The organism is Clostridium coskatii, assembly GCF_001675205.1.
Classification (GTDB): domain Bacteria; phylum Bacillota; class Clostridia; order Clostridiales; family Clostridiaceae; genus Clostridium_B; species Clostridium_B ljungdahlii.
On sequence record NZ_LROR01000041.1, the window covers coordinates 1 to 106,842 of the forward strand.

At 30.2% G+C, this 106,842-nt stretch carries 105 protein-coding genes and 1 riboswitch; of the genes, 36 read left to right on the forward strand and 69 right to left on the reverse strand.

The features are described 5' to 3' along the window. The first annotated feature begins 213 nt into the window (after window positions 1-213). The 5 genes from CLCOS_RS08825 (at window position 214) to CLCOS_RS08845 (ending at window position 4,653) form a co-directional block, all read left to right on the forward strand. Window positions 214-933, forward strand: coding sequence for a LytR/AlgR family response regulator transcription factor (locus CLCOS_RS08825; protein ID WP_063601415.1), 720 nt, complete (start codon window positions 214-216; stop codon window positions 931-933). Further along, on the forward strand, window positions 930-2,279 hold the full coding sequence (locus CLCOS_RS08830; RefSeq protein ID WP_063601416.1) for a sensor histidine kinase: 1,350 nt from the start codon (window positions 930-932) through the stop codon (window positions 2,277-2,279). Before CLCOS_RS08825 ends, CLCOS_RS08830 begins: the two co-directional genes overlap by 4 nt. Before the next feature lie 178 nt (window positions 2,280-2,457). Continuing rightward, window positions 2,458-3,168, forward strand: coding sequence for an ABC transporter ATP-binding protein (locus tag CLCOS_RS08835; RefSeq protein WP_063601417.1), 711 nt, complete (start codon window positions 2,458-2,460; stop codon window positions 3,166-3,168). Window position 3,169: 1 nt separating this feature from the next. Beyond that, window positions 3,170-3,856, forward strand: coding sequence for an ABC transporter permease (locus CLCOS_RS08840; RefSeq protein WP_063601418.1), 687 nt, complete (start codon window positions 3,170-3,172; stop codon window positions 3,854-3,856). Further along, window positions 3,853-4,653 (forward strand): hypothetical protein, encoded by an 801-nt coding sequence (locus tag CLCOS_RS08845; protein WP_063601419.1) that lies wholly within the window; start codon window positions 3,853-3,855, stop codon window positions 4,651-4,653. The genes CLCOS_RS08840 and CLCOS_RS08845 overlap by 4 nt, the downstream gene beginning before the upstream one ends. Before the next feature lie 98 nt (window positions 4,654-4,751). Here the strand turns inward: CLCOS_RS08845 and CLCOS_RS08850 are convergent, their stop codons facing one another. The 3 genes from CLCOS_RS08850 to CLCOS_RS08860 all read right to left on the reverse strand — a co-directional run bounded on the left by CLCOS_RS08850 (window position 4,752) and on the right by CLCOS_RS08860 (window position 8,090). After that, window positions 4,752-5,141 (reverse strand): carboxymuconolactone decarboxylase family protein, encoded by a 390-nt coding sequence (locus CLCOS_RS08850; RefSeq protein WP_063601420.1) that lies wholly within the window; start codon window positions 5,139-5,141, stop codon window positions 4,752-4,754. 204 nt (window positions 5,142-5,345) lie between these two features. Next, window positions 5,346-7,184, reverse strand: coding sequence for a serine hydrolase (locus tag CLCOS_RS08855; RefSeq protein WP_063601421.1), 1,839 nt, complete (start codon window positions 7,182-7,184; stop codon window positions 5,346-5,348). A 348-nt stretch (window positions 7,185-7,532) separates the two neighbouring features. Then, window positions 7,533-8,090, reverse strand: coding sequence for a nitroreductase family protein (locus CLCOS_RS08860; protein WP_013240148.1), 558 nt, complete (start codon window positions 8,088-8,090; stop codon window positions 7,533-7,535). A gap of 236 nt (window positions 8,091-8,326) precedes the next feature. On the opposite strand from CLCOS_RS08860, the gene CLCOS_RS08865 reads away from it, so the two are divergent. After that, on the forward strand, window positions 8,327-8,569 hold the full coding sequence (locus tag CLCOS_RS08865; protein WP_023162242.1) for an SHOCT domain-containing protein: 243 nt from the start codon (window positions 8,327-8,329) through the stop codon (window positions 8,567-8,569). 279 nt (window positions 8,570-8,848) lie between these two features. On the opposite strand, the gene CLCOS_RS08870 is transcribed toward CLCOS_RS08865, so the two are convergent. From CLCOS_RS08870 to CLCOS_RS22375, 5 genes are all read right to left on the reverse strand, one after another. After that, the gene (locus CLCOS_RS08870; RefSeq protein WP_063601422.1) at window positions 8,849-9,493 is read right to left on the reverse strand and encodes an ABC-2 transporter permease; all 645 of its coding nucleotides are present in this window, start codon (window positions 9,491-9,493) and stop codon (window positions 8,849-8,851) included. Window positions 9,494-9,598: 105 nt separating this feature from the next. After that, complete coding sequence (locus tag CLCOS_RS08875) at window positions 9,599-10,249, reverse strand: ABC-2 transporter permease (RefSeq protein ID WP_063601423.1); 651 nt, start codon at window positions 10,247-10,249, stop codon at window positions 9,599-9,601. Beyond that, complete coding sequence (locus CLCOS_RS08880) at window positions 10,249-11,106, reverse strand: ABC transporter ATP-binding protein (RefSeq protein ID WP_063601424.1); 858 nt, start codon at window positions 11,104-11,106, stop codon at window positions 10,249-10,251. The genes CLCOS_RS08875 and CLCOS_RS08880 overlap by 1 nt, the downstream gene beginning before the upstream one ends. A gap of 2 nt (window positions 11,107-11,108) precedes the next feature. Further along, window positions 11,109-11,483, reverse strand: a complete 375-nt coding sequence (locus tag CLCOS_RS08885) for a GntR family transcriptional regulator (RefSeq protein WP_013240153.1) — start codon at window positions 11,481-11,483, stop codon at window positions 11,109-11,111. A gap of 265 nt (window positions 11,484-11,748) precedes the next feature. Beyond that, a complete protein-coding gene (locus CLCOS_RS22375) occupies window positions 11,749-11,907 on the reverse strand; it encodes a hypothetical protein (protein WP_023162247.1) in 159 nt (52 codons plus the stop codon). Between the two features lie 73 nt (window positions 11,908-11,980). Here CLCOS_RS22375 and CLCOS_RS08890 point away from each other — a divergent pair, with 73 nt between their 5' ends. Further along, window positions 11,981-13,618: a recombinase family protein gene (locus CLCOS_RS08890; RefSeq protein WP_082853563.1), complete on the forward strand. Its 1,638-nt coding sequence runs from the start codon at window positions 11,981-11,983 to the stop codon at window positions 13,616-13,618. Here CLCOS_RS08890 and CLCOS_RS08895 read toward each other — a convergent pair. Next, window positions 13,605-13,886: an ABC transporter substrate-binding protein gene (locus CLCOS_RS08895; RefSeq protein ID WP_063601425.1), complete on the reverse strand. Its 282-nt coding sequence runs from the start codon at window positions 13,884-13,886 to the stop codon at window positions 13,605-13,607. The two genes, CLCOS_RS08890 and CLCOS_RS08895, sit on opposite strands and share 14 nt — an antisense overlap. 378 nt (window positions 13,887-14,264) lie before the next feature. Further along, window positions 14,265-18,560 (reverse strand): 2-hydroxyacyl-CoA dehydratase, encoded by a 4,296-nt coding sequence (locus CLCOS_RS08900; RefSeq protein WP_063601426.1) that lies wholly within the window; start codon window positions 18,558-18,560, stop codon window positions 14,265-14,267. A gap of 457 nt (window positions 18,561-19,017) precedes the next feature. On the opposite strand from CLCOS_RS08900, the gene CLCOS_RS08905 reads away from it, so the two are divergent. Both CLCOS_RS08905 and CLCOS_RS08910 read left to right on the forward strand, forming a co-directional pair. Beyond that, window positions 19,018-19,776: an ABC transporter ATP-binding protein gene (locus CLCOS_RS08905; protein ID WP_063601427.1), complete on the forward strand. Its 759-nt coding sequence runs from the start codon at window positions 19,018-19,020 to the stop codon at window positions 19,774-19,776. Further along, the gene (locus CLCOS_RS08910) at window positions 19,776-20,579 is read left to right on the forward strand and encodes an ABC transporter permease (RefSeq protein WP_063601428.1); all 804 of its coding nucleotides are present in this window, start codon (window positions 19,776-19,778) and stop codon (window positions 20,577-20,579) included. The genes CLCOS_RS08905 and CLCOS_RS08910 overlap by 1 nt, the downstream gene beginning before the upstream one ends. A 292-nt stretch (window positions 20,580-20,871) precedes the next feature. Here the strand turns inward: CLCOS_RS08910 and CLCOS_RS08915 are convergent, their stop codons facing one another. Further along, entirely contained in the window at window positions 20,872-21,345 is a 474-nt protein-coding gene (locus tag CLCOS_RS08915; protein WP_063601429.1) for a hypothetical protein, read from the reverse strand. 507 nt (window positions 21,346-21,852) lie between these two features. On the opposite strand from CLCOS_RS08915, the gene CLCOS_RS08920 reads away from it, so the two are divergent. Then, a complete protein-coding gene (locus CLCOS_RS08920) occupies window positions 21,853-22,212 on the forward strand; it encodes a tetratricopeptide repeat protein (protein ID WP_013240162.1) in 360 nt (119 codons plus the stop codon). Window positions 22,213-22,254: 42 nt separating this feature from the next. Here the strand turns inward: CLCOS_RS08920 and CLCOS_RS08925 are convergent, their stop codons facing one another. The 3 genes from CLCOS_RS08925 to CLCOS_RS08935 all read right to left on the reverse strand — a co-directional run bounded on the left by CLCOS_RS08925 (window position 22,255) and on the right by CLCOS_RS08935 (window position 25,647). Beyond that, a complete protein-coding gene (locus CLCOS_RS08925) occupies window positions 22,255-23,442 on the reverse strand; it encodes a transglutaminase-like domain-containing protein (protein WP_063601430.1) in 1,188 nt (395 codons plus the stop codon). A 70-nt stretch (window positions 23,443-23,512) separates the two neighbouring features. Next, window positions 23,513-24,364 (reverse strand): recombination regulator RecX, encoded by an 852-nt coding sequence (gene recX / locus CLCOS_RS08930; RefSeq protein WP_063601431.1) that lies wholly within the window; start codon window positions 24,362-24,364, stop codon window positions 23,513-23,515. Window positions 24,365-24,396: 32 nt separating this feature from the next. Further along, on the reverse strand, window positions 24,397-25,647 hold the full coding sequence (locus CLCOS_RS08935) for a M16 family metallopeptidase (RefSeq protein ID WP_063601432.1): 1,251 nt from the start codon (window positions 25,645-25,647) through the stop codon (window positions 24,397-24,399). A 185-nt stretch (window positions 25,648-25,832) separates the two neighbouring features. On the opposite strand from CLCOS_RS08935, the gene CLCOS_RS08940 reads away from it, so the two are divergent. Together CLCOS_RS08940 and CLCOS_RS08945 are read left to right on the forward strand one after the other, a co-directional pair. Further along, window positions 25,833-27,410, forward strand: a complete 1,578-nt coding sequence (locus CLCOS_RS08940; RefSeq protein ID WP_063601433.1) for a DEAD/DEAH box helicase — start codon at window positions 25,833-25,835, stop codon at window positions 27,408-27,410. 232 nt (window positions 27,411-27,642) lie between these two features. Beyond that, on the forward strand, window positions 27,643-28,212 hold the full coding sequence (locus CLCOS_RS08945) for a flavin reductase family protein (protein WP_063601434.1): 570 nt from the start codon (window positions 27,643-27,645) through the stop codon (window positions 28,210-28,212). Between the two features lie 274 nt (window positions 28,213-28,486). Here CLCOS_RS08945 and CLCOS_RS08950 read toward each other — a convergent pair whose 3' ends face one another. Further along, the gene (locus CLCOS_RS08950) at window positions 28,487-28,945 is read right to left on the reverse strand and encodes a YbaK/EbsC family protein (RefSeq protein ID WP_063601435.1); all 459 of its coding nucleotides are present in this window, start codon (window positions 28,943-28,945) and stop codon (window positions 28,487-28,489) included. A gap of 77 nt (window positions 28,946-29,022) precedes the next feature. Further along, window positions 29,023-29,123: riboswitch (SAM riboswitch) on the reverse strand. A gap of 100 nt (window positions 29,124-29,223) precedes the next feature. Beyond that, complete coding sequence (gene greA, locus CLCOS_RS08955; RefSeq protein WP_013240169.1) at window positions 29,224-29,688, reverse strand: transcription elongation factor GreA; 465 nt, start codon at window positions 29,686-29,688, stop codon at window positions 29,224-29,226. Between the two features lie 441 nt (window positions 29,689-30,129). Here greA and CLCOS_RS08960 point away from each other — a divergent pair, with 441 nt between their 5' ends. The 3 genes from CLCOS_RS08960 to CLCOS_RS08970 all read left to right on the forward strand — a co-directional run bounded on the left by CLCOS_RS08960 (window position 30,130) and on the right by CLCOS_RS08970 (window position 33,108). After that, entirely contained in the window at window positions 30,130-30,978 is an 849-nt protein-coding gene (locus CLCOS_RS08960; protein ID WP_013240170.1) for a YitT family protein, read from the forward strand. A 100-nt stretch (window positions 30,979-31,078) separates the two neighbouring features. Next, window positions 31,079-31,723, forward strand: coding sequence for an undecaprenyl diphosphate synthase family protein (locus tag CLCOS_RS08965; RefSeq protein ID WP_063601436.1), 645 nt, complete (start codon window positions 31,079-31,081; stop codon window positions 31,721-31,723). A gap of 476 nt (window positions 31,724-32,199) precedes the next feature. Further along, window positions 32,200-33,108: a cation diffusion facilitator family transporter gene (locus CLCOS_RS08970; protein ID WP_063601437.1), complete on the forward strand. Its 909-nt coding sequence runs from the start codon at window positions 32,200-32,202 to the stop codon at window positions 33,106-33,108. A gap of 34 nt (window positions 33,109-33,142) precedes the next feature. Here the strand turns inward: CLCOS_RS08970 and CLCOS_RS08975 are convergent, their stop codons facing one another. The 6 genes from CLCOS_RS08975 to cobC all read right to left on the reverse strand — a co-directional run bounded on the left by CLCOS_RS08975 (window position 33,143) and on the right by cobC (window position 37,022). Then, window positions 33,143-33,343 (reverse strand): DUF1858 domain-containing protein, encoded by a 201-nt coding sequence (locus tag CLCOS_RS08975; RefSeq protein ID WP_013240173.1) that lies wholly within the window; start codon window positions 33,341-33,343, stop codon window positions 33,143-33,145. Window positions 33,344-33,424: 81 nt separating this feature from the next. After that, on the reverse strand, window positions 33,425-33,619 hold the full coding sequence (locus tag CLCOS_RS08980) for a DUF1858 domain-containing protein (protein ID WP_063601438.1): 195 nt from the start codon (window positions 33,617-33,619) through the stop codon (window positions 33,425-33,427). A gap of 337 nt (window positions 33,620-33,956) precedes the next feature. Then, on the reverse strand, window positions 33,957-35,003 hold the full coding sequence (locus CLCOS_RS08985) for an FAD:protein FMN transferase (protein ID WP_063601464.1): 1,047 nt from the start codon (window positions 35,001-35,003) through the stop codon (window positions 33,957-33,959). Between the two features lie 29 nt (window positions 35,004-35,032). Further along, window positions 35,033-35,581: a bifunctional adenosylcobinamide kinase/adenosylcobinamide-phosphate guanylyltransferase gene (gene cobU, locus CLCOS_RS08990; protein ID WP_013240176.1), complete on the reverse strand. Its 549-nt coding sequence runs from the start codon at window positions 35,579-35,581 to the stop codon at window positions 35,033-35,035. A gap of 33 nt (window positions 35,582-35,614) precedes the next feature. Further along, complete coding sequence (cobS, locus tag CLCOS_RS08995) at window positions 35,615-36,373, reverse strand: adenosylcobinamide-GDP ribazoletransferase (RefSeq protein WP_013240177.1); 759 nt, start codon at window positions 36,371-36,373, stop codon at window positions 35,615-35,617. A 55-nt stretch (window positions 36,374-36,428) separates the two neighbouring features. Further along, the gene (cobC, locus tag CLCOS_RS09000) at window positions 36,429-37,022 is read right to left on the reverse strand and encodes an alpha-ribazole phosphatase (RefSeq protein ID WP_013240178.1); all 594 of its coding nucleotides are present in this window, start codon (window positions 37,020-37,022) and stop codon (window positions 36,429-36,431) included. A gap of 428 nt (window positions 37,023-37,450) precedes the next feature. Here cobC and CLCOS_RS09005 point away from each other — a divergent pair, with 428 nt between their 5' ends. Beyond that, a complete protein-coding gene (locus CLCOS_RS09005) occupies window positions 37,451-37,873 on the forward strand; it encodes a Fur family transcriptional regulator (protein ID WP_063601439.1) in 423 nt (140 codons plus the stop codon). A 60-nt stretch (window positions 37,874-37,933) separates the two neighbouring features. On the opposite strand, the gene CLCOS_RS09010 is transcribed toward CLCOS_RS09005, so the two are convergent. Further along, window positions 37,934-39,172, reverse strand: a complete 1,239-nt coding sequence (locus CLCOS_RS09010) for an ABC transporter substrate-binding protein (protein WP_148222388.1) — start codon at window positions 39,170-39,172, stop codon at window positions 37,934-37,936. 99 nt (window positions 39,173-39,271) lie between these two features. Between CLCOS_RS09010 and CLCOS_RS09015 the strand changes: the two genes are divergently transcribed. Then, window positions 39,272-40,213, forward strand: a complete 942-nt coding sequence (locus CLCOS_RS09015; protein WP_063601440.1) for an FG-GAP repeat domain-containing protein — start codon at window positions 39,272-39,274, stop codon at window positions 40,211-40,213. A gap of 150 nt (window positions 40,214-40,363) precedes the next feature. Here the strand turns inward: CLCOS_RS09015 and CLCOS_RS09020 are convergent, their stop codons facing one another. Continuing rightward, on the reverse strand, window positions 40,364-41,317 hold the full coding sequence (locus CLCOS_RS09020) for a helix-turn-helix transcriptional regulator (RefSeq protein WP_013240182.1): 954 nt from the start codon (window positions 41,315-41,317) through the stop codon (window positions 40,364-40,366). A gap of 235 nt (window positions 41,318-41,552) precedes the next feature. Here CLCOS_RS09020 and CLCOS_RS09025 point away from each other — a divergent pair, with 235 nt between their 5' ends. Then, window positions 41,553-41,927, forward strand: coding sequence for a hypothetical protein (locus tag CLCOS_RS09025; RefSeq protein ID WP_013240183.1), 375 nt, complete (start codon window positions 41,553-41,555; stop codon window positions 41,925-41,927). A 90-nt stretch (window positions 41,928-42,017) separates the two neighbouring features. Here CLCOS_RS09025 and CLCOS_RS09030 read toward each other — a convergent pair whose 3' ends face one another. The 22 genes from CLCOS_RS09030 to CLCOS_RS09135 all read right to left on the reverse strand — a co-directional run bounded on the left by CLCOS_RS09030 (window position 42,018) and on the right by CLCOS_RS09135 (window position 64,849). Beyond that, window positions 42,018-42,719: a CPBP family intramembrane glutamic endopeptidase gene (locus tag CLCOS_RS09030; protein WP_013240184.1), complete on the reverse strand. Its 702-nt coding sequence runs from the start codon at window positions 42,717-42,719 to the stop codon at window positions 42,018-42,020. Window positions 42,720-42,796: 77 nt separating this feature from the next. Continuing rightward, complete coding sequence (gene yihA, locus CLCOS_RS09035) at window positions 42,797-43,387, reverse strand: ribosome biogenesis GTP-binding protein YihA/YsxC (RefSeq protein ID WP_063601441.1); 591 nt, start codon at window positions 43,385-43,387, stop codon at window positions 42,797-42,799. Between the two features lie 14 nt (window positions 43,388-43,401). Further along, entirely contained in the window at window positions 43,402-45,726 is a 2,325-nt protein-coding gene (gene lon, locus CLCOS_RS09040; protein ID WP_013240186.1) for an endopeptidase La, read from the reverse strand. A gap of 105 nt (window positions 45,727-45,831) precedes the next feature. Continuing rightward, entirely contained in the window at window positions 45,832-47,121 is a 1,290-nt protein-coding gene (gene clpX, locus CLCOS_RS09045) for an ATP-dependent Clp protease ATP-binding subunit ClpX (RefSeq protein WP_013240187.1), read from the reverse strand. A gap of 19 nt (window positions 47,122-47,140) precedes the next feature. Then, entirely contained in the window at window positions 47,141-47,725 is a 585-nt protein-coding gene (gene clpP, locus CLCOS_RS09050; RefSeq protein ID WP_013240188.1) for an ATP-dependent Clp endopeptidase proteolytic subunit ClpP, read from the reverse strand. 144 nt (window positions 47,726-47,869) lie between these two features. Further along, window positions 47,870-49,162 (reverse strand): trigger factor, encoded by a 1,293-nt coding sequence (gene tig / locus CLCOS_RS09055; protein WP_013240189.1) that lies wholly within the window; start codon window positions 49,160-49,162, stop codon window positions 47,870-47,872. A gap of 306 nt (window positions 49,163-49,468) precedes the next feature. Beyond that, window positions 49,469-50,254, reverse strand: a complete 786-nt coding sequence (locus CLCOS_RS09060; protein WP_013240190.1) for a sugar phosphate isomerase/epimerase family protein — start codon at window positions 50,252-50,254, stop codon at window positions 49,469-49,471. 61 nt (window positions 50,255-50,315) lie between these two features. Continuing rightward, window positions 50,316-51,095, reverse strand: a complete 780-nt coding sequence (locus CLCOS_RS09065) for a hypothetical protein (RefSeq protein ID WP_013240191.1) — start codon at window positions 51,093-51,095, stop codon at window positions 50,316-50,318. Between the two features lie 432 nt (window positions 51,096-51,527). Further along, window positions 51,528-52,100: an orotate phosphoribosyltransferase gene (gene pyrE, locus CLCOS_RS09070; protein ID WP_013240192.1), complete on the reverse strand. Its 573-nt coding sequence runs from the start codon at window positions 52,098-52,100 to the stop codon at window positions 51,528-51,530. A 10-nt stretch (window positions 52,101-52,110) separates the two neighbouring features. Next, window positions 52,111-53,001, reverse strand: coding sequence for a dihydroorotate dehydrogenase (locus CLCOS_RS09075; protein ID WP_063601442.1), 891 nt, complete (start codon window positions 52,999-53,001; stop codon window positions 52,111-52,113). A gap of 79 nt (window positions 53,002-53,080) precedes the next feature. After that, window positions 53,081-53,833 (reverse strand): dihydroorotate dehydrogenase electron transfer subunit, encoded by a 753-nt coding sequence (locus CLCOS_RS09080; RefSeq protein ID WP_063601443.1) that lies wholly within the window; start codon window positions 53,831-53,833, stop codon window positions 53,081-53,083. A gap of 77 nt (window positions 53,834-53,910) precedes the next feature. Then, window positions 53,911-54,780 (reverse strand): orotidine-5'-phosphate decarboxylase, encoded by an 870-nt coding sequence (gene pyrF, locus CLCOS_RS09085; RefSeq protein WP_063601444.1) that lies wholly within the window; start codon window positions 54,778-54,780, stop codon window positions 53,911-53,913. 36 nt (window positions 54,781-54,816) lie between these two features. Next, on the reverse strand, window positions 54,817-55,254 hold the full coding sequence (locus tag CLCOS_RS09090; RefSeq protein WP_013240196.1) for an aspartate carbamoyltransferase regulatory subunit: 438 nt from the start codon (window positions 55,252-55,254) through the stop codon (window positions 54,817-54,819). A gap of 15 nt (window positions 55,255-55,269) precedes the next feature. Beyond that, a complete protein-coding gene (pyrB, locus tag CLCOS_RS09095) occupies window positions 55,270-56,190 on the reverse strand; it encodes an aspartate carbamoyltransferase (protein WP_063556176.1) in 921 nt (306 codons plus the stop codon). Between the two features lie 208 nt (window positions 56,191-56,398). Further along, window positions 56,399-57,154: an acyl-CoA dehydratase activase gene (locus CLCOS_RS09100; protein ID WP_063601445.1), complete on the reverse strand. Its 756-nt coding sequence runs from the start codon at window positions 57,152-57,154 to the stop codon at window positions 56,399-56,401. 145 nt (window positions 57,155-57,299) lie between these two features. Beyond that, complete coding sequence (locus CLCOS_RS09105) at window positions 57,300-57,551, reverse strand: DUF3343 domain-containing protein (RefSeq protein ID WP_013240199.1); 252 nt, start codon at window positions 57,549-57,551, stop codon at window positions 57,300-57,302. A 17-nt stretch (window positions 57,552-57,568) separates the two neighbouring features. Continuing rightward, window positions 57,569-58,828 (reverse strand): double-cubane-cluster-containing anaerobic reductase, encoded by a 1,260-nt coding sequence (locus CLCOS_RS09110; protein ID WP_029169914.1) that lies wholly within the window; start codon window positions 58,826-58,828, stop codon window positions 57,569-57,571. A gap of 532 nt (window positions 58,829-59,360) precedes the next feature. After that, window positions 59,361-60,623: a multidrug effflux MFS transporter gene (locus tag CLCOS_RS09115; RefSeq protein ID WP_013240201.1), complete on the reverse strand. Its 1,263-nt coding sequence runs from the start codon at window positions 60,621-60,623 to the stop codon at window positions 59,361-59,363. 249 nt (window positions 60,624-60,872) lie between these two features. Next, on the reverse strand, window positions 60,873-61,628 hold the full coding sequence (gene map / locus CLCOS_RS09120; RefSeq protein WP_013240202.1) for a type I methionyl aminopeptidase: 756 nt from the start codon (window positions 61,626-61,628) through the stop codon (window positions 60,873-60,875). Between the two features lie 159 nt (window positions 61,629-61,787). Continuing rightward, window positions 61,788-62,681 (reverse strand): YitT family protein, encoded by an 894-nt coding sequence (locus CLCOS_RS09125; RefSeq protein WP_063601446.1) that lies wholly within the window; start codon window positions 62,679-62,681, stop codon window positions 61,788-61,790. 82 nt (window positions 62,682-62,763) lie between these two features. Beyond that, complete coding sequence (locus CLCOS_RS09130; protein WP_013240204.1) at window positions 62,764-62,928, reverse strand: zinc-ribbon domain-containing protein; 165 nt, start codon at window positions 62,926-62,928, stop codon at window positions 62,764-62,766. A gap of 163 nt (window positions 62,929-63,091) precedes the next feature. Further along, window positions 63,092-64,849, reverse strand: coding sequence for a GGDEF domain-containing protein (locus CLCOS_RS09135; RefSeq protein ID WP_063601447.1), 1,758 nt, complete (start codon window positions 64,847-64,849; stop codon window positions 63,092-63,094). A gap of 254 nt (window positions 64,850-65,103) precedes the next feature. Here CLCOS_RS09135 and CLCOS_RS09140 point away from each other — a divergent pair, with 254 nt between their 5' ends. Further along, on the forward strand, window positions 65,104-66,366 hold the full coding sequence (locus tag CLCOS_RS09140) for an Nramp family divalent metal transporter (protein ID WP_063601448.1): 1,263 nt from the start codon (window positions 65,104-65,106) through the stop codon (window positions 66,364-66,366). A 71-nt stretch (window positions 66,367-66,437) separates the two neighbouring features. After that, entirely contained in the window at window positions 66,438-67,079 is a 642-nt protein-coding gene (locus CLCOS_RS09145; protein WP_013240210.1) for a TetR/AcrR family transcriptional regulator, read from the forward strand. A gap of 47 nt (window positions 67,080-67,126) precedes the next feature. Here CLCOS_RS09145 and preA read toward each other — a convergent pair whose 3' ends face one another. From preA to CLCOS_RS09185, 8 genes are all read right to left on the reverse strand, one after another. Next, window positions 67,127-68,353, reverse strand: coding sequence for an NAD-dependent dihydropyrimidine dehydrogenase subunit PreA (gene preA, locus CLCOS_RS09150; protein ID WP_013240211.1), 1,227 nt, complete (start codon window positions 68,351-68,353; stop codon window positions 67,127-67,129). A 1-nt stretch (window position 68,354) separates the two neighbouring features. Then, complete coding sequence (locus tag CLCOS_RS09155; RefSeq protein WP_063601465.1) at window positions 68,355-68,684, reverse strand: hypothetical protein; 330 nt, start codon at window positions 68,682-68,684, stop codon at window positions 68,355-68,357. 41 nt (window positions 68,685-68,725) lie between these two features. Next, window positions 68,726-70,093, reverse strand: a complete 1,368-nt coding sequence (gene hydA, locus CLCOS_RS09160) for a dihydropyrimidinase (RefSeq protein WP_063601449.1) — start codon at window positions 70,091-70,093, stop codon at window positions 68,726-68,728. Window positions 70,094-70,116: 23 nt separating this feature from the next. Further along, window positions 70,117-71,622: an NCS1 family nucleobase:cation symporter-1 gene (locus tag CLCOS_RS09165; RefSeq protein ID WP_063601450.1), complete on the reverse strand. Its 1,506-nt coding sequence runs from the start codon at window positions 71,620-71,622 to the stop codon at window positions 70,117-70,119. Window positions 71,623-71,661: 39 nt separating this feature from the next. After that, window positions 71,662-72,888 (reverse strand): Zn-dependent hydrolase, encoded by a 1,227-nt coding sequence (locus CLCOS_RS09170; protein WP_063601466.1) that lies wholly within the window; start codon window positions 72,886-72,888, stop codon window positions 71,662-71,664. A gap of 106 nt (window positions 72,889-72,994) precedes the next feature. Continuing rightward, window positions 72,995-74,362 carry an aminotransferase class III-fold pyridoxal phosphate-dependent enzyme gene (locus CLCOS_RS09175; RefSeq protein ID WP_063601451.1) on the reverse strand — a complete coding sequence of 456 codons (1,368 nt, stop codon included), beginning with the start codon at window positions 74,360-74,362 and terminating at the stop codon, window positions 72,995-72,997. 12 nt (window positions 74,363-74,374) lie between these two features. Then, the gene (locus CLCOS_RS09180) at window positions 74,375-75,520 is read right to left on the reverse strand and encodes an iron-containing alcohol dehydrogenase family protein (protein WP_063601452.1); all 1,146 of its coding nucleotides are present in this window, start codon (window positions 75,518-75,520) and stop codon (window positions 74,375-74,377) included. Window positions 75,521-75,688: 168 nt separating this feature from the next. After that, window positions 75,689-76,894 carry a PucR family transcriptional regulator gene (locus CLCOS_RS09185; RefSeq protein WP_063601453.1) on the reverse strand — a complete coding sequence of 402 codons (1,206 nt, stop codon included), beginning with the start codon at window positions 76,892-76,894 and terminating at the stop codon, window positions 75,689-75,691. Between the two features lie 210 nt (window positions 76,895-77,104). Here CLCOS_RS09185 and CLCOS_RS09190 point away from each other — a divergent pair, with 210 nt between their 5' ends. From CLCOS_RS09190 to CLCOS_RS09205, 4 genes are read left to right on the forward strand one after another with little or no spacing between them, the layout of a single operon-like run. Beyond that, a complete protein-coding gene (locus tag CLCOS_RS09190; RefSeq protein ID WP_063601454.1) occupies window positions 77,105-78,682 on the forward strand; it encodes a spore germination protein in 1,578 nt (525 codons plus the stop codon). Window positions 78,683-78,688: 6 nt separating this feature from the next. Next, window positions 78,689-79,861 carry a Ger(x)C family spore germination protein gene (locus CLCOS_RS09195; protein ID WP_063601455.1) on the forward strand — a complete coding sequence of 391 codons (1,173 nt, stop codon included), beginning with the start codon at window positions 78,689-78,691 and terminating at the stop codon, window positions 79,859-79,861. Beyond that, the gene (locus tag CLCOS_RS09200; protein WP_063601456.1) at window positions 79,858-80,076 is read left to right on the forward strand and encodes a hypothetical protein; all 219 of its coding nucleotides are present in this window, start codon (window positions 79,858-79,860) and stop codon (window positions 80,074-80,076) included. The genes CLCOS_RS09195 and CLCOS_RS09200 overlap by 4 nt, the downstream gene beginning before the upstream one ends. 23 nt (window positions 80,077-80,099) lie before the next feature. Continuing rightward, window positions 80,100-81,188, forward strand: coding sequence for a GerAB/ArcD/ProY family transporter (locus CLCOS_RS09205; RefSeq protein ID WP_063601457.1), 1,089 nt, complete (start codon window positions 80,100-80,102; stop codon window positions 81,186-81,188). Here CLCOS_RS09205 and CLCOS_RS22380 read toward each other — a convergent pair. From CLCOS_RS22380 to CLCOS_RS09220, 4 genes are all read right to left on the reverse strand, one after another. Continuing rightward, window positions 81,185-81,343 (reverse strand): hypothetical protein, encoded by a 159-nt coding sequence (locus tag CLCOS_RS22380; protein ID WP_156496376.1) that lies wholly within the window; start codon window positions 81,341-81,343, stop codon window positions 81,185-81,187. The two genes, CLCOS_RS09205 and CLCOS_RS22380, sit on opposite strands and share 4 nt — an antisense overlap. Window positions 81,344-81,750: 407 nt before the next feature. Then, window positions 81,751-82,506 (reverse strand): aminotransferase class IV, encoded by a 756-nt coding sequence (locus CLCOS_RS09210; RefSeq protein ID WP_082853564.1) that lies wholly within the window; start codon window positions 82,504-82,506, stop codon window positions 81,751-81,753. Between the two features lie 17 nt (window positions 82,507-82,523). After that, window positions 82,524-83,873, reverse strand: a complete 1,350-nt coding sequence (pabB, locus tag CLCOS_RS09215; RefSeq protein WP_063601458.1) for an aminodeoxychorismate synthase component I — start codon at window positions 83,871-83,873, stop codon at window positions 82,524-82,526. After that, window positions 83,857-84,462, reverse strand: a complete 606-nt coding sequence (locus CLCOS_RS09220; RefSeq protein WP_013240226.1) for an anthranilate synthase component II — start codon at window positions 84,460-84,462, stop codon at window positions 83,857-83,859. The genes pabB and CLCOS_RS09220 overlap by 17 nt, the downstream gene beginning before the upstream one ends. Before the next feature lie 776 nt (window positions 84,463-85,238). Here CLCOS_RS09220 and CLCOS_RS22385 point away from each other — a divergent pair. After that, window positions 85,239-85,406 carry a hypothetical protein gene (locus tag CLCOS_RS22385; RefSeq protein WP_023162269.1) on the forward strand — a complete coding sequence of 56 codons (168 nt, stop codon included), beginning with the start codon at window positions 85,239-85,241 and terminating at the stop codon, window positions 85,404-85,406. A 459-nt stretch (window positions 85,407-85,865) separates the two neighbouring features. Here the strand turns inward: CLCOS_RS22385 and CLCOS_RS09225 are convergent, their stop codons facing one another. The 3 genes from CLCOS_RS09225 to CLCOS_RS09235 form a co-directional block, all read right to left on the reverse strand. Then, entirely contained in the window at window positions 85,866-86,315 is a 450-nt protein-coding gene (locus CLCOS_RS09225; RefSeq protein WP_013240227.1) for a carboxymuconolactone decarboxylase family protein, read from the reverse strand. Continuing rightward, window positions 86,299-86,682: a MerR family transcriptional regulator gene (locus tag CLCOS_RS09230; RefSeq protein ID WP_013240228.1), complete on the reverse strand. Its 384-nt coding sequence runs from the start codon at window positions 86,680-86,682 to the stop codon at window positions 86,299-86,301. Before CLCOS_RS09230 ends, CLCOS_RS09225 begins: the two co-directional genes overlap by 17 nt. Window positions 86,683-86,828: 146 nt before the next feature. Continuing rightward, window positions 86,829-88,016 carry a GGDEF domain-containing protein gene (locus CLCOS_RS09235; RefSeq protein ID WP_013240229.1) on the reverse strand — a complete coding sequence of 396 codons (1,188 nt, stop codon included), beginning with the start codon at window positions 88,014-88,016 and terminating at the stop codon, window positions 86,829-86,831. Window positions 88,017-88,416: 400 nt separating this feature from the next. On the opposite strand from CLCOS_RS09235, the gene CLCOS_RS09240 reads away from it, so the two are divergent. After that, entirely contained in the window at window positions 88,417-89,364 is a 948-nt protein-coding gene (locus CLCOS_RS09240) for a hypothetical protein (RefSeq protein ID WP_013240230.1), read from the forward strand. A gap of 87 nt (window positions 89,365-89,451) precedes the next feature. Here the strand turns inward: CLCOS_RS09240 and CLCOS_RS09245 are convergent, their stop codons facing one another. Together CLCOS_RS09245 and CLCOS_RS09250 are read right to left on the reverse strand one after the other, a co-directional pair. Further along, the gene (locus CLCOS_RS09245; RefSeq protein WP_065080050.1) at window positions 89,452-89,616 is read right to left on the reverse strand and encodes a YvrJ family protein; all 165 of its coding nucleotides are present in this window, start codon (window positions 89,614-89,616) and stop codon (window positions 89,452-89,454) included. Between the two features lie 62 nt (window positions 89,617-89,678). After that, entirely contained in the window at window positions 89,679-90,326 is a 648-nt protein-coding gene (locus CLCOS_RS09250) for a DUF3786 domain-containing protein (protein WP_013240232.1), read from the reverse strand. Window positions 90,327-90,466: 140 nt separating this feature from the next. On the opposite strand from CLCOS_RS09250, the gene CLCOS_RS09255 reads away from it, so the two are divergent. Beyond that, window positions 90,467-90,877, forward strand: a complete 411-nt coding sequence (locus tag CLCOS_RS09255) for a bacteriohemerythrin (protein ID WP_013240233.1) — start codon at window positions 90,467-90,469, stop codon at window positions 90,875-90,877. A gap of 152 nt (window positions 90,878-91,029) precedes the next feature. Here the strand turns inward: CLCOS_RS09255 and CLCOS_RS09260 are convergent, their stop codons facing one another. The 3 genes from CLCOS_RS09260 to CLCOS_RS09270 all read right to left on the reverse strand — a co-directional run bounded on the left by CLCOS_RS09260 (window position 91,030) and on the right by CLCOS_RS09270 (window position 93,858). After that, the gene (locus tag CLCOS_RS09260) at window positions 91,030-92,199 is read right to left on the reverse strand and encodes an MFS transporter (protein WP_013240234.1); all 1,170 of its coding nucleotides are present in this window, start codon (window positions 92,197-92,199) and stop codon (window positions 91,030-91,032) included. A 281-nt stretch (window positions 92,200-92,480) separates the two neighbouring features. Then, window positions 92,481-93,452: a metallophosphoesterase family protein gene (locus CLCOS_RS09265; protein ID WP_063601459.1), complete on the reverse strand. Its 972-nt coding sequence runs from the start codon at window positions 93,450-93,452 to the stop codon at window positions 92,481-92,483. A gap of 217 nt (window positions 93,453-93,669) precedes the next feature. Further along, a complete protein-coding gene (locus CLCOS_RS09270; protein ID WP_013240236.1) occupies window positions 93,670-93,858 on the reverse strand; it encodes a DUF6440 family protein in 189 nt (62 codons plus the stop codon). A gap of 390 nt (window positions 93,859-94,248) precedes the next feature. Between CLCOS_RS09270 and CLCOS_RS09275 the strand changes: the two genes are divergently transcribed. The 3 genes from CLCOS_RS09275 (at window position 94,249) to CLCOS_RS09285 (ending at window position 96,124) form a co-directional block, all read left to right on the forward strand. Continuing rightward, window positions 94,249-94,479: a DUF3892 domain-containing protein gene (locus CLCOS_RS09275; RefSeq protein ID WP_013240237.1), complete on the forward strand. Its 231-nt coding sequence runs from the start codon at window positions 94,249-94,251 to the stop codon at window positions 94,477-94,479. Between the two features lie 216 nt (window positions 94,480-94,695). Further along, the gene (locus CLCOS_RS09280; protein ID WP_013240238.1) at window positions 94,696-95,109 is read left to right on the forward strand and encodes an acyl-CoA thioesterase; all 414 of its coding nucleotides are present in this window, start codon (window positions 94,696-94,698) and stop codon (window positions 95,107-95,109) included. Between the two features lie 103 nt (window positions 95,110-95,212). Next, a complete protein-coding gene (locus CLCOS_RS09285) occupies window positions 95,213-96,124 on the forward strand; it encodes a tetratricopeptide repeat protein (RefSeq protein ID WP_013240239.1) in 912 nt (303 codons plus the stop codon). Window positions 96,125-96,138: 14 nt separating this feature from the next. Here CLCOS_RS09285 and CLCOS_RS09290 read toward each other — a convergent pair whose 3' ends face one another. Next, a complete protein-coding gene (locus CLCOS_RS09290; RefSeq protein WP_242872330.1) occupies window positions 96,139-96,783 on the reverse strand; it encodes a chromate transporter in 645 nt (214 codons plus the stop codon). Window positions 96,784-97,262: 479 nt separating this feature from the next. On the opposite strand from CLCOS_RS09290, the gene CLCOS_RS09300 reads away from it, so the two are divergent. Continuing rightward, window positions 97,263-98,972 (forward strand): hypothetical protein, encoded by a 1,710-nt coding sequence (locus CLCOS_RS09300; RefSeq protein ID WP_013240242.1) that lies wholly within the window; start codon window positions 97,263-97,265, stop codon window positions 98,970-98,972. Between the two features lie 158 nt (window positions 98,973-99,130). Here CLCOS_RS09300 and CLCOS_RS09305 read toward each other — a convergent pair whose 3' ends face one another. Then, the gene (locus CLCOS_RS09305; RefSeq protein WP_013240243.1) at window positions 99,131-99,985 is read right to left on the reverse strand and encodes a hypothetical protein; all 855 of its coding nucleotides are present in this window, start codon (window positions 99,983-99,985) and stop codon (window positions 99,131-99,133) included. Between the two features lie 309 nt (window positions 99,986-100,294). Between CLCOS_RS09305 and CLCOS_RS09310 the strand changes: the two genes are divergently transcribed. After that, window positions 100,295-102,007 (forward strand): methyl-accepting chemotaxis protein, encoded by a 1,713-nt coding sequence (locus CLCOS_RS09310; RefSeq protein ID WP_013240244.1) that lies wholly within the window; start codon window positions 100,295-100,297, stop codon window positions 102,005-102,007. An 83-nt stretch (window positions 102,008-102,090) separates the two neighbouring features. Here CLCOS_RS09310 and CLCOS_RS09315 read toward each other — a convergent pair whose 3' ends face one another. Beyond that, a complete protein-coding gene (locus tag CLCOS_RS09315; protein ID WP_013240245.1) occupies window positions 102,091-102,690 on the reverse strand; it encodes a nitroreductase family protein in 600 nt (199 codons plus the stop codon). A gap of 290 nt (window positions 102,691-102,980) precedes the next feature. Here CLCOS_RS09315 and CLCOS_RS22390 point away from each other — a divergent pair, with 290 nt between their 5' ends. The 4 genes from CLCOS_RS22390 (at window position 102,981) to CLCOS_RS09335 (ending at window position 106,716) form a co-directional block, all read left to right on the forward strand. Beyond that, complete coding sequence (locus CLCOS_RS22390) at window positions 102,981-103,157, forward strand: hypothetical protein (protein ID WP_193756606.1); 177 nt, start codon at window positions 102,981-102,983, stop codon at window positions 103,155-103,157. Between the two features lie 334 nt (window positions 103,158-103,491). Then, a complete protein-coding gene (locus CLCOS_RS09325) occupies window positions 103,492-104,802 on the forward strand; it encodes an exonuclease domain-containing protein (protein WP_063601461.1) in 1,311 nt (436 codons plus the stop codon). A 143-nt stretch (window positions 104,803-104,945) separates the two neighbouring features. Further along, window positions 104,946-105,749 carry a hypothetical protein gene (locus tag CLCOS_RS09330; protein ID WP_156496377.1) on the forward strand — a complete coding sequence of 268 codons (804 nt, stop codon included), beginning with the start codon at window positions 104,946-104,948 and terminating at the stop codon, window positions 105,747-105,749. Between the two features lies 1 nt (window position 105,750). Beyond that, a complete protein-coding gene (locus CLCOS_RS09335) occupies window positions 105,751-106,716 on the forward strand; it encodes a radical SAM/SPASM domain-containing protein (protein WP_063601463.1) in 966 nt (321 codons plus the stop codon). The last annotated feature ends 126 nt before the right edge of the window (window positions 106,717-106,842 follow it).

Below are 106,842 nucleotides of genomic sequence, written 5' to 3' on the forward strand. Positions count from 1 at the left end.
TTTATATCCTTTATCCCGTAACAATATATGCTTTTCAAAGTACGCCAATAGTTTTCCAGTTACTTCTAAGTAGTTGCTTAATTAAATATCTTTTCAGAATTTCCATCTACTTTTCGAGTGTCTTCTATCCATAGTACCTAATGAGGCAATCAATAATTAATTCACAAATAATGATATAATTATATTATCATTTTACAATAAGTGAGGTATAGTATGCTGGAAATATTTATTTGTGACGACAATAAATCTTATAGAGATAAAATTAAACAAATCATTGAAAACACTATTTTGAGGGAAGCTTTAGATTTGCATATACCCCTCTGCACTAACAGCCCCATAGAACTATTAAAGTATGTAGAAGATCATGCAGCAACTGGAATTTACTTTCTGGATGTCGATTTAAAAAGTAATATGAATGGAATAAAGCTTGGTGAAAAGATAAGGGACTTAGACCCCTTTGGATTCATAATATTTACAACTATCCATATGGAAATGAGCTATCTTGTCTTTAAATACAAAGTTGAAGCAATGGACTATGTTGCTAAAGACGAAGATGATTTTAAAGCACGGGTAACAAGTTGTCTTATGAAGGCTTATAACATTTATACTAGAGAAAATCTTAGTGAAGGATATATTAAAGTAAATGAAGATTCTAGAATAATAAATATAAAGCTGTCTGATATCCTATTTATTGAGACAAGCAGTACCCCCCATAAGATAAGGGTACATGAGGAAAATAGACAAATAGAGTTTTATGGAAATCTTAAAGATATGGAGCAAAAGCTCACTTCAAGCTTTTATAGGTGCCATAAGTCCTATATTGTAAATAAAAACAAGATTAACGAAATAGATCTGAAAAATAACAAAATCATTATGGTAAATGGCGAAGAATGTCTTGTTTCTTTTAGATATAAGAGAGGTCTTATAAAATGATCATCAAAAAATTTCCCATAAGCAAACTTTTTACAGACGTGATCTTCCCTTCACTGCAAGTTAGCTTATTATGTTGTATTTCAATATACATATTATTTAAAGATAAAGTTACCTTAAATGTAATGAAAAAGTACTTTCTCATATCTTTTGTAGTTGGAGTGGTGCTTCAAACTGGTTCATATACCATAATACTCCCTATCTTTACAATACTAATAATATTTTTATTAAAAAATAGTAAAGACATAAAAAGTACTATAGAAATACTCATAACCATTTTTACAATATACTTTATTAACATCATGTATAATGGAATTTTAAAATTAGATGTTTATAAAACAATATCTTTTAAAAATTGCATTGTTGAACTCATAATTATTCTATTTTTTACACTTTTAATATATATAATTAAAAAGCATATTCCATGTAAACTTAGGAAATCGAGAAAAATTTCACTACAGCAAATAAGATATAGAATGATTCTCAGTATAAGTATTCCTATAGCTTTAAGTATATTCTTTATTTATCCTCTGGTAGATTCAGCAAGTTATTATGGAATATATTTCATAATTGAATGCTATCTTCCACTTGGAATCCCTCTTATTTCAATAATACTCATACTTATAATAATTTATAATTATGACAAGAGTTTAAAAATTGAAATTGATTTAAAAAGAGAAATTGAAGAAAAATATAGAATAGAAGAATATGCACATGTAGTTGAAGAAATGTACAGTGAAACGAGAAAATTTAAACATGATTACATAAATATGCTTATTCCCCTTAAGGAATATATAGATACTTCTAATGTGAATGATCTCAAGGATTTCTTTTATGATAATGTACTCAACATAGACAAAGATATAAAGTGGAATAACACAAATATAGATAAGTTAAAACATATTAAGATACTGCCTTTAAAGGCCCTGATTTCTACAAAACTAATAAAAGCATTATCCTCAAGGATAAATATAAAAGTAGAAATAGTGGAAGATATATCTCAAATATCTATGAACATAATGGATTTATGCAGGATACTTGGAATACTTTTGGATAATGCAATAGAGGCATCAATAAAGTGTAATTTGCCTAAGCTATATTTCTGCATTTGTGTAAAAAAGGATTATGTGATTATAGCCGTTCACAATAACTTTGGGAATACAAAACCAGTGATACACAAAATATATGAAAAAGGTTTTTCAACTAAAGGAGATGGAAGAGGCCTTGGCTTATATATCTTAAAAGATACTATAGATACAAAATACAATAATGTATTTATAAATACATCCGTTGAAGGCAATATGTTTATACAGGAATTATGGATTAAGAATATGCATGGGACATCCTAACTAGGATGTCTTTTTCTTTAACGTAAGTTTTTTAATCTTAACCGTATCAGCTTCTGCTATTTATGAATTCAGTACATCCTCTTTGGACTAATACATAAAATATGCACTAATACCTGTTAATATGTAATGGAAGTTCGGGGCTGCAAACAAAAATTAATCTTTTAAGAAAGGATAAAAAATGGAACCAATTTTAGAAGTAAGAAATTTAAGTAAATACTATAAGAATCAAAAAGTAATTGACAACATCAATATGAAGGTATTCAAAGGAGACATCTATGGTTTTATAGGTCCAAACGGAGCTGGGAAAACAACAACTATAAAAACTATTTTGCGTTTACTAAAACCTTCAAGTGGTGAAGTCTTCATAGGTGGCAAAGATGTATTTAAAAATGGAGAAAACAATCCTTCAGATATAGGAGCTATGATAGACTATCCAAGCTTTTACAACAACTTATCTGGATATAAAAATTTAATGCTCTATGCAAATGTCTTGAATCTAAGCAAAGAAAGAGTTTATGAGGTTTTGGAATTAGTAAAATTGATAGATGATAAAGATAAAAAAGTAAGCAATTATTCTATGGGAATGAAACAGAGGCTTGCAGTGGCAAGAGCATTTTTATCAAAGCCCAAAATTGTAATATTGGATGAACCAACTAATGGCCTTGACCCGGAAGGAGTAAGAGATATGAGAAATTTAATTAGCAAATTAGCTAGGGAAAATGGTACAACTTTCATATACTGTTCTCACATTTTAAATGAAGTGCAAAATATATGTAATAGAGTTGCAATGATAAATAAAGGCAGAATAATTGTTGAAGACTCTATGGAGAATATGCTTAAAAGTGCTAATTCTCTAGAAGACTATTTTATGAAAGCAGTGGGACTTTAATATGATAAAAAATGAATTTGTAAAATTTTTTACTCCTTTAAAAATATCAATATATGGAGGTATCATATTTATATTCATTTTATTGAATGATGTACTATTTGCAGATAAAGGTACAAGCATACTTACTTTTCACAGCTTGCTTTATAACGATATGTCTTCACTTGTGTTTATGCTTCCCATAATTTTATCACCCATAGTTTCAGACATAATTACACGTGATTATGAATCTGGCTGCATGAAATTTGTTGTAATTTATAAAGGTAAAGCAAAAGTGCTTTTATGCAAAATAGTTTCTCTCATTTTAATAACAGGCATAATGATAATTTTTACATTTGCTATTTTAAATGTAATCTATATTTTCAAAGATTCAGTTCAAATTTATATATTTTTAGATATAAAAATGGCATTGCTATTTTTAACTGCACTAATGCCAGTACTATTTATATATGTTTTAATTTCTATACTATCTAAAAACAGCACTATAATATCATTGCTCGTATTTCTTTTAATTGTAATGTCGGACTTTATTCCCAAAGCAATTGGAAATATAACTCCACGAAGATTTTTATGGGAATGTCTTTTAAAAAATCAAACTGATAAATTTTCTATAATCTTATTTTCAATATATATTGTAGTTCTTATATTTTTAAACTTTAAGTTATTCAACAAAAAGGAGCTGATACATTGATACTCAAACTTTTTAAAAATGAAATCATCAAAATTCTGCATTCTAAAAATTTATATATACTTATAGGATTCTTGATATTCATGATTGCAGCAATATGTTATCTTATAAATTTAGATAAAGGGCATATAATAAATAATACACCTATAACACGTAAATACAGCAATCAGCTTAAAATGGACATTTTAAATATGAACAGTGTAATTTTTTTAAAACAATTCAATACAGAATTCATCTTTAGAACAGTGGTACCCTACTTCGCATTTTTCATGACTGTATTTTCAGTTGGAATATTTGGCCAAGACTTTTTCAGTGGAAATATGAAATACTTTGCAAGATTAACTAAAGATCATGTTAATGTATTTAAAGCAAAAGTACTTAGTATTATTTTTTATTCAGCACTAGTAGTTATTTTAACATTGATATTAGGATTTACAATAAGTACCTTTATTTTTAAATTGAGTTTTGATGGTTTAGGAAGAATTGTATTAATTTATTTATCTGCAATAATCCCAGTTGCTTCATTTGGATTGATTATAGGAATAATATCTTTGTTTTTTAAAAACACGACAATCAGTATAGCTATAGGTATTGCAACTTCAATATTTTTAACTGCTTCAGACAGACTTACAATTACAAGTAACTTTTCACCTATAGGAGTACTTGGACTTATGGAAAAGTTCAGAGCTGACAATATATCATTGATCTCTTTACTGATGGTAAATGGAGTATCTGTTATCTATTTGCTAGGTGCTTATTTTATAGGAAGAAAACTATTCAAAAATAAAGAATTTGTCTAAAACTTTTCTAATTATCTTTCAATCTTCAGAGTTTATACTAAAAAAGTACTTTAATCCATTATACTTACATGGTTTAAAGTGCTTTTGTGGTACTTGTCCTATTTTTCATCTTCCTTTATGGAGTTTATTTCTTCAAACCTTTTCTCTGCTGCGTCTATTGCCTCCACACCTGCTTTACATAAAACATTAATACCTTTAACAATAGTTACAATCACAAATGCTTCTACTAATTCTTCCATAGTCAAGCCTGCTTCTATGGCAGCAACGGCATGTGACTTTGCACCACTTACTTCATCATCTAAACTATCCAATATGGCAAAAATTAATTCTCTTGTTTTTTTAGGTAAATGTCCTTCTTGAACTGATTCACGCATGGTTAAATAACCCTTTAATCCATCAGGACAATATTTAGATAAAGCTTTAGCAAAAGGCGGATCCCATTTTAATTCATTCTTATAATAATCAAGTATACTTTCTAAATCTTTCACAATTAATTCCCCCACTTTCATAATATATTATTTTTTCCTTTATTCTACATTTTCATTATAGTATAAAAACTATTTTAAATATAGGATTTTCTAACTCAAAAATCAACTTATACGCAGGCATCTGAAAATCTAAAATTCAAAAAGCTGCTGACAAAATATTTCATCAACAGCCTTACTAATACAAAATACTATATTGTTTAATTTTTAATTAATTTTATCACCATGATACTGCATTCCATAACCAGGCATATTAATGGTAATACCTGTAATTTGTCCATTTGAATTTTTATCAAATGTAGTATCTCCATATAAAATTCTCATAAAGAATTTATCTTGAGATTCAGCAAAAAGCTCGTATTTTTGATTTGTTCCATCTGCTGAATAATAAAGGTGTCCACCTTCATTTGTTATTGAAATATTTCCCATATCCGTAGATTTATATTTACCTACATATTTATTTAATATACTATCATCAAGTTTTATAACATTCTTTGCTTTAGGCATACTATAGTTATTTTTTCCAAGTGCTATATTTGAAAGAGCATATGTAAGTGGATTTATCGTATAGTATCCTGAATTTGTAAGTATGATTATACTTAAGCCTTTATCTGTATACCTTGCTATATTGCTTGTAAATCCAAGTACATTTCCATCATGAAAAACTTCATGACCATTATCTCCATCAGCTATCATCCAGCCATATCCATAGTAGATACCGCTTCCTTTTGCCATTTCAACATACTTTGAAAATATTTTGTCCATAGTTTTCTTGCTTACAAGTTTTTCTGTATCAAGTGCCATATTCCACCTATATAAATCTTCTGTAGTAGAATATAAATTCCCTGCTCCATGTACACCATCAACTATAATTTCATCACTTATTGGTGTTACATCTAAATATCCTTGATATCCACTTGAATTATACATTTTTTCTTTTCCTATATAGCCAATTCCTGTATCATTCATATTTAGTGGTTTAAATATATTCTTATTTAAATAATTTTCATAATTCATTCCACTTACTTTTTCAACTATATATCCAAGCAATAAATATCCCGAATTAGAATATTCAAATTGAGTGCCTGGTTTAAAATCAAGAGGTTTATTCTTAAAAAAGTTAATTGCAGTATTTATATTTTGTAAGTCTTCAGGCTTCATATTCAAAAATCCAGGCATCTCATTTAAACTTTTAATACCAGATGTATGGGTAAGTAAATTATAGATAGTTATTTCATCTCCACGCGGAAAATCAGGTACGTACTTTGAAAGTTTATCTTGTTCACTTAAGAGTCCCTTTTCTTCAAGCTGCATTATTGCCATTGCTGTAAATTGTTTTGTCATTGATCCTATCAAGAATCTAGTCTGAGATGTATTTTTAATATTTTGTTCAAAGTTTGCCATACCATACCCTCTATTTAAGAGTATATTTCCATCTTTAGCAACTAAAACACTTCCATGAAAGTTATCTGATTTTTGTAAGGCAGTTAAATAATCATCCAACTTTGCAGCAATTATTTTATCATTTGCATAAACTAATTGCTTATTAAAGCTATCTTCAGTATTTTTTTTCATATCAGATATTTTGACTATCTGAGTAGTACTGTCCCAATCAACTAATTGGTTAAATGCTTCACTAAAAAACTCAAGTGGTACAAAAACTTGTCCATAATTTACTATTGGAATTGTGGACAGAGTAATAGCCTTACCATTAGCAGTTACTTTCTCATCTCCACTTTTAAATGTAACATTTAAATTAGAACCTTTTATTGTAATATTACCGTCTTTAACCTGTAAGACAGCATCACTTCTGATTTGTTTAAGTATTGGAATAAGTGGCATCATAACTTTTGAATTTGAATTCACGTATGGCTTTTGATCTAATGTAACCGTCTTATCATTTATCTTTACTACAATCGAACTAGTTTTAGATGCAGTTATAGTTGTTACGGTCCCATCAATTGCTTGTGCACTTACAGGCGTTACAGCTGAATAAGTGACAAGAGTAAGCGATACAAGAAGACCTGATATACACTTTTTAATCATTCACACATCCATCCCTTCAAACTTTTGATTGAGGAATTGCATTTTACAAATCTGACTTACCTTCAATAAAACTCCCCCCTTATCAATATATCATTAAATGATATATTATAAATAAATCATATCATTTAATGATATATATGTCAATGTATAACTTCACTTCCTATATACCTAAATTATACCGTGATTTCGATAAGTAATATTAAAGAAAGTCTTAAGAAAAACTTAAGATTAATTCCACCATTTTTGGTGTATATTCTCTAACTTAAAAATCAACTTACACTTCGATATTTTTAATTATTAAAAATATCCCAAGTATAAGTTGACTTTTGTTTGGGAACTCTATAAATTTTACTTAGAAAATATTAAAGGTTTTTTTCTTTCTGGTGGAGTCATTTTAGTTTTCATATATCCCATGCTCATGGTAGAAACCAATTCATATTTTTCAGGTACCCCATGTTTTTCTTTAAATTCTTTTGTATTTAATAGAGCCTCTGCAAATCCAATCCAGCAAGTTCCAATTCCCATACTATGAGCTGCAAGCATAATATTTCCTGCTGCAAGACTGCAGTCATAAACATGCCAGTGAGATTCTTTATTTCCATAAATAACTAGTACTGTACCTGCATTATTAAATATATTATATTTAGGATTCTTTAACCAACTTTCATATTGACTTAAGTAGGGATATTTCTCCATATTGTTCAATAAATACTGTTTTGTAGCTTCAGATAAAGAATCTATTTCCTCTTTGTCCTGAATAACTACAAATCCCCATGGTTCAAGACCTGAACCAGTTGAAGCTTTTGTTCCAAGTTCTATAAGCTTAGTTATAGTTTCTTTAGATATCACTTCATCTGTATATGCTCGAACACTTCTTTTACCGCTAATGCATTCTAAAACTTCCATTTTATTACCCCTTTCAACACATGTCTTTTTAACTCAATCTTCAGATATACAAAGTTTTAATTAATAGTTAAAGTTGAGTTTTTAATAATCAGTATTCTATGTTTCTAATTCCTTTATATGTTATTTTTCTTTTCTTGTCAATAAAAAATACCGGAAAATTTATAGGAATAATTTTTATATATGATTCAAATAATTAAATTAGTAACTATTTTTCAATAAAAGTGAAGGTGATATCAATGATGGGTTATTATGGATATGGAATGATGGGATACGGCTGGGGACTTCTTATGATGATATGTATGATTGCCTTAACAACTTTAGCTGCTGTGGCTCTTATACGCTACCTTCATCAATCAAGTAAGCCAAATAACCAACCGTCTGGAAACAATAACGCCTTAAATATACTTAATGAAAGGTATGCCAGAGGAGAACTAACTGAAGAAGAATATAGAAACAAGAAAACACAAATTCAATCATAACATTATGTAAAAAATACCAGTAAAAATCACCTGGTATTTTTTAATTACATCCATATTATTTATCTTTCATCTTTTCTGCAAAAAAAGTAATCTTTTCATTAATTAAATATTATGACTTATAGGTAAATAGGCATTTTATATAATTGATCATCGCACTCAAAGGATTGTTTGGAAAAAGCTTTTCCCCAAATAATATAAAGACAATTACAATAACTAATACCAATATATCTTTATAATCCATTTATCTTACACCTCCAAAATAGTAGCAAAATATTTCTTTTACATATCTTTATTGCTATATATTTTTAAAGATATGGAATAGGAAATCAGCATAGCTAAAATTGTTATTAAAAGTAATACAACAGGAAAATACTGCAAAATAATATGTATATACTGTACAGTTAAAGGGGAAAATCTTAATTTGGATCTGCCAATAGCTGCGCCAGCAGGTGCTAAAAAAACTAAAAATATAACAATACGTGATTTCTCCACTCCAAATTCATAAATAACAGGCAGCGTAACACTTATAAAAAAAAGCCCGCCTGCCATGGCTGCTCCATTGACTGTAAATATTTTTATGACATCTAAATTATGTTTATTAATTCCCTGAGCAAAACTCAGAGCTGTTGCCAATACTGCTCCCATAAAAATTACAATGATGGAAACCATATATTTTGAGAGGACTACATCTCTCCTTGTAACCGGCATAGTAAGTGCATATTTATCCCACTTTGCTGTATTGTCGTAGGACATAGTATTTACAACAAGTATACTTCCCAAAAGTATTATAAATACATTCCAAACTTCCATATTATCATTATCGCCCTGTAAAAAATATATTAAACTAAAGACCACAATTGCAATAAGCAAAGATCCTCCACCGTTTTTTAAGTTATACAAATCTTTCAAAATCAACCCATTCATTACTTATCACCCCTAATGTAAAATAACATGATACCCCTCTGTCATAAAAATTGCTACATATCTTTTAAAATCATATCAATATATAAAAATGGATAAATAAACATTTTACATATCTTTATTACTATATACTTTTACTGATATGGAATAGGAAACTACCATAATTAAAATTGTTATTAAAAGTAATATAACAGGCAAATACTGCAAAATAATATCGATATAATGTTTCGCCAAAGAAGAAAGACTTAGCTTTGCAAGTTTAGATTTGGAAATACCTGTAATACCACCACATACTAAAAAAAATACTAAAAATATAACAATACGTGATTTCTCTACTCCAAGTTTATAAATGGCAGGTAATGTAATGCTTATAAACAAAAATCCAACTGCCAGAACGGCCCCAGTGACTTCAAATATCTCCACCATATCTAAGTTATGCTTATAAATTCCCTGGACAAAACACAAAGCTACTGCAATCCCTGCCCCAGTAAGACTTAAAATAATGGAAATCAGATATTTTGAAAGTACCACATCTTTCCTTGTAACTGGCATAGTCAGTGCGTATTTATCCCACTTTGCTATGTTGTCATATGACATAGTATTTATAACAAGCATGCTTGCTAAAATTACCACAAGTCCATTTAAAAAACCCATATTATCTTGTTGAAAAAATATAACCCCAAAACCTATAAGCCAAATAATTAAAAATTTACTACTTTTTTTTAAATTGTATAGATCTTTTAGAATTAACCCCAGCATTATTTATCACCCCTAATATAAAATAGCATGACATCTTCTATAGAAGTGTTGTCCACCACAAGTTTTGGATGCTTCTTTATAAAATCATATTTGTCGTTTATTAAAACCTCATACCCAAATTGATTTTTTCTGTAATTTATAAATTCTTCTTTAGAAAGATTATTGAAATCTGAAGCTCCACACTTCAACATACCCATATTTTCTCTCAAATCATCCTTGCTTTTGCTAAAAACTATCTGCCCCTCGTGAATAAAAGTAATATAATCTGCTATCTTGTCAAGGTCGCTGGTTACATGGGATGACAGCAAAATAGAATGTTCTTCATCTTGAATAAAATCCAAAAATATATCAAGAATTTCTTCTCTGGCAACAGGATCAAGTCCTCCTGTTGCTTCATCCAAAATCAGAAGTTTGGGATTATGAGCCAGTGCAACAGCAATACACAATTTCATCTTCATTCCCCTTGAAAATTCTTTTACAATCTTATCTTTAGGTACCTGAAATTTATCCAGGTAATTGAAAAAAAGATTACTGTCCCACTGTTTATAAATCTTTACCATAAATTTTGAAATGTTTTTTGCATTTAAAGTGTCGTGAAAATTACTTTCATCAAAAACTACACCTATCTGTTCTTTTATATACTTTTCATCTTTTATATTGTCACGACCTAGTATTTTTATCTCTCCACTTTCCCTGCTAATCAAATTTAAAATAGCTTTTAATGTAGTAGTTTTTCCTGCACCATTCTCACCTATAAATCCTACGATACTGCCTTTAGGTACAGAAAATGAAACATTTTTCAAGCTAAAATTTTTATAAGTTTTGTTTAATCCCCTAACACTTATTGCTTCATCCATAATTATTCTCCTTTATATAATAATTTTAGAATATCTTCTAGTTCCTCATATCTAATGCCGCTTACCTTTGCAAGATCCACAGCTTTTTGTAAATGTTCTTCTGCAAGGCGCAGCTGTTCTTCTTTTATAATCTCCATATTCTTGCCTGCTACAAAACTTCCCTTTCCCTTTACTGTTTCAATAAAACCATCTCTCTCTAAATCTGTATAGGCACGTTTTGTAGTTATAACACTGATTCTCAGTTCTTTAGCCAAAAGTCTCATGCTTGGCAGGGCATATCCTTCAGGCAAGGAACCACTTATAATCATGTTTTTTATTTGGGCTGATATTTGTTCATAAATTGGCTTATCGCTGGAGTTGCTTATGATGATATCCAACTAATCACCTCTTATCCTAAATTATGTATTTCATGTATATTGTATATATCATATATATACAATATATTAATATGTACGCTCTGTCAATAGAAAAACTAAAAAAATTCTCTACTACAATTATTACACCGTAGTAGAGAATTCCTTTTTATTTACTCATAAGTTTGGAAACTTCATCTTCAATTTCACTGCTTACAGCACCTGTTCCTCCTAAAATGTTGGTACCTTTTGGAGTATTTTTTATATAAGTTCAAATAAATTTTTATACTTAAATATTTTCTTCTTCAAGCATTCCCATAAGTTCATTTAAATCATCAAAACTCAATATGCCTTTAAGATAATTAAGTACTATCTTAGCTTCAACAACCTTTAATTTTTCCACAGCCTCTTTTGTTTTTGGATAATTAACTATAACTTTTATGGTCATAACCATACCCCTTTTAGCATTTTTACCATAATATGAGATTAATTTTAAAAGGTGATTAATATTATATAAATAGATGGGGGTGATAATCATAATAAGAGCTGCCATATATTCAAGGAAATCAAAATTCACAGACAAAGGTGAGTCCATAGGAAACCAGGTAGAGATGTGCCGGCAATATTTAAACAGGATGTATAACAATATTGAGGAAATAATGGTATACGAAGATGAAGGCTTTAGTGGTTCTAATGTTAAAAGACCTCAATTTCAAAAATTAATATCAGATACAAAAAAGAGAAAATTTACTCACTTAATATGCTATAGACTTGATAGAATATCAAGAAATGTAGCTGATTTTGCAGGTACTCTTGAAATTCTAAATAAATATAATGTATCTTTCATTTCTATTAAAGAACAGTTTGACACATCTTCCGCTATGGGCAGGGCCATGATGAACATAGCTGCAGTATTTGCCCAGCTGGAACGAGAAACCATAGCAGAAAGAGTACGGGATAATATGCTGGAACTTGCTAAAACAGGTAGGTGGCTTGGAGGTACTCCACCTCTTGGATTCAAATCTGAACCTGTAAAATATGCGAATTCTAATGGTAAAGGGAAAAAAATGTTTAAGTTAAGCAGTGTACCAGCTGAAATAAATCTTGTAAAATTTATTTATAACCTATATTTGAGTAAAAAAAACTTTAGTTCTACCGCAAGTTATCTTTGTAAAAAGGAGTATAAAGGTAAAAATGGTGGAGAATTTTCTCGTGGAACTGTACAGCAAATAATACTAAATCCTGTATACTGTACAGCAGATGAAAAAATATTTAGCTGGTTTAAAAGTAAAGGAGCTATAACTTGTGGTATTCCTGATGGAAAGCATGGACTTATGGTATACAATAAAAAAGCAGGAGGTAAAAAAGAAAACCCTATAGATAAATGGATTGTATCTGTTGGCAAACATGAAGCCATTGTCAGTTCTGATATATGGGTAAAGTGTCACAATATACTAGAAGAAAGTAAGAAAAAATCTTCTCCTCGCTGTGGTACTGGCAAAAAATTTTTGCTTTCAGGAATGATTATTTGTGGTGAATGCGGCTCAGGCATGTCCTCCTGGTCTCATTACAATAAAAAGAAAGATTTCTTAGAACGCTATTACAGATGCAACTTAAAAAATAGAGCCAGCAGCAGATGCAAAAATAAAATGTTAAATGCCTACAAGGCAGAAGAATACGTAGAAAAATATTTTTTGCATTTGGATATATCTGCACTTTTACGTATTTATAAATCAGATCCGTCAAATAAGGTAAACAAAGATGCATCAGAAAAACAAATGCTTAGATTAAAAAAAAAGATTGATGCTAATAACAAAATTCTTAAGGGTTTGATTAAAAAATTCTCCCTTCTAGATGACAATATAGATATTTTACAAATAATAAAAAAAGAAATGTCTGATATAAGAAAAGAAAATGTGGATTTGGAAAATAAAATAACTAAATTATCAACTTCTACAAATTCAACTGTCTGTTCTAAGAAATTTTTAAATTCAATAAAAGATCAGCTTTTGGATTTTAAAAAGTTCCTTGCTTCAATGGATATTGACAGTAAAAAATTGCTTTTAAACTCTTTAATAAAAAATATAATATGGTATGGTAAAGATGAAGTTTTACAAATAAATCTTATTGGATGTGATACTAGTATTAAGAAGACGTAATTTCACGGATTGCGTCTTCTTGTGTTTTTGATATGGCAGCTTCTGCACCCTGACCTGTTGTTAGATCTATATTTATACCCTGTTCTTTAAACATTCCCTTATTTATTGCCACATACATAGGTGCATAAAATACAGACCTTGCTACCTCGTTCAATTTTACTGTAACTAATGCCTTGCTATCTTTCTTACTACCACATCCCGTAAAAATAGTAACTATAAATATAAAGGAGAGTAAAATACAACCTATGCAAAACTTCTTTCTAGTCATAAAATCCTCCAAAAAACATTAATATTTATATTATTAATATGAAGGATACTACAATTATGTTAAAATGTTTAGAAATTCTATCATCTCTATAGAGTTTCTAATTGAACGCTCTATATATTTATGAGGTTTCTAACTTAAAAATCAACTTATACGCAAGCATATTTTTACAATAACGAAGCTCTTTTAAATATTTTGCATATAAGACTTAGTAAAAAATTCGTAAAAAATCTAAGGACTTTCGAATTGTTTGAGGTACGAGTTTTCAAAAGTCCTTAGATTTTAGAATTTTTTGCTTAGCCTTATCAAAACATTTAATCGAGCTGAGGGTTGTAAAAAATATGTGAAGTATACGTTGATTTTTTGCTTAGAAACCCCATATTATTTAGTTCCACTTTGAGCAAGTGCTGCTTGAGGTACTAATTTTTCTTTTGGTTTTTGGACTGAAGTTTCATTTGCCATAGATTTAAATGCCACAGACAACATAAGTTTTAATCTATTTAGCTGATTTACCTCACTTGCTCCTGGATCATAGTCTATAGCAGCAATATTACTTCCCTTGTATCTTCTCTTTAATTCCTTTATCATTCCCTTACCTGTTACATGATTAGGCAGACATGCAAAAGGCTGCATACATACGATATTTTTTGTTCCACTTCTTATAAGCTCTATCATTTCAGCTGTCAAGAACCAACCTTCACCCGTTTGATTTCCTATAGAAAGCACTTCAGAAGCATATTTTGCCAGTTCCTCAATGTCTGATGGAGGAGTGAACCTTTTACTATTTTCAAGTGCTTTTCTCATATGCCTTCTAAAATATTCAATACATTTAATTGCCCATTTATTTATGATATTGTCCTTATAACTTCCATCTAAATATTTATATTTGAATTCAGCATCATAAGCACAATACAAAAGAAAATCTGTCAAGTCCGGAACTACTGCTTCTGCACCTTCTTTTTCCAAAACATCTACAATGTTGTTATTAGCTGTAGGATGGAACTTAACTAATATCTCCCCTACTACTCCAACTTTAGGCTTTTTAACTTTATTTAATTCAAGATTATCGAAGTCTTCTACTATGCTGTATATATTTTTTTTAAATTCACTGTGACTTCCACTTTTAACACTTTCCTTACATTTATCAACCCATTTTCTATAAAGAGTATTTGCAGATCCCGGTATCTTTTCATAAGGCCTTACTTTGTACAACACTCTCATAAACAAGTCTCCATATAAAAGTGCAATCATAGCCTTATTTACAAGTCCAATGGTAATTTTAAATCCTGGATTTTTTTCTAATCCCACTGTGTTTAGGGATATTACAGGTATATTTTCCATACCAGCTTCTCTAAGTGCTTTTCTTAAGAAACCTATATAGTTCGTAGCCCTACATCCTCCCCCTGTTTGAGAAATTATTAAAGAAGTATTATTTAAGTCATATTTTCCAGATTTTAATGCCTCTATCATTTGTCCCACTACTATTATGGAAGGATAGCAAGCATCGTTATTTACATATTTAAGTCCCTCATCTACTGCTTTCTTATCTACAGAAGGTAGTACCTCCAGGTTATATCCAGATGCTTTAAAAGCTTCCTGCAGAAATTGAAAATGTATAGGTGACATCTGAGGACACAATATAGTATGCTTTTTCCTCATTTCTTCAGTAAACAGTACTTTTTTATAATCAGTTCCAACTTTATGAGGTTTAAAACCAGATTTATCTCTCTCTTCAATAGCTGCTTTAAGAGAACGCATTCTTATTTTAACAGCCCCCAAATTACTACCCTCATCAATTTTAAGTACTGTATATATCTTTCCGTATTTATTTAATATTTCCTGAGTTTGATCTGTAGTCACTGCGTCTAATCCACAGCCAAAGGAATTTAATTGTACAAGTTCTATATTGTCCTGTTTAGCCACAAAACTTGCTGCAGCATATAATCTAGAATGATATACCCACTGATCTACTACCCTTAAAGGTCTTTCTACTACTCCAAGGTGTGCCACAGAATCTTCAGTAAGTACTGCCATACCGTAAGATGTTATTATATTAGGTATACCATGATTTATTTCCGGATCAATATGGTAAGGTCTTCCTGCAAGTACTATACCCTTTTTACCTGTATCTTTAAGATATTTTATTACTTCTTCACCTTTTGACCTTACATCATTTTTTACATTTCTACTCTCTTCAAAAGCTTTTGCTACTGCAGAGGATATTTCCTTTTGAGGTATATTAAACTCTTTAAGTTCTTCTCCAAGTCTCTCCGCCAGCTTGGGTTCGTTATTCAAAGACAAGAATGGATTTTTAAAATTAATATCTTTCTCCTTTAGTATATCCATATTGTTTTTTATAACTTCAGGATAAGATGTTACTATAGGACAGTTATAGTTATTATCTGCATTTTCTTGTTCTTTTTTCTCATAAGGTATACATGGATAAAATATAAAATTTACTCCTCTATTTATAAGGTCCATTATATGTCCGTGGACCATCTTTCCAGGATAGCAAACTGACTCAGAAGGTATTGTTTCTATTCCAAGTTCGTAAATTCTCTTTGATGAACGAGAAGATATTTCTACTCTAAATCCCAGCTCAGTGAAAAATGTAAACCAAAATGGATAATTTTCGTATAAATTTAACACTCGAGGTATCCCTACTATCCCTCTTTTTGCCTCGCTCTTTTTAAGAGGAATGTAATTAAATATTCTTTTATACTTATAGGCAAAAACATCAGGCACATCTTGACTTTTACGTTCTAATCCTGCACCTCTTTCACACCTGTTTCCAGATATAAATTCTTTTCCATCGGAAAATTTATTTACAGTTAAAAGACAATTGTTAGCACACTTTCCACATCTTCTCATAGATACTTCTGATGTGAAATTGCCTAGTTCATTTTCACTTAAAAGTGTACTTTCACACCCAGCCTGATGTCTTTCCTTTGCAATAATTGCAGATCCAAAAGCTCCCATAAGCCCTGCTATATCAGGTCTTACTACTTCCCTGCCAGATATGATTTCAAAGGCTCTAAGTACAGCATCGTTATAAAAAGTTCCCCCTTGTACTATTACCTTTTCTCCAAATTCTTTTGAATTTCTCATCTTTATTACTTTAAATAAAGCATTCTTTATAATTGAATAAGAAAGTCCTGCAGATATATCTCCTACTGAAGCTCCTTCTTTTTGAGCTTGTTTAACTCTCGAATTCATAAATACAGTACACCTGGAACCCAAATCCACAGGTTTTTGGGAAGTTTCTGCAGCTTTTGCAAAGTCTTCTACACTCATATTAAGTGATTTAGCAAAAGTCTCTAAGAAAGATCCACATCCAGATGAGCAGGCTTCATTTAAAATTACGCTGTCAATTACCTTGTCCTTAACCTTCAAGCATTTCATATCCTGTCCACCAATATCCAGTATAAAATCTACTCCAGGCTGGAAAAATTCTGCTGCCTTATAGTGGGCAATAGTTTCAACTTCACCTATATCCACATGCAGTGCTGCTTTTATAAGATTTTCTCCATAACCTGTAACTGCTGAACCTACTATATGTGCACCTTCAGGCATCTTTTTGTATAGATCATTTAATATTCTTACAGACGACTTTAAAGGGCTGCCTTCATTACCCTTATAGAAAGAATAAAGTAAATTTCCTTCTTCATCCATAAGTGCCGCCTTAGTTGTAGTTGATCCTGCATCTATTCCAAGATAACAGTTTCCTCTAAATGTATTCAAGTTCGCTCTTTTTACCACACTGGTACTGTGTCTTTTCTTAAACTCATTTAATTCGTTCTCATCTTTAAATAATGGTCTTATGGTTTGTATTTCATCTGCTGAAGAATTGCTTAAATTAGGAAGCCTGTCTACTAAATCTTCAGCAGAAATAACTTTTCCATTTTTAGAAGAAATAGCTGCTCCAAGTGCTACAAACAATTGAGGATTTTCAGGAAAAATCACCTGCTTATCCGTAAGCTTTAAAGTTTCTATAAATCTTTTTCTAAGTTCTGATAAAAAATACAGTGGTCCACCTAGAAATGCCACATTACCTTTTATAACTTTTCCACAAGCAAGTCCACTTATTGTCTGATTTACAACTGATTGAAATACAGATACTGCAATATCTTCTTTTGCAGCTCCCTCATTTAAAAGAGGTTGTATATCAGTTTTGGCAAATACACCACATCTTGCTGCTATAGGATAAATCACTTTGTAATTTTTAGCTAATTCATTTAGTCCCTGCGCATCTGTTTGAAGAAGAGATGCCATTTGATCTATAAATGCACCAGTTCCACCTGCACAAGTTCCATTCATTCTTTGATCAATTCCACCATCAAAAAAGGTTATCTTGGCATCTTCACCGCCTAATTCTATTGCAACATCCGTCTCCGGTATAAATTGTTCTATGGTATTAGTGCAAGCTACTACTTCTTGAATAAACGGTATGTCAAGCCACTTAGATACAGATAACCCACCTGAACCCGTAACCATTACAGTGATATTTGAATCCTTTAATTTTTCATAGGCATCTTTAATAACTTTAGCTATAGTACTTTTTATATCAGAAAAATGTCTTTGATATTTATGATATACTATACTATCTTTAATATCTGATATAACTATTTTTACTGTAGTTGAACCTACATCAAGACCTACATGAAATAAATTTTTCATAAGCAATCACCTTTTAATAAAATAATAATTTGAAATAGTACATTGATATTGTAATATATTTTCACTCAACAATAAACAGGAAATAATAGCTTTTATCCATATGCTTTATAGTATATGCCATTACAACCCATATTTAGAAAATAATTCTACGAATATGCCGCATAGTTACAATACAATTTGGATTTAAACTGTGTTTAAACCTAATTCAGTAATTATATTATAACACATGTTACCCCTTAATTAATTTTAAGTTTAAAATACTACCATAATATAAATTAATATGTGAGTATTTTCATAGCTATGTGTTGAATTTTGTGATGTTATAGTCTTTTCGTCAGGAACAATAAATTACGAGCCTTCATATAATAAATCATAGTTTATAATAAGACATTTGAAAGAAAATGCCTAAGCCTAATAAATGCCAATTAATAACTGTAAACTGGCGGGAGATGATATTTTGAGTAAATTAACAGTAAAAGATGTATTTATGAACTACCATTCACTTAAAGGATTTACTAAGGCCTTGACTGATATAAGCTTTTCCGTAGAAGAAGGAGAATTTTTAAGCATAGTAGGTCCATCAGGCTGCGGAAAAACTACACTTTTAAATATAATAGCAGGTCTTATAAAGCCTTCTTGTGGTGAAATATTTATAGATAATGAACCCTTAGCTTCTGCTTCCTCAAAACTTGGATATATGTTTCAAAGAGATCACCTATTTGAATGGTCCAGCGTGTGGAACAATATAACTCTTGGTATAAGAATACAACATAAATCACCAGACTTATACAAAGACAAGTTAACTTCTCTACTTAAAAATTATGGTCTTATGGACTTTGTAAATTATTACCCGGATGAACTATCGGGGGGTATGCGTCAAAAGGTTGCCTTAATAAGAACTCTTGCCTTAAATCCTGAAGTTCTACTTTTAGATGAGCCTTTCTCAGCACTAGATTATCAGACTAGATTAAATATAAGCGATGAAATATTTAAAATATTGAAGAGGGAAGGAAAAACAGTCATAATGGTAACCCACGATATATCAGAAGCTATATCTATGTCAAATAGAATAGTAGTACTTTCAAAAAGGCCTGCTAAAATTAAAAAAATATTTGATATAACTTTCAGTGAATCTTATAATTCTCCTTTAAAATGCAGGGAAGACCCAGAATTTAGAATTTACTTTAACAGCATATGGAAGGAGTTGAATTATTAATGTTGGATTACAACAAGGAACACCAAATATATATAAACAATATAGTAACTAGAAAGAAGAAAGTTATATTAAGCAGAATTATAATTTTAATAGCTTTTTTTGCATTATGGGAAATAGCAGGCGACCTTGGATGGATAGATCCTTTTCTAACCAGTACACCATCTAGAATGTGGAAAAACCTTATAAAGCTCTATGCAGAAGGAACTCTATTTAGACATATTGGCATAACTTGTTATGAAACCATACTGGGATTTTTACTTAGCACAGTTCTCGGAACTATAATTGCTATACTTCTATGGTGGTCTGACTTCATTTCAGATGTACTTGACCCTTATATAGTTGTATTAAATGCACTTCCTAAAATTGCCTTAGCACCTATAATAATATTTTGGGCAGGAAATGGTATGTCAACTATCATTGTAATCACCATATTAATTTCTGTAATTGTGACCATAATAAATGTATTTCATGGGTTTAAAACTGTAGATAGAGATAAAATCAGGCTTCTAAAAACTTTTGGAGCTTCAAAGCTACAAATTCTCATTTATCTTATAATACCTTCTTCAGTACCTACTTTAATATCTGCTTTAAAAATAAACGTAGGCCTGTCCTGGGTTGGCGTAATAATGGGAGAATTCCTAGTAGCAAAAGAAGGCCTTGGTTTCTTAATCATATACGGAGGCCAAATATCACAGTTAGATACAGTAATGGTTAGCATAATCATACTTTCAATTTTAGCTTATCTAATGTACAGAGCAGTAGAACTTGCAGAGAAAAAACTGACAAAAATAATGCTTCATTAAATTGCAGGATTGTAAATAATTAATTCGTATTTTAAAAAAATTACGAAGCAAAGCTTTTGAAAATAGCAAAGTTCAAATAACAAAGAACAGATAAAGATGATTTCCATCGTACCTCAGGAAATCTATAATTTTAATATTTTCCGACGTTAGGAAGAAATTTATCTTTATTTGATATTTGAACTTTGACCTTTGTTCTTTAAAAATATTGCTTCATTAAATACATAAAATTGTTATTCTGGTTGTTTAAATTTTACCTCGTCCCCCACTTCTCTGGATATTTAATCTATATAATTTATTTGCTCCAATATGCAAACGCTTTTCCTCCAGCATTTTTACCTAACATTTCAACTTTATATTTTCCATCTTGTGTGGCATTTATTTTTTCTTTTCCATTTGAATTTGCTTTTATTACTTTCAAAATATTATATTTGTCATCTATAACTACTATATTAAATTTGCCTTTTTTAACATCAGACTCGAAGTTTAAATTTATAGAATTTCCATTTTTTAAGTTCACAGAATCAAGTATTTGTGTTCCAGTAAAACCTTTAAATTTTTTTGATAATTTAGGAGAATCAGAATCATCGAAAGAATTCCATGTATAGTAAGCCCATTGATTTTTTAAATTAAAATTTTTCAAATCTATATCAGAAACTTGTTGCTTACCATTGTTAACGTAGTTGTTATAGACAGTTTTCATCAATACAAATCCTATAATGACTATTAATACTATTATTAATAATGTATGTCTATTTCTAATTTTCATTTAATAAACCACCTTTCAATAAATATTTAATTTTGTATATATTTAATTATGTCTCAACTTTACCTCATCCCCAGTTATTTATATAAGCAATTACATCTTACTATATAAATACTATATCTCTTGTTTAAAATCCTTTACATTCTGCAATAATATAAAGTTTCTAAGCCAAAAATCAACTTATGCATAAAATCAAATAACAAAATTGAAAACACCTTTAAAAACTTTTCCATAAGTCTTAGCGAGGCATTTTAGAAAATCTTAGGAGCTTAGATATGTTTGAGGTACGAGTTTAGCTAAGATTCTTAGATTTTCAAAATGCCGATCTTTAGACTTGTCAAAAGTTTTTATGGTGCTAAAATTTGTCATTTCATAATTTGTATAAGTTTATTTTTCACTTAGAATTACTTCTCAGTACATTTTTGAAATATAAATGGAATATTTTTAGAAAATATGGATATAAATTTACTAGAGAACCATGAAATTCCATAGGAACTGAGGAGGATTAAAATGAGCTACTTTCAAGAGGCTAACGAATACTACAATGACAGGGATTACAAAAAAGCTATCGATATGTATGAAAAGGCAATACAAATAAAAGATAATGAAGCATCCTCACTGTATAATTCAGCAGTATGTTTCATAAAACTTAAAGATTATAAAAAAGCAATTAACTTATTAAATTCTGCTCTAAATATAAAGAGAGAAAGTAAATACTTTTTTAACCTGGGATATTGCTACACTATGCTAAAAGATAACAAAAAAGCCCTCATATATTTTAACAACGCATGGTGCTTAGATAATGAGGACTCTGATTGTGAAAAAGCAATAAATGCCATATTGAAAAACTATATAACAAAATCAAAATAAGTAAGTACCACTCTAACACAATATGAGTGGAACTTACTTATGCTACCATTCTCCTGCTATCTGTGCATCTTTATGATCAAGTTGAAATCTCCTGCTGTCAAAATAATTTCCACCTTTGTAAAAGGTAGTATCCACATTTATCCACTTTTCTTCTTCAGGAATATATACTTGATTCCACGCGTGGCTCACCCAACTTATTCCATTAAATCCCTCTCCAGTTATAAGCCTTACTTTCATGTTATTGGCTCTAGCCATAGCCACATACAGACAAGAATAGTCAAAACAAATTCCCTTTCTAGAATAAAAAGTTGGGATTGCACCTGATTTTACATTGAATTCATTATTCAACACCTTATTTGCCTTATCATGGTCATAGCTTATATTAGTACCTATCCAATTATATAACATCTCTGCTCTTTCATTGGTATTGCCTCCTTCTGAGGCAAGTGCTTTAGCTAAACTATTTATTTCACTATTGGATTTTACTCCTTCATCTAAAGTAACTCCATTATAATAAACTACTGTATTGGCTTCATTTTTAACCCTATCTAATTCATCTACACTTTTTGTTTCATTTGAATTTGCATTTCTTATTACTATTTTAAAAGAATTATTTATTACATTTGGCAGTTGTTTTGCGATAGTAGAATTAGTAACGGGAATAACTACTTCTTTGCAAATACTCTTATAAGGCTTTGATCCCTCTAAGTATGTGCTCAATTTAGGACTTACATTTAATATAGACATTATATTTAATATAAATACAACTAAAAGTGCATAGCATACTGCCTTAGGCAATTCAAATACCATTCCTGCTATTCTCTTGAACATGTTCCCCTTTGGTCTTAAAAACCTATCTATACTATCTAACACAGGATAGAAAATAATACGATTTACTAAATTAAAAAATAATTTTATTATTCTATAACATATAAATATTAGAATGGGAAGCAGAACTGCATATACTATAAAGTTATTGTTATCAAAGTATTGTGTGAGATTTTGAGGTATTAAATTATATATCTTTTCATATATACCCTGGTCATGCTGTATAAATATCTTCTTACCAAAATATATCCCTATTATCAGAGATATTATAAATGAAATGCTTCTGCTTACATCATCAATATCCAATTTTAAATCATTAGAAGAAAACTTAAATAAAAATCCCTTTATGATGGGATATAAAAATATTACCCCTATCATTAAAGTTATAGGGTTTACTTTCATAATAATAATCACCTCTAAATGGCAAAAAATTTATTGATAGTGATTATACATCACTTCATATACAAGCATTCTAATCCTTTAATAATTCATTTAACGTATTCTTTATATCTGTCCATAAATACCCCCTTCTTAAAAGATATTCTCCAAGCCGCCTATATATTTTATTTCTATCTGTTTCTGATTTAGTCATTATCCTATACCTTTTACTTGCCAGATTATATAGTTCATCCTTACTTTTTTCCTGCATATTTTCTTGAAAACTTTCCTTTTTCTCATCTTCTAGCTTGGCATACTTTTTTATGACTTTATCCGATACTGCCCTCGCCTTTTCAAAACTATATCCGCTTCTTGCCAAGTAGTTTCCTAACTTTTCATATACTTTTCTTATGTTGTTTTCACTTTTTATAAGCACAGCATACTTTTTTTGTGCTATGTTAAAAGCAGCTTTTTCCTCCTGTTCTTCATCTATAAGATCCAATTTTTTACTTATAATATCCTCACTTATTCCTTTTTTAATGAGGGAATATCTTATTTTATTTTTACCTTGAGAATAAATTTTTTCTTTTATATAAAGTTCTGTAAACTTATCATCATCTACGAACTTGTATTCTTTTAAAAACTTTATAGTTCTTGAAATAGCATTTTCATCATATTGTTTTTGAGCTAATTTATCCTTAATCTGTTTTTCTGTTTTATAAACCTTCTCTATAATTTTCAATGCACAACTTTTACATTTTATAAAATTATCTTCTTCAATTATACTTTTTAAATAATTCATATCAACAGACGTTCCCTTTGATATGCCATAACTATACACAAGTTCTGCACTGCAGGCAAATGCAAATTCTTCATTTATATATACATTTACCCTACCTTTATTTTTCTTTTGTAATTCAATTTTAGTTACTGTATAATTACTCAACCTAGCCCTCCCCCATATTATTCATAATTTCATTAGTGAAAACTGCTGCGTTTAGATTCTCTTTTTAAAACATGAACCGTTGGATCTTTTAAGACAGTTCTAGCCACTTCGTATATATTTTCTCTAGTTATACTTTCAATTTCATCTATATCATCAACACATTTATATATACTTTCACCTTCTATAGCCTGATGTAAAACATAATTTCCTATATCCGTGGCATCTTCAAGGGTAAATACTACTGCAGTTTTTAATATCTTCTTCATTAAGTTTATAGTATTATCATCAAATTTTATTTCCTCATTCTTTACTTTATATATGCATTTTTCTATAGTATCCATAGCAGATTTTATATTCTTTTCACTGACTGAAGTATATATATAGAGAGTCTTTACTCCCGTAGTTAAATCCAAATCCGTATATACGTCATAAGCAAGTCCTTTTTCCTCTCTTAGTTTTCTAAATAAAATAGAATTGCTGCTTTCACCAAATCTATGATTCAATATTTTAAGTGCCAATTCCTCTTTTTTATTTAATCCATAAAAAGTAAAAAGATACACAATAGTACTCTGTTCTATATCTTTTTTATAAGAAACTTCCCTACAGGGTATATTTTGTTCAATTATTATGTCGTTTCTAGTAAATTCCTTGTACTTCCAGTCTTTAAAATATTTCCATATCAAATCATAAATCTCTTCGTGTTCATAAGAAGAAACTACTGTTATGAAGCAATTATTGGGAACATAATAATTATTATAAAATTCTATTAAATCTTTCCTTGTAAATTTAGTTACTCCCTCTTCATCTCCTGCAGTATCATATCTCAATGGACCTTTTTTAAAAGCTAGTTTATTTACTTTTTCAAAACTATAAGATTCTATATCATCTTTACTGCTTTTTATTTCTGATAATATAACTTCTCTTTCCTTTTCAATTTCTTCATCCGGAAATATAGAATTCATAAACATATCGGAAATAATTTCCACAGACTTTTCTAATTCTTCCCTTAATGAAGTAATACTATACACTGTAGAATTATTGTCTGTGTATGCATTATATTCTCCTCCCAGGATTTCTAAATCATTGTTTAATTTCTTATTGTCTCTAGACTTAGTACCTTTAAAAAGCATATGTTCAATAAAATGTGATATACCCTTTTCCTGAACACTTTCATATATAGCTCCTATTTTAATCCCAGCATGAAAAGCCGCTATATAAGTATCTCTTTTTATAGTAATAAGTTTTATACCATTAGGTAAAACTTTCTGTCTAGCATCAAACATATAAATTCTCCTCTTTAAATAAAAACTATCGTACATTATATTATAATTTATATACAGTGAAATAGAAAGAGCATAAAATTAGACTAATTGTTAATTACAGAAAATTAAATTAAAATTTGATAATATGTATATACTATGATATGATAAACTTTGTTTTGTAATATAAAAAAGAAAGAGGAGTTTTAATGGAAAATATTAATTTTAGTGATTTAAATTTAGATTCTAAGGTTCTTCAAGCAATTGATGATATGGGATTTGAAGAACCATCTCAAATTCAAGCTGAATCAATCCCTGTAATACTAGATGGGAACGACGTAATTGGTCAGGCACAGACAGGTACAGGAAAGACCTTAGCTTTTGGAGCACCTATGTTAAGCAAGATAACTACCAAAAGCAAACACATCTCAGCTCTTATAGTTACTCCCACCCGAGAACTTGCAATTCAAGTAAATGATGAGTTGTCCAGAATTGCTAAATTCAAAAAAGTAGCCCTATTACCTATATACGGTGGTCAACCTATAGACAGGCAGATTAGATCTTTAAAAAGAGGTGTGGATGTAGTAGTAGGCACCCCTGGGAGAATACTTGATCATATAAAGAGAAAAACTTTAGATCTTAGCAATATAGAATTTTTAATATTAGATGAAGCAGATGAAATGTTGGATATGGGTTTTATAGAAGATATAGAAAACATAATAAAAGCCGCAAATTCTAACAGACAGACATTACTTTTCTCTGCTACTATGCCAGATCAGATAAAGAAATTGTCTTCCAGGTATATGAAGTCAAATATTAAGAGTATAAAAATAGCTAAGAACACATTGACTGTAGATAAAACAAAACAATATTACTATGAGATAAAACAAAAAGATAGATTTGAATCTTTATGTAGAATTCTAGACGTAGATGAGCCTTCAAGTGCCATAATATTTTGCAAAACCAAACGTGGTGTAGATGAATTAGTAGAAGGTTTGCAGGCTAGAGGATACAATGTAGAAGGTATGCACGGTGACATGGGACAGAACCAGAGATTAAATACCCTTAGAAAGTTTAAAGAAGGTTCCCTTGAATTCTTAGTTGCCACAGACGTAGCTGCAAGAGGTATAGATGTGGAAAATGTCTCCCACGTTATAAATTATGACCTTCCACAGGATACAGAATCTTATGTTCATAGAATTGGAAGAACCGGAAGGGCAAACAAAGAAGGTATTGCCTATTCTTTAGTAACACCTAGAGAATACATACTTTTAAAGCAAATAGAGAAGTTCACCAAAAGTAAGATAAGAAGGAAGGAAATTCCTACAGTAGATGATATCTATGAAGCTAAGTATAAAAATATAGAGGAACAAGTTAAAAGCATTATATCTGAAGACAATTATAAAAACTTTATTCCTATAGCAACTGAATTAGATGAAGAATACAATCTAGTAGACGTAGCAGCTGCTCTTATGAAAATAATTTTTGACAAAGAATTGAGCTTTGATTATAAGGAAAATTCCTTAACTGTAGATGAAAAAGATGTTAGGTTATTCCTCTCAATAGGTAGAATGGATAATTTAACTCCTAGAAAACTTTTAAAATTTATAAGTGAAACTTCTTCAGTCGAAGCCTATGAAATAGGTGATATAGATATACTAAATAAATTTACATTTATAAATGTCCCAGAAAGAGTATCTTCTATTATATTGAAAAAAACTAATGGTAAAAAACTTCAGGGAAGAAGAGTTTCCGTTGAAGTGGCTAAAAGCAAAAAATCTCATTAGTTTACTTTAAGTATACTATTTAAACGTCTTATAATAAAACAATTAAGCCCTATGTCCCAAGGAATACGTCTCAATTTAAGGGTTTTGGGGCTTTTTGTAATTTAAAAATATTGTTTCTAAATTATATATACACATATAAAATTGCAAAAATTTTTATCATAATAATATTTACCATAATACCTCATATTAAATAGATTTTAAAGCAATACTTTAATAGAAAAGGAGATTTACAATGTCTAAAATATTTTTTAAAGGCAGTTGTATGCTGAATCCTGTACCTTCAGTACTTATAACTTCAAAAAGTAAAAATAGCGATATAAATGTGTTCACTGCTGCCTGGATAGGCACTGCATGTACTAAACCACCTATGATTACTATAGCTATAAAACCAGAGAGATTATCCTATAAATACATAAAGGAGACAATGGAATTTGCAGTAAACCTTCCCTCTAGAAATTTAACCAGAATTGTAGATTTATGCGGTGTAAAATCTGGCAGAGATTTTAATAAAATAAAAGAATGTAAATTAGAATTAGAAAAAAGCGAAAAAATATCTGTTCCTTGCATAAAAGAATGTGCTGTTAACATGGAATGCAAGGTTAAAAGCATAATTCCTCTTGGAAGCCATCATTTATTTATAGCTGAAATTTTATCGGTTCACGTAGATGAAAATCTAATAGACAATAAGGGGAAAATACGTTTAGAAAAAGCTAATCTCATATGTTATTCTCACGGAGAATACTTTCCTATAAATTCAAAACCTCTAGGCAAATTCGGATTTTCCGTCAAGAAGAAAAGGTAGTTTTAAATTAAAATACATATAACTTAAAAATAAACCTATACGTAAGAACATTTTTACAACAAACAAGTGCATTTAAATATTTTGTACATAAGTCTTAGTAAAAAATTCGTAAAAACTTAGGGCTTTTGAATTGTTTGAGGTACAAGTTTTCAAAAGTTCTTAGTTTTTTTAGAATTTTTTATCTAGACTTATCAAAATATTTAACCGGACTTGTGTTTGTAAAAAATGTTCGGAGTATAAGTTTATTTTTCCTTAAAATACCTACATGGATATTTTATTCTCCTACATCTATCCATTCTCCTTTTGTAAGTTCACTTATTTCTGAGGGACTTATTTTAAGTGCATATTCTTTAGATCCTGCTGCAGGATAAACATAATCGAAGTCCTTTATTGAATCGTCCAAATAAATTTTAATATTATTTTTTAATCCAAAAGGACACAATCCTCCTACAGGATGACCTGTAATTTGAAGCACCTCATCGTGATCTAGCATTTTTGCCTTAATTTTAAAATTCTTTTTAAATTTCTTATTGCTTACTCTAAGATCTCCTCTCATAACTATGAGTATATCCTCATCTTTAAGTTTAAATGCTAAAGTCTTTGCTATATACTTAGGATCTGTATGTATAGTCTCCGCAGCCTCTTGAACAGTTGCTCCACTTGACTCCAATTTAAATACTGGATTTTCCAATCCCTTCTCTAAAAAGTAATTAACTACATTTTCTACACTCATATTTTTATTCCTCCATTTTTTATACTCAAAAAAATCTTCCTGTAGATAAGTCTACAGGAAGATTTATATTCTTCCACTTCTTATCTTTCAGGTAATACCTGCTGGAATTGGCACCGTTGGATTACATCCAGGTTGCCGGGCTTCATAGGGCCAGTCCCTCTGCCGCTCTTGATAAGAACTTAATATTTAATTTAATAAATTGTAGCAAACTGCTAATTATTTGTCAACATATTTTCATCAATTTAACTTATAAAAATAAAACATTCAACACACTTATTTTACAATAATTTTTCAACCTGCACATCATAACTTCCATCAGGAGATGCCACAGTTGCCTTTTGACCTACTTTTAGTTTATAAAGTGCCTTTCCTAAAGGAGACTCTATACTTATCTTCATATTCTTAACATCTGCTTCTACTGTACTAACTAAGGTAACTTCTTCAGTTTCATCTACGTCACAAAATTTTACTAATGCGGTTTTATTTATATCGAATACATCTGCTTCCGAAGAGCTTTCGATTATTACTGCATTCTTGAGCTGAGCTTCAAGTTCCTGTATTCTAGTCTCAGTCATAGATTGATCATCTTTTGCAGCATCATAATCTGCATTTTCACTTAAATCACCTTGTGCACGTGCTGCTTTCAACGCTAACTTGATTTCTACCCTCTTAACTGTTTTTAAATATTCTAATTCATCTTCTAACTTTTTTTTACCTGATTCTGTAAGAATCACATCTTGCATAAAAAAATCACCCACTATTCTAAATTTTATCTGATGGCTACCTACTGTAACACTTTCACTAAGTAAGATTCATTGATAAGGCTTTGCTGCAAAACTTGATAAATTTTGTATAAGTTTAATAGCTTTTATACATTTATTTACTTTACTATTTTATTATAATATTACTAATTAAATAATACAAGTTAAATGACGAAATCACTTATTATGCATACTATTTAAACCCATATTCCGCAAATAATGTGACGTTAAGATCATATTGACATTAAAATATCTATCATTATATAATATTATTGGAAGTAAATTTGAAAAGACATTCTCACAATGAATTTGTGTGTAATGAGAGCATATAAATCTAAGAATTTCTTACTTGGATTTTATGTGCTTTTTTTGATGAATAAACTACGAAATTAAATAGAAATTATATATAGGAGGCTTTGACTTATGAAAATAAATTTGAAAGATATTTTTCTTATACTAGTAGGTTCACTTTTCGTAGCTTTTGGCACTTATTTTTTTCTAGCTCCAAATCATATAGCAGCTGGAGGAACAAGCGGTATCGCTATAATTATAAACAGTATATTTCCAAATATTCCAATAGGCCTTTTAATGATGGGCATGGAAGTTATACTTTTTACCATTGGTATAATTGTAATAGGACCTGTGTTTGGTGGTAAGACCATATTTTGTAGTTTTTCTATATCCGCTCTTGTACTTTTAATGGGAAAAATATATCCCAATATAAAGCCTTTCAGCAATGATACTTTAATTCAACTTATATTAGGCATACTCATATGTGGATTAGGTATGGGAATTGTATTTAACTTAAACGCCTCTACTGGTGGGACAGATATAATTGCAAAAATAATAAACAAATACACTCAAATAAGCATAGGCAAATCTGTTCTAATGGCAGACATCGCAATAACTATAGCAGCAACCCTAATACTTGGAGTAAGCAAAGGAATGTATGCAATTCTTGGAGTAATATTGAACTCTACTATAATTGATAAAGTTATATTAAGTTTGAACTCCTATAAGCAAGTTGCTATAATAAGTAACAATGGTGAAAATATAAAAAAATATATTGTAAATGAACTATCTAGAAGTGCGACTATCTATTACGCCAAAGGAGCCTATAAAAATAGCAATAAAGAAGTTATAACCACCATTTTGGACAGAAAACAGTTTTTAAAGTTAAAAAATTATATAAAAGTTTTAGATGACAAAGCCTTTATTACTGTAAATGATGTAAATGAAGTACTAGGAGAAGGATTTACTCGTATAATATAAAAAACTGTATAGTTTTTTATATTTAATTTTCATTGTAGAATAATAATCCAACTCTTGGTAATAATTTAAATTAGTACTTAAACTAGAGGAGGATGTAAAAATGGCACTGCCAAATCACATAGGTATAATTCCAGATGGAAACAGGCGCTGGGCAGTTAAAAGAGGGTTAAGCAAAGAAAAAGGATATAGTTTTGGTCTAAAACCTGGAATAGAATTATTTAAATTATGTGAAAAATTAGGAATAAATGAGTTAACCTATTATGGATTCACTACAGATAATACTAAAAGACCATCAATTCAAGCTAAAGCCTTCACCAAAGCTTGTATAGAAGCTGTAAAAATACTTTCAAAAGAAAATGCTTCTCTTTTAGTAGTTGGAAACTCTGACTCTCCTATGTTTCCAAAAGAACTTCTCCCTTATATGGTTAGAAAAGATTTCGGTAAAGGGGGAATAAAAGTTAATTTTTTAGTAAATTACGGGTGGGAATGGGATTTAGGTAAAACTAAAAATTTATCAACTACAAATAGACATTCCATTATATCCAGTCTAAATTCCCATGATATATCAAGAGTAGATTTAATAATAAGATGGGGTGGTAGAAGAAGGCTCAGCGGATTTTTACCAGTTCAATCTGTATATTCAGATTTTTACATAATAGATGACTATTGGCCTGATTTTAAAATGGAACATTTAATACATGCTCTAAAATGGTACAACGATCAGGATATAACTTTAGGCGGATAACTTTCTTAATTTAAATATAGAGTTTCTAGATTGAAGTTACCTTATACAAAGCATATAATGACAAATTTTAGCACCATAAAAGCTTTTGACAATTCTAAAGCTTGGCATTTTGAAAATCTAAGAACCTTAGATAAACTCGTACCTTAAACATATCTAATCTCCTAAGATTTTCTAAAATGCCTTGCTAAGACTTATGGAAAAGTTTTTAAAGGTGCTTTCAATTTTGTCATTACATTTTATGTATAAGTTGATTCCTTGCTTAGAATACCTATAATCATATTTGTTTAATTTACATATAATAAATTGTGTGTTTATTTTCCTATTATTTAGGTTATATTGAAGTCAATTTTCTTTATCAATTGATAATACATATCGAAGTAGTCTTCTATTGACTTATAATGATTTTTGTCCTATTATAATAGGTATTAGTTCTTATCATTTGATAACTGCTAAATTTTAGGGGAGATGTTTTTTAAATGGATGAAAAAGTAAAGACAGCAAGACTTTCTATAATTTCTAATGCATGTTTAATAACTATGAAATTAATAGTTGGGATAATTACAGGATCAGTTAGTATCCTGTCAGAAGCCATACATTCAACTATGGATTTAATTGCAGCTATAATATCGTTTTTTTCTGTTAAAATATCATCCAAGCCTGCAGATGCAGAGCATCCTTACGGGCACGGTAAATTCGAAAATGTATCCGGTGTAATTGAAGCACTGCTTATATTTGCTGCATCCATATGGATAATAGTAGAAGCTATAAAAAAGATAGTAAGCGGAGGAGAAGTATCCTCATCCAGTCTAGGATTCTTTGTTATGTTTTTTTCTGCTGCAATAAACTTTTTAGTATCCAAAAGATTATATAAAGTAGCTAAAAAAAATGACTCTATTGCTTTAGAAGCAGATGCTCTTCATCTTAAAACAGATGTATATACTTCCCTTGGAGTTGGCATAGGGCTTTTTCTAATATGGATTACAAAACTGCATTTTCTAGATCCTGTAATAGCAGTAATTGTAGCTTTATTTATTTTAAAGGAAGCCTTATGTCTGCTAAAAAAAGCTTTTAATCCATTAGTAGATGTAAAATTATCTGATAAGGAAATCAGTATTGTAAAAGATTGTATATCTAAATACAGTTCCGGTTACTGCAACTTTCACAAACTTAGAACAAGAAAATCTGGAAATAAAAGATATGTGGATGTTCATTTAGTATTTCCTGAAGATATGCATATAAAAGATGCTCATAAATTGTGTGATGACATAGAAAACGAAATGAGTCATTCACTTCAAAATACAGAAGTAATGATTCATCTGGAATCCTGCGATGATAAATGTACTAGCTGTAGACTTGCTGATACAACAAAATGCAAAAATAGATAGGATTTTATCATCCTATCTATTTTAATGTTTTTTATTATTTATCTTCTACTTCATTTAAAGCTTTAACTAAACTGTTAACATCAATGCCATGTACTGCAGCAGCTTCTTCAACTGTTTCTGCTAAAGATGCAGGACAGCCTATGCATCCCATTCCAAAATTCATTAATGTTTCAGCATATGCTGGCTTCATTTTTACTATTTCACCTATAGTTGTATCTTTAGATATCTTTGCCATAATTTTCAACCTCACTTTTCACTTTTTAATTTATATATTCATTTAATTTTTTAATATACTTTTTATTAACAAATTCCAATTCTAAGATAGTACATTTAATGCCCTTACTAAATTATCTGCATTTAATCCATGTACATTTGCAGCTTCTTCTAATGTCTCTCCTTGAGATTCACCACAAGCCACACATTCCATTCCAAAAGTCATCAATCTTTCTGCATTTTTGGGATTCATTTTAATAATTTCAGCTATAGTCATATTCTTAGTTATTTCAGACATATTAAATACCTCCACCTACATTATTATAATTACATTAAATATATTTTATACAGTGAACTACCTTATACACAAATTTTATCAATTAACCTTTCTTATTAGGAGTATTTCTAGTAGATATCCCTGGAATAAATATAAAACTCAAGTCTATACTTATCATTTAAGATTATTACCTAATAGATATTGTCACCATCATAATACTACTAAACTTGTCATATATCAAGTTTTATATATAATTCCCTGCTATTTATTATTTGTCATCTTGCAAATAGTTGCATATTATAATGTGCAGCAATTATATATTCTACTTCTACCCTTTTCATGCCATTCATGTATAAAGTTACTTTTTATCCATAAGCTTAAAACTCGAATTAGTAATTTGAAAATTACCTTTTAATCCATCTGTGATATAAACTTTTTTATCTTTTGTAATAAATATAGCCTGTAATCCATTTTTTTTGTTTACATAGTCCATTCCCTTATCCACTCCTAGATAAAATATATTTTTAGTCATGGCATCAGCATCTATAGAAACATCTGTGACTAAGGTAACGCTAGCTAAATTATTATCCATAGGATATCCTGTAAAGGGATTTAATATATGGTGATATTTTTTCCCATTCTTTTCGAAATATCTTTCATATATGCCTGAAGTTACTACAGTTTTATTTGTAACATTTAAGCCCCCAGCAGGATCTCCTCTTGTTTTAAAAGGATCTTGTACTCCTATGTTCCATGGTTTTCCGTTAGTATTAGTATTTATAGCTAAAATATTTCCTCCCAAGTTTACAATGGCGTGTTTAACCCCATTTTCCTTTAGTATTCTTGCAGCCTCATCTGCAGAATATCCCTTTGCAATTCCACCTAAGTCCAAAGACATACCCTGTCTTTTTAGCATTACCTTACTATCCTTTTCATCTAATAATAGATCTTTATAATTGATAAGTGATTTCTTTTCATCTATTTCGCTTTGAGAAGGAAGTCTAGCGTTATCTGTTCCTATTCCCCATAGTTTAACTAAAGGCCCAACTGTTATGTCAAAAGCCCCTGATGACTGTTCTGAATAGTATTTTCCCTTTTTTAAAACATAAAATGTATCCTTGGATACTTTGACAAAATTCTTACCTGCAGCATCTGCCACTGCATCCAATTCTGTGCCAGGTTTATTTACACTCATCTTATTTTCAATTTCTTTAATTCTGGCAAACGCTTTATCTATAACTGATTCAGGCTTATTGTCATATACCGTTATAGTACATATAGTACCAAGAATATATTCAGTTTTTGAAATAGGCTGCACATTGTCTTTTATACAAGAAGTTAAAGGAATTATAGAAACTATAATTATGATAATTAAAAATATATTTAGTTTTCTATTATGTTTCATATCATTTAACCTTTCTAATAAAAAATAATTTACTTTAGCTTTATAGGCAAACCACAAGCTACCATATATACTTCATCACTAAAGCGAGCTATAAACTGATTAACCCTTCCTAAAATATCTACAAATACTCTGCTTAGCTTATACTCAGACACTACACTATATCCTACTTCATTAGTAACAATTAAAATATGCTTGTCACTATGTTTTACAGAAGATATTATATTATCTACTTCCTTAATTATATCCTTTTCTAATTTTTCTATGTCATCAGATGTAATATTGTCAAAGTCATAGTTTTTTTGAAAAATTATATTAGTTACCATAGTTCCTATACATTCTAACATTATGTATTTACTGCTGGATTTTTCTATAGCCTTGTCTAACTTAGTAAAACCTTCATAAGTTTCCCATTTCTGATTTCTTCTCAGTTTATGCTTCTCAATTCTCTTTTCCATTTCACTGTCGGTAACTACAGCAGTTGCTATATAAAGTACGTCATCTTCATTTTCAAGAATTTTCTCTGCAAATGTACTTTTTCCACTTCTACTGCCTCCTGTTATTAAAGTTATCTTTCCCATATCTTATCCTCCATATCATGCCAATAACTCTGTTTATAATAGCTTAGTAAGTATAACAGCAGCTATTATCATAGTAAGTATTTCTACCATCTCATTATCTGCCCCAAATAAGTCTCCTGTAAGGCCTCCAATTTTTTTGTTACAAAATACATTTATTAAAAGTGCCATAATCAAAGCAGCAGGTATCATTATAGCAGCATATTTTGGATTCATACCGCAAAGTAAAATAGCAATAGTTACAACAAGTGCTAGAAACATCTGTAACTTTCCTATATTTCCTATAAAGAAGTTTCCTGTTCCTGTTTTCTTAGCCGTTCTACCTATAAAAGCTATAAATACTATTGAAAATCTACCTATAACAGGTGCAGCTATTATTATAAAAGAAAACCTAGGCACTATAGAACAAAGAAGACTGTATTTTAATATTATATCCATAACTATAGTAGCACACGCATAAGTTCCTATTCTGCTATCTTTCATTATCTCTATAATTTTGTCATTACCTTTAAAGGCAAAAAAACCATCACTCATATCTCCTAGTCCATCTAAATGCAGTGCACCTGTAATTATGATACCGAGTAAAAGTATTATAGCTACACTTACATTTACAGGAAGCACCATTATACATAGTTTGTACACTATCCATTGAATTCCCCCTACCAATAGTCCTATAACTGGCATAAAGACAGTGCCTCTCCTAAAATTTTCTTGTTCACAAGAGAAGCTTTTATTAATTGGAATTCTAGTCATAAATTGAACCATTAAAAAGAAATCATTTATTAAATTCTTCAAAGTAATTACCCCCTAGTATAATCTATAGTATATTTGAATAAAATTGTAATCAATATTATGTATTAACATGGGTGATACTATCTATAAATAAATTACTATATTCATACTTAACTAGAGTAATATCTCCATTCTTTGAAGAAAATTTCCAGAAAAAATCAAGTATACCATTTAAAACATAACAATAAACTGATCTTATAACACCGCTGTGAGTAACTACTAAAACGTTGTCTTTGTTTAACTTTAAAATATCATCCATAAAGCTTTTTACTCTAGAATAAAATTCAACATAACTTTCTCCTTCAGGTGGTGACACACTTTTCCAATCGTCACTCCACTTTTTCCATTCTTCAGGGTAAAGTTTCATTATTTCTTTGTAATTTTTACCTTCAAACTTTCCAAGATTCATCTCATTTAATCTTTCATCTGTAATAATCTCCTTAGAATTACTTCCTAAAATTATCTTAGCTGTCTGAGATGCCCGTTTTCTGTCACTTACATAAATATCATCAAATTCTATATTACTTAAAAGCTTTTTTGTCTGTTCTGCTTGACTTAAACCCTTTTCATTTAAAGATACGTCAAGTCTTCCATAATAATATTTATTATTATTTTCATTTGTTTGTCCATGTCTTACAAAATAAATATTCATGAGTTTTACCCTCCTGCATAAAGCCAGCATTGCGTGCTAACTTACCTTAGTTATTATATAATATTTGAATAAAATATACAAATTCTAAGGATAAATGTAAAAAAATAAGAGTGAAAATTTCCGCTCTTATTTTAAATGAGAAATAGGTATAAAGTATGTTAACTTATTAACTTTTACAAGTTAATAATACCACAATTTTCTTAATAATCAAGCTTTTTATGATAATAAATATATATTTTATAACCTTTTATTAATTTATGATGATTTTGTTTCAGTTATGTATTGTATATTTATTAACAACTATATATATGTTATCTTAATCAATATAAGTATATAACATTTATTATAATAATTACCACAAATTTAATTTTGACAACTAATAATTTTTATTATATAGTAGAATTGATTATAAAATAAGGATGGTGCATATGGATAATTTAACTTCTATTTTTAGAGAAAAAAAGCTAAAACTTACCCCACAGCGTATTGCTGTATATAAATATTTACAATCTACCAAGAAGCATCCTTCGGCTGAAACCATATATAAAGCCCTTCAGCTAGAATATCCTACTATGAGCCTAGCAACTGTTTATAAGGCTCTAAAAACTTTAGTTGATGTAAATTTAGTACAGGAAATCAATATAGGAGAAGGCAACTTTAGATATGATGGAAATGTTCATCCTCATTCTCATATACAGTGTATAGTTTGTGAGAAAGTAGATGACGTAGAAGGAATTTGTTTTTCTAATTTAAATGATAAAATTAAAGATTGTGTTGACTACGAAGTATTAAGTAATCATGTTTATTTTTACGGCATATGTAAAGACTGCCAAAAAAATTCTAAAGAATAATGCTTGTGGGTAGCAAAATCTAAGGCAGTTATCTTTTATAATTAAGATAACTGCCTATTTTTAAGAGGACTCATCTACTACTTCATTCCATTCATTTTTAGTGTATTTTCCAGAAAGTATACTGTCAACCTTGCTTGATATATTATTTTTAAAGCTTTCTGGTACATTATATATAAATGCTATATTGTCTTCCGTGCTGTTTTCTAAATGAGTTATTACACACTTTTTTATACCATCTTTTGAAATGTCTGAGCTTTTAAATCCTGTTACAAAACCTTTGTCACTTAACTTCTTTTGAGCATCTTTTCCAAATGCAAACTTTATAAATTCGTTTGTCTCTTCTGTGTTCTTACTACTTATAAGAACACTCATTATAGCATCTGCCATAATTGGGACTTTTAACTGACTTTTAGAATTTGGGCTATAGTACTCAAAGCATTTTATATTTTTGCTTTTTAAATTATTCACATAATATGAAGATGCTATTATTACTGGAATGTCTCCTTTGTCAAACTTTTTTAAACTTGATTCATTTCCTATTTCAAAAGTATCCTTGTTTATAGATCCATTTTTTACAAGATCATTTAACAAATCGAAACTTTTTTGAACCTCAGTTAACTTTTTGTATGCAGAAGGTCCGCTATCATATATATTTTCAAGTTTCTTCATAGTAATTGTATTGCTTGATATAATAGAAAATAAAGTATTATTAATATCCATTCCTTCATTAAGAACTACAGGTACTCTCATTGATGTAGAGTTCATTGTCTTCAAAGAAGCATTAAATTCATCTATATTATTTGGTATTTTTAGGCCTAACTTATCGAAGGCACTTTTATTGCAGAGTATCTCTATAGTATAAGGCATTACAGCAATTCCATAATATCTATCATTAAACCTACCATAAGATTTTACTGAAGTATAATATTTATCAGTTAATTTATTTTGTTCATACGTATTTCCCATATCCGCTAAAAGTCCTTTTCTAACTAACTTTAGCATGTCATTTCTTGAAGCAATTACGATATCTATATCACTAGATTCACTTACATTTTCATCCACTTTTTCTCCTATCGCATTATTTATGTTTACCTTTACTTTAGGATTTTTCTTTTTATATTCATCTGTTAAAAATTTTATTATATTTAAAGATTCTTTATCCTTTACACCTACATATACATTTATCTGTCTATTTTTTTTGAGTGTTTCTGTATTTTTCCCACATGCAGATAAATTAAATAACAATATTATCATTAATAAAAATGTAATTGTCTTATTTTTGAGCATAAATTCTATCATCTCCTTTAAATATAATTTAAGCCCCTTTTCTATAAATTTATTTTGTACATAATAATTAAATATATAATACATTCATATAATTAAGTGGAGGTGAAATTTATGAAATTTAGGATAATATTTCTAAAGAAAAAATATATCTACTTTTTTATATTACTATTGATATTTATATCAGCAGTCATAATTTTTATAGTATCCAGAAGCTCTTCTCCTTCATTTAACACTATTTCAAATAATAAAAAAATAAAAGCAGATTTTAATGGTGATGGAAAAGATGATATATTATCTATTGTGCGTAATGAAAATAAGTATTCAATGAAAGTAATGATTGGAGATAAGTCCTTTAATTTTCAAACAGATAGAAATTCCCCTACAATCGAAAGTTATTCTCCTTATTGGCCCATTAGAGTAATTCTTATGGATGTATCCAGAAATAAGATTCCTGAAATATTTGTACAAGGTTCCATTGCAAATAAACCAGTTCAACGTGTTTTTACATTCAATAATAACAAATTTGATAATATATTTTCAAATTATAACAACATATTGGGATTTATAGACTGTAAAAACAACAAGACACCAAAAGTAATATCTGGTAAACTCCAAGGAGACAGCATGACACTTTCAAATTACATTTTTTTAAACTATAAATTTAAAAATTACAATTATGAGAGTGACAGTACTTTTATGGGAAAGGATACTATATGTGCATTTATTAAATTAATTCAAGGACTTCCTCAAAGTGAATCCTACAAACCTAAAGATATATTTTATTCTAGCATATCCAGTGAAAATATGTCTCTAATAGGTAACATGTCCGGTGAAAACAACTCCTATGTATTTCAGGATGCACTGTTCATGGAAACTAAATGTGATACAAATGGAAATACTTCTGAGTTATCCTGGACATTAAACTTTAAAGCCATTTCTAACACAGATACCAACATAGTAAAAAATTATACTCTAAACTTAGTTCTCATACCAGATAAAAGTAGTGAAAAAAAATATCATTTTAAAATTGCATCTATGTATAAAGCTAAATAAAAAAGGGACCGTTCTCGCGGTCCCAAGGGGGATGGGGGGTTATTACATCAAATAACATTTTTATTACTTGATGCTAGGAGATTTAAATCTCCTAATTACATTTATTATAATGTCCCATTCCAAACAAATTATTCATAAAAATTAAAATTTTTAATATATTTTATACAATTCCTCTAATTCTCTCTTTATATCTTTTCTAAGCTCTATAGGTTCAATTATTTCCGCATCTTTTCCAAAGCTCAGTACCCATTTTTTAATGTCTTCCAATTCATTTAAGTATATAGTAAAAAGTATCTTTCCACCTTCAAGCTGGTCTATATGCTGATGTATATGCCATGTAGTATCTTTTATAAAAGCAGCTTCCTTCTCACTAAACTTTATTACTACCTTTATTTTATCACCCATAAATATACCCCAGTTCTTGTCCAAATATTCTTTTAGTGAAAATGTATGAGGTCTCATATATATATCTTTACTAATTTTCAAATTTTTTACTCTATTTAGCTTAAAGCTGCGTATATCACCTTTCATATGACAATAGCCTATTATATACCAATCTCCTTCTTTAAATATCAAATCGTAGGGATCTATTTTTCTCATAGTTAAATTATTTTTATTTACTGAAAAATAATTTATGCTTAAACTTCTTCCCCTGCTCATAGAATAATTTATCTTAGATATCTTATCTTCTAGATTTTCCATATTTCCTACATAATTTATTGAAAAATTCTTATTGTCATTTATTTTACTTAAATCCTCATTTTTATTTACATTTACGCTTTTTACTTTAAAAATCGCATTTTTTAAATCCTTTTCATACACAAAACCATTTTTTGATGTAAGTATTTCCTCCGCCATAAGAAGAGCTTCCAGTTCATTTTCACTTAAGTTGGAAGGTTTTATATAAAAATTTTGGTCTATATAAAATCCACCATTTCTTCCTTTTTTTGTATATATAGGTACACTTGCTTCATTTAAATTTCTTATATATCTATATATAGTTTTTTTATCCACTTCCAAAATTTCAGATAATTCTGATGCAGTAGTTAAACCTTTATATTGCAGCATTATTATAATTTCTAATAAATTAGAAATTTTAGACATAGTCCTTACCCCCAATATATTTAGTGTTTATAATAATTTATATCGTTACTTTTTATAAACTTTTTAGTAAAACTTTATTCTAAATTAAACCTGTTCTAGTTTAATTTAGAATTTTAGGTATAATCTTTAATTTTAGTATCAAATTTTTTACCTATGAATAATATATATTATAAATTAATTATGTTTAATTTAAATAAATACAAATCTGTTTACTTAAAAATGAGGGGTGAATATGATGTCAAAACACCATCGCAAAAATTACAATACTGGTTTCAATTTAGGTGATCTTCTAAATAATATAGATATAACTCAACTTGTCTCAATAATATCTGCCCTAGGTGGTAACTCCAGAAACTCTTCCAATGACCAATTGGGTGCAATGTTGAGCAATCTAAATTTAGGGGATATTTCCAAGAAAAATAATGTGCCTGAGTTTAATCAGTCCAATATAAACTCTCAGCTTGCAGAATTGGAAAGAAAATTGTCTCAAACGGAAGACAATAGCAGTGGAAAAGGTGAGATATTAGATGCATTAAGACAACTTCAAAATTCTCCAGACGCAGCTAAAATATTAAATAGTTTTATGAATTCCAATAATAATAATAAATAATTAAATTACATTTTTTTAATTATCTCCTTCAAAAGGGAGTGTTACAATAGCAATTTTTTAAATTGTTTTGAACACTCCCTTTTTATATTATTACATCATATTAAGTTTTTGCAGTAAAAGTGCTGCCACTGTTACTGAATTAAATGCACAATGATTGAAGACTGCATACCAGTATCCCTTTTTATTTATTAAATAGCAATTATAAATACCAATCCATAATATTATAGGGAATGCATTTAAACTAAAATGAATTACTGCAAATATTAAGCTACTCAAAATTGCAGCCAGATATACTCCCATTCTCTTAGTAAATATTTTTTTAAATAAAAGCCATCTAAATACAAATTCCTCAAGTATAGGTGCAAATATTATGACTACAGGTATCATTATCAAAAATTTATTTAAAGACATATTAGCCATATGTGTAACTATATCCTGCTGTTTTAATTCAACTCTAAAATTAGAAAGTATAATAGTTTCAGTTATAGATATACCTATTGTTATCAAATAAAATACCACCACTGCTGCTAAAGCTTTAAAAAATTTAAATCTTCTTATATCAAATTCATATGGTCCATCCCTATGTCTTAAATATCTTATATTTAAAAGCACAAATATAAAAGGTATAAAATTTTCCGTAAATATGCAAGTAATCATATAAGCTATTCCAATTAACACTAATAGTAAATTACTCTTCTTTTTATCTCTCCAAAACTTTGAAAACACTAAAAATGGTGGTACATATACAATTGAAAATACAAGGACATCCTTTATAATATCCAATTTAAACATGGCTAATTTCTCCTTGCTATTATTTGCTTGCCTTAACTTAAATTTATTCTATGAATCCTGCACTAATATTTTACCCTTTAATAGGAATTTATTGTAGATTCCAAAACTTCTAAAATTTTCTCTTTTCCTTGCTTATTTAATGCAGAAAAAGTTAAAATCTCATCTTCCCCACTCATTTTTAAAGTATCTCTTATAACTTTTAAATTCTTAGACAGTTGGTTCTTAGACACTTTATCAATTTTAGTAGCTACAATAGCAATATCATAGTTGTAGTGCTTAATCCACTTATACATAGTTATGTCATCAGCTGTTGGTTTATGCCTGCAATCTAAAATAAGCACTATCTTTTTTAATTGCTGTCTAGCATTTAAATACTTTTCTATTATGTTTCCCCAACTTTCCTTTTGTTTCTTGGAAACTTTTGCATAACCATATCCAGGTAAATCTACAAGATAAAAGTCATTATTTATTAGGAAAAAATTTATTTGCCTGGTCTTTCCAGGCGTAGCACTGACCTTAACTAGCTTTTTTCTATTTGTTAAGGTATTTATGAGTGAAGACTTTCCTACATTAGATCTACCTACAAAAGCTACTTCTACTCTGTTATCCACAGGATATTGCCTAGGACTTACTGCTGAAATTATAAATTCTGACTGTTTTATTTCCATAAATAATACCCCGCTTAATTATCTCTTAAGATTGCATTTTCAAGTACAGTATCTATATTATCTGCAAGTATATATTTCAATTTGCTTTTAACTGTCTTTGGAATTTTCAAAAGATCTTTTTCATTTTCCATAGGTATTATAACCGTATCTATACCTGCCCTATACGCTGCAAGACTCTTTTCTTTTAATCCGCCTATAGGAAGAACCCTTCCCGTTAATGTTATCTCCCCAGTCATAGCTACATTGTGTTTTACTTTATTTTTGTTAAGTGCAGATATCATTGCAGTAACCATAGTGACTCCTGCAGAAGGTCCATCTTTTGGTACTGCACCTTCTGGAACATGTATGTGCACATCATAGTTTTTATAAAATCCACTTTCTATTCCATATTTATGGGAATTAGCCCTTATATAACTATATCCTGTTTTAGCTGATTCCTTCATCACATCACCAAGTTGGCCTGTTAATTGCAGCTTACCATTTCCAGGCATTACGCTTACTTCTACAGGAAGAGTATCCCCTCCGTATCCTGTCCATGCCATTCCCGTAACTACTCCCACTTTATCTTCCTTATCTACCTTATCATAAGTAAATATTTCAGGTCCAAGGTAAGATTTTACTTTAGTTACAGTAACATTTATATTTTTCCTGCCCTTTTCCATAATCTCTGCTATTGCTTTTCTTATAATGGATGCAACTCTCCTCTCAAGACTCCTAACTCCTGATTCTCTAGTGTAACTGTCTATTAACTTGTATATAGCTGAATCCGAAAAAATAATTTTATTATCCCCTACCCCATTTTGTTCTAACTCTTTAGGTATAAGATGTTCTTTACATATATGAAGTTTTTCTTCACTAGTATACCCAGATACCTCTATTACTTCCATTCTATCAAAAAGTGGTCTTGGGACAGTTTCAAGGGTATTTGCTGTAGTTATAAACATTACATTTGACAAATCAAAATCTAACTCAAGGTAATGATCTCTAAATGTGCTGTTTTGCTCACTATCCAATACTTCTAAAAGAGCATCTGCAGGATCTCCTCTAAAGTCACCACTCATCTTATCTATTTCATCTAATAAAAATAGTGGATTTTTAGATTTGGCTTGTTTCATTCCATATATTATCCTTCCTGGAATAGCCCCTACATAGGTCTTCCTATGTCCTCTTATCTCAGCTTCATCCCTTACTCCTCCAAGGGACATCCTTACAAAATTTCTATTTAAAGCATGAGCTATAGACTTTGCAATAGAAGTTTTTCCAACTCCAGGAGGTCCTACAAGGCACAGTATTGGACCTTTAAGTGATTTACTCATTTTTTTAGCTGCAAGATATTCAATTATTCTATCTTTAACATCTTTTAGTCCATAATGCTCTTTTTCAAGTATTTCTCTAACAGACTTTATCTCTAAATTATCTTTAGTTTGGGCATTCCAAGGTAAATCAAGTATCCAATCCAAATAAGTTCTTATTACCCCCCCTTCTGCAGAATAGGTTCCTGTATTTTTTAATCTATCTAATTCATACAGTGCCTTATCTTTAACATCTTTAGGAAGCTTTGCTTTACTTATTTTGTTTTTATACCTTTTCATTTCTTTTTTATCTTCGTCATCTTCCCCAAGTTCTTCTTGTATTGCCTTTAGTTGTTCCTTTAAATAATATTCTTTTTGAACTTTATCTATCTTATTTTTTACTTTTACTCCTATTTTTCTTTCTAACTTTAAAATTTCTATTTCATTTACAAGTACACTTAAAAGCTTTTTAAGTCTTTCTTCTATGTCATAACATTCCAGGATTTCCTGTCTTTTTTCTTGCTTTAGCATTAAATATGAACTTACAGTATCAGCTAATCTTCCACAATTATTTAATTCATCTAATGTTATTATTGTTTCTACTGGTATGTTTCCAGACAATTTTATGTATTCATCGAATTTATCTTTAATAGTACGGGCTAGAGCTTCACAATTTTTATTGTCGCTACACTCTTCTCCGTCTTCCAAAATCTCCACTTCTACTTTAAAAAAGGGATCTTTACTTATACACTCTTTTAATACTGCCCTTGTTTCACCTTCTACAAGTACTCTAACTGTGTCTCCCGGCAATTTCAATATTTGTTTTATATTACAAATAGTACCTGTTTCAAAAATATCTTCTTCTTCTGGTTCTTCAATTTTAGCTTCTTTTTGAGCGGTTAAAAATATTTTTTGATCTACAAGCATAGCTTCTTCTAGTGCAAGTATGGATTTTTTCCTACCTACATCAAAATGTAAAACCATGTATGGAAATACAGTAATACCCCTCAATGGAATTAGAGGAAGAACTTTTAAGTTTTTATCCATCTTTCTCTCCTCACTTTAAATAGTTTAAATTCATATATCAGCATTTTATATACTTAACTATTGCTTAAAAGAGAGTACCGAAACCAGTACTCTCTTTTTAATAACCTATGCAGTTTCAGGGCCCTTTCGTGTTCTTGATTTTTTTAATTTGATAGGTGTCCTCTTTCCATCCTCTGCCTCTATAAGTTCTGGCTTCTTTGTATCCACTGCATTCTTATCAATTATTACTTTAGCTATTTCCTCTTTTGAAGGTATATCAAACATTACATCCTTCATAGTTTCCTCTATAATAGCTCTAAGGCCTCTAGCTCCTGTATTTCTCTTTAATGCTTCATCTGATATAGCTTCCAGTGCATCTTCTTTAAATTCAAGTTCTACATCATCAAATTCAAAGAGTTTTTTATACTGTTTAATCAGTGCATTTTTAGGTTCTTTTAATATTCTTACAAGAGCACTCCTATCTAATGCCTCTAAAGTTACTATAATAGGAATTCTACCTACAAATTCTGGTATAAGTCCAAACTTTAGAAGATCTCCAGGCATTATATCTTTTAAGAGTTTTCCTATGTCTTTTTCCTTTTTAGATTGTATTTCTGCACCAAAGCCTAAAGTACTTACTCTAGTTCTACGTTCTATTATATTGTCTATGCCATCAAAAGCTCCACCGCATATAAATAATATATTTGTAGTATTTATTTGAATAAACTCTTGATGCGGATGTTTTCTACCACCCTGAGGTGGCACTGAAGCTACTGTACCTTCTAATATCTTTAACAGCGCCTGCTGTACGCCTTCTCCTGAAACATCTCTAGTTATAGATGGGTTTTCTGATTTTCTTGCTATTTTATCTATCTCATCTATATATACTATTCCATGTTCAGCTCTTTCTATATCGTAGTCTGCATTTTGTATAAGCTTTAACAATATATTTTCTACATCTTCACCTACATAGCCAGCTTCCGTTAAAGTAGTAGCATCTGCAATAGCAAAAGGTACATTTAAAAATTTTGCTAAAGTTTGAGCTAACAATGTTTTTCCTGATCCTGTAGGACCAAGTAATAATATATTACTTTTTTGGAGTTCTACATCATCATTTTGATTATTCGAATTTATTCTCTTATAATGATTATACACTGCTACAGACAGTGATTTTTTTGCATCTTCCTGACCTATTACATATTGATCAAGATAATTTTTTATTTCTACAGGTTTAGGTATAGAAGTCATATCTATTTGAACATCTTCTTCAAATTCATCACTTATTATTTCAGAACATAATTCTATACATTCATCACATATATATACGCCTGGTCCTGCAATTAATCTTCTAACTTGATCTTGTGTTTTACCGCAGAATGAGCATTTAAGTTGTTTTTTATCATCATTTTTGGCCATTTCCACACCTCACTAAAGGTTATTTCTTTTTGGTAATAACTTCATCTATCAATCCGTATTCTTTTGCTTCTTCTGCTGTCATAAAGTTATCTCTCTCAGTGTCTTTTTCAACTTTTTCAAGGGGCTGCCCTGTTCTTTCACTTATTATAGTATTTAACTTTTTCTTTATGTCTAATATTCTTTTTGCATGAATTCCAATATCAGTTGCCTGACCTTGGAATCCTCCAAGTGGTTGATGTATCATTATCTCTGCGTTTGGAAGTGCAAATCTCTTTCCCTTTGCACCAGCTGTAAGCAAAAATGCTCCCATAGAAGCTCCCATGCCTATACATATAGTGGACACATCTGACTTTATATACTGCATTGTATCATAAATTGCCATTCCTGAGGTTATTGATCCACCTGGACTGTTTATATAAAGATATATATCTTTGTCAGGGTCTTCAGCTTCTAGGAATAACAGCTGTGCTACTACCAGACTAGCAGAAACATCATTAACCTCTTCACTCAGCATTACTATTCTATCTTTTAAAAGCCTAGAATAAATATCGTAAGACCTTTCCCCTCTACTTGTTTGTTCTACAACTACTGGTACTAAACTCATAAACTCTCCTCCTCTTATATAACCATTTAAGGCAATTAATATATATTAAAATTAATTTATATCAATCTATAAGGATGAACCTTTGAACTTTTTTATTTTAAATTAATTGCCAGAAAAGCTCCTGGCAATTAATTTAAATATAATCTATGCTGTTGCTTTACTACTATCTACTAACATTTTTACAACTTTTTCATTAACCACATCTGTCTCTAAATATGATTTTTGATTATTAAAAATTATTTTTGCAGTTTTTTCTGCTTCTTTATTACCATATTGTGCAGCCATTTCTTTTGCTCTTTCCATAAGTTCATCATCAGTTGCTTCTATCTTTTCTACTTTTGCTATTTCACCAATTACTAAATCTGTTCTTACTCTTTTTTCTGCTGATTCTTTCATATATTCTCTTACTTTTTCTTCAGTATTATTTGTATATTGATAATATGTCTTAAGATCTAATCCCTGATATTTTAATCTCAATTCTAAATCTTTAAGCATAGTATCTATTTCTTTTTTTATCATAACTTCTGGTATGTTAATTTCTGCATTTGAGCAAACTTTATCTAAAACTGCTTCTTCAAATTCTCTTTTAGTCCTAAGTTCATTTGCTTCTTTTTTCTTATTCTTTATATCTTCTTTAACTTTATCTAAAGTATCAAATTCTGATATATCTTTAGCAAATTCATCATCTAATTCAGGTAGTTCCTTAATCTTTATTTCTTTAACAGTAACTTTAAATACAGCTTCTTTACCATTTAGCTCTTCTCTTCCATATTCTTTAGGGAATGTAACATGAACATCCTTTGAATCACCAGCATTAAGTCCAATTAGCTGATCTTCAAAATTATCTATGAAAGTACCGGATCCGATTTCTAACTGATAATCTTTTCCTGCTCCACCTTCAAACTCTTTGTCATCTACAAATCCATTAAAATCTATTACTGCTATATTTCCCTTTTCTATACTTCCACTTTCTTTGGTTTCTATTCTAGCATTCTTTTGCTGCATTGTCTTTAATTCTGCTTCTACTTCTTCGTCTTTTACTTCATATGTATTTTTCTTAACTTCTAAGCCTTTATACTCTCCAAGTTTAACTTCAGGAAGTACAACTACTTTTGCAGTATATATGAATTCCTTTCCTTCTCCTATTTGTACTATATCAATTTCAGGATAATCTACTGGCTTTATATCATTTTCCTTAATGGCTTGTGGATATGTATCATCACAGCAGAAATTTATTGCATCTTCATAAAATACGCCTTCACCATAGTATTTCTTTATTATATTCATAGGGGCTTTACCTTTTCTAAAGCCAGGTATATTGAACTTCTTTGCATTTTTAGCAAATGCTTTTTTCATAGATTCATTAAACTTTTCTGCTTCTACAGTTATTTCTAATTTTACAACATTTTCTTCTATCTTTTCCTTCTTAACATTCATTTATAAAATTCCTCCTACTAATTACTATACATGCTTATATCAACTATGCTATTATACCATATATTTATAAACATTCCTATATGATGTGAGCATTGCCTTTCTTTACTGTCTAAATTGTAAAACTCAATAGTGATATTTTATATAATTGCACCGTAAAATTCAACTAATATTTTAGTATATATACAATAATTATATTGTAAAAGTTAAATTCATAGTTTTACTCTATATATTTCTTATTATTGGGAATTAAAATTGGTATTATAATTATATACCAAAAATCTCAAAGTTTATAGTTTTTTTTAATTTTTACAAACACTTTTCAATATAATCTTTAGATTCTTTTAAATCATCATAGTTTTTATAATTGTCACTATACACTTCAATTATACCAACCTTATTATAATTTGCTTCCCGCAGCTTACAAAATAACTTCTTATAATTTATATCACCTTTACCTGGAAGCAAACATGAACTTATTGAATTTCTATCGTTTATATGTAAATTTTCTATAGCTCCTGACATAATATCTATATATTCTTCAGGTAACCTTCCTGCTCTATAGGCTTGCTTTATATCCAGTGTAAAGTATAGGGAATCCTCATATTTTTCTCTAAGTGTATATAAAAAATCAATATTTCCCGACATACACCAAAATACATTTTCCTGGCACAACTTTATGCCTTCTTCTCCTGCTGTATATAATAATTTATCATAAACATCAAAAACCAGATCATAGTTAATTACATTATAGAGTTTTTTATGTTTCATTCCGTGAAACGTATAGCACTTAGCTCCAACTTTTCTGGCTAGTTTACATACTTGTTTAAACTGTAAAAATGCATCATTTCTTCTCCTCTTATATTCATCAAATAAATTAGGTTCAAAAGAAGAAGAAAAAGCATGAACAGAATTTATAATAAAATTGTTCTTTAATTTTTGCTCTAAAAGTATGTCTCCAAAATTTTCACTATATTCACTGATACTATTTAAAAATACTTCTCCTAAATTAAATCCTAAATTTTTCATCAAAGCTATACTATTTTCCGTATTTACATTTGGGTAAAAGCTAGCTGATGACAATCCTATATCCATAATTCCTCCAAATTTATCATATGACTCCATTGCAAAAATAACCAGTAGAAGGATGCACCTTCTACTGGGTAACGGAACCTGATGCCGTTAAATAAACAGTTTTACCATCTACAATGGCCGTAAGTCCCTTTTCATTTATTCCCTGAAACTTTATATCTTCACCTTCTATATTCTGAACCATAACATGATTTTTATTCTGCAAGCTTTCTATCCACACGTATTTTGTAGTTTTTCCAATCCATGGGAGTTGACTTACATATGCAATATTATTGTCATCTATAAATTTAGGTGAAGAACACCATACATATCCTGGATTATTAGTTAACTGAGAATCTTTTGCTATTACAGTTCCTGTAGTAGATACATACTGTGGATTTGTTATATCCTGCTTATTTCCACTTGCATCCACTAACAATATACTCTGAGATTTATCATCAAACAAAAGTGCATTCTTACCTGATGGGCTTACATCATATGTACCGCTGCTATCTGCCTTAAATACTTTATCATTACCCTTACCTTGATATATTAAACTTACATCTTTTCCACTACTCAATTTTATTTTATATGAATTCTGACTTGCTGCATCCTTAGACTTAGTTTGAGTATTTGGTTGAGATGATTTTTGACTATCCGTATTATTTTTTGTCTGTTTGTTTTCAGAAACAATATTATTCTTTACTTTACTTGTTTCCTTTACTACATCTCTAAATGCTCCCCTTATGTAAACTACAACTAACACTGCTGCCATCAAACATACTACAATAAGTATAACTTTATTTCTCTTATGCCGCTGCATTTTCTTTTCATATTCTTTGCTAAAAATACTTGGTTTACCCACTAAAAAACTCCTCCTATACTTAGTATTAATAACTATGGGAAGTTAAATCACCCATTATAGAAAGTGGTGATTCCCTGATTAATATTCCCAAAGGATTATCCATTATATAAAATTATACACAATAAAAAATCACTACTAATTTTTCATGTATATAATAAATAATATTGTAGGAATTCATTACTTATTATACCTCAAAAATCTTATAAATAGTAATAATTTTTTGTAAAACTCCATAAAATTGTGAAAGGCAAATTTAAGCTATTTACTTAAATAAGCCTATTCCTAAAAACACAGTTAATGTGCTATAGAAATAGGCTTATTTTTAAGTAATCAATTCACAATTTCTGTGGATTTTTCTCCGTGAGCGTTATGAAAAATCTAAAATCTAATAATTTAATTGTCAATTCTGCATCGTGCATTGATTTTTTCGACTTATTTGAATACTCTACTTCCAGGCTTTACATATTCTTGTCCTTGCTTACACATAGGACAATTTTCCTTATCATAAGTGTTTATATTAAGTTTTACTGCACTATAAATTGGATATTCTATTTTGACACCTTCTGCTCTTCTGTCTACTATGCAGCATATACCTACAACCTCTCCACCTAATTCCTGAATTACCTTAGCAACCTCTACAGATGATTTTCCTGTAGTTACCACATCTTCAGAAATTATAATTTTTTCTCCTTCTTTTATTTCAAATCCCCTTCTTATAGTCATATTTCCATTTTGCCTTTCAGCAAATATTCCTGGTTTGCCCGTTTGCCTTGCAAGTTCATAGGAAACTAATATTCCACCCATTGCAGGTCCAACTATTTTATCATAGTCAACATTCTCTAATTTGTCTGCAATAACTGCTATTACATCTTTTGCCCTGTCAGGATACTGTAAAAGTTTTGCACACTGACAATACCTATCACTGTGTTTTCCTGAAGAAAGTAGAAAATGCCCTTCCAAAAGTGCTCCTACTTCTTTCAATGTATTTATAACTAAATTATCCATAACTGTCCTCCTAAATTATTCCTCTTATTTCACTTAAATCTTTTATATTTTCATCTTTCATATATTTCTCTATACCATCTATTATATCCAAACATATATCTGGTTTTATAAAGTTTGCAGTACCTACTTGAATTGCATAAGCTCCCGCCATTATAAATTCTATCGCATCTTGAAAGCTTACTATTCCACCTATTCCAACTACAGGAACTTTTACAGCTTTTGAAACTTCATATACCATTCTTAATGCAATGGGTTTTATTGCCGGTCCCGACAATCCGGCAGTTATATTATCAAATACTGCCTTCCTGTTTTTAATATCTACAGCCATAGCCTTAAATGTATTTACAAGGGATAAGCTATCCGCTCCTGCTTCGCAGCACTTATATGCCATATCTACGATATCTTCAGCATTAGGAGATAATTTCACCATAAGTGGTTTTTTGCAGACCTTCCTTACAGCACTTACTATTTCATAAGCTACCTTTGATTTTATTCCAAAAGCCATCCCCCCACTTTTTACATTAGGGCAAGATATGTTCAGTTCTATAATGTCTACATTCGAGCTACTTAGCTTCTCCACGGATTCAACATAATCGTCTATAGTACTTCCGCCTATGTTAGCTATAACAACTGTATCAAATTCTTTCATTTTAGGAAGTTCAAAATTTATAAAATGTTCTACTCCTGGATTTTGAAGTCCCACACTATTCAATATACCTGCTTTAGTTTCATAGCTTCTTATGCCGTCATTTCCTTCTTTTCTTTTTAATGTAAGACCCTTAGAACATATTCCTCCCAATTTTGATACATCATAAATTTGATTATATTCTTCACCAAATCCAAAGGTTCCAGATGCTCCGATTACAGGATTTTTAAAATTCACACCGCATATATCTATCAATTGGTTAAACTTCCTTTCCCCTTTTATATTTGTGCATTTGAAATAGCATACTAACTAGTTATTTCAAACTTTTTAAAAATTACAGTACTATATCGCTTCCTAAGAAAACTGGTCCATCTTTACATGCTCGTTTATTACCTTTAATGGTACTACAAGTACATACAAGACATGCTCCCACTCCACAGGCCATACGATTTTCCATTGAAACATATACGGTTACCTGTTTTTTGCTACACATACTTATTACTTTTTTCATCATAACTTCCGGCCCACAACATAGTACAGTATCATAGAGTTCAGGCCTAAATTCATCAGTTACATAGCCCTTTGTACCTTGACTTCCCGTTTCTGTAGAAATGTATATGCCATCTACAAAAGGTTTAAATTTATCTATAGAATACACACTATCTCTAAAACCAGCATAAAGATCTAATTTACAATTCTCATGTTGTTTTCTTATGCTTTGAGCAAGATAAAACATTGGGGCAATTCCTATACCTCCTGCAATAATAGCAGTTTTTGTTTTCAAATTTTCTATATCAAATCCATTTCCCAAAGGCCCTAAAAGTTTTATTTCATCGCCCGTTTTCAATTTGCTTAACTTTTCAGTACCTTCCCCTACTACTTGATACAAAAAAACTATTTTATTTGTATCTAAATAATGTATGCTTATAGGCCTTGAAAGCAGTGGTTCTAGTTTCCAGCACCTCAGCATATAAAACTGCCCTGGTTTGCCCTTGAACTTTCCCTGAATTTCAAGTTTATAAATACCTTCAGCTGTTTTTTCATTTTTATATACTTTTTCAGTGGTATAGCTTAACTCATTTTTCAATGCATTTCTTCTCCATTTCTAAATATTTTTTGATACCTTAAGGCATTTGAAAGAAAATAGACTAGCATACTGACTGGTTATTTCTTTGAAAATACCTTAAATATATCATCTCTAATTCTAATACACTCTTCTCTAGCACATTCTCCATAATTCTTTTCGCCATTTTTTCTTTTTCTATATGCTAGAAGTATTCCTCTTGAAGAATTCACTACACCGCCGTTGCCCTTTTTAAGATAAGCAGCAATGTCCTGAGCTGTTCCCCCTTGGGCTCCATATCCAGGTATTAAGAAAAATACACTATCTAGATTGTGTCTAAGCTGTATTCCTTCTTCCTGATGAGTACACCCTATTACCCCACCTATGGAACTGTAGCCACAGTCTCCTAAATATTTCTTTCCAAGAAAATTTACTTTTTCTCCTACTACATTGTAAAGTTTTTTATCTTCTTTAGTATCTATATATTGAATATCTTCTGCTCCTCTATTTGACGTACGTATGAGCACAAACATTCCCTTATTATCATTCTCAATGTAAGGTAAATAAGGCTCTAATGTATCAAATCCCATATAAGGATTTAAAGTTATGAAGTCACTTTCAAATTCGCCTTTAAAATGTGCCTTTGCATACATTTCTGCTGTTTTTGCTATATCTCCTCTTTTGATATCTGCAATCGTTAAAACCTTCTTATTTCTTATATACTTCAAGGTTCTACTATAGGCCCTGAGTCCCTCCATACCCAAGGCTTCATAGTATGCAATTTGTACTTTATAACAAGCAGCTACATCGCAAGTACTGTCTATTATAGTTTTATTAAATTCAAATACAGCATCTTCTATATTTTCATGTGAGCTTAGCACATGTTTTGGTATATATTCTAAGGCAGTATCTAGTCCCACACATACATTTCCCTTTTTTAAAACATCATCGTACAATTTATCTATAATCATAAAAAGCCCCTTCTTTAAATATAATTTTACTTTAATTTAAAGATATTTCGATAAATTCTCATATATCTGATCGCAATATTCACATCTATAGGCACCTGTTTTTTCGTCCACCAGATTAAAAATATGAGGTATATTTTTTTCTACAGAAGTAACACATCTTGGATTTTTACATTCTATTATATTTTCAATTTTGTCTGGAAGTTTCAATTTTATCTTCTTATATATTTTTTCATCTTTTATTATATCAATTGTAATGTTAGGATCTATAAATCCAAGTACTGTAAAATCCAGTTCCAAATTATTTTCTATTTTAATTATATCTTTTCTTCCTAATTTTTCACTTACCGCATTCATTATAAGTGCCACAGAATACTTTGCCTTATTTAGTTCCAGGTAATTAAATATTTTCATTCCGTATCCTGCTCTTATATGGTCAATTACAATACCGTTTTTTACACTATTTATTGTAAGCATATTTATCTTCCTCCCCTACCTAATTCCAAGTAATTTCAGCATTAATGCCATTCTCACATACATACCATATTTAACTTGCTTAAAGTAACAAGCTCTTGGATCACTGTCTATTTCATATGGAATTTCATTTACTCTTGGAAGTGGGTGAAGTACTATCATATCTTTACCCGCTTTAGACATTTTATCTTTGCTTAATATATATATATCTTTAAGTCTTATATAATCTTCTTCATTAAAAAATCTTTCTTTCTGTACTCTGGTCATATAAAGTATGTCAAGAGAACCTATAGCATCTTCTAAATTTTTAGTTTCGCTGTAGTTAACACCTTTTTTATTTAATTCCTTTTTAACGTAATCAGGTACTTTCAATTCTTCCGGGGATATAAGAGTAAAACTATTGTTTTCATATCTGGACATGGCATTTATGAGTGAGTGTACTGTTCTTCCAAACTTCAAGTCACCACAGCAGCCTATTTTTAGATTGGATAATGTTCCTTTTATAGATTTAATGGTTAAAAGATCTGTAAGTGTTTGTGTTGGATGTTGGTGACCACCGTCTCCTGCATTTATAACAGGTACTGTAGAATACATAGATGCTATCTTAGGTGCACCTTCTTTAGGATGTCTCATAGCTATAATATCTGCATAACATCCAATTACCCTTATTGTGTCTGCTATACTTTCACCTTTTGAAACAGAACTTGAATTAGGTTCCGAAAAACCTACTACCTTTCCACCTAACCTAATCATAGCAGATTCAAAACTAAGTCTAGTTCTAGTACTTGGTTCATAGAATAAGGTTGCTAGAAGCTTTCCATCACATACCTTTGAAAAATCCTTCTCTTTTGAAATTATTTCATTTGCAAGTTTGAATATCTCATCTAATTCTTCTATTGAAAAATCCATTATATCTATTAGATGTCTTCCTTTTAACATTAATAATTCCTCCTTCTCAGCCTCTCCGTGCTAAATTTAAAGGTGTAAAAAAATGCCTTCCTTTAAGGAAGGCATTATTATACCATAATATAATAATTTTATATTCTACATATGCCTTCCTAGTCTCACAGGACTAGTTTTAAAGGTCTTTTACTGTTTAATTTTTACTGTGTTTAGGATATCACAGTTTCAAATCAAAGTCAACATGTTATTTTAATTTTGAAGCTAAAAGAGCTGCTCCAATAGCACCTGCATATCTTCCAAATTTACTGCTTTTAACAGGTGAGCTTAATTTTTTAGAAAGGGTGTTTATTATATACTTATTTTGACTTAAACCACCAGTTAAAAAATAATTAAATTCGTCTCCATGCTTTTGACATAAAGATTTTACTTTACTTGTAATAGAATCAACTACTCCAAAAGCTATATCTTCTCTCCTTGTACCATTTCCAATTAAACTTGTTATTTCAGATTCAGCAAATACAGTACACATAGAACTTATAGTAACTCCATTTCCACTCTTAGCTTTTTCACATAGTTCATCTATGGTAAAGCCTAAAGTACCAGCCATTAGCTCTAGGAATCTTCCTGTACCTGCTGCACATTTGTCATTCATAGTAAAATTAGTAACTCTACCACCTTTTATGGTAATTATCTTGGTGTCTTGGCCGCCTATATCAATTACTGTACAGTCATCTTTTAAAAGGTAGTAAGCACCTTTTCCATGGCAAGTAATTTCAGTTATAGTTTTATCAGCATAGGGAACAGATACTCTTCCATACCCCGTAGCTACTATTTTACAATTATCTTTCCCCAATCCTATTTCCTTTAGTCTATCTTTTATGACACCAGCAGTTTTTACACTGCTCCAACCTGTTGGAAGTGCAAATGTTTCCTTAATTCCACTGTCATATATACAAACTTTTGAAGCAGTAGAACCTATATCTATACCTACGTAAATCACAAAATTCCACCTTTTATATTAAGATAAATTAATAATTAATAATGAAAAGTTAATAGTAAATGATGATTTTTTGTAGTGTAACGAAAAAAATCCACAATAACTATTAATTCTTCATTCTTAACTATTAACTAAAAAAGTTGAGTTATTATAAATAAGGATTCACAATTTTTTTATCTACACAGTGAAAGCCTAATGTTTTTACATTATGCTGTTGTGCCATCAGCTTTATTTCTTCTTCATCCTTCTTGTTATACATTATAGATATGCCGCAGCAGGATGAAATTTCCCTAGGTGTAGGCACAATTGTATATTCTAATTTACTCCCTTTTAATAACTTTTCCATCTTTATCCCTTCAGTATGAGATGGAAAAAGTATATAGTATCTTTTATTTGACATACTATAAATCTCCTACATTATATCATCTCTAAAAATGCTTCTACTCTTGTTTTTATCTGTCCTGAATCTTCTGTAGAATAATCCGTTTCTATCTGAATTAAAGGTATATCTTTTTCTTTTAACACTTTTTCTACATCCTTATGTTCTACTGCATAAGTATGGCAAAATGAAAGATTAAAATCAATTACCCCATCTACATGATATTCATCTACATATTTTATTATATCATCAATTCTTCCTGTATTTGGGGTAAAGCAGGCACAGTTTATCTTCATATATCTGTCAGCTAAATTTTTTACTAAATCGTCTATAGTTTCTCCATCTTCACAAACTTCATTTTCAAAGTATCTAGTTCCTGTACATGTTTCTTCAACTACTACCTGTGCATTTAATCCTTCTATGATAGAATGAAGTTTCCAGTTAGGCAGTGCCATTGGGGTTCCTGTTATCATGATCCTTTTTTTACCCTCGTCTACACCTTTTTTAACTCTTTCATCCAATTCATCGCATAGTTCATTTAATTTTTCTACAAATCTATCTGGATCATCATAGAAAGCAATTTGTGATATCAATAAAACATCTAATCCACTTATTGGAGATGGCTTATATTTTCTCAAATCATATAATCTTTTAAGTGCCCTTCTCTTCGCATTTGCAGTCTTTATGCCCTGTCTTAAACTTTCTACAGTTACCTTATTGCCCGTAAGTTCTTCCATCTTGCTTATAAATTCCTTTATTTCTTCTTCCCAAGCCTTACAATTTTTTTCTCTTTTCATCTGTGGTAATTCCATAACATGAACTGGAACATAGTCATTTAATATTTCCCAAGCTTTCTTCTTTCCATCACAGGTTGTTTCTCCAATTAACATATCACACGATTGAAAATATGGACACGTTCCTCCAACTTTTGCACCCATAAGTGCCTTAATTAAAGGGCATATGTTCCTTGGTAAAACCTTTTCACCATCTTCAACCCAAAATTGAGATCCTGAGCAAAGACCTACCCCTATTGCTTTTGCTGCAAGTATAACTTCATCAGGAACAAACACACAAAATGTGCCTACTACTTTTCCACCTTGTGCTTTATAGTCATCCAGTTCCTGTATCCTTAATCCATGGACTTCAGCTACTACAAGATTAAAATAATTCATTCCCTCTGGTCTATTTTTTTGGGTTAAATAAACGCCACCGTATAATTCTGGAAGCACTGCACATAATTTATCATGTTTTTCTAGATCTATTCCCAACTTACTCCATAATTCTCTATAATCTGCCACTACATATTCCCCCTTAACTCTAGATATTATAACATTTGATTTTATGATATCACATTTAGCTCTATCCACTTATTTGATTTATAAATAGTTATAACAGCAACTATAATATATTTTTATACACACTTTCTAGGCTAAAAGTTGTCTTATATCAAATCACATAATAGCAATTTCAAATTGGCATCCCTATAGTGTTACTTAAAAAAGTAAACATATATGTAATAATTCAATCATTATGTTTAACATACTATAATAAATATTTGATATTATAATCAAATACAGATTTTATAGCTTAAAAATGGACTTATACGCAGGCATATTTTTACAATAAGCAAGTACATTTAAAAACTTTGTATATAAGTCTTAGTGGAAAATTTATAAAAAACTTAGGTCTTTTGAATTGTCTGAGGTACGAGTTTTCAAAAGACCTTATGTTTTTATAAATTTTCTGCTTAGACTTATCAAAGTATTTAATCATACTTGTGGTTGTAAAAAATATCCGAAGTATAAGTCCATTTTTACTTAGAAACTCTCTTTATTCTGCTACATCACATTGTTCCATATCTATTTCAGAAAAATGTCTTACATATGGTTTTTTATAAGCCAATTTCCATCCAATTCCACAAATTAGTCCTATTACAACAGTTAGAGCTCCTATTACAAAAACTTGATTGGGCCAATTAAATGAAACAATAACCATGCCTACGCTTCCCATAATCATTGCAAACCCACCTATAAGTGAGGATGCTGAACCTGTATCTTTCTGCTGCTGCTCAAGCATCAAGTTAGTACTTGGCGGACGCATGCAGCATGATGCTATAGTAGAAGGCAAGAGAGCTAATGCAAATACCCAAGGTTTGCTGTTATCAAATATACAAACTAATATACCGCTGGCTATCATTACAATAAAGCAAGCATCAATGATAAATTCACGTTTAAGATGACCTGCAAGCTTAAGATAAAGGAATGGACCAAATAACATTCCCACTGCATTTAAAGTAAAATAATAACTGTATACTTCACTTGTAAGTTTAAAGCCCTCTTGATATATATAGGATGATGCAGATATAAACGCCATACATGCTATATTTACTACAGAAAATATAAGTAACATAGAAAAAAATCCTGGATTCTTAAGTACTACGCCTAACCTTCCCAATGTCTGCATTACTGTTCCTTTATTGTAACTTGTTAAGGTTTCATTTAGCAATACAGATCCTATTAGAGATGCTACTCCTATAAGGGCAAGCCCCACAAATATTCCTCTCCATGAAGTTACTTTTAAAGTCCATGAGCCTAAAACTGGTGCTACAGCTGGAGAAATTACTGTCATAGATTGAACAATAGATAAAACCGATTCTCGTTTTTTGCCGCTGTAAACATCTTTAACAATAGCTGTAGCTACTGCACTAGCTGCACTTCCTCCAACAGCTTGAATAATTCTAGAAAATATTAAAAGCGTCATATTGGCCGAAAATACACACATTACACTGCCTATTAAATAAAATACAAGACCCATAATAAGTACTGGTTTACGTCCATATTTATCACTTAACGGTCCAAAAACAAGCGTGCCTATGCTAAAAAATACAAAAAACATTATAAGCGTAAGATTAGTAACAGCCTGTGATACATGGAAATATTCAGACATCATAGGCAATGCTGGAAGATAAAGATCCGTGGATAAAGGCACAAATGCACTTAATAAAGAGATAAGGATTATAAGACCTTTATTTCCTAGATATTTTTGTTTTACTTCATTACTTTTAGATGATTCTGACATATCACTTTTTCCCATAAATACCTTCCTTTCAGATTTATATATTAGCGTATAAAAATAAGCCCTACGGGCTATTATGTCAATCTATATATGGCATTTACCATATATAGCAAATCATAACATAATTCATAATACAAAATAATCAATTGCAATTCGTGAATTGTGAACTGATTTAGGTTCCATTATTTTTAAATTATTAAAAATATACAGCCGTGAATAATGTCATGTATTGCTGATACTTATCCACGGCTGCTTAATTTCTACTTTCTAAATGCTGTCTTGATCAGTTAAAATAATAGGTCCATTTTTCGTTATAGCAAGAGTATGCTCATACTGTGCTGAAAGACTTCCATCTGCAGTACGTGCTGTCCAATTATTGCTATCTACTACAGTTGAATAAGTACCTATATCTATCATAGGTTCTATAGTAATTACCATACCCTCTCTAAGTTTAAGTCCTCTTCCTGGTTTACCATAATGAGGTACACATACATCATCATGCATTACTTTTCCTATGCCATGTCCTGTATAATCTCTTACTACTGAATATCCTAGTGGCTCTGCATAGCTTTGTATTTCGTGTCCTATGTCACCTATTCTATTTCCAACAACAGCTTTCTTTATACCTCTGTAAAGACATTCTTTTGTAACCTTCATAAGGTCCTCAGCTTCCTTAGATATATTTCCTACTGCATAGGACCATGCAGAATCAGCCAACCATCCATTTAAATTTACAACCATATCTATAGTTACAATATCACCTTCTTTTAAAGGTTTGTTGCTTGGGAATCCATGACAGATCTCATCATTTACTGAAGCACAAGTAGCATACGGAAAACCCATATAACCTTTTTGCTCAGGGGTTGCCCCATTTTCTTTTAAAAATTTCTCCGTAAAAGCATCTATCTCCATAGTAGTTATACCTGGCTTAATCATTTTTCTAATTTCTTTATGACACGATGCTAGTATCTTCCCTGCTGCAGCCATATATCCTATTTCTTTTTCAGTTTTTATATCTATCAAATTTCTCGCCTCTATCTTAAAATTTATCCATACCTATTTCTATTTTAACATATTAATCTAAAAAAAACTTTTGTCAATTATTAATTATTATATACTACAGTTTACATATTTTCTACAGTTTTGTATTATAAACCTGGAAAATACTTTACAGCCTGATTATCAAACTATTTTTTTGTTCTTAACTCCACTATATAATTTAAATCCCTGTCCTAAAACTTCATGGGTATCACTTATTATTATAAATGAGTCTTTATCGATATTTTTTATGAAAGTTTTAAATCTGTTCAATTCTGATTGATCCATAACTACCATTAAAACTGTACGTTTTTCTTCAGTATAACCACCAAAACCAGACAGCACGGTAACCCCTCTGTTTAAATCCTCTAATACAGCTTTTTTAATTAGTTGTGACCTATCAGAAATTACAAAAGCAACTTTTGATCCACTAAATCCTAACTGCATTAAATCAATAGCCTTACTAGTTATATATATGGATATAATCGCATAAAGTGCTTTTTCTGCACCAAATACAAAACCAGCACAAATAATTACAGAACCATCTATTAATCCTTGAGAGTTTCCAATGCTCAAAGCTGTATATTTATTGGCAATACTAGCTATTATTGAAGTTCCCCCTGTAGATCCATCACTTTTAAAAACTAAGCCAAGTCCTATACCTGATAGTACTCCTCCGTATATAGCACCTAAAAGAGGATTTAATGTCAAAGCATGGAAATGTGTTGTAAAAAGTATGCATAAAGGTAGAACCAAAGAGCCAAATACAGTTCTCATTGCAAATTTTTTCCCCATAAAAAATAATCCTACAAAAATCAGTGGAATATTTGCACACCACTGGGTAATAGCAGGCTCTACACCAAATACATGCTGTACTAGTATTGATATTCCAACCGTCCCACCAGAAGCTATTTCATTAGGCTTTAAAAACAGATTAAATCCAAAGGCTACTATTATACATCCTATCATCATTTGTAAATACTGTTTTATATATTGATACATAGTACTTTTATTAGTCCAAACATTGTGCTTTGTCATTTTCAATTTCCTTTCCGTAAAAATCATCTAAACTTTTAAAAGCCCTATAGCATAAAACTATAGGGCTTTAGTAAACACCGTATTATCTTCTGAATCCTCTGTTGTTCTGTTGCTTTCTTTTTCTTCTACAATCAGGACATCTCTGAGGTTCATTTTCAAAACCTTTTTCTTTATAAAATTCTTGTTCGCCTTCAGTGAATACGAATTCTTCTCCACAGTCTTTGCAAACTATAGTTTTATCTGCCATTTAAACATACCTCCTTTTCCAAAAATCAAGATCTAAAACGATTCACAAATATATTTCTAAAAGAGATATGTTGTTCATCTAATCAAATCTAAGCATTAGTTATTACTAATACTTATTCAGTGTATCATACTAGTATTTAATTTGCAATATAATTGACCTCATTTTAATAAACTTCATCAATTATATAGCTGCTCCTATCCCTATTTCCTTTGGCCTGTTTTTTTAAAGTACTCATATATTCACCAATTTCATCTACATCTTTAAATCTATTGACATTTCCGTACATTCCTCCAAATGCAATTGATGTAAGTGGAAAGATATCCTTATTACCCTTTCGATCAAAGGATTCTATGTAATTATTTTCTTTATCTTTTTCATTGAAAAAATTAAGTATTTTTAAATCAAATTCACGGATCATCTCTTCACATAATTTATAACACTTAGCAGCAGTATCTTCTATTATACACACAAAATCATCTCCTCCTAAATGTCCTATAAAGCTATTGTATGGAAAAGATTTCTTAATTTTATTTTCTAAAAAAATTGAAGTGAATTTTAATACCTTATCTCCATTTTCAAAACCATAGGTATCATTATATACTTTAAAATTATTTAAATCAGCATAAAGAAGTAAAAAACTATTTTTGTAGCCTATCATATCTTTAAGAGTTTTATTTATAATAGCATTGCCCGGTAATCCGGTCAAAGGATTAAGATTTTTGGCATAATTTTTTTCAAATTCCACCGTATATTCAAGTAAGCATTTAACTGTTACAATTCCACAATATTTACTGTTCTTTGTAACTATGACATAATCATAAATCTTACTATTTTCTCTTGCCATTGCAGTTTTTGATACTTCACTTATAGAATCATAATAATCTACTATGAGAGGTGAACAATCCATAATTAAAGATATAGGTCTTTTTAAGAACACTGAGATTCCATATTTTGTAGCAAGCATAGAATCAAGATTGTGTTTCATAATCAAACCCGTGGGAAAATCTTCATTTACTATACATACTCCTGTAACACTTGATTGTTCAAAAAATTTTTTTATATTTTCACTTTTAGTTGATACCGAAAATGTTTTATTTTCTTGGGCAATATCTCCAACATAATTTCTCTCAAATTTATCTTTATTATCAGATATTTTATTATAATCAATTATTTTTTCTCTTACATTTTGAGGAATATCTAAAAATGTTCCTGCTGGTCTTTGAAGAAAATATCCCTGTCCAGCACAAACACCTATTTTAATTAATGTAAAAAGTTCTTCTTCCGTTTCAATTCCTTCTGCAATAAGTCTCATATGCGTAGCTTTTGCTAAGCTTACAAATGTTTTCATAAGTTCCTGCTTAAATGAATCTTTATCTATGTCTTTTACAAGAGATATATCAATTTTAATATAATTGGGTTTCGTTTCCATTAGGGTTTTAAGTCCTGAATAGCCCGCCCCTGTGTCATCAATTGCAATTTTATATCCTTGATTAATATAATTTTCAAGAGCACCTTTGAAACTTTTATAATCTTCTATAGCAGTTTTCTCCGTAATTTCAAATATAATCGAGTCTGGAGATATATTGTGTTTCTCTAAAAATTCTTTTGTAAATCCACTTTTAAATCTCTCATCTCTAAATATTTTAGGATCTACGTTTATAAACAGCAGCTTATTTTTATCAATCTCCTTTGCTTTCTCAATAGCCTTCACTCTGCACAAAGATTCAAGTTCCCATGTTTTATTATATTTTTCTGCAGTGGAGAAAAGTTTGTTTGGAAAATATAAAGTTGAACCTTCAGGTCCGCGGCTAAGTGCTTCGTACCCTATAACAAAACCATTTTTTAAAGAAATAATAGGTTGAAAAACAGTACTTATGCTCTTTTCCGCTAATATTTTATCAAGTTCATTATCTATACTCATTTACAGCACCCCATTAATTTAACTTTAAAAAAAGTATACATTTTACAAGTTAAATATAAATTAAACATAAGTTAAATATTCTCTAATTATCAGTTAAAAACATTCAGACTGCACCTAAACCTAAGAATCTCTTGATAAGTAACCTATTTTTCTTTCCTAACAGTAACACTTTTAGTCTGCATTACATATTTTACAGTAGTGAAAGAACTTTAGCCTAGACTAACAAATTTTTATAAAGAAGGTACGTTTAGAATATGGAAAACGAGTTAAATGTATTGAAAAAAAATAGAGGACTACTTGGAAAAAGCCGTGAATTATCCAAGTTTCTGGGACCTGCTTTTATAGTAAGCGTGGCTTATATAGATCCTGGAAATTTTGCTACAAATATAAGTGCTGGCTCCAAATTTAACTACACTCTTTTATGGGTAATTCTGTGGAGCAATATAATGGCCATCTTCCTCCAGTCAATGTCTGCAAAGCTAGGCATTGCCACAGGACACAACCTACCTGAAATGTGTGGAATGATCTTTTCAAAAAAAGCCAATTGGTTTTTATGGATTTGTGCCGAACTTGCTGCTATGGCAACAGATTTGGCAGAATTTCTAGGCGGCACTCTTGGATTGTATCTACTATTTAAAATTCCTATGATTTATGCAGGTCTTCTCACTGGATTAGCAACTTATATCATTGTATATATGGAGAAATATGGTCAAAGGATAATAGAAGCAATAATCACTACATTAGTAACTGTTATATGCATTGCATATTCTATGGAATTATTTATAGCTAAACCTGATTGGACAGCTGTTGGGATACATACCCTTGTTCCCATACTGCCAAATGGAAGTGCTGTATTGATAGCTGTAAGCATGTTAGGAGCTACTGTTATGCCCCATGTTATATATCTGCATTCTCAATTGGTTCAAAGTCGTAATCATAGAAATGACAGCATAAAAGCTAAGCTTAGTCACTTAAAAATGGAGAGAATTGACATAATAATTGCCATGAACATTGCATTTATCGTAAATGCAGCAATGGTAATAGTTTCAGCTGCAGTATTTTATAAAAATGGAATAGCTGTAGACTCCATCGAACAGGCACATAAGTCTCTAGAACCACTAGTAGGCTCCTTATCCAGTGGAATTTTTGGCATAGCCTTAATTGCATCTGGATTGTCTTCATCTGCAGTAGGAACGTTAGCAGGACAGACTATTATGAAAGGTTTTGTAAATCTAAATATACCACTTAATGTTAGAAGACTTATAACTATGACACCTGCAATGGTTATTATATGTCTTGGAATGAATCCAATGAAAGCTTTAGTGCTAAGCCAGGTTGCATTAAGTTTTGCCCTCCCCCTTGCAATAATACCTATGCTGCTTATAACCAGTCGAAAAGATCTCATGGGTAACCTTGTCAATAAGCCTCTTACAAAAACTGTAGGATGGATTATAACCTGTGTAATAATAGGGTTAAATGCTTTACTCATATGTTTAACTTTTACGGGCAATGTTTAATACAACATTGCCTATATGATCGGCAAAGGTTATAATTACTTTAAATATATCAATTTGAAAGGAAGATAATATTGGATAAAGAAAAATATCATCATGGAAATTTAAAAGAAGAAATGATAAAAAAGGGAATTGAGCTTCTAACTAATAGTGGATATGAAGATTTTTCTTTAAGAAAAGTAGCTAAAATGTGCAGCGTGAGCCATACCGCACCTTATAAACATTTTAAAAATAAAGATGAACTCATTTCTGCAATCATTATGGAAGTATCAAAAAGCTTTGAAAACTCTTTGAATGAGATTGTAAATAAATATCCTTCCGATCCAAAAAAACAACTTGTTGAACTCGGAAAACAATATGTAAAATTTATGATTGAAAATCCAGATTATTTTAAATTTATTTTCTTAAGCGATTTTAGTAAACCTGTAAATATAAGCAAAGATGATAATTCATCCTATGAAGGTGGAGCTTTTCAAGTATTTAAAGCAAGTGCCATTAATTACCTAAAATCTGTATATAAAAATACTATAGAAGAAAAGGATCTATCTTTAGACATATTAACCATGTGGAGTGCGGTACACGGTATTTCTGTGTTACTATTAAATAATAGTATAAAATACGATGGAGATTGCATTGATTTAGTTGACAAAATGTTGAATGAAAAAATAATAAAAATATATGATACTATTAAATTGCCCTGCGACTCTTGCAAATAAAATAAGGCTATAAGCTAACATACTCATAGTCTTATTTATTTAAATTTTTAAGCCAATTGCCTAACTTTTTTTGCAGTTTTAATTACTTTTTTACCACTTAGTATATCTCCAGTAGGACATATATTTGCACATAAATGACATCCCTCACATTTATCTTCAATAAGCTGTGGTTTTCTAGATTCATAGTTCCATTTTATAGCTTGATGTCCTCCATCAAAACAAGATATATAACATCTTCCACATCCAACACAATTGTGATCTCTAAATTCAGGATAAATTATATAATCCCTTTCAAGTTCATCTGCATTCACTACATTTTTAACTGCCAATCCCACTAAATCTTTTACTTTTTCAAATTTTTTATCTTCCATATAATAGGACAATCCACTTATCAAATCCTTTATTATTCTATATCCATATTGCATAACAGCTGTAGTAATTTGAATATTGGATGCTCCTAGCAGTAAAAATTCTACTGCATCTTCCCAAGTTTCTATTCCACCTATTCCACTTATAGGAATTTCTTTTAGTTTTTCACTCTTAGCCAAGTCACTTATAAATCTAAGAGCTATAGGCTTGATTGCCTTTCCTGAATATCCAGATACAGCTGACTTACCATTTATTATTGGATAAGGTGAGAACTTATCTAAATCAACCCTAGTTATACTTTTTACAGTGTTTATAGCAGCTATTCCATCTGCGCCGCCGTGTATTGAAGCTTCTGCAGGGATTACCATATTCCCTATATTGGGAGTCATCTTGGCAAGTACAGGAAGTGAAGTTCCTCTTCTTACAGCTTTGCAGTATTTCTCTACAAGTTCAGGATTTTGACCTACATCTGACCCCATGGATTCTTCCGCCATCTGGGGACATGAAAAGTTACATTCAATTATATCTGCACCTGCCTTTGTAACTAACTCCGCCAGCTTAGTCCACTGCTGTTCATTTTCTCCCATAATGGATGCAACAATAACTTTATCTTTAAATTCTCTCTTCAATTTACTTATACATTCTAGATTATATTCTAAAGGATGCTCTGATATCTGCTCCAAATTTTTAAATCCTATAAAAGGAGTATTCTCTTTGCCTATTGCATCAAACCTAGGAGATACCTCATCTGCAACATAAAAGCCTATAGTCTTAAATACCACACCAGCCCAGCCCATGTTTAGAGCTTTAGCGCACATTTCAAAGTTATTGCTAATTACAGAAGAGGACAAGAAAAATGGATTTTCGCACTTTATACCACAAAACTCTATAGAAAGGTCCCTCATTTTAAATTACCTCCTCCACTTTTAAGCTCTCTTCATGAAGAAATTTGTGTATCATCCTTATCTTTATGGGTCTATCTATTTTTCCCCTTATGCAATTTCTTTGACAATACATCTTATTATTGCATGCAAGACCACATTCACCAGATTTATATAAGTCATCAATAAACTTATGACAGGCTCCTTTATAATTCTTAAATCTTAGAGACATTATAATATCTGCTGCATTTTTTCCTCCCGGGCATGCTTTGCTGCAAGGTGGATCATAACATAAAAGACATCTAGAAACTTCTTCTGTTATCTGACTAAATCTCATATCATTTTTCTTGTCCATATTAAGTCCTCCTATTAAGGCATTTGAAAGAAAATGCCTAATTACCTCTTTATCTTTCTCTTTAAGAATTTTCCCCAACCAGGTTTTCCTACAAATTCTCCATCTTTAAATACAAGCTTTCCTCTTGATAAAGTCATAACTGGATATCCTTTCAATTTAACTCCTTCCCATATGGTATAATCTACATCAGAATGCATATTATCCTTTGAAATTGTAAATTCCTTTTTAGGATCATAGATTACAATATCAGCATCTTTTCCTATTACAATACTACCCTTTTGATTATCACATCCAAATATTTTTGCAGGGTTTGCACTGCAAACTTCTACTGCCTTGTTAAAGGAAATCCTTCCTTTATTTGCTTCACTTAACATATATGGATACATATTTTCTATGCCCATACATCCATTTGGTATCTTTGTAAAATCATCTTTTCCCCAATCTTTTTCAGAACTTTGAAATGGACAATGATCTGTAGCTATAGTAGAAATATCACCTGTTTTTATACCTTTCCATAGGGCATCTAAACTTTCTTTTCCTTTCATAGGTGGAGAGCATACAAAATTTCTTCCGTCTTCTCTCTTGTAAACTTCACTTGTAAAATATAAATATTGAGGACAAGTTTCTGCATATATTTCATAACCTTCATCTTTCGCCTTCTTTACTTCTTCCATACCTTCCTTGTTTGCAAGATGTACTATATAAAGGGGAGCATTTAGTGACTTTGCCCAGTGTATTGCCCTCTTATCCGCTTCTGCCTCTACAAATTCAGGTCTTGACATATAGTGATACCAGGCAGAAGTTTTACCTTCTTTCAGATATTTCTCAGTTCTTATGTCTATTAAATCCGGGTTTTCTGCATGCACTGAAATAAGTGCTCCTGTTTCTTTAGATTTTTCAAGCACCTGGCAAAGCACTCCGTCATCTGCCATAAGCCCTTCTTTTTTATATACCATATACACTTTAAAGCTGGGCAGTCCATAATCTACTGCAGCTTGAAATTCATCTAAAATTTCTGGTCTTAAATCAGATATTACTACGTGAAAAGCATAATCAACACAAGCTTGTGGTGCACAGATCTCATCTCTTTCTCTCGCCGTTTGAATTATGCCGTGACCTTTCTGCTGCAGTGCAAAATCAAAAACTGTAGTTGTACCTCCACAGGCAGCAGCTCTCGTACCTGCCTCATAACTATCTGCAGATATGGTGCCCCCAAAGGGCATTTCAAGATGTGTATGTGCATCTATTGCCCCCGGTAATACATATTTTCCTTCTGCATCTATTATATCTTCTCCACTATCCTCAATTTCTTTTCCTATGGCTGCAATTTTTCCATTCTTTATGCCTATATCTGCTTTATAAGTGTCTTTAGCCGTTATTATAACTCCATTTTTTATAATCAAATCCATAATTTATCACCTCATAAAATAATCTAAAAGCTTTGTTCTTCAAATTCTTCAGGCTGGCTATTAATTTTGCCTGAATCTTTAGATCCTGCACTTAATAAATAATAAACAATAAATGAAACTCCAAAACCTACAAACCAAGCATAATTTACTATTCCACTTAAGCTAGGGACTATTTTACCTATAAGAGCTGCAAAAATTCCTAAAACAAGTGCAATAATTGCCTTTGGATTAAACCCTTTCTTATAGGTATACAATCCTTCTTTAAGATACAGATCTTTAAGATTTACTTTGGTCTTTTTTATAAGCCAGTAATCACATATGATTATTGCAGCTACAGGTCCAAGTATTCCAGAATAAGTGTCAAGCCATGTATACACGTATCCGCTAGGATCTGCTAAAAGCTTCCATGGCATTATTAGTATTCCTATAATGCCTGTAATAAGCCCTCCCATTTTAAAACTTATATGTTTCGGTGCTACATTTGAAAAATCATTTGCTGGTGAAACAATGTTTGCGGCAATATTAACAGAAAGAGAAGCAACTACTATACCAAAGAAACCTATTAACATTGCAAAAGGATTTGAAAATTTCGATATTATATCTACTGGACTCCACATGCTTTTTCCAAATATTACTGCAGTAGCAGAAGTTATTATTATACCCATAGCAGAAAATACTGTCATAGTTATAGGAAGTCCTAAAGATTGTCCTATTAGCTGTTCCTTTTGCCCTTTTGCATATCTTGTGAAATCTGGTATGTTCAGAGACAGTGTTGCCCAAAATCCTACCATACTGGTAAGTGAAGCAGGAAATACTTTCATAAAATCACTCATGGTATGCAATTTGCCTGGTGAACTTAAAAGTGGTCCAAAGCCGTGAGCAGATTTAATTGCCCAAGCCATCAAAACAAAAGCTAAAACCATAACTAGTGGAGCTGCCCAGTTTTCAAATCTTTTCAGCTGCTCCATACCTTTAAATATAACAAACATCTCAAGGCCCCAGAATATCATAAATGTTATACCAGACGGCAAACTAAGTCCTGCTATTTGAAAACTTCCCCCAAGAGTTTTCCATCCTGGAATTACAGCTGAAAACAATACATTTAATGCACTTCCACCTATATAGGTATTTATTCCAAACCACCCGCAGGCAACAACTGCCCTTAAAATTGCAGGTATATTTGCACCAAATACTCCAAAGGATAGCCTTGAAAATACCGGAAAGTTAATTCCATATTTAGTTCCAGGATGGGCGTTCAATAAAATTGGTACTAAAACTATCAGGTTTCCAAGAGTAATTGTAAATAGTGCTTGTTTCCAGTTCATGCCCAACGATATCAAGCTTCCTGCTAGCATATAGGTAGGTATACAGTGAGCCATTCCAATCCAGAGAGCAGTGAAATTATAGGTATTCCAGGTTCTTTCCTTAACCGGAACTGGCGCGTTATCGCCATTGTACAGTTTACTTTCCGTAACAGTTGTATCGGATTGATCTAATTCATATATTTCTTTTTCTACTGGCTGTTCCATATAGATCCCCTCTTTCTTTTAATAGACTTATAATCAAATTTACATCTTATCGATGTCTAGTATAGTTTGAAGCAGTACATTGGCACCTTTTACACAATTATCAAGAGGAGTTTTTTCTATTTCACAATGGCTGTGTCCTCCAATACTTGGAACAAATATCATAGTTACAGGAAGCATATCAGCTGCAAATTGAGAATCATGTCCAGGACCACTGTACATTCTCATATTGGGATATCCATAAAGATTTGCATTTTTTTCAACCAGATTTACTAATTCTTTATTGAAGCTGACAGTTTTACGTGCCCACAATTCCTCATAGCTAACTTTACAGCCTGCGAGTTCAGATGGAATGTTCTTAATTATATCAACTACCTGCTGTACTACTTTTGGATCTTGATGTCTTGCATCCAAAGTAAATTTAACGTCATCTGGTATAATTGTATGAACATTTGGTGAGCAGTTAATTCTTCCAGTAGTATAGACTAACTTGCCATCAAGTTTATCTAGTTCCTTGTGAAGATATAAAATGGCTTCAGATGCTGCCAAAAGAGCATCTTTTCTTAATTTCTGTGGAACAGTTCCTGCATGTCCAGCTTGACCTATAAATTCGAATTCATAGTTAACCATTCCAACAACGCCCTCTACAACTCCAATATCCTTTTTGGCGGCTTCAAGTACTGGTCCCTGTTCAATATGCAGTTCTAAAAGAGCCATATAATCTTTAGGATTTATTCTATTTTTTTCATCACCCTTATATCCACTTGCATCCAGAGCTTCACCAAAAGTTACGCCTTCCGGGTCCTTTGATGCCAGCATCTTTTCTTTATCAAATTTACCAGTAACAACACCAGATGACATCATAGCAGGATCAAAACGTGCTCCTTCTTCGTTAGTCCATATCATAACTGTAATTGGATGGCGGTGAGGAATGTTTTCCCTAACTATAGTTTCAGCTGCTTCCATTGCAGTCATTACTCCTAAAATTCCATCATAATTTCCTCCTTGTACTACTGAATCACAATGAGACCCCATTGCAATATGAGACAGGTCCTCCAATCCTTTGAAAGTAGCATACATATTTCCCATATCATCTGTTACAATATATGCACCTAGTGATTTCATTCTCTTTGTAAACTCTGCTCTTGCTTGAAGGGCTGCTTCTGATAGGGATAACCTTGTTATTCCACCGTGTCCTGTAGCACCAAATTTACTAAAAGTAGCAATTTTATTTTCCATTCTTTCTTTATCACAGCTAATTTTTTTCATATCTTTTACTTCCATAATCAATATCTCCTTTACATTTTTTCAAATTGATTTATAATATAATTGGTTAATTAATTTTAAGTGTCCTATTCTTCCACAAAAGGGACGCTTATTTTTTTAATGTTTTTACAAATTCATCTATAGAATACATAACCCTATCAAAAATATTCATAGCTTCTTCCATCTCTTTTTTATTTATAATAAGTGGAGGTGCTATCATTAAGCAGCTCTCATGAGAATAAGTTGAAAATCCTTCCTCTTTTAACATTCCAACTATCTTTGACATTATTCCATCTGGATCTTTTCCATAAGGCACTAGAGCTTCTCTAGTTTCTCTATCTTTTACTAGTTCTACTGATGAAAACAATCCTATATATCTGACGTCTCCTACACTCGAATGCTTTTTCTTTATTTCCTCTAATTTTTTTCCTAAAATGACCCCCATCTTCTTAGAATTTTCTATTAGATTTTCTTCATCATATACATCTAATGTTGCGCAGCCTGCAGCACAAGCTAGTGGATGTGCATTGTATGTTAGCCCACACATAAGTACATTATCATCAAAAAACTTTGCTATTTTCTCACTTACAATTACTCCTCCAAGAGGTACATATCCACAAGTAATTCCTTTTGCAAATGTGATAATATCTGGTTTTACATCCCAGTTATTGCAGGCAAACCATTCTCCAGTTCTTCCCCATCCAGCCATAACTTCATCACAAACCATAACTATTCCAAATTCATCACATAGCTTCCTTATTCCTTGGAGATAACCTTCAGGTGGTATGATTACACCATTGCTGCCAGTTACACTTTCAACAACAATAGCTGCTACTTTATCCGTACCCTCGTATATAAGCTGCTCTCTAAGTTTGCTTAAATAAAATTTTGAAGCTTCTTTTTCACTTTCAAATCTTATTTTTTCTCTGTAAATATAAGGATCAAAGAACTTTACAAATCCAGGTATTCCAGGTTCACAAGTATATCTTCTTGGCTCTCCGCTTAAATTTGCAGCTCCAAAACTTGCTCCATGGTAAGAACGATATCTCGAAAATATCTTAAATCTTCCAGTAACCATCTTAGCTATTTTTATAGCATTTTCATTGGAGTCTGATCCACCTAATGTAAAGAATACTTTAGCCATATTATCTGGTGCCTTTTCTATTACCCTAGCAGCCAATTTTGCCCTTACATCTACAGCATAGGAAGGTCCCATAAATGGCATCTTATCTGCCTGCCTTTTTATAGCCTCTATTATCTTTTTATTTCCATGTCCTACATTTACATTAACTAATTGAGAGGACATATCAAAATACTTTTTCCCATCACTGTCCCAAAAATAAATTCCTTCAGCCTTTGTAATTACAAGGGGTTTTAGATTTTTCTGTGCACTCCAGGAATGCAAGTTGTACTTTTTATCATACTCTCTAATTTGATCAACATCTAAATCTAACTCAGTATCTTCTAAAACTTCCATTTAAATTCCTCCTTAATATATCTTTTCATATATTTCTACTAACTGCTCTACCGTAGGTTTTCTCGGATTAAGAGCTGTAGTTTTACTTTCCATAGCATCTTCTGCCATCTTTCTAAAATTGTCTTTGTCTACACCAACTTCTTTAAGTGATACTGGAAGTCCTGTTTCCAAGAAAATGGACTTTATAGTATCCACTGCAATCAAGCTTGCTTCTCTTACAGATTTTCCTCCTACATTTTCTCCCATAGCTTCCGCTATAACTTTAAATCTTTCAGCACAAGAAGCTCTATTAAACTTCATAACCTCCGTAAGCAAAATTGCATTTGCCATTCCATGGGGAACTTTATAATAAGCTCCTAAAGGTCTTGACATTGAATGAACAAGTGCTGTAGATGCATTGCTAAAAGCAAGTCCTGCATACATCTGTCCAAGCAGCATTTTTTCCCTAGCTTCAATATCACCTTTAAGCACTGACCGTGAAATATTACTACTTATAATCTTTATTGCCTTTATTGCAAATGTATCTGACATTGGCTGTGCAGCCTTTGAAATATATGCCTCAATTGCATGAGTGAAAGCATCCATCCCTGTAGCTGCCGTAACCTCAGGCGGCATCATCATAGTCAAAAGTGGGTCTAAAATTGATACTTCAGGTATTATAAAGTTACTTGAAATAAGCATCTTTATCTTTCTTTCAGTATCTGTTATTATAGAAAACTTACTAACTTCACTTCCAGTTCCTGCTGTAGTAGGAACTGCTATAATAGGTATTCCATAAGTTTTAGGCTGAACTTTTTCATAATCTAAAATATCCCCTCCATTTCCTATAACCATACTTATGGCTTTGGCTGCATCCATAGCACTTCCTCCACCTAAGGCAACTATAAAATCTACTTTTTCTTTTTTTCCTGCTTTCACTCCTTCCCTTACAGTAATTACACTAGGATCTGATTCTACTTTATTAAATATAACAGGATCTATTCCCTGATCTTTTAAACTATAGTAAACTTTATCTAATGCACCTGTCTTTTTTGACGAATGTTTTCCTGTAACTATCATTGCCTTATTTCCAAACACCGCTGCTTCACTTCCAATGAAATTTACGGTATCTTTCCCATATATTATTTTCTTGGGACATTGAAAAACTGAATAATCCATAATTCCATCACCTAACCCGTTTAATTTGTAATTTATCAATTTAACTGCTATTTATTTAACTGTTTATTAAATTTAATGTATATAATTTACCATATTTCTAAACTAATTAGTATGTCCACTATGAACAAATATATGGATAAATTTTTGTTCACTATATAGAAATTGCATTTAAATCAATCTTAAAAACACCCCAATTTTTATACAAAGCATAATATTAAAGACAGTTTCATCATCCTTCAAATCACAGTTTAATATTTCCTCTATTCTATTTATCCTATATTTTATAGTATTTCTGTGGATGTACAGCTTTTCTGCAGTTTTACCTAAGTTTCTATTTTCCTTTAAATATGCAATTAACGTTTTTACTAGCACAGAGGAGTTTTTTTCATCATATATTTTAAGTTTAAGTAAATTTTCATCAAATAGTTTTTTCATCTCTGCATTGGTTTCTATATCAAAAAAAAGCCTAAATATACCTAAGCCTTTATACTTTATAACACAATTCTTCTTTCCAAAAATCTTAGATAACTTTAATGCTTTTATTGCCTCTAATATTACGCATTTAAAATCTTTTAGATCACTGCATTCATCTCCTATTCCTATACTTACAGTAATATCACCCATTCTCTTTGATATTTCATTTCGTATAGATTCTGCAATCCTGTCTATATTTTCTACATTGGAACATACCATAAAATAAAATGCATCACTTTGAACTGCATAAAAATATTTTTTGTTATTTTCATCTAAAACGTATTCTACTATATCTTGTACACGGTTTTTTATATTTGATATAATTTCCTCGTCATCTATATTTTTTTTCTTTATATAAGAGCTAAAATTGTCAATATCAACTATTAGGCTGCAATATTTCTTTTCTCTTTTGTATCCATATAAAACTGCCCTATCCAACATTTCCTCATCAATATTTATATCCTCAAAAATCACTTCTCGCATAAAATTGTTCACAGATTCCTTATGCGCATTTCGTGCAAAAATGGCCCTGCAAATAATTTGAGTTACATCTATCAATTTCACCTCGAAAGGTAACTCAAATATAGGAAAACCTGCAGTATTTGCAAAATCTATAACTCCTTTAGGTGTCTCTTTTATATAAGGCCCTATATTTATAACAAGGCCAGATAAATTTCTAGAAATAATGTCTTTAATAAATTTAAGGAGAACTTCTGAATTATTTCCTATTGCTATACCAGTAATAAATAAAAGTTCTCCTCCTTTTACAAAATCACCAACATCAGGTACTTCTATTACATGTGCCCAGGTAATTCCCCTGTCTAAACCGCCCTTTCCAGCTACAACTTTCATTTTTTCAAGTCCTGGCAAATTTAATATATTCCTACAAGTAACAATCATATTTTCTATCCCTCTTTTATAATTTAATGTATATTTGATAAAAATATACTAATATTTTTATTATTTGTTTAAAATATCCTTGTATATAATTATAATATATTAATATTTTTTTGTAAAAGTACAAAAATCAAAATTGAATATTTTTACCTTTAATGCAGAGAATAAGCATAAATTATAAAATAATTTTTTCTAGGAGAGTGATCTTTAATTGTGAAGAAGTTTTTTAATTCTAAAAACACTTCAGATCCTATTTATGTACAAAAGTTATCCGATGATAGATATAATTTGCCCTTAAATAAATCTCTTTCAAATAATTTAAACGTATTGCACGAATTATTTTCAAATTGTGCTGATGTTGTTTACCATAAATTTGTTATACATTCAATGAAATGTTCCTGCGTACTTATTTTTATAAATGGACTTTCAGATATAAGATCAATTAATGAAAGCATATTACCTTCTATCATGAATATTAAAAAGGTTACTGAAAATGATTTAAAATGTGATTATACTGTAGAAATAATTAAAAAATATTTTCTTGAAATTACAAAAATAAGTGAAGTATCAACTATTGGGCAAATTACAAATGCTCTCCTAAATGGAAATACCATACTTTTACTAGATGGTGATGATATCGCTTTAGAAATGGAAACACCCGGTTGGAAGGAAAAAAGCATATCAGGCACAGATGTTGAAAAAGTTATAAGAGGACCAAATGAAGGGTTTACACAAAATATTTCTATCAATATCTCACAACTCAGGAGAAAAATAAAATCTTCAGATTTAAAAGTTGAAGATTTTATAATCGGAAAACAAACTCATACAAAAATAAGCATCACCTATTTACAGGGAATAGTAGATAACAATATTGTTGAAGATGTAAAAAAAAGACTTTCCAAAATAGACATAGATTCTGTTTTAGAAAGTGGCTATATAGAAGAACTGATAGAAGATACTCACTATACCTTATTCCCACAAATTCAGCACAGTGAAAGGCCAGATAGAGTTGCCGCTGGGATTTTAGAAGGCAGGGTAGCACTTTTAGTAGATGGTACTCCTTGTGTTTTAATACTTCCTGCTACTTTAATTCAATTTTTACAAACTAGTGAAGATTATTATGAAAGATATACCACTACCATATTTGTACGCTTTATCAGATTAATTTTCTTCGTAATTTCCCTGCTGCTTCCTGGATGTTTTGTTGCAATTATTTTATATCATAAAGAAATGATTCCTACACCTTTACTTATTACCATTATTGGAGCCTCCCACGGAGTTCCTTTTCCTATTTTTATTGAAGCATTGTTAATGGAAACAGCTTTTGAGACACTTAGAGAAGCAGGTATCCGCCTTCCTTCACCAGCTAATCAAACTGTAGGTATTGTTGGTGCATTGGTTATTGGTGATGCAGCCGTCAGAGCTGGTGTTATTTCACCTATTATGGTTATTGTTATAGCCATTACAGCCATAGCTTCTTTTAGCATTCCATCTTATGATATGGGGTATGCTATTCGTATTTTACGTTTTTCCATGCTGTTCTTAGGAGCATTTTTAGGCTTATATGGAATTCTGTTAGGTATTATTGTACTTCTAATTCACTTATCATCATTAAGTTCCTTCGGTATAAATTATCTTTCTCCACTAGCACCTTTAAATCTAAAGGATTTGAAAGATACTTTAATAAGATTTCCCTGGTCTCATATGAAATGCAGACCTCATTTTGCCAATGCTAATAATTTGTGCCGGCAAAAATCATCCTATGAAAATAAGAAAGACGAGAAAGGATAACAAAATATGAAGTATAAATCAATGTTATTTTACATTTTAATCTTTATATTTTCAATTTCACTTTACGGCTGCAGCACAGATAAAAGTGAACTACACGAAATCAGCCTTGTAGTGGGCATGGGTATTGATAAGATACCTAGTGATAATTCTTTTGCTGTAACATTAGAAATTGTTAACCCAAACAGCACAAAAAACGAAAATAATTCTATTATACAAACAAGCACTGGATATTCTATTTTTGATGCAGTTCAAAACTTTTCAAAAAATAATTCTACCCTGCCCAACTTTTCACATGCTAAAGTAATCATTTTATCAAAAGAATTATGTGAATCGGAATCAGAAGTTTCTGAAGTAATGGATTATTTAAATAGAAATCGTGAAATACGAGGTACTAGTTGGATACTTATTTCAAATAAATCAGCTAAAGAAATCTTAAAAAGTAAAATTTCTAATGAAACTATAATTTCAAATGGCATAAACACTATGATGAGTTTATTTAAAAGGAACGGATCTATTGTACCCATGACCATAAATAACTTTATTATAGAAGCAAAAAAAGAGTCAAATTCAGCCTTTGCTCCTATAATTGATACAGAAAAATCAAAAGATAGTATCACTTCCAAAATTACAGTAGAGAAAATGGCTATTTTCAAAAACAACCGTTTAATAGGAACACTTACAAGTGAGGAATCTAAAAATCTTTTCTGGATGACGGACTATACAAAAGGTCATGCAGATGTATTTCCCCTTAAATCAGCTAAAAATAATACAAACATAACCGCAAATGTTTTTAAACAATCCACTCAAATAATTCCTCACTTAACTGAAGAAGGTTTTAACATGGAAATTCGATGTAAAGGCAGTGCCTTTATTGAGCAGGTAGAAAATATTGATATCAGTCCTGAGGATGTATCTAGATTTCAATACGATATTGAATCTGTACTAAAAGACCAACTAAATAAATTGATAGCAAAGTCACAGAAAAATTTAGATACAGATTTTGTTGGTTTTTCAACAAAAATATATAATAACTATCCAAAGGAATGGCTTAATATAAAAAAAAATTGGGATAAAATATTTCCAAATATAAAATATGAAATTAGTTTTGAAATTAAATTAACTAATATAGGAATAATTAAGGATCCTATTATAAAAAATAAGGAGGAAACAACTAAATGACTGCAATTGTAATTATCTCGGCAATTCTAATAGTACTGTTTGAGGGAATACTTCTAATAAAAAAAAAGATGGGAAAAGAATTGCTATATGCCTCATTTTTGCTTATGATGTCTTTGTTTTTTCAAATTGGTAAAAATTTAGGTATACCAGGTCCTATAGATTTAATAGAAAATTTATTTAAGCCTATTGGCAAAATATTTTTAAATAGGTTATAAATTTTACATTGAGGAGAATAGATATGCGTGAAAAAGAAATTATCACTACAAATCAATTTATATGGATGCTTTTTTGTATCGTCACATCTTTCAGCGGATTACAAGTAATTAGACTGCTAATTTTTCAAGCAAGAAGGAATGCTTGGCTGTCTGTAATTTTAGCCTGGATTTTAGATGTACTCCTTGCTGTTGTCTATGCTTACATGGGCATAAGATTTCCAGGCCAAAATATGGTACAATACAGCATAACTATTTTAGGGAAAAAACTAGGTAAAATTATAGGAATATTGTTTCCTATTTTCTTTTTACTTGTATCTGCTGTACTGCAAAGATCACTGAGTATAATTCTTAATATGGTGTTTTTTCCAAAAACTCCAGTAGAACTACTTCTTATATCCTCTTATCTTGTAATTGCATATGCTGTTTTTAAAGGAATAGAAGTAATAGGAAGAGTATCCGAAATTTTGGGCCCCTTCTTTTTGTTTTCTCTTATTTTATTTTTTTCATTTGCCATACCTGATATAAAGTTAGATAGACTTAAACCTCAGCTGGAAGCTGGCCTATATCCAGCTTTAACAGGTACTCCTCTGATTTTATCCTTTATAGGAATATGTATTATTATGGGAATGTACATTCCTATTTGCAATCATCCAGAAAATGGATTCATTGCAAAATTTACTGCAGTTAGTTTAGGTATTTTGATCATCCTGATGCTAGTTATAAGTACAATAGGAATTTTTAGTTATCCACAGGCCAAAAATATGATAAATATCAGTCTTGAACTCACAAGATTTGTTCATTTAGGTCAGTTTTTTGAACGGGTGGAAGCTATCTGGCTTATGATTGTCATCGGCGCAGCAATTACAGCATCTGGAAGTATGATATGGGCCTTTAGCGTTGGTATATCTCAAGTTGCAGGACTAAGTACATATAAACCTCTTGTATTTCCTGCTGCACTGCTTTCTTTTGTTATTGGTATAACTTCCTTTAATAACAGCCTGGAACTAGTAGATTTTAGTTTTTATTCATACCCCTTTCTGTCTATATTTGTTGGGACAGGATTAGAAATTTTTCTCTTCTTTGCAGCTTTAATCTTAAAGAAGAAAGGCTAGCTTAAATCATCATCTTTATCTACTACATTTTTTACTTTGTTTTTGTATTTACTAAAAAGATACTTTTGAAAAAAATAAAAGATTAAAAAACAAGTTAAAATTAAACATATTCCTATAATAGTGGATATGAAATTATTTACACCTATTTTCTCCATACTTATGCCTCCCCTCTTACAATATATTTCCCAATATTATATATTTCATTAATCTTATAGAGTCTCTAAATAAAAAATCAACTTATACTCCGTATATTTTTTACAACCTTCAGCTCGTTAAATATTTTGATGAGGCTAAGCAAAAAATTTTGAAAAATACTGAGGACTTTTGAAAACTCGTACCTCAAACAGTTCAAAAGTTCTAGATTTTTCAAAAATTTTTCTCTAAGCCTTATATACAAAATATTTAAAAGAGCTTCATTATTGTAAAAATATGCCTACGTATAAGTTGATTTTTTAGTTACAATGCCTATATACAAGGTTTCAAATTGAAATTCAAACTTATACATGAAATTTATCATTATATAATATTGTATAAATTTAAATTTCGTTTAGAAACTTTATATTTAATGCTTCTTTAATTGTTCTTGATAAACTTTTTCTATTTTCTCAATAATACTACATTCATTGAAACTTCTATCATAAATACTAGAGACTTTCATTATCCCCATAATGCTGTTCGTTAAAAAAACACTATCTGCAAACATCAAATCTTCCTTACTGAACTCACCTTCAGTAACATTAAAGTTATTTATTATGAACTTTCTTACTGTACCCTCAAGTAATCCACATTTTTTAGATGGAGTATATATTTTTTTATTCTTTGTAAAAAACACATTAGATACACTTCCCTCCGATAATTTATCCTCTGTATTAAAAAACAACACCTCATTGTATCCCTCATCAATACATTTTTCATGTTCTAATATATTTTCTAAATAATTTAAAGATTTTAAGTATGTAAGCTGAGAAAATTCATTTCTCCTAACAGAACTTATCTTAACTTTAAAACCTCTTTTATACTGTTCCTCAGTATAATTGTTCTTTCTAGTATTGAACAACGTATTTTCCTCTGTAACTACTAACTTCAGCACACAATTATTACACTGAAGCTTGTTAACAGCATCCATAACTTCATCTTCAGTAATTTCTTTATCTATTCCTATAATAGAAAGACCTTTATTTATCCTATATAAATGATTTTCAAGAAAAAGTGGTTCATTGTTTACAAGCATAGTTTCAAAAAGTCCTCTTCCAAAGTAAAAGCCGGTGTCTAAAAAAACTTTATCATCTTCTACCTTCTTACCATTTAAGAGCATCATAACTGCTATTCACCCCTTTATAATACTTTCATCAAAGCTCTAGCCTTATCAAGTGTTTCATCATATTCTGCTTCATCATCAGATTCCCAGGTAATTCCTCCACCAACACCTAAATAAGCTTTTCCATTTTTTATAAGTATAGTTCTAATAACTATATTTAAATCCACATTGCCATCAAAACCTAAATATCCTATGCATCCTGTATAAATATTTCTTCTAGTAGGTTCTAATTTCTCAATTACCTCCATAGACCTGACTTTAGGTGCACCAGTTATAGAACCACCTGGAAAACATGCTTTTATACAATCTATTGCTGTATACTTATCTTTTAATTTTCCTACAACAGTTGATACCAAGTGAAATACTGTACTATATTCCTCTAATTTAAAAAGTTCTGTTACCTTTACAGAATAAGGCTTGCATACCTTGCTTAAATCATTTCTCTCTAAGTCTACAATCATCAATAACTCAGACCTATCTTTTTCACTATCTATAAGTTCTTGTCTGTTTTTTAAATCTTCTTCTTTATTTTTACCTCTAGGTCTTGTCCCTTTAATAGGTCTTGTTTGAACAAGGTTATTTCTTATTTCTAAAAACCTCTCCGGTGAAGAAGATACTATACTAAAATCTTCAACATTCATTAATGCAGCAAATGGTGCTGGATTAATATGCCTTAAATCTTTATATACTTCATAAGGATCTTTTTTTGTCTCGCAGCAAAACCTTTGAGTTAGATTTGTAATATAAATATCCCCATTTCTTATAAACTGTCTGACCTTTTCTACAGTTTCTATATATTCCTCCCTGCCAAAGTTTGATACAAATTTTGTATCACTATCATTTACTTTTCTATATTTAATTTTATGTCCTTTAGATATTTTACTTTTTATTTCATTAATGCTATCTTCTTTTTGCTTTAATATACCTAAAGAAGTAATATAGGTCTTCTTTTTTAAGTTATCTACTATTACTGCATTATCATAAAAATAAAAATAGCAGTCAGGTATTTTTACTTCTTCTATAGTCATAACAGGAAGCTCTTCTATAGTTCTCCCTATATCATAAGAAAAATATCCCATAGCCCCAGCTATATATGGAAGTTCTGTATTATTTTCAATTTTGTACCTTGCAATAAGTTTTTTAAGTTCGTCAAAAGGATCGCCATTAAATTCTTTTTTATTTATAGTACAAATATTATTTTCATATTTAAAAGTAGTAAAAGAGTTTAATCCTATAAAAGAGTATCTGCCTAAATCTTCAGCACCCATGCCGCTATCTAAAATGGTAACTGTTCTGTCTCCCTTAAACAGCGAATAAATATCAAAAGCATCTAATTCTGTTTTTATTTCTTCAATGAAGAACTTCATATAATTCCCCCTTACTAAACATTCTTGCTTCTTCTATAAAATTCTTAAGCATTTCATGTCCGCATTCTGTGAGTTCTGCTTCAGGATGAAATTGTACTCCTTCAACAAGATACTTTTCATGCCTAACGCCCATTATAACTCCATCTGAAGTTTCACAGGTTATATTAAGACACTTAGGAAGTGTTTTCTTTTCTATTACTAATGAATGATATCTTGTAACCTCTACAGGATTTTTGATTTCTTTAAATACTCCTACATTTTTATGATGGACTTTAAATATTTTACCATGTACAGGCTCCTTACCCTTTATTATATTAGCACCAAAGGCATACCCGATACATTGATGTCCAAGGCATATACCTAAAATAGGAATTTTCCCACTAAATCTTCTAATTATATCTACACAAATGCCCGATTGCTCAGGTGACTTAGGTCCTGGAGAAATTATAATTCCCTCTACATGCATTTTTTCCACATCTTCCAATGTTAATTTATCATTTCTACAAATCTTAACCTCTTCATTTAGTTCTTCTAAATACCTTACCAAGTTGTATACAAATGAATCATAATTATCGATCATAAGAAACATGAATTTTCACTCCTCGGCATTAATTTATATTTGTTTTTAACCTTATTCATTTACATTTCGGAACAATTATCTTTACAATTTTCACTAATTCCGCCATAACTCTTTTGGTTAGTTTAATAAGTAATCAGCAGTTCTAATCAATTACCTCCCTTATCAAGTGATTCTTAGGTTCAGGTTAAGTTTGCTTATAAGGAATACCTTTTCTCCATCTAAACCTTAGAAGAACTTATCCAGGCGCGTAGCAGTGCTTATCCCCCCACTTTGAAGAAGCTAGGGGTGTTAGCAATGGTAGCGATCGGATAAAATATTTTTATTATATTTAAAAATAAAAAAGCACATAGCGCATTTAATTTATCCAATGTTATCATCCGCAAACAACTCGCCTGCTTTACAAAAGCTGCAAGTTTTATGCTGTGTATAAAGAACTCTTTGGCTTTAATCCATTAGAGTTCTTATGTACATAGGTTTGCTAAACCCTGGATAAGTTTTATACACTATATGCCTTTATTTTTAAATTCTATTATTAATAAAAGATACTAACTAAAATCTTAAATTTCTATAAGTAAGTATATCACATTTCAATAAATCATATCAATAATGACAAATTCCAATTAGATTACTGCTGTCAATATTAGTTATTATAGGTTAGGAATCTCATTTAATAAGTTTCTCTAAGTATACTGATTCGATAAGTAATTAATTTTATTTTATACATAACTTTTTCTGAATATAAGGCTGTATAATTGGTTATCACTATATAATGGAGGTGATTATATATGACAAACATAAAATATAATAAAACCCCTCATATTAAATTTAAACATTCTAATGATAAATTTAATATGGAAGCCGCAAGGGAATTAGGAATTGATTTCCCTAATTTTAATCAAACAACCTCAAAAATTATATATGCTTATGAGCTTGGATTAAACGATAGGCTCTAATCTTATCTGCACTTAAAAAATCAAAATAAAAGGATGGCGATATTTGTCCATCCTTTTATTCTTATCTTTGAGGGGATATCAATTATATCAATTATGTACTACACTTTATTGTTTTCATTTTTGCTAAGTCTATTTTTCTTAGGACACTTATAATTATATTAGTTATTTGTTACAATTTAATGTCCTATAAATAAAATAACTATTTATTTTTTGAACACTATGTAAACAATATAAGAACTCTTGATAATATTATCCAGTTACTTCTTTTATTTATAGTATAATAATTTGAATTTCGTACATTCTATTATTATAAGGATATCAATGTATTAAAGCTACTAAATGTTTAAGTTTTAGATAAACCAGAATATTCTTTCTTCAATACGTTGATAATTACCTTTATGCTGGGGATGATGAATCCTCAGCATTTAAGTAATTTATGGTTAATTTTGTATAGTAATATTATTTTCTTTCATCTAAAACTTCTTTTAAAGCATTAACTCCATTTATTGCTGAAGGGAAACCTGAATAAACTGTCATAAGCAACATAATTTCTTTTATCTCATCAGCAGTTACCCCAATATTAAGCCCTGCGCCAATATGAAATTTTAATTGTGGTTTGGCATTACCCAAAGCAGTTAATGCAGCAATCGTAGCAATTTTCCTATAATTTTTACTTAGATTATTTCTTGTCATAATATCTGCTTGACCATATACTATAAATTTAACTAGATCCGGTGAAAATAAGTCCAATCCGTTTCTGGAATATATGTCTCCAAAAGAGTATTCAATCATATACTTTACCAAGTCAGGACATATATCACTTAAACTATTTTTTACCTCTTCACCTGCTTTTCCATCAATCTCTTGTAATTTCTTATATCCTCTTTCCAATCTATTTTCCTTTTCCATTGATTTTTTCCTCTATCCCACTATAAATTTGAACTTTTCTTGCAACATAATCTCTTGCTTCGAATAATTTCTCGATTTTTTGTTCTATAAACTCTAAATGTTCTTTCATAATATTTTTTCTTTCCGTAACCGTCTTATCTCCCATATACCTTAACCTAGCATATTCTTTCATCTTATTTATATTCATTCCTGTTGCCCTAAGTCTATTTATCATCTCAAGCCATTTCAAATCCTGTTCACTATAAATTCTCTTTCCTGATGAATTTCTTTTCACATCTATAATTAACCCAATACTTTCATAATATCTAAGGGTATGTGGTTTTAATTTAGTTGATCTTGATACGTCGTTTATTTCCAGCTCCAACATAAAATCCCTCCCAATAACAAAAATCATAGCACTTAAAGTGCACTTTAAGTCAATAACAAAATGAAAACTTTTTTAGAATTCATTACTTCTTTTCCATATAAAAATAGGCGTCCTAAATAACGGACGCTTATTTTTATATACTATGCTTATGCACTGACAACCTTGTTACGACATTTTTTAGCTTCATATAAAGCTTCATCTGCAGTCTTAATAAATTGTTCAATAGATAACATATCAGACGGAATAACAGTACAAATTCCTAAACTAATGGTAATATAATTAGAAATAGAAGAATACATATGCGGAATAGCTAATTGCTCAACCTTTTTTCTCAATTGTTCTGCAAATTCCAGCGCACTTTCTTTTTCCATATGGGTAAGTACAACAGCAAATTCCTCTCCCCCATATCTGGCAACAGTATCTGAGGAACGCCTTGCAGAAGATGAAAGTACCCTTGAAACTTGCCTTAAACAATCATCTCCAGCTTGATGACCATAACTATCATTAAATGCCTTAAAAAAATCAATATCTATCATAATTAATGACAGTGGTATAAAATAGCGTTTGCATCTATCCCATTCTGCTTCTATTGTTTTATCAAATACAAAACGGTTGAAGATACCTGTTAAACTATCAATTTGAGAAAGTTTTTCTAATTTTTGATTTACCCGCTTCAATTCATCGTTTTTTTTCTGTATTATTTTTCTATTATTAAAATCATCTACTTGATTTTTATATCTTATACATGATATCATCCAGGATATTATTAAAAAAGTAGTACTATTAATACAGTTTGCCCACAATATATCACTGGATTTCTGAAAATATGGCAGGAAAAAAAGAAATGGTAAATGGACAATCAAATACATAAGCAATAACGTAATTGGTTTAAAAATCGGAGTTACAGCAATTGCTATAATTGATATGGCATATACAATAATCTGTCCAGAAGATAACTGATCCAATAAAGATATACCTTCACACCAAAATAGTATCATGATTGTAAAAGATACCGAAGCAACATTAATACCCGTTTCATGTTTAGAAATGTTATTTTCTAATTTAACAAATATCAGTAAATACACCACCATTACTAAAATTAGTAAAGTATACATAGTCGCATAATATATATGGGTTCTTGGTGGAAAAATATTTTTCCCTATAGTAAACAAAATTACAAGCTCTGCAGCCTCTATAACAATGAAAGTTACTGCCGTAATTTTTCCCCTAGTTAAATTAATCTCATTAATATTTACAACAAATTCTTCTTTGTGCTTGTCCAGTACTGATGCCAATATAAAACTTCTTATTAATCTGAATATTTTAAAAAACATCTTTTTTCACCTTTATTTGAAAGATTTTTATATCATAAACAGAGTTCTTGGCATCAGATGGAGTTTTTGACTCCACCTGATGCTTATTAACAGGATTCTTAGTGCTTTAGCACTTAGAAGGCGTTATCCTTTAGGGAAAATCGTTATCCATGGACGTAGCTACTCTTTACTCCCACTTGGAAAAGGAGTATTAGAGCAGGTAGTCATCGGATAAACTACTTTTATCAATTAGCGTACAAATAAATTATATCATCATTTATAAGAATTTTCTCCTACTATTTATTCTTCTTTTATCCATACTTATCAATGTTAACATCCTATTCACTTATTTGTAATAAAGCTGTCACAGAGCAGTGAGATTATGTGATAAATCAAAGAAATATTTAGGAGGTAATTAAAAATGTTAAAAAGGAACCTTAAAATAATATCCGCTTTAGCCCTTGTAGTATCAATTGGTACAGGGTTTACTACAGTTAATGCAGCTTCACTTTCTAGCAACACAGCAAAATCAACGTACTGTTCCAGTAAAAATTTCAAAACAAAAAATAGTAAAAATTTTCTAAAAGCTAAACTTGATCCTCTAGTAACCGCAGGTACCATCACTCAAGATCAAGAAACTGCCGCATTAAATCTTCTAACTCCTTCTAAAACTGATAAAAAATCAAATGCTCAAAATTTCTTAAAGACTAAGCTTGATTCTCTAGTAACTGCAGGTACTATTACTCAAGATCAAGAAACCGCTGTATTAAATCTTTTCACTCCTTCCTCAACTAATACAGGAAATAAAAATACTAAAAACTCATTAAATTCTAAACTTGATTCCTTAGTAACTGCAGGTACTATTACTCAAGATCAGGAAACTGCTATTAAGAATTTATTTACTTCTAATAAGGACACTCAAGCTAAAAAAGAAAAGTCTACAAACTCATTGAAGACTACTCTTGATTCCTTGGTAACTTCAGGAACTATCACTCAAGATCAAGAAACTGCTATATTAAATAGCAGTAGTCAAGAAAAAGCTGAAAGAAAAGCTGAGATGGATAAAGTCAAAAATATGACTCAAACTGAACGTAAAGCTTATCTTCAAAGTAAAAAAACTGCAAGAAAAACTAACTTCTTAGACTCTCTAGTAACTTCAGGCACTATTACCAAAGATCAAGAAACTGCTATAAAAAATCTACTTACTTCTAATAAAAATGCAAACATTCAAGCTAAGAAAGAAAAACTTACAACTTTCTTAAAGACTAAACTTGATACTCTAGTAACTTCAGGCTCCATTACTCAAGATCAAGAAACTGCTATGATAAATGCTTTAACAGCTTCTACTAGTAAAAGTACAAAAAATTGAAAATAGTTTTTAATAAAAAATGTGATTATTTTATATGGTCACATTTTTTATACAATTCAGCTAAGGAAAAGGAAATAGGTTTTAGGCCTATTTCTTTTTCTGGTACTTTATAACGGCTGATATGTCCGCCTTTAGATCTTCAACAGATTTCACTAAAAGATCAATCTTATTTTCAAATCTTATAAGCAAATATATACTAACTGCTATGGGAAACCTAACGGTACTGATTAAGCTAACCAGCTGGTCATACATAAATATCACCTTCCCTTTTGCCATTATAAATAATATATATGCTATTTTAAATATTTTTCCAATTAATTGTGAATTGATTTGGCAGCTCTAATTATTTCATCAGCTGCTTCAGAACATAATCCTGCTAAATCTTCTACATGCAGCTCTTTAACTGCAGAACAATCGTAAAGAATAGTAGCATCTGCTGGAAACTCCTCATCTGCTGTCCATAGCCCAAAGGCCATAGGCACATTAGGTAATATATCAATCTTTATACCCACATCTCCAACATCAACTTTTTTTCCACCTAGTTTAAGACCAGCTTCCAAGAAAAGGTCTCCCTTATGCCCAAAAAACTCAACTAATTTATCTATACCTTTTTTTGCAAATCCCTGATAAGCATGACCAACTCCTTCTAATTCTCTAAGAGGCACCCACTTATTTGTTAAGCTGCTATTAGTAGCCCTGTATAAATAACTAAGCATAAGCATTTTTAGCATAAGCATTGTATTTATATCTACAGATGGATCTTTATCTTCATTATTCTTTAATACAATATTCCCCTCTGGATAAGAAATTAAGTATTCTTTGTTAAAACAGGTTAATGTAAATTGTTTTTTTTCAGAGTCATAATAAGCCCTACTTCTTTTAGCCACTTCTTCTGGATCATATTTAACAAATTCCTTACACATATTTTCATAACAAATCTCATAATTATTTTCCTTATTCATATTTTCACCCCTTAAATACATAATAACATATATTACTAATAGTTTTTGCCTAACTTATAATAAATACACTTGCATTTGCTGAAAATATATGATAATATTTATTTATTAATAATTTATATTAATAAGAAGGAGATGGCAAAATGGCATTTAAATGGAAAGAAGAATTCAATTTAAATATCGATGAAATAGATAAACAACATAAAAAACTAATGGAAATAGGAAAAAAAGCCTATGATATTGCAATATTAGATGATGGATATGACAGATATGATGAAATAATGACAATACTTGATGAGCTTTTAGAATATACAAAATATCATTTTGAGTATGAAGAAAATATGCTAAAAAAATATAATTACGATCATATTCACGATCAAGAAGAAGAACATGGATTTTATGTATATAAAATAAATGAAGTTTCTTCTAGAGAGGATATAGATGATAATCAAAGAAAAGTAATATTAGAAATTATAGACTTTTTATCTGAATGGATCAGTAATCATATTATGATAGCAGACAGAAAATATGCAGTATTTTTAAAAACTGTTTAACCAAGTTATTCTTAAACACAGATGGAAAAGGAATTTCCTCTCTCCATCTGTGTCTTATTAATAGTATTCTTAATATCTTTCTTACCCAAGTGTGTATCAGCCGTTATGCACAGCATACAAACGTAAAATCATACTAGTAACTTTAATTTCTATTATTTCACACCTATTGACTCTTGCTTTGATGTCTTTAGATTAAACAATGATTGAACAATTGAGTAAATCACAAGACATACAGCGCCAAATACAAATGGAAATCTCATAGATGATATATTAAAAGTATTCTTAACAAAAGCAAAGAAGAAGCTTGAAACAAAACCACCTATGCTCATAAATGCAAGAGCTATAGAAATTGCAAAAGGCTGTGCTGACTGAGGCACCGGCATACCAACATACATAATTACAGCTGGCACCACAAGTCCAAATCCCATTCCAACAATAGTTGTTGCAATAGTAAACATAAAAACGCTATTTCCATAGATCAAAATCACAAATCCTATAGCATGGAGAACCGTTCCTACAACTATGGTGTACTTTGTAGCCACATGATATAATTTTCCAAAAATTGCACCAGTTAACATCCCACCTATAGAGAACATAGTAAGTGCCATCGCTGCACTAGCTGAAGTTCCCAATTTATTATCAACTATTAAAGATGATATACCCGTTAACATTGGGTAATTTATTAAAGTATAAACCAGGAAAATTATTGACCATACATATACCATACCAGGCATCTTTACTTTTTCATTCTTTGCCTTTTCTACCTTTGCAGGCTCAGGTAACATGAAAATAACTACGATAAGAGATATAACAGCCAAAAGATAAGTTAAAAAGGTAGTTCGCCAGCTAATAACACATAAAAATCCTCCAAGTATTTGGAATACGATACCACCTATATTCTGAATAACACTATTGTAACCCATGAGGTTTTCTACATCTTTTCCTTGGAAAAAGTTCATAATAAGTGCTGATGGAATTGGAGATATTAAACCTACCCCAGCTCCCAATATAGCCCTCATAATAAGAATTACAACAAAGCTATTTGTAAAATAAGGGAAAGCACCACCAATGATAGTAAGAATTATTCCAATAATGGTAACACTTCTAAATGTCATAATATTACCGGCTAATTTTCCTCCTATCATTGAAAATGGAATCGTGGTTAAACATGGTAATGTAGCTATAAGTACCACTACACTAAAATCTATTTTGGGGAAAGCCTGACCTATACTTGCAAGTGCAGGAGAAGTTGCTCCTTGTGCCATAACTAGAAATGAAAAAGAAAATATTGCGAATATAGTTGCTGATTTACCTTTACTCATAACTTAAACTCCCTTCTTCGCTCTTTGATTTTAAAAAACTTTTCATATTTAGTGCGGCCATCATTCTTTTATCACGTATTGCAGTCATCTCTTTTGGTATCATGTTATTTCACCCCCATAATTTTTTGAAATAAACTTGAACATTTTAAATCTTCTATATGTATATAGTATAATATTTATACGTTTACATTTCACCCTACATGATGTAGAAATTTACAACGATATTTTATACATTTATGTAAGATAAAATTTTTGTATACTAATAAATATAAATTGAATACTCATTTATTATTTTGCACTTCTAATTTTTTATATGTTTTAAGCTTTTCTAAATTGTTTTCATTTAAAATAATTATTCTTGCTCCTTTAGCAAAGCCTTTTTTTCCGTAAGAGTTATATCCTGTCTTACGCCCATATCCTAAAGTAATACCATTTAAATCTCCTATATAATCGTTAGTATGATCATGCCCTACAAATACTCCTTTAACATCCCCCATTTCAATAAGTGCAGAAAACAATCCACTATCAACAGCTTGTGGAGATTCTTTTTCATTTCTTTCTCCTATAGCTTTTCCACTTTGCCATACCTTATATTGCTGCTGCAGTGGAATATGAAAAAACATAAGTGATGGAATTATCTTGCCAAATTGTTTTTTTAGATTAGTTGATAATTTTTTATACCAATCTATTTGTTCTTTTCTTATATACCCATACCCTTTTATGTCATAGCTGCCTGAATCAATCATGTAAATGTTAAATATAGGCTTATCATTTTTAAAATCCTTGATGATGAGATTATAGTCTCCTGCTCTACCAATTACACTTGAAAAGCTTTGACTAAGATTATACTTGTACGACATGTACATTTTCATCTGGTTTTTTCTATTTACCATACATAATTCATCATCATGATTACCTAAAACTACTGCCCAGGGCATCTTTCTATCTTCCATTGGTTTTGCAATATTTACAATTGCCTTTTTAACTTCTTCTTTTAGTTTACAAAACCTACCGTCTATAATATCTCCAGTTAGCACAACAAGGTCTGGCTGTTCAGTATCTAACACATTTTCCATAAGTCTTATAGTTTTTTTATTTTTGAAAGAATACTCGTGTAAATCTGTAAATTGAACAATTTTAAATTCCCCATTTTGATTGAATTTCAAATTAATTTTCTGTGGAATTACTTTATACTTTCTTTTAAAAATACCATTAAAAAAAGTTAGTATTGATTTTAATACATTATCTATCATTTTATACCTCCATAATTAAATTTTTAGACAAAAATAAAAGGAAGCCTTTCTGCAGATAAAGTGCTTCCTTTGTTAATATATATAATTATTCAAAATCAATTTTATATAATCCACTTTCTATTTTTAAATTATGATAGGAATGTTTATTTTATTACCTATGAGATAGTCCAAATTTGAATTCAATTTGAACTATCTTATAATACACAAATTAAAAATGTTATTTATTATCATCTTTAATAATTGGCTTTCCATCTTTATCAACTAACAATGTTAATCCCCCAGCATATCCATCATAACTAAATAAATATTCAACTCCTGTTTCTTTATCTACTATTATCTTATATCCAGCTGTAGCACCCTCTTTAAAAATTACCTCAAATCTTTTATTAGACTTTTCACCAAACATTCTTTACTTCCTCCTTTCAAGATTGAAGAAATTTACCGCTGCTCATTAACCTATAAGTAAATTATATCATTTTATACAATATTTCTCTATTACTTTTCATGACAATTATCCTAACTTCTCATCAATTACCATAATACCTTTTTCTTTTAATTATTGATTTAAATAAGAATAGTATATAACATTACTACAAATAATATTAAAAAGAAACCTTATCCGATCGCTACCATTGCTAACACCCCCATCTTCTTCAAAGGGGATAAGCACTGCTACGCGCCTGGATAAGTTCTTCTAAAGTTCAGATGGAGAAAAGGTATTCCTTATAAGCAAACCCCACCTGAACCTAAGAATCTCTTGATGAAGTAATATCAAAAATACAGGTGAGGTGTTAGTATGAGTGACAAATCTAAAGTTATAAAGGTAAAGAAAAATTCTCAGGGAGATATAACTGATGTAATGCTTGAAAATGGAAATATATATTCAATAGATGAAGCAATAATGATGACAAAGGACGGCTTAATAGAGGGCATAAATGTTGGAAAGGCCAAAAATGGTAGAGAATATTTGAGAAGCAATCCTAATGGGGATGAAAGTGATAACCTAGACAATAAACCAATTTTTTAACCTTTAAGTAAAAACGTGTTAAATTTTTTATCTACACCTAAATAAAAGAATATCGAAATATGACTAGAGTGTCTGTTATACTAATTTCTTAGTGCAATAGACACTTCATAATTGTATAAAATTCAATGTTGAATATTACGAGCGGATTCTTCTTTATAATGAATGGTGTTATAATATTGTGTATAATAATTCTATTATAGAGAGGACGTGTCAAGCTTGTACATAAATGAAACAAAGGTAGTTGTTAGATATGCAGAAACTGATAAGATGGGTATAGTTCATCATTCTAATTATTATATATACTTTGAAGAAGCTAGAACACAGTTTATAAAAAAGACTGGTATAAGTTATTCACAAATGGAGAAAGACGGTATAATGTTTCCTCTAGTTGAAAGTAACTGCAGATACTTACAGGGTGCAAAATATGAAGATAAACTACTAATAAAAACTTGGATTAAAGAATTAACACCAGTTAAAGCAAAATTTAACTACTCGGTTATTAGAGAAAACGACCAAAAGGAAATTGCAAAAGGAAGCACATTACACGCTTTTGTTAATAATAACTTTAAAATAATTAATTTAAAGAAAAATCATACAGAACTATTTGAAAAATTACAGTCACTAATATAATAAAAAGGAAGTTAGTTGCTATTAATAATAGTTTAATGTATGTTCTAAAGATAATAATATTTCAATTATCAAATAAAATAATTTATATAGGAATAGTGTATTTATGAAGGATAATATACAAATTAATAAATATTTAGAAAAAGCAGAGGAAGCCTTTGAAGAGAATAAATTAATTAAAGCATTAAATTTATATAATAAAGTTTATGAACTTTCAAATGGCGAAGATATAGATTCAATAATTAATTTAGCTTTAATATATGATACTTTGGGAAAATCAGAGAAAGCTAAGGCGTATTACAAAGAAGCTTTAGATATAGATAACTGCGAGGAAAGAGCTTACTATGGTTTGGCTGCAATATATGATGATGAAGGAAATTATGAACAAGCTATAAAATTATACAATAAAGCTATTTATATAAATCCAAATTATCATAAGGCTTACTTTTTCCTAGCAAATGCTTACGATTTATCTGGAGAAAAGGATTTATCAATAGAAACTTATGAAAAACTTTTAAGTTTAAATCCTACGGATTTTTGGGCAAATTTAAACTTAGGAAGCATTTATGAAGAACAAAATCAAAACGATCTTGCGTATAAGAAGTTTTCAAAAGCTTTAAAAATAGATCCAAATAATTATTTAGCTTTGTTCAACATGGGAGTAATTTGTTATAAGTTTAATATGATAAAAAAGGCCATTGGTTTCTATGAGAGATCAATTAATAAAAACAAGCATTATGAATACAGTTATTTGAATTTAGCAGTAATTTATAAATATAAAGCTACAAAAAAGGGTATAGAAATTTTATCTAATGGAATTAATAATTGCAGCAAAGTACATTTTTTATATTACAACAGAAGTTGTTTTTATGCCTTAATTAATGAAGAAAATAAGGCCTGTGAAGATATAATTACGGCTTTAAAGTTATATCCCAAATTTTTAAAATATGTTTTAGAAGATGAGGAATTAGAAAAAGTAAGAAAACTAAGTTCATTTAAAGAATTTGCCTCTAAGTGACACATTCCTTTATATTACCCCATCAAAAGATAAACAACTATTCCGACGACTCCAGAACCAAGCATGATGTAAATCGGGTTCGTTTTCCATTTGCGCAGAATGAACAGACAGCTTAGAAACATGACTACAGCTTTCCAATCTACATGAGAAAATACACTCAAAGTAAATGCTTCAGCATTGAACAGTGATAAAAACAAAATGGACATCCCAACTGTAGCAATCAGAGAAACGATAGCCGGACGCAGTCCTTCAAAAATTCCTTTTACAAGCGTCATGTCTCGATACTTGTAATAATAGTATCCAACAATAATTGCTAGTACTGTCGTTGGAAATGCGCAGCCGAAAGTCGCCACAATAGCACCTGTTACCCCTGCCATTTTCATTCCTACGAATGTGGAAGCGTTCAAAACAATAGGTCCTGGTGTCATTTGAGAAATGGTCACTACATCGGCAAATTCTTTCATCGTCAGCCAGTGATTCTGTGTGACAACCTGCTGCTGAATAAGTGGAAGAATTCCATAACCACCGCCAAAACTAAAAAGTCCTACCTGTAGAAAACTCAAAAGCAATTTCCAATAAATCATGTTTTCATCACCTTCTTTCGGTTTTGAATAGCTGTTAAAATGCCACCAAGTGCACCACACACCAGAATGACCCATATGACATTTGCATTTAGAAAATAAATTGTACAGAAGGAAACAATCATGATAAAAATTGAAAGAGTGTTTTTCGATTTGAAGATTTCAGTTCCACCAGAAATCACCACATCTTTTCTCCTTCACAGCTGATTAGTGGGTGTTTTTATACTTGAGGAATTTACATAATCAAAAAATTAAACATCCTAATATATATTTTTATTATAGTACAAGTTCTATTTCTTCTCCATAAATATGTAAAAAATGTATTATTTTTATGATAAAGTTTCATAGGGACTCAACTATTTACAAACAAAAGAATTGATCACTTAAGTCACTAAAAAAATAAAACTTTTATCTGTCATAAATAAGCTTAAATTATCAAAAAACTTTTAGTTTTATAAGCATAAATAATATTTTCGCCATATTCTAGACTTGTAGCTACACTATGAAGATGTTAAAATTTATATACGTAGCAGTATAATTTTATCAATAAAAAGGATGTGTTTGAGATTTTTAATAATAAGGATATAGAAAAGTATTCATCAGCAGTTACCCTATCAGATATGGAAATTTTCATATTTCCGGAACTTCTATATAGTCTCTTGCTAGCAAACATAATGTCTCCAATTATATGGGAATGGAAAAAGGATGAATGGTTTAAGGATATTGATAAACTAAATCCATATAGGAAAATATTAAGACTTAAGCAGTATATAATGGACAATTATGATTTCAATCTGGATATTGATACATGGGGACTTACAACTAAAGAGAATGAAATAGCACGTTTTGAACCCTTTATGAATGTTGAAACAATAAGCAGAAGTAATGCCTTGTTTGGTTATGAAGGAGACAAATATTATTTTAGTATGGATATTAGACGACATTTTGGCCTTGATAAATATAACTCTAATATGATTCCTTATTGGAAGACTGAAACTGTAGAAGCAATGAATGCATTCAAATACAAAAAGAACTATGAAAAAGGTGCAGGTGAATGTGTGTCCCTATCTACTCTTTATGCCGCTGCATTGTTTATAATATGTAAAATACCTCTTAAAGACATATACCTACTTGCAACACCACTTCATTCACAAAATTTTGTAGATGTAAAGGGTGGAATAGTAACAAATAATAGAAGAATTGTTACTAAAAATATGTGGTTTAACGGTACTGAACTTACGGTAAAAGCTCAAAGAGCAATACGAAACGAACAAATTACAATTATTTCTCATAACACAGGTTTTGTCCATGTAGTATATCCCGAAGCAACCATAGATCATGAAGTATATATGGGCTTTGAAAAAAAGCTCAAGAAATTCCTTGTACATGACATAGATTATGAGATGTTATGCAATTTTCTTAGACAGGAGAGCCATCTTCAAAAATTCTTTCAAATTAAGCATGAGTATCATGGCGGCCACAGATATATTCCCGCTGAAAAAGCCTATGCTTATGAGCATACTAGCTCTTTTAAGATCAATAAGAGTACGAGAGACAAATTGCTGTCTGAGATTGACGAGTATGAATTTTCTCAGGAACCGATACAAAATAGGATATGTCTTAATAATTTTGATGAATTCTTTAAAAAACACAAAGTAGATTTTAATGATGAGAAGGATATTATCAGTGTAATGGATGAACTTAACTGCCCTAATATGCCTTTAAAGGAGATTTTAACTTCATTATATGAATTTTGCAATATAGATCCAAGACTTCCTGGAAAGAATAAAAATTTTATTAAAGCAGAGCCAATACAGTTGTCGCCAGAAATGAGCCGTGAAGATATTGTTAACTATTTAGAGTCTATTAGAGACACAAACGTTTCTGCAGATCTTGCTTTTTACGCATTAAGAGATTTTTCCAGAACCGAATGGGATCCTTTTATCAAAGCAGCCTTAGAACGAAATCCCGTTTCTATTAATATGTATGAAAACTTAAATGAAGATGAAGTTATAAATGCATTGGAGAATATGCCTAATGTATCCATATATAACGGCTCCCGAATGGCTCAACCAGATGAAGTATGCAACTATCAAATGGGAGATGGCCTGGAAAAAGCTATATGTTTAGCTAATATATTAAAGTATAGAAATAATTCTCGAAGTATATGTATTAGGGTTCTAAATGATCATGTTGAAATTAATTTTAATAACAAAATTATCAATTGGCCGTCAAATAAAGGCTTAAATGGCACTATAAAACTTTAAAGTTTGTTTCTATTTATTAAAGTGATATTCATCTAAAAATAATGGGTATAGATTTAGTTTCTACACAAATCTATACCCATTTCCTGTTTGGATAATTATATATTGTTTTCAAGTTCTCACCAGTATCACTCTATTTACTCTATTTAATCTATTTTGCTTTAGCCGTTGAATCTCTTTTCTATTTGATTTTGCAGCATACTTTTTTCATTATAATATTTCTCTTCCATTTCATTTAATATATGCTTTTTAACCCAAACATTATTAGCAAATACTGTTGCCACCCCTAAATAATAATATTGAAGACCTTTATTCCCACCAATATCATTGAGATATTGGTTATATTGCTCAAAACAATACTTAAATTTTAAATTTTTATCTTTATTAGTTTTTATTATCTCACTTATTGAATTAATCCAATATATAGTGCAAACAATAATTTTCTTATCTGTATTATTTTTACTATATTTTAAGAAACTTTTCAATGTTTTAATATAACTATCATTATCTTCACTATCTAGACTATTAGCTTCATTATCTATTAAGCTGGTCATCGTTGATTCCAAATCTCTCAATTTATGATTAATTTTAGAATCCATTCCGTCTAAATTCTTATTTAATTCTTCTATTTTAAATTTCATATCATTAATCTGATTCAGTCTGTTTGCTGCTACATTTATTTCTTGTGATACATCTGCAAGATTATCAAATGCATCCTCAAATTTGCTCTTTGTCTCTCGCGATACGTCTACAAGATTATCAGATACATTTTCAAGTTTGTTCTTTGTATTATTAGATTTCTGTTCCCCATTTATTGTCACTATTATAGCAATTATTGATAATATTATTGATGATATTGCCACTGCAAAAGACACTTCATCTACAAATTTAATATTCCAATAACACGACGTTGTTATAAAAATTGCTATAACTGCTATACTAATGATTATAATGTATATTATATGTAATTTTAACTTTTCATGATCTACTATGCAGCTTATATCTTCTTGTTTCATATTAATCACCTCATTACATAATATTCTTAAAAATATAATTAATTCCTTTTTTAAATTTTTTCTATAATTTATCATTTCTATTTAAATTCTTTATTTCAAATTTTCATTAGTACTATAATCTAACTTAATTTTATATTAATATTTCATATTTTTATCAAAAAATAATAAATATTTTTGTCGAATAATACGATATACATAGTATTCACCTTAATTATTATTTTGGGAGTTGTACTTAATACATTCAACATTTTAGGGCAAATTTTCTTTATGTTAAGCAAATTTTAGTAAAATTTTAAGGAGGCGCAAATTATGCAGTGGTTTAAAAATTTAAAGATGATACAAAAATTAATATCTTCATTTGTTCTAGTAGCTTTATTTATCGGTGTAGTTGGATTTATTGGATTACATAATATGAAAACCATCTATTCTAACGCTAATTCTATGCATGATTATAATCTTAAGTCAATAGAAAGCTTAATGATCACGAAACAAAATTTTGCAGATATTCGATCAGATTTATTAAAAATTGTTTATCAACAAAATTTAGGTGACAAAAATAAGTTAAAAAAAGAAATTAATGATTTAAGTGCTAAAAATGATTCAATTATAGATAATTATGAGAAGACATTATTATCTAAGAATGAAGATTCAATTTTTTCACAGTTAAAAAAGGATAGGAATGAATACAAAGAGGCATTTAATAAGGTATTAAAATTTATTGATGAAAATAATTATAAAGACGCACAAGAAAATTTTTCTGATATTACTAAGGCAAGAACGAAAATTTACAGTGATATGGATAAATTAATAGCAACAAATTCTAATGAAGCGGATAATGCAGATAATCAAAATAAAATTACATATACATCATCTTTAGTTATTACCAATACAATAATTATATTAGGGCTTGCTGTTGGAGTTATTATTGGTTTATTTATAGCAATTATGATTTCAAAAGAAATTACTAAGGTTTTAAATTTAGCAAAAGCTTTGGGAGATGGAGATTTAACTAAATCTATAGAAGTGGATAGCAAAGATGAAATAGGAAACTTAGGCAAAGCTTTAAATAAAGCTTGTGAGAATATGAAAGAATTAATAAGTTCAATAATGAATAGTGCTGGAGATATAAGTTCTTCTAGTGAAGAGCTATCTGCAACTACTGAGGAAATTACATCTATGATGGAAGCTGCAAATGAATCCACCGAACAAATAGCACAAGGTGCACAAGAATTAAGTTCAACAACAGAAGGGGTAAACGCTTCTATGCAGGAGATTTCTACTTCAACTAATAAATTATTAGATAAATCAATAAATGCCCAAAATTCTTCAAATGAAATAAGTAAACGTGCAGTTGAAATAAAAAATAAAGCGGCTAAAAATATAGAGGATGGAAATGCAATATATAAAGAAAAACACGATAATATTATAAAATCTATTGAGGATGGCAAAGTTGTCGAAGAAGTTAAAATTATGGCCGATTCCATTGGAAGTATAGCAGAACAAACAAATCTCCTTGCATTAAATGCTGCAATAGAAGCTGCAAGAGCTGGGGAACAAGGAAAGGGCTTTGCTGTAGTTGCAGAGGAAGTAAGAGATTTAGCAGAACAATCTTCTCAAGCTGTAGTAAGTATACAAAGCATGGTTTCTCAAGTAAAAGATGCCTTTGATTCTTTATCGAAAAGTGGACAAGATATCTTAGATTATATATCAAATAATGTAAATCCTAATTATAAACTTCTTATGAACACAGGTATACAATATGAAAAAGATGCTGCATTTATAAAAAATATGGCTGAGGAAATTTCAACTTCATCAAAACAAATGGATAATGCTATAAGTAATATAAGTGGTTCAGTTGAAAATATATCAGCAACTTCAGAAGAATCAGCAGCTAGTTCAGAAGATATAATGAGCAGTATAAATGAGATAACAAAAGCTGTAAGTGAGGTTTCTGAATCTGCTCAAAGTCAAGCTGAACTTGCACAAAAACTTAATGAAATGGTTCATAAATTTAAAGTATAAATTTTAATCTATAAATGGGATATCTCAAATTTAAGATATCCCATTTTATAATCACAATTTCGAAAAAAGATGGAAATAAATTTTTAAAGTCTATATTCAATAATGCTATCTGGCGTCTTTCTAGGTCTTGGATTTGGTTTCTCATCAGGATATCCAAGTGCAACAGCCCCAACCAGCTGTGTTTTTACATCAATATAATTTACCAGTTCATTATATGCAAAACATGTATTTGCAATCCATAATGTACCTAATCCTAAATCTTCTGCCTGTAACAACATATTTTCAATAGCTGCACCTATAGAAAGTGTATCTACAATTTCCGTAAATCGTTCGTCTGCCGTAGTTATATTTTTAAATGGCGATTTACCATTTGTATTAAAAACCATGATGATAATTGAAGCTTCTTTCATAATTCGTAAAGTATTCTTTGCATCTGGTATTCCATCTCTTGAATTAGGCAATAATGCTTCTTCATTTAATTCACGCTGGATTCCAGCCTCCATTTTTGATAAAAGTTCTTCTTTTTTAATTCCTCCAAACACAATAAACTTCCAGGGCTGTTTGTTCTTCCCAGATGGTGCAGCTCTTCCAGCATCCAATATTTCATTAAGAATATCTATTGGTATTTCTTTAGATTTATACTTTCGTATACTTCTCCTATTGTAAATTGCTTCTATGCCCATTCATTTCACCTCATTAAATTTGAATTTATGTTTTACAAATCAATATACATTCCGGCACATTTCTCCTGCAATTACAGAACTATTAATTATATCAAAGCCTTTTTTCGGACGAATTCTATATATTCATCAGATTTCCATTTATGAAAAGTATGAAATTCAATTCTTTCCATTAACCAAATTCGTATCTTATTGATTTTTTCATCATATACAAATGTCGGTGCAATCAACAATGCCCCTTTTTTTAACACACAACGAATTTCTGTTAGTGCTTTATCAGGATTTGGCATAATATGAAGTGCATTTTATTCTTATTCCCTAGTTTGTTTTCAATAACTACTATTGCTATAGTAGCATTATCTAACAAAAATTTACATATAAAAATTGAAAACAAAATTACTTTAAGACCTGATAAATTATCATCAGACACTAAAGTAAACATAAATAATTCTAAAAAAAATAATAGGTAGGCTTCCTCAAACTCTATCTATTATTTAACACTTATACAAATTTATAAAGCAGACTAAATTCATAATCCACCCTCTTATTACTAATATTATAACATAAATATTTTAATTTTAGTTGTCCTAAGTAACTAAAATTGTATACTACAAGGCGTTAGCAGCACCCTGTTTTTATTGTGTCTATTGTTAAGTTAATTATACAATACATTCTCCTAAAGTGTACCTGAATATACACCCATATTGACATAATACCTACTTAGAAAGTAACATGTATAATGTAAGTATTGTGATATGATAAAGAATACAGAAACGACGGGTAAAATATAAGGGGGAAACTATTATGCTATTTGACTTTGTAGCAATAGATTTTGAGACAGCAAATAATAATTTCAACAGTGCTTGTTCACTTGGAATTGCTGCTGTAAAAAATAATGAAATATGTAAAAAAGATTACTTTTTAATTCATCCACCAACTCTTGATTTTAATAAAAAGAATATCTCCATAAATGGAATAACTCCTAAGGACATAGAAAATTCACCTCTTTTCCCTGATATATGGAACGATATACATACTTATTTTGATGATAATATAATAATTGCTCACAATGCCGTATTTGATATGTCGGTGCTAAAAAATTGTTTATTGGAATATGATATTTCTATGCCTAATTTCAATTATATCTGCAGTATACCTATATCCACAAAATTATGTGGAGGGAAAGGAATTGGTAAATCTTTAGAAGACCGTGCCAAATATTTTGGAGTAGATTTAGGACATCATCATAATTCTTTAGATGATGCTGCAGCATGTGCAAATTTAGTAATTGAATGCATAAAACGTGCTCATAAAAAGAACCTTGAATCTTTTTGTCATACATATACCAGCCTTCCAATAAAAACTTTTAAAGATCTAAATCCTCAAAAAGGTTTTATTGCGAATACTAAAAACAGTTTCACTAATAACAAATTCAATACAGTTAAAATATCTGAAATTAAACCTGACAATGACAATATTATCGATACGTCCAATCCATTTTATAATAAAAATGTGGTCTTCACAGGTGAACTTGGAAGTTTAGGTAGAAAAGAAGCTATGCAAAAAGTAGTCAACTTAGGTGGCACATTAAAAAGTAGTGTATCTAAAAAGACAGATTACTTAATAGTTGGGAATCAGGATAAATCTCTTGTAGGTGAAGATGGAATGAGTTCCAAGGAAGAAAAAGCAGCTGAATTAAATGAAAACGGATCTTCTATAAAAATTTTAAATGAATCCAAATTTCTAGAATTGATTAAAACTCCCAATAAAGAAAATAGTTTTGATTATTCCAATGAAGTTGTTGACTTAAATTCAACTATTATTTTTAACACTTTAGATGACAAGATAAACAAGTTAAGGGAATGGAAGCTTTTAAGTCGTACAGCAGCTGATTTAAAAGACATATATTATAAAAATAAAAATGAAACTTATAAATGTGACATCATAGGATACTCAACTAAGAAAACAAATTTAAATTGTTTAAGTGAGTTTTATGAAACCATAGTAATAAAAGTTAATGATAAAATTATAAGAATAGCTCCAGCATATTTATTAGATATGCAGAAAAAGGATTTTTATCTTTCTTATAACAGTGTACAACCTATAATAGGTTAAATAAATAATTATAAAGGTAAGTGATTAAAGTGATACACTATTTAAAGAGTATACCTGGGCCTCAATTTCTTGTACTATTTTTTAAATATGCTTTATGCGTTATTCTTTTTACAAGAATTGCTCTATTTTTTACTAGAACTAGATTGAAACATAGATATCATAAAGAGATGCTTCAAGAAGATTTAATAACACCAATAGAATTAATAGTAGTAAAAGATAACAATGTATGCAGCGAAATTATTGAGTTCTATCTTTATAAACTATGGAAGGACAAATATCTTTTATTAGAAGGTGATAAAATTAATCCTTATTTAAAAACAAATAAAGATAGTAAGCTCTCTTTATTGTTTCCAGATGAAATAGAACGGGAGATTTTAAAACATTATGATAATGGAGATACCCCAGATAGTATTATGCATTCAAAAACTTTGCTTAAAAAAGTTGAAAATCTCATTAAAAAAACTAGAAAAAAATTAGAGAATAAAAAATGTGTTAATATCAGTTCATTCAATGATGAAAAAATTATATCTGGAGTAGGCTTCCTAACTTTAACAATCCCATTTATAATCAAACTTTGCCTAGGCATTATTAACAGAAAACCTGTTTTGGCATTAGTAGTTCTTTATGTATTGATGTTATTTATTTATTCCTTAATTAATAAAGTCAGAGATAAACCATTAATACTAGATGAAATGAAATCAAAATATCCAAAGGTTTCTTCGTCAAACGCATCAGATAAAGAATTAGAATATTCTATGTGCCTATATGGACCAACTTCATTGATAAATTATCCTGAAACAATTTTATTTAGCTCTATAATAGCAAATCAAGATCATTATTCTTCTTCAAATAATAATTCAGGAGGAGGAGGCTCATCTTGTAGCAGTTGTTCTTCCTGCAGCAGCTGTAGTAGTTGTTCATCATGTGGCGGCTGTGGAGGGGATTGATATGTTTTGTATACCAACCAGCCGATTAACCTTGCAATGGCATATAACAGCAAAATGTAATCAAAGGTGCAAACACTGTTATCAAGAGTGTTATGCAGGAAAAGAGCTTTCATTTAATGAAATTCTTAATATTTTGGAGCAATATAAAGACCTATTAAGACTTTATTCAAAAAGTAAAAATAAAGATTTTATTAGAGGACATATAAATATAACAGGAGGAGAACCTTTCACTAGGAAAGACTTTCTTCAGATATTGAAAGTATTTAGTAAAAATAAAAAGTATTTCTCTTTTGGAATACTTACTAATGGCAGTTATATTACAGATAACATAGCTAAAAAATTGAAAAGTTTGAATGTAGCTCATACACAAGTAAGTATTGATGGGAACAGAGAAACTCACGATGCTTTAAGAGGCAAAGGAAATTTCGATAGAACTTGGAATGCTGTTAAATTACTCAGAAAACATAATATAAGAACTTTAGTATCATTTACTGCACATAAAGGTAATTATAAAGAATTCCCTGTAGTTGCCAGGTATGCACGAAAATATAAAGCTTCAAAATTATGGACAGATAGACTTGTTCCTATAGGAAATGGACAGGATATGTCGGACATGTTATTTACTTCTAAAGAGGCCTTAGAATATTTCTCTATAATAGTTAATGAAAAGAAGAAAACTCTTAGAAATAAACTAACTGGTCTTGAAATTTATTCTAATCGAGCTTTGCAATTTCTAAAAAGTGGAGAAATGCCTTATGGATGCAGTGCAGGAGACTCATTAATTACTATTCTTGAAAATGGCGATGTACTTCCTTGCAGACGAATGCCTATATCATGTGGGAATACTCTTAAAACTTCTCTAAAGGATATTTATTTTAATAATAATGTATTTAAAGACTTAAGAAATAAAAACATTCCTGATAAATGTTTTAAATGTGCATACTCAGAAAAATGCAGGGGGGACTAGAGAGTGTGAGACTTTTTCTGTAAATTAGCTTTCTATGATATTTTAGAAAGACAACTATGTAAAAAATTACTTCTGTCTTAATTTCAAATATATAATTTAAAAATGAGTATGTCAATAACGCCTAAG

Coding starts and splice junctions, on each gene's coding strand:
- CLCOS_RS09105 (WP_013240199.1), bottom strand. CDS start 57,551: ATGTCAAATAAAAGATACTATATACTTTTTCCATCTCATACTGAAGGG.
- CLCOS_RS09270 (WP_013240236.1), bottom strand. CDS start 93,858: ATGTTTGGTGAAAAGTCTAATAAAAGATTTGAGGTAATTTTTAAAGAG.
- hydA (WP_063601449.1), bottom strand. CDS start 70,093: ATGGATTTGATTATAAAAAATGGAGTTATAATAACGGCTAAAGACACT.
- CLCOS_RS08825 (WP_063601415.1), top strand. CDS start 214: ATGCTGGAAATATTTATTTGTGACGACAATAAATCTTATAGAGATAAA.
- CLCOS_RS09030 (WP_013240184.1), bottom strand. CDS start 42,719: ATGTTTAAATTGGATATTATAAAGGATGTCCTTGTATTTTCAATTGTA.
- CLCOS_RS08950 (WP_063601435.1), bottom strand. CDS start 28,945: ATGAGTGTAGAAAATGTAGTTAATTACTTTTTAGAGAAGGGATTGGAA.
- CLCOS_RS09170 (WP_063601466.1), bottom strand. CDS start 72,888: ATGAAAAAAATTAGCTGTGATAAAGAAAGAATGGAAAATAAAATTGCT.
- CLCOS_RS09185 (WP_063601453.1), bottom strand. CDS start 76,894: ATGATTGTTACTTGTAGGAATATATTAAATTTGCCAGGACTTGAAAAA.
- CLCOS_RS09275 (WP_013240237.1), top strand. CDS start 94,249: ATGAGTGACAAATCTAAAGTTATAAAGGTAAAGAAAAATTCTCAGGGA.
- CLCOS_RS09335 (WP_063601463.1), top strand. CDS start 105,751: ATGTTTTGTATACCAACCAGCCGATTAACCTTGCAATGGCATATAACA.
- CLCOS_RS09175 (WP_063601451.1), bottom strand. CDS start 74,362: ATGGAAGTTTTAGAAGATACTGAGTTAGATTTAGATGTTGATCAAATT.
- CLCOS_RS09010 (WP_148222388.1), bottom strand. CDS start 39,172: ATGATAGAATTTATGCTCAAAAATAAGACAATTACATTTTTATTAATG.
- CLCOS_RS08840 (WP_063601418.1), top strand. CDS start 3,170: ATGATAAAAAATGAATTTGTAAAATTTTTTACTCCTTTAAAAATATCA.
- CLCOS_RS09305 (WP_013240243.1), bottom strand. CDS start 99,985: ATGAAACAAGAAGATATAAGCTGCATAGTAGATCATGAAAAGTTAAAA.
- tig (WP_013240189.1), bottom strand. CDS start 49,162: ATGAATGTTAAGAAGGAAAAGATAGAAGAAAATGTTGTAAAATTAGAA.
- CLCOS_RS08900 (WP_063601426.1), bottom strand. CDS start 18,560: ATGAAAAATTTATTTCATGTAGGTCTTGATGTAGGTTCAACTACAGTA.
- CLCOS_RS09020 (WP_013240182.1), bottom strand. CDS start 41,317: ATGTCTAAAATTTCTAATTTATTAGAAATTATAATAATGCTGCAATAT.
- CLCOS_RS09230 (WP_013240228.1), bottom strand. CDS start 86,682: ATGTTGGAGCTGGAAATAAACGACGTATCAAGATCAACTAAATTAAAA.
- CLCOS_RS09265 (WP_063601459.1), bottom strand. CDS start 93,452: ATGATAGATAATGTATTAAAATCAATACTAACTTTTTTTAATGGTATT.
- CLCOS_RS08985 (WP_063601464.1), bottom strand. CDS start 35,003: ATGAAACATAATAGAAAACTAAATATATTTTTAATTATCATAATTATA.
- CLCOS_RS09325 (WP_063601461.1), top strand. CDS start 103,492: ATGCTATTTGACTTTGTAGCAATAGATTTTGAGACAGCAAATAATAAT.
- CLCOS_RS08975 (WP_013240173.1), bottom strand. CDS start 33,343: ATGGCAAAGATATCTAAAGATACAACTATAGGTGAAATAGTAAAAATG.
- CLCOS_RS09155 (WP_063601465.1), bottom strand. CDS start 68,684: ATGGACAAGAAAAATGATATGAGATTTAGTCAGATAACAGAAGAAGTT.
- CLCOS_RS09115 (WP_013240201.1), bottom strand. CDS start 60,623: ATGGGAAAAAGTGATATGTCAGAATCATCTAAAAGTAATGAAGTAAAA.
- CLCOS_RS09245 (WP_065080050.1), bottom strand. CDS start 89,616: ATGTATGACCAGCTGGTTAGCTTAATCAGTACCGTTAGGTTTCCCATA.
- pyrF (WP_063601444.1), bottom strand. CDS start 54,780: ATGATTATAGATAAATTGTACGATGATGTTTTAAAAAAGGGAAATGTA.
- CLCOS_RS09165 (WP_063601450.1), bottom strand. CDS start 71,622: ATGGAACAGCCAGTAGAAAAAGAAATATATGAATTAGATCAATCCGAT.
- CLCOS_RS08895 (WP_063601425.1), bottom strand. CDS start 13,886: ATGACTAGAAAGAAGTTTTGCATAGGTTGTATTTTACTCTCCTTTATA.
- CLCOS_RS09290 (WP_242872330.1), bottom strand. CDS start 96,783: ATGGGTCATTCTGGTGTGTGGTGCACTTGGTGGCATTTTAACAGCTAT.
- CLCOS_RS08960 (WP_013240170.1), top strand. CDS start 30,130: ATGAAAATAAATTTGAAAGATATTTTTCTTATACTAGTAGGTTCACTT.
- pyrB (WP_063556176.1), bottom strand. CDS start 56,190: ATGTTAAAAGGAAGACATCTAATAGATATAATGGATTTTTCAATAGAA.
- CLCOS_RS09255 (WP_013240233.1), top strand. CDS start 90,467: ATGGCATTTAAATGGAAAGAAGAATTCAATTTAAATATCGATGAAATA.
- yihA (WP_063601441.1), bottom strand. CDS start 43,387: ATGGAAATAAAACAGTCAGAATTTATAATTTCAGCAGTAAGTCCTAGG.
- CLCOS_RS08970 (WP_063601437.1), top strand. CDS start 32,200: ATGGATGAAAAAGTAAAGACAGCAAGACTTTCTATAATTTCTAATGCA.
- CLCOS_RS08865 (WP_023162242.1), top strand. CDS start 8,327: ATGATGGGTTATTATGGATATGGAATGATGGGATACGGCTGGGGACTT.
- CLCOS_RS09140 (WP_063601448.1), top strand. CDS start 65,104: ATGGAAAACGAGTTAAATGTATTGAAAAAAAATAGAGGACTACTTGGA.
- CLCOS_RS09205 (WP_063601457.1), top strand. CDS start 80,100: ATGCGTGAAAAAGAAATTATCACTACAAATCAATTTATATGGATGCTT.
- CLCOS_RS09240 (WP_013240230.1), top strand. CDS start 88,417: ATGTTAAAAAGGAACCTTAAAATAATATCCGCTTTAGCCCTTGTAGTA.
- CLCOS_RS09125 (WP_063601446.1), bottom strand. CDS start 62,681: ATGACAAAGCACAATGTTTGGACTAATAAAAGTACTATGTATCAATAT.
- CLCOS_RS08890 (WP_082853563.1), top strand. CDS start 11,981: ATGGGGGTGATAATCATAATAAGAGCTGCCATATATTCAAGGAAATCA.
- CLCOS_RS08965 (WP_063601436.1), top strand. CDS start 31,079: ATGGCACTGCCAAATCACATAGGTATAATTCCAGATGGAAACAGGCGC.
- CLCOS_RS22375 (WP_023162247.1), bottom strand. CDS start 11,907: ATGACCATAAAAGTTATAGTTAATTATCCAAAAACAAAAGAGGCTGTG.
- CLCOS_RS08880 (WP_063601424.1), bottom strand. CDS start 11,106: ATGGATGAAGCAATAAGTGTTAGGGGATTAAACAAAACTTATAAAAAT.
- CLCOS_RS09225 (WP_013240227.1), bottom strand. CDS start 86,315: ATGGAAAAGGAAAATAGATTGGAAAGAGGATATAAGAAATTACAAGAG.
- CLCOS_RS08980 (WP_063601438.1), bottom strand. CDS start 33,619: ATGTCTGAAATAACTAAGAATATGACTATAGCTGAAATTATTAAAATG.
- CLCOS_RS08940 (WP_063601433.1), top strand. CDS start 25,833: ATGGAAAATATTAATTTTAGTGATTTAAATTTAGATTCTAAGGTTCTT.
- CLCOS_RS09200 (WP_063601456.1), top strand. CDS start 79,858: ATGACTGCAATTGTAATTATCTCGGCAATTCTAATAGTACTGTTTGAG.
- CLCOS_RS08835 (WP_063601417.1), top strand. CDS start 2,458: ATGGAACCAATTTTAGAAGTAAGAAATTTAAGTAAATACTATAAGAAT.
- lon (WP_013240186.1), bottom strand. CDS start 45,726: ATGGATAAAAACTTAAAAGTTCTTCCTCTAATTCCATTGAGGGGTATT.
- cobC (WP_013240178.1), bottom strand. CDS start 37,022: ATGAATATTTATTTTGTAAGACATGGACAAACAAATGAAAATAATAAT.
- CLCOS_RS22385 (WP_023162269.1), top strand. CDS start 85,239: ATGACAAACATAAAATATAATAAAACCCCTCATATTAAATTTAAACAT.
- greA (WP_013240169.1), bottom strand. CDS start 29,688: ATGCAAGATGTGATTCTTACAGAATCAGGTAAAAAAAAGTTAGAAGAT.
- pyrE (WP_013240192.1), bottom strand. CDS start 52,100: ATGGATAATTTAGTTATAAATACATTGAAAGAAGTAGGAGCACTTTTG.
- CLCOS_RS09015 (WP_063601440.1), top strand. CDS start 39,272: ATGAAATTTAGGATAATATTTCTAAAGAAAAAATATATCTACTTTTTT.
- pabB (WP_063601458.1), bottom strand. CDS start 83,873: ATGAAGTTCTTCATTGAAGAAATAAAAACAGAATTAGATGCTTTTGAT.
- CLCOS_RS09260 (WP_013240234.1), bottom strand. CDS start 92,199: ATGAGTAAAGGTAAATCAGCAACTATATTCGCAATATTTTCTTTTTCA.
- preA (WP_013240211.1), bottom strand. CDS start 68,353: ATGAGGGACCTTTCTATAGAGTTTTGTGGTATAAAGTGCGAAAATCCA.
- CLCOS_RS09060 (WP_013240190.1), bottom strand. CDS start 50,254: ATGGATATAGGATTGTCATCAGCTAGCTTTTACCCAAATGTAAATACG.
- CLCOS_RS08935 (WP_063601432.1), bottom strand. CDS start 25,647: ATGTTTGATGCTAGACAGAAAGTTTTACCTAATGGTATAAAACTTATT.
- CLCOS_RS09195 (WP_063601455.1), top strand. CDS start 78,689: ATGAAGTATAAATCAATGTTATTTTACATTTTAATCTTTATATTTTCA.
- clpP (WP_013240188.1), bottom strand. CDS start 47,725: ATGAGTTTAGTACCAGTAGTTGTAGAACAAACAAGTAGAGGGGAAAGG.
- clpX (WP_013240187.1), bottom strand. CDS start 47,121: ATGGCCAAAAATGATGATAAAAAACAACTTAAATGCTCATTCTGCGGT.
- CLCOS_RS09135 (WP_063601447.1), bottom strand. CDS start 64,849: ATGAGTATAGATAATGAACTTGATAAAATATTAGCGGAAAAGAGCATA.
- CLCOS_RS22390 (WP_193756606.1), top strand. CDS start 102,981: ATGAAGTGCATTTTATTCTTATTCCCTAGTTTGTTTTCAATAACTACT.
- CLCOS_RS09220 (WP_013240226.1), bottom strand. CDS start 84,462: ATGTTTCTTATGATCGATAATTATGATTCATTTGTATACAACTTGGTA.
- CLCOS_RS09005 (WP_063601439.1), top strand. CDS start 37,451: ATGGATAATTTAACTTCTATTTTTAGAGAAAAAAAGCTAAAACTTACC.
- CLCOS_RS08860 (WP_013240148.1), bottom strand. CDS start 8,090: ATGGAAGTTTTAGAATGCATTAGCGGTAAAAGAAGTGTTCGAGCATAT.
- CLCOS_RS08945 (WP_063601434.1), top strand. CDS start 27,643: ATGTCTAAAATATTTTTTAAAGGCAGTTGTATGCTGAATCCTGTACCT.
- CLCOS_RS09180 (WP_063601452.1), bottom strand. CDS start 75,520: ATGGATTATTCAGTTTTTCAATGTCCCAAGAAAATAATATATGGGAAA.
- CLCOS_RS09310 (WP_013240244.1), top strand. CDS start 100,295: ATGCAGTGGTTTAAAAATTTAAAGATGATACAAAAATTAATATCTTCA.
- CLCOS_RS08920 (WP_013240162.1), top strand. CDS start 21,853: ATGAGCTACTTTCAAGAGGCTAACGAATACTACAATGACAGGGATTAC.
- CLCOS_RS09250 (WP_013240232.1), bottom strand. CDS start 90,326: ATGAATAAGGAAAATAATTATGAGATTTGTTATGAAAATATGTGTAAG.
- CLCOS_RS09315 (WP_013240245.1), bottom strand. CDS start 102,690: ATGGGCATAGAAGCAATTTACAATAGGAGAAGTATACGAAAGTATAAA.
- CLCOS_RS09130 (WP_013240204.1), bottom strand. CDS start 62,928: ATGGCAGATAAAACTATAGTTTGCAAAGACTGTGGAGAAGAATTCGTA.
- CLCOS_RS08870 (WP_063601422.1), bottom strand. CDS start 9,493: ATGAATGGGTTGATTTTGAAAGATTTGTATAACTTAAAAAACGGTGGA.
- CLCOS_RS08925 (WP_063601430.1), bottom strand. CDS start 23,442: ATGAAAGTAAACCCTATAACTTTAATGATAGGGGTAATATTTTTATAT.
- CLCOS_RS08875 (WP_063601423.1), bottom strand. CDS start 10,249: ATGCTGGGGTTAATTCTAAAAGATCTATACAATTTAAAAAAAAGTAGT.
- CLCOS_RS09210 (WP_082853564.1), bottom strand. CDS start 82,506: ATGATGCTCTTAAATGGTAAGAAGGTAGAAGATGATAAAGTTTTTTTA.
- CLCOS_RS08830 (WP_063601416.1), top strand. CDS start 930: ATGATCATCAAAAAATTTCCCATAAGCAAACTTTTTACAGACGTGATC.
- CLCOS_RS09285 (WP_013240239.1), top strand. CDS start 95,213: ATGAAGGATAATATACAAATTAATAAATATTTAGAAAAAGCAGAGGAA.
- CLCOS_RS22380 (WP_156496376.1), bottom strand. CDS start 81,343: ATGGAGAAAATAGGTGTAAATAATTTCATATCCACTATTATAGGAATA.
- cobU (WP_013240176.1), bottom strand. CDS start 35,581: ATGGGAAAGATAACTTTAATAACAGGAGGCAGTAGAAGTGGAAAAAGT.
- CLCOS_RS08855 (WP_063601421.1), bottom strand. CDS start 7,184: ATGATTAAAAAGTGTATATCAGGTCTTCTTGTATCGCTTACTCTTGTC.
- CLCOS_RS08910 (WP_063601428.1), top strand. CDS start 19,776: ATGTTGGATTACAACAAGGAACACCAAATATATATAAACAATATAGTA.
- CLCOS_RS08915 (WP_063601429.1), bottom strand. CDS start 21,345: ATGAAAATTAGAAATAGACATACATTATTAATAATAGTATTAATAGTC.
- CLCOS_RS09025 (WP_013240183.1), top strand. CDS start 41,553: ATGTCAAAACACCATCGCAAAAATTACAATACTGGTTTCAATTTAGGT.
- CLCOS_RS09235 (WP_013240229.1), bottom strand. CDS start 88,016: ATGTTTTTTAAAATATTCAGATTAATAAGAAGTTTTATATTGGCATCA.
- CLCOS_RS09090 (WP_013240196.1), bottom strand. CDS start 55,254: ATGCTTACAATAAATAGTGTAAAAAACGGTATTGTAATTGACCATATA.